Here is a 115343-nt window from a genome sequence, read left to right on the forward strand (position 1 = left end):
ATCTTTAGTCTCTGAAAGAAGAAACTTATTAAAGTATCAAGATCTACCTTTTGATGAAATTGTGAATAGTGCAAGCACAAGAAAAATGGGAGATGGAATATCTTCTTTAATGCAAGTTATGTGTGTTCACCAAAATATAGATTATAGGGATTTAGATATACAAGGTGTTGATACTCATGTTGAAGCTTATTTAGGTGAAAGTGAAGCTAAGTTTGAATTGGTTTTACAAACAGCTCAGATAGATAGTCGCACTTTAGATATTCTTGTCGAATATAATGATTCATTTTTTAAAGAATATGAAGTCGTTAAGCTAATTGATATGTTGTTAATGTTACTGAATAGCATTTCTAAAAATGAAAAATTGATAGATATTAAATTAAATAAAAGAAATGCAGCATATCAAAAGACAGGGGATATTGATATACCTAAATGCTTTCCTAAAACATTACCGGAATTTCTCAAATTAACGGCTAAAAATCACTCAAAAAACGGAATTACTATTATTGATGACTACGGCACGACTTTTATATCGTACAATGAATTATATGAAAAAAGTGTTCAGTTTGCTAAAAAACTAAATAATTCAGGACTTAAAAGTGGTGATGTTATTATTTTAATACCTGAAAAATATAATGAATATTTTTGCTTATTGTGGGGAGCTATATTAGCTAGAGTTATTCCTATCACGGTTGCTAAACCACTTGATTTTGAAAGTGATGATAATTGCTATAAATTAATAGATGCTTGTAGACTATTTGATTACTCGCCGATAGTCACTAATGGTGAATTGGTGAGTGAAATGACAACGCTATGCCAAAGACATAAGAAGATTAAATTTTTAAATATTCAGTTATCTGCTCAGAATAAAGATTTTAAATTAATAGAACCATTACCTGAAGATACAGCATTCTATCAACTGACGTCTGGGAGCACCGGAAAATCTAAAGCGATTAATCAACGTCATGAAGCGTTAGCTTCATACGTATTTTTAAGTAGCCATGCTCGTGACTACAATGAGAAGAATATTTTATTAAACTGGCTACCAATGGATCATATCGGTCCTCTTTGGTTATATCATATGAGAGCCGTTTGCGTTGGTAGCAATCAAATCCATATCTCAACGCCACTAATCCTAGAGAAACCATTGTTATGGTTAGAATTGATATCAAAATATCAAGTGACTCATAGCTGGGCACCGAATTTTGCATATAAGCTCGTTATAAATGAGATGAATAAATCTTTTGATTCTAATTTATCTATTGATCTTTCTAGTTTGAAGGAGCTAGTCACTGGGGGGGAAATGGTTTCTGGGCTAACACTGAAAAGTTTTAGTCAATTGCTTAAGCCATTGGGATTAAATTCAGGTGTGTTAACTCCAAGCTTCGGGATGGCTGAAAGTTGTACATGTATTACGTATGGACATGAAGATGATCCTGAAATATCAATTAACTGTCTCAATTTTAATGAGCAGCATAGTATTCAGGCTGGCTCAAGCTTATTTACATCTTTGGGAAAGGTCATTCCGGGTGTAGAAATAAGAATTGTTGATGATACAAATAGTGTATTAGAGGAATTTCAGGTAGGCCATTACCAAATCAGAGGCCCAAATGTGACGAATGGTTATTATAAGCAGAAAGATTTAAACAACTCTGTATTTACTGAAGATGGTTGGTTTGATAGCGGTGATAATGGCTTTATTGCAAACGGTAATTTGTATCTTGTTGGGCGAACAAAAGAAATGTTAATAGCTAATGGTAAAAATTATTTTTGCCACGAGATTGAAGAACAGTTGGAGCAAATAAAAGGAATTGAAAGTACTTATATTGCAGCATTTAGCATAAAAAAAGATGATCAAGAAGAGATAGTTGTCTGTTATGTTCCTAATGGCCGAGTGGCAGTAGATGTCATTAATACTGAAATCTCACAGTTATTATTTAAGAGTATAGGATTATATATCAACAAAATTATACCTCTTCAGAAGCGTTTCTTTCTGAAAACAACAAGTGGAAAGATTCAAAGAGCCAAAATGGCTCAAAAATATGTCGATGGCGAGCTAACAGCAATTACTCAATCTAATTCTGATAGGCTAAATCTAATTAATTTAGATTGGGTTGTCACTGAGCATACAGAAAATCTACAAAATATGAAATGGTTATCGGTAGGTGATGCTATTGATACACATAAAAATATTAAGAATATACCTTTGAGTGAATTGCAAAAATCATTAGAAACGAATAGTTATAACGGTATTATATTTGGAAGAACTATATGTGAAAATGAAGGTGACTTACTTGAATTTATTGATTTAATTATTAATGAAAATACGCTAAAAGATATCACTCTATGTTGTGTTACTGATAACGAGCAAATGGCAGGGCTAATCTACGGTTTATTAACGAGTATATCGTCTGAGAGTTCACTAAAACATAATATTGTAATACAAAAAAAATCTTCATTAGATTTGATTTTTCCTAAAAAGTTAGATTCTGGTTGGTATAAGCAAAGGCATCAATATCAGTTAGAAAAGTTAACTGATATTAATATTGGGAATATCAAAAATATATCAAATATAAAAAATACTGAACCTGATGATTATGTGGTAATCACAGGCGCAGGTGGCGCTATTGCTCAGTTAATTATAAAAGAGATAATGCCTCTGTATAAGAATATAATCCTTATCGGCAGAAATGATGAACCTGAGTACGTAATTAAGAATAAAGATAAATTAACTTGGATTAAAACAGATTGTAGTGATTTGAAAAGTTTAATAGTAACATTTAAATCTTTTTTACATAAAAAGCCACCTAAATATGTATATCACTTAGCCGGTATTTTTGAACCTTCTTTTTTAAAAGAGATTTCTGTAGAAAAGCTTAATAAAGCAAGAATACCTAAAGTGTTTGCAATAGAAAATCTACGCAAAACAATGTCTATTTTGTATCCCACGTCTTGTAAAAATATACAGTTTAAACTTTTTGGCTCAGTGGCGGTGTTCAAAAGTTCTCCAATGCTAGGACCTTATATTGCTGCTAATAGCGAGTTATTAGGGTATGCCCAAGATAAAAGAAATAATGGTTATTCTATGTCATGGATTGGTTGGAGTGCTTGGGAAGGGATAGGAATGGGGAAAGGACAAGATAGAGACCTTTTACATGAAATAGGTCTACAGTTAGTTGATAAAACAGAGGGAATTAATGTATTAATGTCAATTAAAGATCAAAATAAAGATTTTTTAATTGGCATAAGTAATAGATCTAGTTTAGAAGAGGTAGCCATTAGTCCTTCAGTTAATGAAGAGAGAAGTATCGACAATACTTTGGCTAGTTTAATAAAGTCTATTCTATCTATAGATGATGTTAACTTTAATGATAATTTCTTTGAGTTGGGGCTAACCTCAATCGATCTAACAAGACTTCATCGCTCTATAAATAACACTCTTAATATCAATATTAGCTTAGTTGATATATTACAGTTTTCAACTCTCCGTAAACTTTCAACGCATATTATTCAATTAATAGCTGAAAATGATGAATAAATAAATCTTGTTTAAGTTAATACATGATTAATTTAAATGATAATGCAATGAATCGTTTATGCGTAATAATTATTGAGGAAAAAAGATGAAATATAGCAGCAATGATATTGCGATAGTTTCAATGGCAGGGAGATACCCAAATAATATTAAGGTTCCTGAGCTGTGGGAGCTTCTACTTAATGGTGGCACTACTATATCTGATATCGCTATCGAAGAGTTAGCGAAATCAGAACATGCTGATGTGTGCCACGATATAAGTTACGTCGCAAAATGTGGAATGCTACATGAAAAAGACATGTTTGATGCTGACTTATTCAAAATGAATAGATTAGAAGCAATGTTAACAGATCCACAGCAGCGCTTATTTATGACGTGCTGTTTAGAAGCATTAGATTTAGCTGGGCTGCCATATCCTACAGAGTCAGGATTTAAAACGGGCGTCTTTGCTACAAGCACGATCAATACATATTTAATTCTGAATATCTTTAAGTCTAACGAGTTTCTGAGTCGAGATAAAATGCAAATTTTGTTGGCAAACGAAAAAGATTTTATATCTTCTAGGGTCGCTTACAAATTAAACCTAACTGGTCCTGCTATCACAATTCAGTCTGCATGTTCTAGCTCTTTAGTCGCAATACATGAAGCGTGTGGCTATTTAAGAAGGGGAGAAATCGATTTTGCACTTGCCGGGGGAGCATCGCTCCCCACGGTGAGCAAGACGGGGTATCTATTTACACCCGGTGGAGCTGTATCTTCTGATGGTCAATGCAAAGTCTTTGATGAAAAGGCAGATGGCACAATATTTACCGATGGCGTTGGGGTGATTACCTTATGCCGTTTATCGGATGCTATCGCACATGGATTTAATATTTATGCGGTTATTAAAGGAAGTGCGATAAATAATAATGGCAACGATAGCTTGAATATAGCAGCTCCAAGCATACATGGACAATCCGAGGTGATAAAAGCTGCTTTTAAAGCCGCTAAAGTTAACCCAGATGATATTGATTTTATTGAAGCGCATGGCACAGGAACATATCTTGGTGACCCTATTGAGGTTAAAGCGTTAAGTACGGCTTTTGCTACAAAGAAAAGGCAGTATTGTGCTTTAGGCTCCATAAAATCAAATGTAGGGCATACGGATACAACAAGTGGGGTTACGGGGATAATTAAAGCGGCTTTAGCGATAAAAAATAGAATATTACCGGCGACTATAAATTATACTAAAGCTAATCCTCAACTGGATATAGCCAATACCCCATTCTTTATTTGTGATAATAATTACCAGTTTAAAGCAGAAAAAGAAATTTTATATGGAGGAGTTAGCTCTTTTGGTTTTGGGGGAACGAATGCACATGCTATTTTAGCTTCAGCACCAAAGGATTACCTTCCAAATGAGTTAGTTATATCTAAGACAAAATGCAAACATAAATTGCTGTTATGGTCAGACCGTAGTGAAAGCGCATTAAGGGAATACGTCAACAAAACGATAAACTCTTTTAAGAGGTATAATGATAGTGAGCTCAATGCAATAGCGTATACATTAGGGCTATGCCGACATGAATATGCTTATCGAACATATGCAGTCACAGACTCAATACAAGCGACTCATTATGCCCCTGAAATGACATACCATAGAAAAGCGCTTGAAAAAAATAAGGTTGTATTTTTGTTTCCTGGACAAGGCACTGATTTTGTTGATGTATACACAACATTATATGAGGAGAATGAATTATTTAGGAATAGTGTTGATACGCTTAGCCAGAAGTTTGAACCTTATTTGGGGGAAGATATTCGTAAGATCCTATTTCCAAGCGAGGATATAAGAGATGAAGCTTTGGAGAAAAGTATTCAAACTAAATGGGCTCAGCCAGCACTGTTTATTATTTCAACAAGTTTAAGTCAGGTTCTGCAATCTTATGAGATAACTCCTGATTATCTGATGGGGCACAGTTTAGGTGAGCTATCAGCTGCGTATATTGCGGGAGCCTTTAATGAGGATGATGCGGTCAAATGTATTGCCACTAGGGCGTTATTAATGAATGACACCCCCGAAGGAATGATGCTGGTCATATTTTCTAATCATGAAATCTTTCATATCTTCCCAGAAGAAATCAAAAATAAGTTAGATATTGCAGCTATTAATAGTCCAACACAATTTGTGATCTCAGGTAAAGCTGATGATATTAATATGGCGATAAGCTATTTGAATGAGCTTGAAATAAAAAGTAAACCTTTAGATGTTAAAAAAGGCTTTCATAGCAAATTAATGAATAACATTATCGATAAGTGGAAAGAATATTTATTACAAGTGAACTTCAAGAAAATGACTATTCCTGTAGTATCAAATTTGACAGGTGAAATACTAACAAAGAATACATTAACTAATAGTGAATATTGGATAAAACATTTAAGAGAAACTGTTCATTTTTCAGATGGTATCAATAGCTTAACACAGCATATATTAGAGAGAGAATGTGCTCCTATATTTATTGATTTATCAGCTAAGAACGCTTTAACGGCTATTTCATTGATGAATAACAAAGATATTTATACTGTTTCAGTATCGAATAGGGGCCATGGTGTTGAGCAAAAAAATATTTTAAATGCCCTTGGGGAAATATGGTCATTGGGGGTCAATGTAAATTTTTCGGATTTCATTCCAAAGAGTTATGTCGTAGAGCTACCTGTCGCTAATTTAGATTCTAAAAGTTATTGGATTGTTCCTGATAATACAGAAATAGAACCGCAGCCCGCCAATCCGAGTAATAATAAATCAAAATTAATAAAATCAAGGGATGAGCTCGAAGAACTATCGCTAATGATCTGGAGAAAAGTCATTATAAATAATGACATTACTAAACAAGATGATTTTTTCTTATTAGGAGGCGATTCTCTCCAAGCATTAGAAATAACACGAGAGTATAAAAATCATGGTGTAATAGTAAACTTATCAGACATATTATCTTACTCTAACATAAAAGATTTAGTTGAGCATATTTATTTAAGTAAAGAAAAAAATGAAAAAGAACAGGAGCAGGATAAAGATATAAAAGATGTTATTGATGCTGATGATATGTCAAATATATTTAAGCAGCTAAATTTAGACTGATGCTGTTTTATAGTGTGAATATTCTATTTTATATAAGGTAAATAATGGAAAATATTATCCGCAATTACTTAAAAGAATTATTAGATATCAATGTAGATGAAGTAAAAAATGACTCTAACTTAATAGAGTTTGGCCTCAATTCTTTAGCGTTGATGTTTATACTAGGAAAGTTGACTGAATTAACTAAGAAAAAATTTGAATATGCCGAGTTTGTTAGTAGTCCTACCATTAATGATTGGTTAAAAATAATTGAAAATCATAACTAATATTTAAATAGCTTATTAAGATGAAGGCTAATATATGAATACTATAATAGATGACCTACCATTTGTTTCGTATAGCCAATCAAGGATAGAAAGGTATAGGAAGAGAGGATATTGGTTAGGTGAAACGTTAATCGACTTTTTAAAAAATTGTACTCGGAAATATGCAAATAATATTGCACTTGTTGACAATGATAGAGAGTTAACATATGCGGAGCTATTTAAATACTCATCTATATTTGGTAGCTATTTAATAAGGAAAGGGATACGTAAAGATGATTTTATTTTAGTACAATCACCTAATGTATTAGAGTACTTTATTATCATTTTTGGTATTTTTTATGCAGGAGCCAGACCAATTTTTTGTCTAAATGGGTATGGAGAATATGAAGTTGAAAATATAATTAATACGAGTAATGCTATAGGATATATTAAATATTCAAATGGAAAGTCAAATGAATGCTCCCATATTCATTTCATGAATAAATGTAATAGCCTAAAATATGCAGAAGTCATTGACTCATCTTTAATTTCAAAATTAATGAGAGAAAAAAACAATGGTATATTAGATTATAACGACGTTAGTCCTGAATCAGTAGCATTTCTATTATTATCTGGAGGGACAACCGATATTCCCAAACTTATCCCACGTACACATGATGATTATTTATATTCAGTAAGAGAAAGCGCTAAAATATGTGGGTTAAATGAAAAAACAAAAATATTATTGGTGTTACCTGTTTCTCATAATTTTCCAATGAGTTCACCAGGTTTTCTTGGTGCTTTTTATGCAGGTGCAACGGTTTATTTAAGTGAGTCTTCGGCTCCTGAGATTTGTTTTCCTTTAATAGAAAAACATAAAATAAACCAAGTATCATTAGTGCCATCATTGGTTATTCTTTGGCTTAATTCAAGTTGTTATGATCAGTTTGATTTATCTAGCCTTAATATAGTACAAGTAGGAGGTGCGAAATTTTTACCAGAAATTGCTAGAGATTTTATCAATAAATTTAATGTAACATTACAACAAGTGTATGGAATGGCGGAAGGATTAGTTAACTATACACGATTAGATGATGACCTAGAAACAATACTATACACTCAAGGTAAAAAAATATCACAAGATGATAAAATATTAATTGTTAATGAGAATGGTGAAGAATTAAAATTAGGAGAAATAGGGCAAATTATTACTCAAGGACCTTATACAATAAATAGTTATTATAATTTATCTAGCGTTAATAAGATTGCTTTTACAGATGATGGTTACTATAAAACTGGGGATATAGGATATCTCGATAGTAACTTAAATATTGTCGTCACGGGAAGATTAAAAGAAATCATTAATAAGGGGGGGGAGAAAATCTCACCAAGTGAAATTGAGTCATTACTTATAGACCATCCATCGATTAAAGATGTTTCTGTTGTTGGTATTCCAGATTATTTGCTGGGTGAAAAAATAAAAGCGTATATAATTACTTTTAGCGAAGAGATATTAACACTTCAGCAAATTAGAAAATATTTATTAGATAAAAGTGTTGTATGGCATAAGCTCCCAGATCAAATTGAAGTCGTTTCCTCATTTGAATATACCTTAGTTGGAAAGATAAATAAAAAAGCTATTCGTTAAGCCGTGTTTTTTGGTATGAAACGATAATATTAATAACAATACGGATCTTAATAAGATGGAAAGAAAATTAAATAAATTGCAAGTTGCATATGTATTGGGAAGGCAAAATTATTTGCCATTAGGCGGCGTTGCTATGCACGATTTTAGAGAATATCGAGGAGATGTGGATCTTGATGTTTTTAAAAATTGCTTAAGAGAGGTAGTAGAAAAGCATAATGCATTGAGAATCGTTATTGACCATAAAAAATTTTCACAGAAGGAAAGCACAGATTTAGATCTAAATTTAAAAATAATAGATTATCAAAATGATATAAAGACAGAGACATTATCAAAGATAGAACAACTCAGAGAGCAGGTTTCTCATTATAAACATGAATCGAATAAATCACCTTGGGGGGTGTGGTTTATTCAATTAAATAAAAAGTTAGATGTTGATTATCATACCGTTATTTTATTTAGTTTCGATGGGTTAATTTTAGATGGTTATTCTATATCTTCAATTATAAATGAAATTCTAATTTTATATAGAAAAAATAAAACCGGTATAGAGTCAGTTTTCTCTCAAGTTAGTAGTAATTTATTAGATTGTGATAACCTTTTTAAAGTTAAAGATATCGATAAAGCATATTGGCTAAAAAAGTTAGAAGGAATAAGTAAAATTAGCTTTCCATGGAAGACCAATTTAGAAGAAATTCCTAGTTCAAGATATAAAAGATCTAATATTGTAATTAAAAAAAATAGATGGGATGAGTTATCTGGCTACGCGAAAAAAAATGCTATTTTTCCTAACTCCTTAATAAACACTATAATTTTGAAATCATTATGTACATTAAGTGAATGTGAAGATATTTATGTGGGTCTACCTATCTCCTTTTCTATTTACAATAAGGAGCTATCAAATTTATCAACAATCATTCCGCTATATTACAGAACTAATGATGATTCATTAGTCAATAATGCTAAAAATATACAATCTGACACCATGAATGGATTAAATCATGTCTCATATTCAGGAATAGAGATTGCTAGAGAGTTATGCAGTAAATTTAAAAATAGCATACCATTTCCTATCGTTATTACTAATGCCCTTTCTTGGAAAGTCGAACCATATGACTCAAATTTTTATTACCATTCTGGATTAACGCAAACACCTCAAGTGGCATTAGATATAAGAATACAGCTCACTAATACGCGTAATTTATCGATAGATTTTGATTTTGCAGTTTCCGCTATATCAGAAAGCTTAATTAATGATTTAATGTTCTTAATAAATAAAGAAATAAAACTAATAACTAGTTAATTGATGGTGATTTGTTCTATATAACACAATTTTAAAATCCTAGTGGAGTTATAATTATGCTTAATAAAGAAAAAAAACAAGATAATATACAGGAAATATTTATACCATCTCAAATGCAAAAAGCATTAATAAACTCTGCTATCACCGGTAGTAATCTGGAATTATATGTTGAACAGTCTCATTTAAGAGTTACAGGCAATTTTAAAATAGATTTATTCGAAGAATCATGGCGTTTATTAATAGAAAGACATGATTGTTTAAGATCTGCTTTTTTGTGGGAACAACTGAAAGATATTCATCAAGTTATTTTAAATAAATTCTCTTTTAAAGTTAATGTAAAAGATATAAAGGGATATTCACACTCAGAGCAAATGGATATAATCAATGATTATATAGAATATGATGCTAAAAAAGGTTTTGATTTTAAAGTCCCACCATTGATGCGAATAACTGTTTTTATATTAGGAGAAAACACATTTGATATCATATTAACAATTCATCATGCTATTATAGATGGATGGTCAATCCAAATACTAACTAAAGAATTTACAAAAATTTATCAAGCACTATCAAATGGAAGTTTCCTAGAATTGTCGGAACCTGTCAGTTTTAAAAAGTATATTAATTGGTATAGAAAGTTAGATTTCAATCAAGCCAATTTATTCTGGGATAAAAAAATCGCAATGCTTGAGCAGGTATCAAAATTTCCGCTATCTATGAAGCCTCAAACTATCTCTAATCATGAAAAAATATTCGGGAAAAAGGTATTATATATTGAAGAGGAAGTTACAGAGGGAATATTGGCATTTTGTGCGCGATGTGGAATAACTGAAAATTCTTTTGTTTCAGCGACATGGTCAATACTGCTAAGTTTATTATGTTCCATTGATAAAGTTGTATTTGGAAGTGTGGTATCTCAAAGACCTATTGATTTGGTGAGAGGAAATGAAATCGTTGGTCCTCTAATTAACAGTATCCCAATCATTATTGGTGTAGATGATAGACAAAACATAACTGATTTTTTAAAGTATGTACAAAATGAATTAATGGAAAGCTATAGCTATTCTTATTTACCTATCAATGAGATTTTAGAAAAAGTAGGAAAAATAGAAAGTAATAATAAAATAGATCAAAAATTGTTTGACACAATTGTGAGTGTAGAAAAACACTTTAAAGATACCACTCAAAATAAAGGCAATCTTTTAGGTTTAGATTTTAAATTTATAGATCAGCCAACACGAGTTGATTTTCCTATCGTGTTCAAGTGTAATTTGTATAAACTGGAGCTAGTTTATTTTAGTCATTATTTAGCTGATGACTATGCAGATAATATAGTTTCGATATTTTTGAAATTAATGAGAGCTATAATATTAAGTCCTAACCTAACGATTAGGGAGTTATTGCAGGACTTATCCAATTCATATCCTAAGTTAAAAGGGGAGAATCTTCCTCATCAACTAAGCTTAAATCAAGAAATACATTTAAATGCTAAGTTAAATCCTTATAAAAACGCTATTTCTGATGAGTTTAACACATATACGTATTTGGCGCTTTCAGAGAAGATAAAAAGTATAGCGTATAAACTAGCTATTAAAAAAGGTGAAGTAATAGGCGTTTACCAGGAAAGGGGAATCGATTCATTTCTTAGTATGCTTGCTATTTTTGAGTGCGGAGGTTGCTATTTACCTTTAGATCTATCTTATCCACCTGAAAGATTAAGATATATAGTCAAAGATTCTAAGATAGGAAGAATAATTACTACCAATAGTACTGATAGAATATTTGAAAATATTGAATATGTTTTTATTAATGACCTAAAGTTGGTTGATAGTTCTATCGAAAATAGAGAAATAGTATTGGATTTAGATAATTCTGATGTTGCCTATATTATCTATACATCTGGTTCTACAGGAACCCCTAAAGGGGCAATTAATACCTATCATGGTATGAGATCATTGGTTACAAGCTGTAAGAACATGATGAATAATCAGATGAAGTTTGCTCAAACGATGCAATTTTCATCAATAAACTTTGATGCATCAATCTTAGAGCTTGTTTTATCCGTCGTTAGTTGTAGCTGTTTAAATATTATCCCTGAAGAAAAAAGACAGGACTTAAGTCAACTAGTTAAGTATATAAATGATAAAAGAATACAATTTGCATTTTTACCTCCTATCATTATTACTCATCTCGATAAAAATGAACTCAATGAGTTAGATATGTTATTAACAGGCGGGGATGTTTGCCCTGTTAACTTTGCTAGTGATTGGATAACTGAACCCTTTAAATCATTCTATAACCTATATGGCCCTACTGAAGCCTCTATAATGGCGACATACAATCCAATTCATGAAACTAAAAATTCATTATCCTTAGGTTATCCTTTACCAAATACGGAAATTAAAATTATTGATAATGAGGGTAATCTTTTACCTGCGGGGGTTGTTGGAGAAATTTTAATCATAGGTGAAGGGGTTGGTTTAGGTTATCTACATAACCAAGACTTAACTTCTCGAAATTTTAAATATGGAGGTTATTGTACAGGAGACTTGGCATACTATGATTGTGATAATATGCTGTATTTTATGGGAAGAAATGATGAGCAAGTTCAAATTAGAGGTTTCAGAGTTGAGCTTGGAGAGATAGAAAATATTATTAGAAAAAGCTTTAATTTTCAAGATGCTGTTATTATTTCAGAAAATGTATTAAATAATACAAAACTCTATTTATTTTTACTCTCTTCAGAGGGTAAAAACATAGACTTAAAAGAAATAAAACATGTTCTTAGGCCTATATTACCTAGCTATATGATCCCCAGTGAATTACACCTTATAGAAAATTGGCCTGTTACTATTAATAAAAAGATCGATCGTGCTAAATTAAAGGGAATGTATTGTACATCTAGAGTAAAACGTCAAACTTTATGTGATGGTAAAAAAACAGAATTTGAAGAGGCCGTTATTAATGAAATCGCTGAAACTTTAAGAATTAATACTGATATCATTTCAAGTTTTGATGATTTTTTTGAAATAGGCGGAAATTCTTTAACTCTTACCACATTAATATTAAGGCTAAATAAAAAATTCAAGATGGATCTACCATTCCAACTTGTATATGACAATAGCCGTATAGGTGAACTCGCGAAGCGGATCGAAGAGCTAAACAATAGCGATATTAAAAATAATCAGCAGAACATAACTTCTGATTGTATTCTTGATGATTCGATAGCGACTAATCATTTATTGCCAATGGAAAATGTCAGTTCGCCTAAGAAAATATTATTAACAGGTAGTACGGGATTTGTCGGTGTTTACTTCATTAAGGAGCTTATTGAAAATACGTCAGCTGATATATATTGTTTAGTTAGAGGCGATGATGTTAATAATGCTACACGTAGAGTTCATGATAATCTGATTAACTATAATTTGTTCTCACAGAATGATCTAAAACGAATATTGATAGTCTTAGGGGATTTTTCAATATCAAACTTTGGAATAGAAGACGAATTATATAATAAATTATCTAAGGAAATTGATAGTATTATCCATTGTGGTGCGAATGTTAACTTGGCCAATACCTATTCTAGAATGTCGGGTGCAAATGTAAATGGTTCATTAAATATTATTAAATTTGCTACACATATTAAGTTAAAGCCTATACATCATATATCAACAGTTTCAGTGCTTGCTGGAATTATTGGGAAAGTTGATATTATCCATGAGTCTAAAATGCTATCCGAAGATATGTTACCGGAAAATGGCTATATTAGAAGTAAGTGGGCTTCTGAAAAAATGATGGATAATGCACGAAAAAAAGGTGTTCCTATAAACATTTATAGGCTACCAAGAGTATGGGGAGATTCATCTACAGGTCAATTAAATCCTAATGACTCTTTACTTATGCTTTTGTCTGCATCAATTGAAATTAAAAAATTCCCATTATTACCGGATGCATTTTTATCTTATATTATACCTGTAGACTATTGTGTAACAGCGATTAATATGATCAGTAAGGAAATTAAAGGGGTAGGCAAAAACTATCATGTTTTATATCCACAAAATATATCATTAAATAAGATAGTAAATAAAATAAGAGAAAAGGGAATAGAGTTAAACGCTGTTCTAATGGAAGAGTGGTTGGATACATTAAAAAAGTATGCTAGTGAGATTAATAGTAGTATGGTTATTAAATCTGCGGCATCATTCTCTCTTGGGTTTATACATGACATTTTAAACTCTAAATTTACACAGTTGGATAATGGAAATGTTATTAATGATATTAAGTTAGAAGAAATAGAAATTTCTAATGATGTCTTTGATAAATATATTGATTTTTTAATTTGTTTTTCGAAACGTAATCGTTCTTATAACTAAAAATATTAAGTGAGATATGATGATTAATAGTTCTGTTTTTCCATATCATTTTAAAAGTAAGGCTAATGCTGTTATTGATCTTGTTTGTTTTCCTTCAGCAGGTGGCAATGCTGCTATGTATAATAAATGGAATGATATAACACCTGATTGGTTAAATATTTGCCCTGTAGAATATCCTGGCCATGGTAGTCGGCTGAAAGAAGCACTCGTGAATGACCCTGAAATAATAATTGATGAAATTACAAATGGTATTATCAATAAATGTGATAAAAAGATCGCTGTATTTGGGCACAGTGTCGGTAGTATTATTGCCTTACAAGTCGTTAAGCAATTGCAAAAACAAAATCATGATAATCCATTAGAGTTAATTATTTTAAGTGGCAGACCGGAAACCTCAATGTTATCCCGTAGGCCAAAAGGGTATCACTTATTACCTAAAGAGGAGTTTTTAAAGGTTATTTCGGTTTATGAAGGTATACCTGAAGAGTTAATTAATAATCCTGAGATCCTTGATTTTTTCTTGCCAATATTAAGAAATGATTTTCAGCTAAATGATAAATTATCTGATGTTCCACCCATCTCAATTGACATTCCTGTAATGGCATTTTATGGAGAAAGAGACTCTGAAATTATAAATCATGACGCTATTAATAAGTGGGCAACTTATACAACGGAATGGTTAGGTAGTTATACATTTCCTGGTGGGCACTTTTACTTAAATCAGCCAGTAGTCAGAAAAATGTTATTGGATACGATTGTTACTAGACTCAAGAATATTCTTGAAATTTAATTTCTTTATTCATTGAGTTATAAACTTAATTTCGATTCAATTCTTTACTAGAAATAAGGTAAGCATGATGAATTATAATGATATATTTCTTCCTGTGAAGAAAAAAATATCTGCTTCTATTTTTTGGGCTTCTATCGCTCAAGTGTTAAAATTAAGCATATGGCTAAATTTAATATGGGTATTATATGAGTTAATGTCAGTAGATAAAAACTTTCCTTTTTTATCTATAACCTCCTTACTTGTAATTAGCATTATTTTTTATACATTAAGAATATATGCACATGATAAATCCCATTATGCAGCATTTGAGCTGGAAGAGATATTACGTACCAAACTAGTCAATAAAATTAACCAACTACCTATAGAAACAGTGAGAAATATAGGAGGGGGAAATCTAGTTAAAGTTCTCATCGATGATATTAAAGAGTTACATGCATTTGTTGCTGACGCGCCACCATTAAAAGCGGAAGCTTTTATTACACCGATATTTACATTAATAGTTTTGTTTATTTTTAATTGGTTTTTTGCCTGTATTGTTCTTGTTACGACATTAGTAACTTTTTTCTTATTATCTTTTATTATGAAAAAAGGAAAGCTAATGAAGGAGAACTATAATAATGCAACGGTTCAAATTAATAGCAGGATTATTGAGTATATTCAAGGCATGAGTGCCGTTAGAACTTTTGATGCAGGTGAAGGTTCATTTATTCAATATCAAAAAGCATTGGAAAATTATTGTCGCGTTATTTTTGACTGGTTACAATCCATGCGCTTATCCGCAAAAATAGCTAGAAGTTTATTTTCTGCCATGCCTATCAGCCTTATTCTTGTTATTGGGTTAACAATTGCACAGTATAATGAACAAGTTTCATTTATCACTAGCTTTTGCTTTCTTCTTCTTGCCGTTGGTATCGCGGAAAGTATTCATCCTATCATGGGGCTATTTCAAATTATTCAAAAATCTAAAGCTTCAATAGAGCGTATCTTTGAAGTTGAAAATCTACCTATATTATCTATTCCGTTAGATCCTAAAGTTCCAGAAAATAATGAAATTATACTTAAACAGGTTGGATTTTCTTATGAAGAAACAGATAAAACACTTTCGGATATTAATTTAAGGATCCCTGAGAAATCTTTTACTGTTCTTATTGGTGCTTCTGGCTCAGGTAAAACCACTTTAGTCAATATGATACCTAGATTTTTTGATGCCACTGAAGGTGAGGTTTTATTGGGAGGGGTTAATATAAAAGATATTCATTATCAGGAATTAATGTCTCGAATTTCATTTGTGTTTCAAGATAATTTTTTATTTTCATGCTCGATTGCCGATAATATTCGTTATGGCTTACATGATATATCTGATGAAGACGTGATTGAAGCAGCCAAAAAAGCTGAAATTCATGATTTTATAATGAGGCTACCTGAGAAATATGACACGCTAGTTGGGGAACGAGGCCAGCTATTATCCGGAGGGCAGAAGCAGAGAATTACCATTGCAAGAACCTTCTTACAGGATAGGCCAATCATCATTTTAGATGAGCCAACGGCATTTTCAGACGCAAGAAACGAATTTTTGTTATTGAAGGCGTTTTCAAGGTTAATTGAATTAAATAAAACCGTCATTATGGTGACTCATCGACTATCAACAGTGACCGATGCAGACCAAATTATTTTTTTAGAGAAAGGAACGATAAAAGCTCAAGGTAAACATAATGAGTTAATAGAGCATTGTGCTGATTATCAGGCTTTATGGGATGAATATAAAAAAGCAAAAAATTGGTCAATTCCTACAGATCATGGAGTAAACAATGAAAAACTATATTAATAAAAGTACAAGAGAGACAAAATCATTGTTTAAAACATATGTAGGATTACTCAATGCCGCGGGGAAACAGAAAAAAATATTTATTCAAAGCTTAGTGTATACCACGATATCATCATGTCTTTTTGGCATTTCTTTAGTTTTATTATATCCCTTGTTTGAAGCAATAGATGCAAAGGATAGCGTATCCGTTAGTATTCACTTATCACTGGTCATTATACTATTGGTGGCTAGTTTTACGTTTAAGATGCTGTCAGAACGTTATGACGCGGATGGATACTCAACACTTGCAGTGACTGAGTTAAGAGAAAAGTTAGGTGATAAACTAAGGCATATCTCAATCGAATATCTTAACCAGTTTAGGTCTGGTGAGATTAATTATGTTTTGATGCAAAGCGTAAATGAGGCTGCGGTATATACCTTTATGCTACTGAATATCATAATCACTGGTGTTGTCATTCCTTTATCAGCAGCGATAGCTCTGTTGTTTTATAGTTGGCAGCTATCCTTGATTATGTTTTTAGTGTTTCCTATGGCAATCCCATTATATTTATGGCGTAGAAAAGCGTATCGCAGAGGCTTTAGTATTTTAGCTGAAGCCAATTCTAAATTAAAAGGTGAAGCTGTAGAGTTTATTCAAGGGCTAGAAGTCTTAAAATCGACGGGACAACATGAGGAAAAATTAAATCAATTTATTAAAGTTGCAAAAGATGTCGCAAATATTTTACGTATTGGTACAAAAAAAGGAGAAAAACCTAATTTAATCATTACAATAGCGATTCAAACAGGATTAATATTGATTATATCTGTCGGTGCTTATCTCGTTAATGTTGGTCATATTTCCTATTTACTTCTTGCTTGTGTGTTATTAGTGATTGCTAGGTCTACTGATGTTTTGAATTTCTTTGTACAAATGTCATCAATGCTAGAATCACTTGTTATAGGTTATGAAAAGTTACGAGAGCTACTGAATGCACCTTCATTACCAGAGAAAATATCACCTGTAATGCCAAGTCGTTATGATATCGAATTTGATAAGGTTGATTTTTCATACAAAGGTCTTGATAGAAATGTTCTTGAAAATATTTCTTTTCGTATTCCAGAGAACGGTCTGACCGCGCTTGTTGGCGCAAGTGGGTGCGGAAAAACAACCATTACCAAACTTATTTTACGATTTGCTGATGTAACATCTGGTAGTATTAAAATTGGTGGCATTGATATTCGTGATTTATCTCAAAAACAACTGATGAGTTTAGTTTCAGTTGTGTTTCAAGACGTTTATCTGTTTCAAGATACTATAATGAATAATATTCGAATGGCCAAAATATCAGCCACAGATGAAGAAATCATCGAAGTTTGTAAGCAAGCTAATTGTCATGATTTTATTCAAAAATTTAAACATGGGTATCATACGCAATTAACGGATTTTGGTAAAAGTCTATCGGGTGGTGAAAGGCAACGTATTTCTATTGCTCGTGCTATCTTAAAAAATGCGCCTATCCTTATTTTAGATGAGCCTACAGCTGCTCTTGATACTCAAAATGAAATTGCCGTACAGAACGTTATTAATCGCTTAGTGCAAGGGAAAACCGTATTAGTGATTGCACATCGTATTTCAACTATTGTTGCTGCTAATCAAATTTTGGTAATAGATGATGGTCAGGTTGCTGAGCAAGGAACTCATAGTGAGTTATTACAATTAAAAAGAATTTATTCCGAGTTTTGGAGTTTACAACAAATTTAATCTATTTCTTTCCATTATATTGAATAAATTATTTAGATAACTAAATCGATTATTTAATTCATTTTTAAATGTTAGCTATATCTCTATGAGGTATTTATGCAAAAGAAAATGCTACCTTTGTCATTTGTTTGTTTGTTAATAACTGTTTTTTTAGATCAAATTGGTTTATTTCTAATATATCCTATTATTCCCTCTCTACTAGAATCTGTTACTCATGATTCTGTCATTGACAATGCTATTATCGGTGGGTGGTTATTAGCTACTTTTGGTATTATGCAATTTATTTTTGCCCCGATCATGGGAGCGATATCTGATAAGTTTGGGCGTAAGCCTGTGCTAATTGTATGTTTTGTTGTTTTTACTCTAGATTATTTTTTATATGCCATTAGTCATAATCTTTATTTATTATTTGTAGCGAGGATCATTGCTGGTATTGCAGGCTCTTCTATTATCGTTTCATTAGCCAGTGTTGCTGATATGAGTGATGAAAGAAGTAAAATGCAAAATTATGGTTTTCTTTTTGGTATCATGAGCCTAGGAATAGTTGTAGGGCCAGCAATAGCATCGATCGCCGTTCAATATGGTGTAAGAGTGCCTTTTTTTGTTGCCTGTATACTTAGTTTTATTGGCTTATTATGTGTAATCTTTTTATTTAAAGAAACGTTACCTATAGAAAAACGAAGGGCATTTAAACTCCATAATCCGTTCTCGTCAATTATCTACTTTTTTAAGTATAAAGGATTAGTTTATTTATTTATTGCAAATATTGTTTTTATGTTTGCTGTACAGTTCCCAACAACATTATGGCCATTTTTTACGAAATATCGTTTTGAATGGGATGATGTGAAAATTGCTACGTCCTTTGTGATTATTGGATTAGGCGGATTATTTGCACAAACGGTATTACTCAAAATAGTCAGAGTTTTTCTAAGCGATCAAAAAATTCCGTTATTAGGTTTTTTATTATTTATTATAGGGCTAATCAGTATTGCATTCTCAACGAGTGTAGTCGCTTTGTATATCGCTATCATTCTCTATAGTTTTTCTAGCATAAGTAACTCTTCCATTGTAAGTCTCTTTTCTTCGCAAGTTTCTGATTCGGAGCAAGGACAGCTAATGGGGGCTTTATCGTCTATCAGTAGTTTTTGGGCTGTATTGGGACCGCTTTGTGCAACGAATATGTATTATTATTCAGCGAATCTTTCTTTACCTAGTAGTGATGGTTATCCTTTTGTTTTTTCAGCTATATTGGTTTTGATTTGTATTCTTCCTCTTTCTATAGGGCTAAAAAATGCTTATTCAATGAATCATTCATTACAACAGGATGAGGATGTTCATCAATGAATAATAACAATATAAAAGAGGTTCCTGCAAAATTCTGGGCTTTATTTTTTAGTCTATATTCAACCCAATATATTGGTATTAGCTTTTTATCCATAGTGCTTATTTTGATATTACGTGAGAATGGGGCTTCATTAGATAAATTAAGTCTTATTCCGCTGATGTCATTACCCATTGCATTTAAAGCTTTGTGGGCTCCATTTATAGATAAGCATCTAAAAACAAACACGGGCCATTATCGTAATTGGCTGTTAGTTGCACAATTTTTAATGATTTCTTGCTTATTTATTATTTCTTTTGTTGATCCTTTGCATGAATTTTCATTGATTTTATTGGTTATTTTTATCTTTTCATTTATGACAGCAACGCAAGACCTTGCTTTATCAGGGCTGATTTGTAATATTTTTGATGCAAAGGACCGCTATCTCATTTCAAGCGTCAAAAGTGGCGGATCTATGTTTGGAAATATTATTGGTGGGGGAGTGGTTTTATTATTATATCCTTATATCGACTGGAATGGATGCATGTTATTTCTTTCAGTGATACTCGCTATCACTTGGCTTCAAGTATGGTTTTTTAATGAATATCAATATGAAAGAAAGAAAAATATAAATGAAAGAGTTGATAAAGATTATTGGAAAAGCTTATTTACCATTTGGAAAGGAAAAAAACGATGGTTAGCTTTTTTAATTATCTTACCATTTGGAATTTTACCTTCATATAATTTAATGTCACCTGCTCTCATTGATAGTGGTTGGTCTTTACCTGAAATTGCAATTTTATTGAAGCTTTTTGGTTCTATCATTAGCCTAATCGCCATTTTCTTGAGTTCTAAGATAGTAAAAAAATTAACAAGGCGCAGAAGCTTAGTGTATTCGACGGGGCTTCATTCATGTTGTCTACTTTCGTTTATTCCTATCTCGATGGGATATAACAGTCCTATGTTAGTTTACTCGGCATTTTTTCTCTATTATTTAAGCTTACCCTTTGTTTTTATTTCCATATCCACCATTATTATGGATAACGTTGCTGATGCTTTAGCTCCAGCGACAGCCTATAATGCGCAAGCAGCCATAGGATTTATTTTTGGTTTTATTGTGGTTTCATTAAGTTTTTATCTATCTCAAACATGGGGATATTCTATTGTCACTATTGGTTCTATCTTAATTGCCTTTTTGGCAACCCTATTAGCAACTAAAGCTGTTAAGTGATTATTTTAATAATCTATAACACGTAATAAAACACAACGAATTTGGTGCGTAAAAATGACTGAAAATTTTTCGATTAAATCTTTATTTGAACCTAGTGATTATAATATTAATCAGGCATTAGATTATTGTATTAGTGATTTTCTAGCTCAAAGTGACGAAGTGGGTTGTTTTAATAAACAAGAGATTGATAATTTTTTTTCGACTTTAAAAATTCCAGAAAACACAGCAAATATGGATGATTATATCAAAGATATTAAAGAAATTATCATTCCTATGTGCTCCCATTTAGCTAATCCAAGTTATTTAGGGCATATGACAAGCCCATTACCTTGGTTTATTCCCCAGATAGGTAGGCTTATTCAATCATTAAATCAAAATATGGTTAAGATGGAAACGAGTCGGGGGCTAACACTATTAGAGCGTCAATTACTTAGGTTGCTTCACCAAGAAATTTTTCATTTTAATGATGATTTTTATTTTGATGTAAACAAGGATTTTAGTAAAACGACAGGTATTTTTACTAGTGGTGGCACTATGGCGAATTTAACCGCTATGTGGGGAGCTGTCAGCCAAGTAAAACAGAGTGGGGTCAATAAAATTGCAGTAATAGGCTCAGAATTAATGCATTATTCTTTCGATAAAGCCTCATCACTTTTAGGTGTTGAGCTCTATCGCATACCCGTAGATCACCAAAATCAAATTGTGGTTACTGAATTAGAGCAACAAATTAAAAAATGCCGCGCTGAGGGAATGACTATCGCTGCATTAGTTGCAATCGCCGGTACGACGGATTTTGGCTCGATAGACCCATTACATCAAATTGCTGAATTGGGGAGAAAATATCATATTCATGTTCATGTAGATGCTGCATGGGCTGGCGCATTTATTTTAAGTAAACAACATGTGTCTTTATTATCCGGTATTGAGAGAGCGGATTCAGTCACTATTGATGGACATAAGCAGATGTTTATGCCGATTGGAACAGGAATGCTATTTTTTAAGGATCCTCAATTTTCTCAAAATATCGTACATACCGCGCCCTATGCTGTTCGTCGCACGTCTCTTGATCAAGGAAGGTTTACTTTAGAAGGCACACGTCCTGCAAATATGCTTTATCTTCATGCTTGCCTGCATTTAATTGGTAAAAATGGATATGATGAAATTTTTAGTGTGGCTTTAAATAATATTAAAATTTTAGCTAAGCATATACAGGAAAATCCATGCTTTGAATTATTGAATGATCCTAAAATTAATATATTGAGTTATAGATATATACCGAGGATTTTCAGAAATAAAGTGATGACACCAGAAGATAACATAATAATAAATCATTTTAATTATCAGTTACAAAAAGAGCAGCGGAATAAAGGAACAAGTTTTGTTTCTAGAAGTATTAGGAAATTTTCACAGCATGATAATCAAGAGCTTGTTTTCTTAAGTGTCGTTATTCTTAATCCTAATGTTAATGAAGAACATATGGTTTATATGCTTGAAGATCAAATTGAGATAGCAAAACAATTAGAGTCTTATCTTATGGCAGCAAGCTAATTACTATGAGTGTTATCTTGAAAAGATATGATAAGTCAACGTTAATTTTATGTCTAATGGAGCATGCTTTCTTGTTATGAAAGGAAATACGGTAACAATAAACTCAATCAGAATATTCATTGATAATAATAAAATGAGTGTGTTTCAGTGGAAGGTGATTATTATCTGTTTTTTTATCGTGATGTTAGATGGATTTGATATTTCTATAGTCGCTTATTTAGCCCCAGTGCTAAAAAAAGAAATGGGCCTTTCCTCTAATGATCTTTCTTATTTATTTGTTTCTGGTGTTTTGGGACTGATGCTGGGAAGTATGATTTTCGGGCCTATAGCGGACAAATGTGGAAGAAAAAAAATACTGATTATTTCAACTTTTTTATATGGATTTGGGGCTATTCTATGTGGATTATCAAGTGATTTTTATTGGCTTGTCTTTTTTCGATTAATGACAGGAATTGGTCTTGGCGCAGCAATGCCGATATGTATTACGCTATGTTCCGAATACTCGCCAAAGCGATACCGTATGCTACTCTGCACGTTAAGTTGGAGTGGTTTTACTGTTGGTATCGCCAGTGGAGGGGTCATGACTAACTGGATACTACAGTACTTTAGTTGGCATTGGTTGTTCTATTTAGGAGGAATATTACCATTACTCTCTATTCCTATTATTGCTTTAGTGTTACCTGAATCATTTGAGTATCTGGTAAAGAAAAAATCACAAAAAGCAAATGCACAACTTAAAAGTATTATATCTAATATAAATAAGAATATTAGTTTATTGAAATTATATAATACTGACTCAGATACTGAACTTTTTAGTAATCCTCAAACAATATCGATCATTTTGGGACGGAAATTAGCCGTTTTAACTGTCTTTTTATGGATTGCATTTTTCTTCTCTCTCTTGGTTTTTTATTTATTAACCTATTGGTTACCTGTTATTTTTAATGAAGTCTATGATTATAACCAAGTTAATTACATGACTTCTATGCTACCTCTTGGCGGTACTTTAGGCGCTTTGTTGCTTGCTGTTTGGATTGACTATAAAAAGGAGGCTTTTCTTATCCTTGGATTATCTTATTTTACCGCAATGATTTTATTATTAGTCATTGCTGATTTTACCCTTCAATATTATGGATTACTGCTAATTATTTTCTTTATTGGCTTTACAATAGCAGGCGCACAAAACGGGTTAAATTTAATTTCCGCAACAGTATATCCTGCATATGCTAGAGCAACAGGGGTGAGTTGGGCAATGGCAAGTGGTCGCTTAGGCTCAATTGTTGGGTCTTACTCTGGTGCTTGGTTAATGACCGATGCCAAGATCCCAATATTATTTTATTATCTTTCAATTGGCGCTTTTTTATGTTCATTAGCGCTTATTATGATCTTTTTAATAAGAAAAAGACGTTATTTATTGGCTACATAATAGGGGGTATTTATTTGTATGGTTCATCGATGAATGACTATGTTGAATTTATTACGGGGCAACATTTAATTATTGTGAACAGGCAGAATCGCTTAAGTAATGTGGCGCTGTTTCTGTAAAGCTGGCCATTAATTCTCTAAGTGTATAATGGGCTTTTAGCTACTATGCACAGAAATAGCGCGTTAAACTCACCTTTTTTCATGATGTTTAAGCGCCTAATGTTGCCCCGCCATCAATGACAATATCTTGTAATGTTATATGATTAGCTTGCTCCGATGCTAAAAATAAAATAGCGCTGGCAATATCATTAGGCTGAGCAATTTTCCCTAATGGAATACCAAGCTTAAATTGTTCCGGTAGGCCGTGTATTAATCGTTGATACCCTTCAGTATCGTTTAGCATGCTTTCTAGCATAGGGGTTTTTGTGGAGCCAGGGGAAACAAGGTTTGAACGTACATTAAACGGCGCTAATTCTAGTCCTACACTGAGACACAGGCTACGCATTGCCGCTTTAGATGCACAATAAATAGACATGTTCACTCGAGGTACATGGGCAGCATTTGAAACAACGGAAACAATATTACCACGACACTGGCGTTTAAAATGGGGAATAAGAAGATGAAACAAATTAAATGCCGCCCCCACATTGACATTAAACGTATGTTCCCAGTCATGGCGCGTGAAGGTTTCAGTCGGGCCAAATCGTAACGTTCCGGCACAATTGACCAATATGTCTAACCCTACCTTTTCTAATAATGCGGAGCAGGTGAGCTGGACTGCGTCTGCATTGCTGATATCTAGCGTAATAGTTTCGAATGGCATTATTGCTGGAAATGATATATCAAAACCGATAACTTTTGCTCCTGATTCATGAAACTGCCGAGCGGTTTCGGCACCAATACCACTACCTGCACCTGTGACCCAAACGGTCTTGCCATTAAAAAGAATCATTTTGTTTTCCTTTAATATTCAGAGAGATTCATGACTATTTTCAGCATGAAAGTGTTTAACTCATCAGCCGATTTTGTTGTTTTTGTGAGTTATTGTCGCTAATCGTTCATGCTTTACTGCTGGTCTACTGGATGACCGCAAAGCTCAGATAAGGCTTGCTTTGTATTGAGTACTCGGCCAGAGCGACCGGCGGTATAACGTAAAGCCATCATATGTTCTTCACGGCTAAAGTCCGCTAGTGCATCCCCAATCATAAAAGCCTGAATATCACGCATAAAAGCGTCAGTCGCTGTAATAAGGCAGCCAATATGGGCATATACACCACAAATGATTAGCTGATCTCGCTGTTTATTTTGTAATCGTTCTTCTAAATCAGAGCGTTGGAAGGCACTATAGCGCCATTTGGTGAGCAGGGTATCTTCCTGTGTAGGTGATAATTCAGTGACGATCTTTTGCTGTTCTGGATGGCGAGTCAATCCAGGACCCCACATATCATTTAGTAGAGCACGGTCAATATCACTTTGTTGATTAGGCTGAGCCGTGTAAAAAACGGGGATCTCTAATTGATGGCAACGTTCACGCAATAACCGAATATGCTCAATTAAGGTATGAATAGTCGGACTATCTTTTGCCCAAAAGTTGAGAAAGTACATCTGCATATCATGGATCAGTAAAGCTGCACGTTGTGGTTCAAGTTGCCATGCTACTTTATTGATGGGTAATTCATGTGGTTCAGGCAGTAGATAGTTGTCTATTTTAGGAATACTCATGGTTGTTGGCTCTCATGTTAAGTGGGGCTAGCTTGGAATGGACAAGGACTCGGCAGAAGTTTCTAAGCAGTATTTTCTGTGAGGGAGTACGTTTACATGTAATCATGATAAGTATGTCTGACGCATAGGATTCAACATGGCTGATAGTTCAGAGCACTGAGCATAGTGCCGAGTTTATTGCTGGTTTCACACCATTCATTTTCTGGCTGTGAATCGGGCACAATTCCTGCACCTGCAAATAATTCAATTCGGTATGTGCTAACTTTTCCACAGCGAATAACGACGACCCATTCACCATTACCTTCAGCATCACTCCAACCTATAATCCCTCCAAACCATTGACGATCAAAAGGCTCCAATTGAGTTATCAAATCACGAGCAATCATCGAGGGAGTGCCACATAATGCAGGAGTTGGATGTAGTAAGCATGCTAGAGAAATGGCACTTTCATTTTTATCTTTAACCAGTCCCTCGATTTCTGTGGCGAGATGCCACAGCTTTGGTGTGCTGATTAAAGAGGGGACAGGGATCGTAAGGTCTTGGCAATGTGCGGATAATTGGTGATGAATCGCTTTGGTCACTAACTCATGTTCGTAGCGATCTTTGGATGAAGTAAGTAACGTTTCTTTAGCTAAATTATCGCTAGCGCTGTTTTCACCTCGTTTAGCTGTACCAGCTAATGGGCATGACCAAAGTTTATCCCCTTGTTTACGTAGTAGTAATTCGGGACTGGCCCCCACCAGAGTACAGTCTGAAAGTGGCAGATAAAAATTGTAGCTGGATGGGTTTTGCTTATGGAGCTGGCACCAGATGCTGAGTGCATTGAGTGGCTTGATACTTTCAATATTGAGTAAACGTGAGAGTACGACTTTATCTAGTGTATCACCATGAAGTGCGCAAAGAGCCTTTTTCACCATTGAACAAAAGTCATTATGATCTAAATATTGGTGAAGTTGGCCCATAACGTTAACCGGAGTATTGGGCAGCGCTAGCGTATGTCTATCGAACCATTGGTATGATTGAGGAATATATAATGCACTGGCGTGCCGTTTATCGAATGGAATGACGCCAGCGATAATAGGGTTTTTTATACCCGCCCGAGTTGCCTGTATAAGCAATTGATCTATTTGCCGTTGGAATTCGCTATTGTGACGATGCCCTTGTTCCGCAGGTAGCGTGAGATTGGCAAATATTCCTTTTGCGAGCAAACTCTTATGAGGAGAAGTAAAAATGAAATCCTCTTTTTTTATGGTAAGCGGTATATGAGAATACGACCGGCACATCACACTAGACACATTTAGCCTCCTGCTACTCCATGTTTTTATTGAAAATATTGGTTTATTGTTTTGTTGATAAAACAATTAGCGTAAAAGTATTTATCTCTTCAGCTATCTAGTTTTGTCGACATACCATTAGAGTTCTATTGATTAGCTCACTAGGCTATTGCTATAGAAATAAACATATTTTCCATTAAAGGATGGAATTTGTGTTGTCTGTAATTCAGTAAAGCTATGTTAAATTTCTATCATATTATTGCAAATGGTAATAATTATCAATATTATTCGCATTCTATATTTAATGAGGAGGGATGATAACATTAGGGCAATAAATGTTAATTTTTACAGTTAGTTATGTGGATTAGGTGTCGCCTGCATTTGCACAAGCTAGAGAAGCTAAGTAAAAAATATGACTCAGGCCTGAGTGCCAATATTGAGCTATTAAAGTTAGTGATATTTGAAATTTTTGTTTTTATCTAGGTTTGATAACGTATTCTTAATGAGTATTAAAGTGGGGGAAGGGGAAGAGTTATTTTAAATGAGCGGAGAGTTTGCTTTTTTGGAGGGCTTCTTAAGCGTTACAGTGAGCGCTACGGCTGGATTCCTGTGTTCAGCAGGATCGTTACCTTCAGCTAATCGCTTTCTGGCATCATCACGTTTAACGCGAATGTCAGCAAGAGAAATATCAGGAGAGTTATTTTTTCTTCAACTGTGAAACGGTATTTTATATGTCAGTAATGAGCCGCATTAGGTTTGATGAGAAGATAAAGCTCATACGCATCAAAGAACTTGTACTCTTTGCCTTTTGCTTGGTAGTCAGTATCTACTGGGTGTCATTATGGGGAAGTCTAAATGATTTTGAACAAGATAAACTAAAAAATTCATCAACAGGCACTGACTTTAGTGTTGAATTTGCTGAAGTACAATAGGTGATAGTATAAAGTAACTGAGTGAATATAAAGGAGTTTACTTGACTTGAGGAGACCACTGTAGAAGAGAAAGTGGTGCCCGGACTCGGAATCGAACCAAGGACACGGGGATTTTCAATCCCCTAGTTAAAAAGCTTGATGTAATTCACTAATGTAATTATTTTTTTTGACTTCTCACCCAGAGTATGCTGAGTGAGAAAATGACCAGAATTGTTCCAATTATATCAACAAAAGGCGGAGCCGGAAAGTCAACCAAAGCCAGCAATATTGCGGGTTTTTGTGCTGATGCAGGGTTAAAAACCCTGTTGATCGACGGCGATCATTCCCAGCCGACAGCCAGCAGTCTGTTTAAACTTGAATATGAAGCACCAAACGGCTTGTTTGAGTTGTTAATGCAACTGACCGATCTTTCCCGGCCGGATACCATCATATCACGCTCCGTTATCCCTAATCTGGATATCATCATTTCTAACGATCCGCATGATCGTCTCCCTGCGGCTATATTGCATGCACCTGACGGCAGAATGCGTCTGCGTAATATTCTGCAACATCCGTTATTCGCTTCTTACGATGTTATTATCATTGATTCAAAAGGCGCGGCTTCGGTGATGCTGGAAACCATTTTGTTAGCTGCCACCGATTATGCTGTCGGGATAATCAAACCTATTTTGCCGGATACGCGTGAATTTTTACGGGGAACACTGGGATTAATCGGCGGGCTGGTGCCGCTGACGGCTTACGGAATTCCCCTGCCGGCAATACGTATTCTTGCTAATTGTGTTGAAGATACGGTGTTAGATCGTGCAACACTGACTGAATTAACTCAGATTATTGACCAAAAAGCGTACCCCTTTGCGGAGTCGATTTCTCTTTCGTTACTGAAAACCGCTGTTCCCAAACTGGAAATATTTAAAAATGGTCATGCACAGGGACAACCGGTGCATCGTCTGGAATACCGGACTCAGCGTAAAACACCGGCAGCCGCAGTCATTATGCATCATCTTGTTTCAGAGCTGTTTCCGGAATGGAAAACCCGTTTTGATGATGTGCTGAAACGGGAGGTGCGTCCATGAATATCAAGGTATTCTCCTGTTTTTTCCCGTTCAGTCTAACCGTGGACTGGCAGCAGATACTGCCAGCCCGATCAGAATTAATGTATTTCCCGGAAAGGATCGTCAAGAGAGTCCGGGCGTTTTTCGACTCTGCGCAAAAAGTCTTTTGCCCCTCTACGAGCTTTGAATGTGCCCCACTCTTCAGTCAGCGCCAGATGTATCTGTTCTGTTGTCATGCCTGCCACCTGAGCTGCCGGCAGGTTATCGCGAAGAATAAGATAGCTGTGAATAGCATTCAGGGGAGTGATATCGGGATTCAGCATTTTCCAGCCATACATTTCAGCCAGCCAGTCACCCAGCCATTGCAGGCGGAACAGACTCTGGCGGGAATTGCTTTCTTCAGTCATTTTCATGGTCATACTCCGGAAGGTTTTGACATACAAGTCAAAACGGGCTTCGCCCGTATCGGTGTTGTTGTCAAAAATGCCAATGTAATCAATGTCGGACGGCAGTTGATAGTTTGTATTCATAAATGTTCCTTTAGGTGTGTTATGGATAAAAATAGGCTGCCTGTACGTTCAGACCGGGGTCGCCAAACTTACCGGTCCGAAAATAGTCGGGCAGTCACAGGGAGCTTATCTCTGACGACTGTTCGTCCGACACCAACAATTCATATTCCAAAAAAAATAATTTATTTACACGGTGGGAACAGGGCATTTCGGATTAACGGAGGGCTTTTCAATGCATAAAAAGTCTTCTTCTGCTGTATTACCTGAAACTCTGTACTCACCGGAGGCGGAGCAGAGCGTGCTGGGCGGGCTGATGCTGGATAATGACCGCTGGGATGAAGTGGCGCCGTTATTACAGGCGGAGGATTTTTGTTCCAGAGCGCATCAGGAAATCTGGAAGAAAATGGCCGCCCTGTGTCAGATAAACAGCCCGATAGATTTAATCACCCTCAGTGATGTACTGGAAAAAGACGGCGTGCTTGAGCGGGTGGGGGGCTTTGCTTATCTGGCGGAATTATCCAAAAACACCCCCAGTGCGGCCAATATTGTCCGCTATGCGGAGATTGTCGTGGATCGCAGCCGTGCCCGTGGTCTGATGATGCTCGGGAATCTGCTGGCCACCCAGAGTGTGGCGGCTCAGGCAAATATACCGGCGTTATGTGAGCAGGCTGAACAGCGGCTGTTTCAGCTGTCAGAAAAAGGGCTGCCCGCTTATTCCCCGTCGTTGCTCGATATTTTAAATAATGTTGTTCAGCATCTGGAGGAGGCATTAAGTGCAAAAGGGATAACCGGTACGCCAACGGGGTTCAGTGAGCTGGATGAAAAAACCTGTGGTTTGCAGGCAGGCGATTTGGTGTTACTGGGCGCACGGCCATCGATGGGGAAAACGGCACTGGCGCTGACCGTTGCACAGAATGCCCTGCGTCTGGCAGAAAAACCGGTCTTTTTTTTCAGTCTGGAAATGCCGGCGGAACAAATCATGCAGCGCTTACTCAGTGATTTGGGCAATGTCTCACTGACGGCTATCCGCAGTGCGTCTCTGGAAGAAAATGACTGGGAGTGTCTTGGTGGTGCCATGTCACAGATTGCCGAATGGGGGGAGCGTCTGGTGATTGATGATACCAGTAATATGACACCTTCCCTGTTACGTGCCCGGGCACGGCGTTACCGCCGTAAAGTGGGTACGCCGGGACTGATTATTGTGGATTACCTTCAACTGATGCGCAGTCCTGAACAGGAAAACCGGACGCAGGAAATCAGTGAAATTTCCCGTAGTCTGAAAGCACTGGCGAAAGAACTCGGGTGTCCGGTGGTGGCCCTTTCCCAGCTAAACCGGCAACTGGAGCAACGTGCAGATAAGCGCCCGACAAACGGGGATTTACGGGATTCCGGCTCGCTGGAACAGGATGCGGATTTGATTTTATTTTTGTACCGCGATGAGGTGTATCACGAACACTCACCGGACAAAGGTGTGGCAGAAATTATCATCGGTAAGCAACGACAGGGACCGCTGGGGACGGTGAAAGTGCAGTTTAACGGGATGTATACCCGGTTCAGTGATTTTCCTCAGGGATATTATTTTTAAGGGAGAGGCGAAGAATGAAAACAGATTTACAGCATAAACTCAGTCAGGCGCTTCTCAGAGGAAATCCTGTCAGTTCCCCGTTATCCGATAATGCCCACGTCAATCCGGTGTCTGAAATGCCGATGATATTAACACTTGAGCAACTTCAGCCAAATCCGGATAACCCACGTCAGGGCAGAAACCCGCGTTATGAGGAAATCAAGAGTTCCATTCGGGCACGCGGACTGGACAGTGTCCCTAAAGTCACCAAAGCACCGGGGAGTGAGTTTTATATCTTCAGTGACGGCGGAAATACGCGCTATCAGATCCTCTCTGAGTTGTGGCAGGAGACACAGGATGAGCGTTTCTTCCGCCTTCATGTGTTATTTAAACCCTGGCCGGGGCGTTTGCAGTGTTTGATTGGCCATCTGGCGGAGAATGAAGTCAGAGGGGAGTTAACGTTTCTGGAAAAAGCACAAGGGATTTGTGTGGCGCGTTCTCTGTATGAGGAAACGCTGGGGAAAAAATTATCACTCCGGGCATTCGCTCAGCGCATGACGGCGGACGGATTACCTGTCAGCATTTCACACATCAGTAAGATGGAAGATACTGTTTCTGTTTTATTACCTTATATGCCCCGTTTACTGGAAAACGGGCTGGGAAGACCCCAAATTGAGCAATTATTGTCCGTGCGTTCGACATTAAAACGGGTAGCGGATTCGTTTCTTTTTCAGTATGACGGGCCGGATCCAGCCTGTGATTTTCTGGGATGTTTTGAAAGGACATGCACAGAAATAGATAACCATGATGTTTTTGATTATGACGTGTTTCTGGATGAACTGATTGGCCGGCTACTGAGGGAGTGTTCTGTTGCCGGTGTGGATTATGAACGTTGGGTATTTGAATTGAAGGTCAATAAAGGCAGACGCAGCACAAAGCCGGAATTGCCTGCGCCGGTGGAGAGTGAGGGTGATACAACAACCGCGCATTCAGAAACCGTACCTACCGGTATGACCTCCGGTTTTTCGGCAGAGGATTTGTTAACGGAGCCCCTATCTTCTGGTTCAGGTCAGGAGGCTTCAGTATCTCCTGTCGTTGAAAAGAAAAAATCCCGTCCGGTTGTGGAGATCCAGACGGATTTATACGGCGGGGCACCTGTGCTGAGCGGGGATACCGACGAGGCGGATATTGAGCCTGTCGATGGCGGAAGTCTGTTTGTCACGAATAACCCGGAGCATGTCACACCGGTGGAGGCGCCCGTCTCCGGTCATGCGGTGACGGCACTGACGTGTCAGGATCTCTGGCCGGTGGCATCACATCTGGATGATATTGAACATCTTCAGACGCAAATTTACCGTACTTTGTTTGAATTAGGGAATGAGCTGGATTTATCTTCCGCCTTTATGGCGGCTTCCGGGGTGCATTCTCCGGGATTTATTACGTTGTCAGCACATTCGGTGCTGGGGCGTGTGATGACGGTTTTCTCAGAACCTGATGAGTCCCATGATGATATTCCGGATGCCCTCAGAGCCCTGCTGACGGGGGGATATCAGCCCGGTATGTCGCCGGTATTGAATGATACCCAGTTTATGACATGGATGAAACTGATGTACTTGTTGCGTTGTTTGTATGCCAAACAAAGAGATGTTGATCCGGATGTGAATGATGAAGAGGAATGGGAATAAAAGCACCGCCTTATCGCCGGAGGCGCTGGCGTGTTATCTGCCCCTGAACCGGGGGCGGGCAAAGACCGGTTATGAGCAGGAAGTGATACAGCGCCTGATGGATATCTGCCGGTTATTCCGGGCCGGGAGCCGGAAATATGAGCATGATAAGGTTTTCCGGTTTTCTGTCCGTCCACCGGAAAATCAGGATGCGGACTGGTGGCGGTTGGTGTTGTTCAGTGCGGAAATTTGCCGTTGCCGTTATGCACTGCGGAAAACCGGGACCGCCGGAGAACCTTATATTGAGGTGTGTTTTACCGGTAAAGGCCGGCAGGCTGAATTGTCTGCGGAATTACTGGGATTTATATGGTCCCGGTATTATCAGAGCCGGCGCCGGGCGTGGCGAAAATATATGCGCACCATGAGACAAAAAGCAGGGGCAGAAGTATTGCTTTCAAATAAAGCCCGTGAGTTATGGCACCGGAATTACGTGTTACAGTGGATACTTACACTCTGGCAGGCTTTCAATAATACAGGAGGCTGTAATGGCGACTCAATTAGCACAGGCAGGGAATCATCTGCTGACAGAACTGGTGATGGAAATAAAAAGCGGAAATCTGCGGCGTTGTGAGGCGCTGGGACTGACGGACAATGAGATCCGGTTACTGAACAGTTTAACCATTGAAGATCTGCATTATCTTTCTCAAAGTCCGGTCTCCATTATTACCTGCCAGATCCACCGGGAGAATTTACGGTTATTACTGACCCGGGCAAAAGAAGTTCACCGTCAAAATCAGATGATTGAACGCTGTCTGAGACTGGGGGCATCCATCGATTTGCTGAATCAGTATTTTGGCATGACGTCACTGGAGGTGTCAGCCCGTCGGCGTTTGTCCGGGATCCGGGGAAATGCTGGCCGTTCACAGCGGCTGTCAGATGTGCAGCAAACGGAATTATGGTATCGCTGGAAAGAGGAGGGCATGCCGGAGCCGGATGATCCGGATTGTCTTCAGATCATGGTGTCCTGTGCCGAAAAAATGAATGTCTCTCTGACCACGGTATGGAATTCGGTTCAGGAATGGCACCGGGACGGCATACTGAATTCAGCTGACAGGGGGAAATATCATGCCGGATAACAGGAATATCAGTCATCATCAATCCGCCCGGATATTTCCGGAATGTGTCACGCCTGTTCCGGAGCATATTCAGCGGAAGGCAAACGGGTTATTGCTACGTTATTTTTCGGGAGAACGACTTTGTAAAAAAGTGAAATGCGGTGGAAAAAAGGGCGGTGTTTACCCGGTATTGAAAATTGATATTGGTGCATTCTGGCGTCTGCTCAGTATGGACCAGGGGCAAAGCTGGAAGCTGATGAGCCATGAACGTTATAACAAGATGATTAGCCGGTAAGGGCAGAATATTCAACATCATGATCCTCAGTATATTGAGACTGCCTCTTTACGGTGCGGTATTTTCACCGGAGGAGGCAGCTATAAGTGTATTCAGGCATGAAATTATTTTTGTGTGGGGCATAAGATGCAATTTCCTCCGGACAGTATTATTCAGTTTTCATTAGAAAAAATGCGGCAGCAACTGCATCACCGGCAACACAGCCAGCCCGGCACGGCACTGCGCAGTGGATTGATTTACGCCGGCAATGTTCATGATGCAATCCCCCGGCAATTATTGCTGGAATCCCGACTTTCCCCGGTTGATAAACTGACCTGGATGATGATCCGCCTTCATGCTCAGCAAAATGAGGGGGCCGTATTTCCGACCTATGATGACTTACAACTCCAGTTAGCCACACCCCACAGCGATAAAGCCTCGCGGGAAACGGTCAGCAGGGCACTGTTAATGCTGAGGCTGACGGGCTGGCTCAGTTTATGCCATCGGGTCAGGGATAAACGGGGGCGTATCAGAGGAAATATCTATATGTTACATGATGAGCCGGTGAATGCATTTGATGCAGAGACATTAGATCCACGCTGGATGGATGTACTGGAAAAAAGTTGTTATCACAAAAATAAGAGTGTGCGGTGCGTGGCCCGCGCTGCGCTGACTGCCCTGAAAACCGAGCCGTCAATGCGACATCAGCATACCAGAATGCAACTCATTGAGCAGCGGCTTGAAAGTCTTCAGACACCGGAAGCGCTGGCAGACAGGCAACGCCGGATACTCAATGGGCAGACGGCACAACTTCATCCGGGTAAACATAAAAAAAATCGAGCCCAGTGTAAAACACCGGATTTGAAAATCGAACTCAGGGAAAAAAATGATGAAAAAAAACCGGGTACGAAAATCGAACTGAGTACACAAACCCAGTCTGATTCAGGGGTACGAAAATCGAACTGTTACGTACGTAATACTTTTACACAGAGTGTAAAAAATACGTACGTAGATCAGGGAGAGCAATATTTATCGGGTACTCAGGTGCAGGGGCTGCATCAGTGGATTGATGAGAATGATCGGCAGATGCTGGAAAAACAGTTACAGGCGTTGCCGGAAGAAGCCGCAATATCGATTGTGCAGCAACTGACACAGGGGGTGAGGACAGGAAGTGTACGTAATCCGGTGGGGTATGCCTTGCAGCTATTAAAGGCAGCCCGTGAAGGGCGATATCACTCCGTTTCCCCAGCAGAAACGGGGATGAAAAGTGCGTCTTTACAGAAAATGTCAGGTACTCCGGATGTATCACAGCACACGCAAACCAAACCGGAGAGAACGGAGAGAAGTAAGGCGTCTCAGGGGGGGATGGGTGCCCCTGATATTGCACGTCAGTACCTTCAGCGTTTTCGCCGTACGCTCATAGGGATATCCAATGAGCAATGAAGGCGTATTCAATAAATCACCCGTGTTTCCACTGGAAACAGTGCTCAAAACTTAACCGGTGTTTCCACTGGAAACAGTGCTCAAAACTTAACCGGTGTTTCCACTGGAAACAGTGTTTAAAAATTGGGTTTTTCTTATCCGGGTAGGAAGGTCCGGAACGCGATATTTCGCTTTCCGTAACGAAATCTGCATCATCGAGAGTAAAGAATTTAACAAGCTATGGAGCAGTCTGGTTAACGATATGGGCATAGAGATATTTTCGTACATATAATTTCACTCTGATATTTACTTTAAACTGATCTTATTGTTTTTTGCCCACTTTCTTAATCTTCCATTAGCGTTGGCGTAAGGCGAAGATGTGTTAAATGAGATCATTCTCCCCATCGTCCATTTTGTGTACCATAGTCTTCCATACAAAATATCATCGGTACGCTCATCAATAAGTTTCACAACTTCATTTTTTACAGCCTGAAGTTCAGCTACTAACAATTCATCATACGTATGACCTTAACGACCTAACCCAATGATTTATTTGTGTTATTAAGCAGCTTATATACGCCACTTATTTGGTCTCGTTTAACATTTTGCCGTTGGCAATGTTGCGCTAAAAATGCCAGCGCGTTATTCATGGCTTTTGCTAAATCCGTACCACGACTCATGGCTATATCAAAGCAAAATGGTATCCACCACATATGGGCAGTTTTTGCTCCGGTAAAAAGCGACAACACCCGGTTATACTTCTTTTGTGCCGCGTTGATTAGCCAGCGTTTTAAGGTTGCTGCCAGCAAGCTACCCCAAATTAATGTCTCAACGATTGTGGCATGACCTGTATCGAATTTATTTAAATTATTCATCGACTTCCACTCTTTGAATAATAATTCTATTTGCCAGCGAACACGATAAAAATCACCCACAACAGCTGGAGGAAACTGCTCACGGTCAAGGTTAGTGCAGACCAATACATGACGTTTTTTGTGATCTAATGCTGCAAATGCAACGCAACGATAAACCGGGCCATTCGGCCACTGCACATCTAAATCCAATACACCTGCATTGGGTAATTCTTTTAACCATGTTTTCAGCGGCTTCATCTGCTGAGTCTTAGTACAAACCGCCATTGGATTAACACGGTTACACATCCGCATAATAAAATACGCGCAGGCTTCTTGAAGCTGTTGTATATAAGCTTTTGAAAAATAACCTGCATCTGCCATAAATAAGCAGCCTGATAAAGAGGCGGGTGAAGGCAAATAGTCCCGCTCGGGTGCCGTGTCCTCAGTCAGACTAACACCGTCAGGTTGCCCCTTAAACACGTCATAAGTGACATGTAACTCAACCGCTGCCGGACTATTTTCATTAAAACGTCCTGGAAAATAGAACATTAAGTCGTCATGTACAGCGAAACTGGTGCCATCTTGTAAAATAATGCGCTTGAACATGTCCTGATATTTATTCCTGATAGCAAACATATCAGGGAGATGCAGAGCCAGCGCCTTTTCAAACACTTCACGCATAAATTCAGGAGCAGCCATTTTAACCAACTGTTTATGAAAGGGTTTAAGCTTTATGTCCGTTGAGTGCATATGGTTAAATTGCCGGTGCACATCGGCAATCGAATTCGTTGTTCCTGCACCCAGCGCACTGACCAGCGCCATGCAAAACTTCTGTGGCGTCACCTGCCGCCGCCGCTTCATAAAGCCTGATTGCTTGCCAAGCGCATCAAGCTCTGCTGCTGAAAAAAATCGTTCAAAAGCGCTCGAAAATCGGGTATCTTGTTGTTGCTTCATTCGTTTTTCCTGCAAAGGTGATCTTTTTTTTCTGGTAAATCAATTAGATCACGAATGAAGCACCTCTTCAACTCCTAAAGATCATACCTATGAACAATTCATAACTTAACTCACTGTAATCTGAGTAAAATTTTTGAGCAAGAAGACTAAGTTGATTCCATTTATAGCCAGTTTCCGGAAAATCGACAGGCAGACCTTTAGCATCAAAAGTGATCCACTTTACAACAAGAGCATTCCATCCAAGCAGATATGAAACAAGGTCATGAACACTTATCTTCGTTCCTTTGGCGTGTCCATCCATTGAGTTATCTGAAGTCATTTCTGGCGGGATTGCGTTGAGGTAACTAATTAATTTACTAAAACTTTTATCAATAGCTAAAAGCAGCTCAGCTTTTGTTTGTGGCACACTCATGAAGAATTTCCTCTTATTTAAAATAAGACACCATAAATGCATTGTATGGTGTTTATAAATCAATTAGGTACTGTACTACTCCCCTTACAACAGAGGAAGACCCTTAACTATTTACTGATGTTTCCGGTGGAAACAATGCTCAAAGGTTAACCTGCATTTCAGTAGGATGACGAGTAACGCTACGTTTTTATAATAAATTATTTTTTTCAATTTGAATTTATCGTTGGCATAGGGGGTTGACATTTGTACGGTATGTCAATTTCTCAAAGCAAGGGTATTGTTATGGAACAAAATAAACATTCTCAACAGTTACTTCAGGCTGGCCCTTTAAAGTCAACATTAACACTGAAACTCCATACCAGTTATGCAATCCGGCTATGGGAAGGGCGGGTTGTACCCAACTCTCAGAATGACGGTGACGAAAAAAAGCGTAAATGGATGATCCCCAGTCTTCCGATGTTTATTTCCCGGGCGGGTCATATTACTGATGATGCAAAGAAGGGATACTTATATGCAGAAATGTGGCTGTATCAGCTTGAGCAGGCACTGGAGCAAGGGACTCGGACTATTCAGAAATTACTTTCAGAGGTTGAACAACAATTAGTTCAGTTACCTGCGGTTGCGGTTATTTCGGATATCTCATCAACATCTCCTGTTGACCTGGCGATATTCAGTAAATCTCCTGTTGGTTATAAATGTGTCTGGTTACTCGTCGGGGTTGATCAACTTGCTTTGCGTGTATTGCAGGGAGAGCATTATGGTTTTATTTCCCGTCAGCAACGTGACAAGGTCCTTAAATTAGCGGGCTATCAGGTTCGTCATGTGACAGGGATGGCCGTAAACTACCGGAAATATGAGCTCACCCGTCATAACCTTGATTTAAACAGTGAAACTTATCAACAGGCTTCCCGTTATTTAGGTGAAATTGATCCGGATATCATTTCAGGAAGAAAACGTGCGTCATTTTTACCGTCTTTAAAAAAATAACGAATGTTATTTATATTGGGTTAATTATTTAATAATAAGGAGCTGCAATGAAAAAAAGCGGATTGCTTACCTTATGCTTTTCTTTATGGCTTTTGACCGGATGCTCTGCACAGGAAATCGCAGAATGGAATCAGAAAATCAGTGACCTGGGGCATCAGGTCAGTCATACCATGAATGGTGGTATGCAGAAACGGGAACAACGGGAGTATGACGTGGTTATCCCTGTTGATATTGATACAGCCGCAGCCCGTCTGCGCCGTTATTATGGTTTTGAGGATGTGAATGCCAAAATCCGTGCTCTGTGTCAGTCAGGTAAAGAAAGTGATCAATGGGCCGCCACGGCTATTGCAGAAGAAAGCCGGGGCTGGGAATGGGAAGTGACGCCGGGAAGTTATTATAAAATGGGGGCGGATATGGGAAAACGTAACCCGCCGGCACATATCGTCATCGAACTGGAAAAAAATGGTTCGGGAACACACATGTATATCACTTACAGCGCTTCGTACAGTGATACCCTGACTCCGGAGTTTGTTCAGGAAATATTTAAAACCGCGAATGACGTTGCAGCCGGAAAAAGGAGGTAGAACAGGGTAATGAAATTATTTCTGTGCGAAAAGCCGTCTCAGGCCAAAGATATTGCCCGGGTGATCGGCGCTCATCAGCGGCGGGATAATTTTTTTCAGGGAAATGGCGTTCAGGTCGCCTGGGCAAGAGGTCATCTGCTGGAGCAGGCTGAACCGGAGGCTTATGGCGCACAGTTTGCGGCCCCCTGGCGGCAGAGTGCCTTACCCGTTATTCCTGAACAGTGGAAAATGGTGGTTAAAAAAGACGCGGTTTCGTTGTTTCAGACCATAAAACAGTTGCTCAGTCAGGCGACGGAAGTGGTGATTGCCACGGATGCGGACAGGGAAGGGGAAGTGATTGCCCGTGAATTACTGGAGGCCTGTCATTACCGGAAAAAGGTACAACGTTTATGGTTGTCTGCACTGGATGAGGCGAGTATCAGGCAGGCATTAAATAACCTGTTACCCGGCGAGAAAACGGCCTCTTTATATTCAGCGGGATTAGGGCGGGCCAGAGCAGACTGGCTTATCGGTATGAACATGACGCGTCTGTTTACCCTCAAAGCCCGGGAACTGGGGTTTGGTGGGATATTGTCGGTCGGACGTGTCCAGACGCCGACACTGGCCCTGATTGTCCGGCGGGAAAGAGAAATTACGCACTTTGTTTCCAAACCCTTCTGGCGGGTGACCGCCTCGTTGCAGCATCAGGGGATCATTTTTCAGGCTCACTGGCGACCTGCCTCGCAGTATTGTGATGATGAACATCGTTGTATTCACGTTCAGGCCGCTCAGGCCGTAGAGCAACTGTGCCGGCAGGCAGGGAAAGCGACGGTGTGTACAGTGAATGAAACGAAAGGAAAAGCCTTGCCGCCGTTGCCGTTTGATCTCGGGACACTTCAGCAGGCGGCCTCAAGGCGTTGGGGGTATTCTGCGGATAAAGTGCTTGAAATCGCACAAAGTCTGTATGAAAAACATAAGGCCACCACGTATCCCCGGACGGACTGCGGGTATCTGCCGGTGTCCATGCGTGCCGACATACCGGTTGTTTTAGATGCATTATCACAAAGCGATCCGGCCTTACAGAATGTGCTGGCACAATTGCAGCCGGCGCGAATTTCCCGGGTCTGGAATGATGCAAAAATTACGGCTCACCATGCGATTATACCGACCCGGCAGACACCTGATTTGAACGCCATGAATGAGGCTGAACTGAATGTCTATAAACTTATCCGTGCCCATTATCTGGCGCAGTTTTTGCCGGATCAGGAATGGGATGCAACAGAGGTGTTTTTAGATATAGGCGGACAACAATTTGTTGCCAAAGGGAAAGTCGAAAGAGTGAAGGGCTGGTCTGTATTATTTGTGAAACATGAAGACGATCCGCCAGTAAAAGAAGAGGCAGAAACCGGGCTGGAAGCCGGAACAGAAACATTGCCGTCCCTTCACGAAGGTGAATTCTGTGTGGTACAGGAGGCAAAGGTTGTACAACTGGCGACCTCACCACCGAAACCGTATACGGATGGTACATTGATTGCGGCCATGAAGAATGCGTCCTCCTTTATTACCGATCCGACATTAAAAAAAGTCCTGAAAGAGAATGCGGGGCTGGGGACAGAGGCAACCCGGGCAGGGATCATCACCACGCTGGAAAACAGGAAATTGATTGTCAGGCAGAAAAAAACACTCCGGGCGACAGACACCGGTTGTCAGCTGATTGATGCCCTGCCGGCAGCCTGTACAGATCCGGGAATGACGGCGTTATGGGAACAATCACTCGAGCAGGTTGCACAGGGAAATCTGTCTCTGGATGTGTTTATGCAAAAGCAAATCAGCTGGTTGGCACATCTCATTAAAAAAGGCGGGGAAATGCCGCTGGCGCTGGATCTGCCACCGATGCCATCCTGCCCGTCGTGTCATGGAAAGATGGTCTTACGGGAGAGCAGTAAAGGCCGTTTCTGGAGTTGTCAGCGTTATCCGGATTGTAAAGGGAGTGTACCATTACCGGAAAAAATGCAGGGGGTTACCCGGGGGATGAATAAAAGAAAGAAGGCCGTGAAGAAGAGCATAACAGGACTCTTTACCTGAGTGATAATTACCGTTAGCATAGCTGACGCTAGGGAAAAGCCCCCCGTCATTGCGGCAAAGCCGTAGCGGAACAACTGCGGTGGCGACAATGAGAAAGTCTGTCTGTCAGCAGGACAGACTTTAAGGCGCATCAACCTCATGAAAACCGCGCCGGAGCTGGTTGAACTCCTGAGGTTCTTTTTAACATCACAGAGTGGGCGGCACTGTCAGGCGTTATTAACCGTAACGCCTTTTTTATTTGACAAAAAAGTTATTCATCCATGTGACTGAGTACCTGAATCACCCAGTCCGGGCAGGGCCGGGCGCTGTTTTTTTCCGGTGGGCATAACCAGGATTTTACCGCCCTGACAGAACAGGGCCTGCCTGTTGTCTGCTGAATGAGTTGAGCCAGGTCTTTTTGTGTCAGATGATGTTGCTGTAACCAGACTTTCAGTTTGTTTCTGTTATCCATTTTATTCTTCTGTGTTTATCCTTTTCTCTCTGAACTGCTTTTTTACTTGACAAATAAAAAAAGCAGATTAATCCTTATTCTGCTTATACCGTTGCTTAATGCAACATTGCCAATGCTTCAGTTGTCTGAGAGAAGCGCCTACGGGTGACAACGATGCCAATGTTCCGGCAATCTGAGAGGAACGCCTACGGGTGATTGCCACTGCCAATCCTCGGGTCATCTGAGACGGGAGCCTACGGGCGATGACAGAACTCCGTTCGTCCTTGAAATTGACGGAGGGTGATAACAGAATAGCGTTATCATCAGGATCATCTTATACAACGCAAGTCGTCAGTTCGGGAGCGTTCCTGTTACTGACCCCGGTGGGAAACACGTTCCTGCCGAGACGATGTTTCTCATTTTTTTACCTTTTTTATCCGATGGAGAAACATCATGACCAGCAAAAATAATACAACATCTGAAAATAAATACTTTAATCTGCATGTGAACGGGATTGGGTATTTATCGAATATCCGTCAGGTTAACGGCCCTAAAGGGCAGTTTTTAACCGCAGTGATTAATGCACTCAGTGGACCGGCTGATAACCCTGTGTATGTTCGTTTTGATACGACCGTTGTCGGGGAGAATACGGTCTCACTGGTCAGACGGTGTATCAAAGCGGTGGATGAGGACAAAAAAGTCCTAACCGGGTTTACATTAAGTAACCTGGCTTCCGATATTTTCACCCTGACAAAAGGTGAGCATGCCGGAGAACAGCGGGTCAGCCTGAAAGCCAGGCTGCTGAATATTGACTGGATTAAAATCGGTAAAGAAGTGGTATATAAAGCCGAGAAACACCAGTCAACACCACCAGAGACTGAACAGCCGGTATCCAGAGAGTATGTGGCTGATTCTTTTTAGTCATTAATAAGGAGTTTGCTGTGACTAAAAATACACAACAACCGGTACATGATGCGTTATTCAAGCAGTTTTTAACGCATCCTGAGAATGCCCGGGATTTTTTCTCGGTGCATTTGCCGGCCAACATCCTGCCTTTGTGCGATTTAAGTACACTGCGCCTGGAGCCGGCCAGTTTTGTGGAGCGCCGTTTACGTCAGCTGCATTCGGATGTGCTGTATTCCGTGCAGATGACGGAAGGGGAAGGGTATATCTACTGCCTGATCGAGCACCAGTCAAAACCGGATCGGTTAATGGGTTTTCGTCTGATGCATTATGCGATGTCAGCGATAGCGCATCATCTGAAAAAATCGCCGGCGGATAAGACCCTGCCGTTGGTGGTGCCGTTTCTGTTTTATCAGGGCAGTGTTTGTCCTTATCCGTACAGCATGAACTGGCTGGACGGGTTCGCCGATCCGGCGCTGGCTCAGCAGCTGTATACCCGGTCGTTTCCGTTAGTGGATTTGAGTGTGCTCAGTGATGAGGAAATCCTGACACACAAGGGTATTGCCCTGCTGGAGCTGGTTCAGAAACATATTCGGACCCGCGACGGTTTAATGGCGGTATTGCCGATAATCGCGCAGATAATTAACTCGCAACACAATACGGTTGACCAGGTGAGGAGTGTGATAGAATATATTGCCTATCAGGGGTATATTCTGGATGAATCCCGCTTTTTCAGCCAATTGATTGCACTGTCACCGGAGTATAAAACGATGCTGACAACGATTGCAGAACAACTTGAGCAAAAAGGTATCGAAAAAGGTATCGAAAAAGGTATCGAAAAAGGTATCGAAAAAGGTATCGAAAAAGGTATTGGCCTGGGTGTTGAAAAAGTCGCCCGCTCATTATTACAACAGGGGGTTGATCTGAACATTATTATGCAATGTACCGGACTGACCCGGGAAAAGATTGAGTCATTAAAACATTAATCTTTTCTGTTTTTACTCTCAAATGCCGGCATGACTGCCGGCATTTTTTATGCCCGCCGTTTTCTTTTTTTTTTCGGAAAACTAATTTCTCATTGAGAGCACTTGCTTTTCTGCGCACAGTGTGCCTGTGACTTTATTTTATTAACACAGGACAGAAAATGCGTATGAAAATTCTCCCGATATGTCTTGCCCTGACCTCACTGCTGTTGGGGGGCTGTGCAGATAAACCCTCCCGGCCTGCTGAACCGGTGGCTGATAGATACCGCGATTCTGGTCAACACCGGTCATGCCCAGCCGGTACTTCCGGACCTTTATCCATCAGCTGGGGCTGGTACAGTTACTGCCGGTGGGCGGACGTTATCAGGGGCGTACGGTGACGTTGCGCCTACCATAAAAGAGATGCCGTGATGAAAAACATAAGATTTGTGGTTTTACTGAGCGGGTGTCTGATGACAGCGCCGCTGACAGCCACACAGTCTGTTTCCGGGGGGCAGATTGGCAGATTGAGGCGGGGAAATCGGCTAAGAGTCAGACTCAGTCATTGCAGTATGAGGCGCAGGAATGGGGACTGAGTGCGGAGGAGTATGCCCGTTTTGAAGCGCTGATGAAAGGGTGGCGCGGTATTCAGTCTCTCGGCCTGGATCCTCTGACGACACTGGGCATTGAGGCCCGGTCAGATGAGGAGCGCTGTCGGCTGGCTGAAAAGTGGGTACAGCAGGAATTTGCCTGGGCAGAAAAAGAGCTGGCGTTTCAGCGGGAAGTGGATGCAGCCTAGAAACGGCTTTATGGTCAGATATTATCGGTCAGTCTGGGAACAGCCGGCTGAATCCGGTCTGTATTCTTTTTATTTAAATCAATTACACCTGTTAATCGATTAATAATATTAGTCGGAATAACTTTATCTTTATTAATAATAGCGAATACAGGCTGTCCAAAGCTATTTTGTTCAATAAAATCGAGCCTTCCATCTTGAATATTATCAAGTGAAATAATAATTGCGGCAATATAAGAGAAGTCAGTATGTAGAATATTAACATATTTACGATGAGTTGAAATAGAGTCAGACATATCATAGCTGACTGCGACTTTATAATTTTTCATTTTTAATTCCTTTTTGGTAAAAAATCTTGCTGAAATATTAAGTGAAAATATTTCATTTATTTATATTTATGTCATCACGGATATAAAATAATGTTATAGGTTGGTGGCTTTTATAATTTTAGTAATCTTTTTTTTAGCAAAATGACTAGGAATAAAAGCTGTTTAGCTGCACATTACTGTGCATAAAAACCAAGGATATGAATGTTCAATAAGAGCTCGTTATAACCACATTAAATGTGATATATAATGATAAAGAGATTGACTATCCATTTGATGAAAATATGCAAACCACGTGATAGAAGCCAATAGAGAGATTATCTTTGAGCGCTGAAAAGATTAAAACTAAAACATGAGAAATGTGAAAGCATCATTATATGTGTAATAAGTTTTATATGTGGTCAAAATCGGTTATTATTTTCTATTTTTGCATTCATTAATTGTTAAGGTATATATAACAACTATAAGTTATATGTAATTAAATATCCGAATTATACTGTGATGCAGATCAAGGTATATCATTTAAAGAATGATTTTTCTTTAATTCATATATTTATTTTTTGTTATTTGTTGTTTTCTTTTTAACAAAAGAATAGGTGATTAATATAGTCGCCAAGTCTATGTTATAAATATTAATACAATGTATTTATGGTGCCTTTCCTATAATTAAAGATTATAAATTATTATCATTAATGGTTGCATTAATATATATTTATTTTCTAAATAATTATTTTAAAGTTTTTTAAATTTGCTTATATAGTCATTAAGATTAATAAAATATACTTTGAAATATATTCTGTATTACCTATTCCCTTCTATATCAATATAAATGAGTTTTACAATCAGTATAAATTGTTAAAAATGATCGTTAAAAACGATTGTTATGTTTATATTGATGGTTTTAATCTATCAAAAAAATACATTATCGATCAATAATAACATATTAACATAATTTATTTTTAGAAAGAAAATTATATCCATTAATTATATTTTAATTACATGAGGTTACATTTTAATAAATAATAAGTTTGTAATTTCAAATAAAGCTTCCGTATTTTTCATGTTGGTGAATGTTATTAATTTTTTATTAAATAATGGCGTTTATATTTAATAATTTTAATAGAGTAGCACCTGTTTTTTATAGTTTTAATATATAAATTAAGGATATAAATACCCTCAATGAAGTTTATAGATTGATTTTTATGTTAGTAACCAAATAATGAAATTTAAAAATAATATTGCTTTAAGTACGGTACTGTCTGTTGCTATTTTTAACTCAGCAATGGCATATGACGGTACAATTAGTCTTACTGGATGCACTACTGGACAAAATGGATCTAGTAATGTGAAAGCTTTTTTTGAACCCGGAGCTAATACTGACTTTAATACGAACAAACTAAAAAATGCAAGCTCTGACGGAGCACAAAATGTTCAAATTCAGTTATTAAATAACGATGGTACTACTGCTATTCAATTAGGGAAAGACTTTGTCGGACAGGATGTCCATTCAGAAGCTATTAATAGTGACGATGAAGCGACACTACGCTATATGGCCCAATATTATGCTACAGGAAAAGCAATTGTAGGGGATGTCATTTCTAGTGTTAATTACACTATTGCCTATGAGTAATAAATAATAATCGTGCGTTTTTATTATCATTATTTACAAGGCAGCTCATCTGCACTGCTTTGTTCGGAGTTTCCATGAAAAAACTTTTCTTTTTCATGATGGCCGGCTTATTTTCTGTGTCAAGTTATGCTAATGTTGGGTACCTGAGTTATTTATCCTGAAAACTAGGAAGGTATTAATATTAAAATTAATAATGATGAATCTACTCCATCTTTAATTCAGTCCTGGATTGATACTGGTGATGCCAGTGTTGCTCCAGACTCAGTCAATGTTCCCTTTATTATTACTCCGCTTATATTTCGTATAGAACCTCACACAGGGCAAACATTACGAATTATGTATACGGGTGAAGCACTGCCTAATGATCGTGAATCAATTTTTTGGCTAAATATACTGGATATTTCAGCTAAACCTAAATTTGAAAATAAAAATAATTTAAATGTAAACTCAAATTATCTTCAACTCCCGATCCATAGTCGCATAAAGCTATTCTATCGTCCAGAAAAACTCACACGTTCTCTCAGTGAGGCCTATAATTCTGTTATATGGCATATTGAAAAACAAGGAGCAAAGGCCTTTCTTTGTGCAGATAATCAAAGTCCTTATTTTATTACTTATAATCATATTACTTTGATTCAGAGCAACTACTCACAATCAATTAATCCAGTAGATATGGTTGCTCCTTATTCTTCAATACGCCTTCCTATACATGGAAATATGTCGGGATATGGAAAAGTGAAGTGGACAGTTGTTAACGATTATGGTGGGCATGAATTAAGTGAGTCAGCTCTGAAATAAGGATAATATTTATGAAATATTGCACTTAAACTGAACATCATTCATTCCTGCCTGCCATATTTATTTCACTGGGAGTTTTTTCCATGGACACAGTGGCTATGGAATATGCTGAATTTGATCCCAGTTTTTTACAGCATACTCAAGGGAAGACGACGTTAGATATTCATCGTTTCAATCAAGGAAATCCAACTCCAGCAGGAAAGTACTATGCTGATGTTTATCTTAATAATAAATGGAAAGGGCTCTGCCTTAGTGTTTCTTACGCCATTTGTCACATTAACATTTTTGGTGTTTACACCTGAAACCTGGGTACATGGAGCAGATGCTCATACTGAGTTTCCTTATCTTTCCGGTGCGGGAAGGTTAGTTCTGAAAGATACTATGATGATAGCAGCAGGATTTGTTGCAATGGTACATTCTGCAAGGTGTATCACTAAAAAGTAGTGAACACTATCATTTATCTGATTTTTATTTTCTAGTATTATATGAGGTTATCGCGTCGTGGAGGGGAACTTTCCCCCTCCACTCCCACGGAGCCGGACGTGGCAGTATCCCGTCATCTGGCTCTTGTAGTTGACTGGTAACATCGCGTACAAATAGTCCAGTGTGCAAACAAACTGAGTTTAACATTCCGGATCCTGTCTAATCATTCATACGCTTGAACCAGACTACCGTGTCCCCTCTTGTATTTACGGGTAACCCATTTAGCAAGGTACAGATCGATATGTCTGGCTATATAATCCATTACTGATTGACAAAAGCGTCCATAGTACAATACCCACGTAGCCTGAGATTGAGCCAACGTACCATTGTATCCAGTGATAACGGTGCTCTGTGGCTTCAATCCTAACCCCGCACTGTCTGACGGATTGCCTCGCAAAAATGGACAATGCCGCTGAGGAACTGGCGTATAGTAATAGAGTCGCTTTATTGTCGAGTTCGGTGACCGCGACCGCTAGGATGGTCACTTTTGAAAAAGGCGTTTACACAGCATGGTAAACGGACTCGAAATTCTCTTACATATACTGAAAATTAATTACAGTAACCTATTCGTTATAACCTGTTTAAACCCACTCCAATTCGTTATTTATCTCACGTCTGATCATGAATATATAAAAATCGCGTATGTACGGTATGTCCGGTTAAAGTATTCAATGAAAGTGTCCTGCGTCGGCTTACCTGGCTGGATAAGATCCCGTTTTACTGCATGTTTTTCTGCCCATTCAGCCAGTATCAGTGAGATAAATTCTGGACCATTATTCATGTGCAGCATGATCGGGTAGCCGCAGTTTGCCGCGATCCTGTCGAGTACACGGATCATTCGCAGATCTGGCAGATTCAGAATGATTTTAATCGACAATGTCTCACGGTTAAAGTCATCAACTTTAACAGTCCGCCCGGTTTCAACCGACTTAATTACGGCGATGATCTGATGCTCAGTAAAACAGGCTTTACGCATAGCGATCTCCTTCGTTGGCAAATTAATTATGCGGGATACTTACACCGTCAACCCCAGTATGCAGAGGATGAAGCATCAGATCGGAGCATTGTCTGATGGTGCCATACACCAGATTTAACAATAACCCGTTTAATACGCCAAGCTGCAAAGAAGCAATTAAGTATTCTAAAACAGATAGTTAAAACTTAAACCTTATCTAGGACAGCCCAAATTTTTATTATTTTTTAAATAATCACTTGCTAATGATAATTATATATACATACAATGTGATATGTTATAACATAACAAAAAATGGCGGATAGTATGAAAAAATCTATTTTTAATTATACAACATTTTTTATTTCAATGAGTTATTCCTTATTTGCAAATGCAAGCCCTGCAATAAAATCAACTGAAAATCGGAACAATGAGGTATTAGAGGTCTATTCAACACCTTTGCATACTCCGCAAGAGAAAATGGCGATCCCCGTTTCTGTTCTGACACAAGAAGATCTACGCGCTAATCGTAGTGCCTCGATTGCTGAAACCTTAACATCCTTACCAGGTTTTCATGCCAGCTTTTTTGGTGGAGGCTCAGTTCATCCAGTTATTCGAGGAATGTCAGGCAATCGAGTCAAGGTATTACACAGTGGTAGTGATCTTATGGACGTATCCTCTATTGGTGCAGATCATACAATCACCAGTGAACCCTTTTTAAGTCAACGCATTGAAGTATTAAAAGGCCCTTCAACATTACTTTATGGAGGAGGCACAATAGGCGGTGCAATTAATGTTATTGATAGCAAGATTCCTATGTCAGTGCCTGAAAAAGGCTATGAGGGTGAATTGCATTATCAATACGATTCTGTTTCTAAAGGAAATACAGGATCAGTAGGATTAACGTTAGGAGAAAATAATTTGGCGCTTCGCCTTGAGGGTACTAAACGTTATCAAAGTGATTACAAACAACCAGAACCTTTACATCAAGGAGAAACTAGCCGTTTAGCAGGATCTTATCAAGATAACCAATCGGCAAATATTGGTGTATCCTGGCTTTTTGATGACGGTTATATAGGGATTGGTTATGGTGAACAACATCGTCGATATGGGCTGCCTGGTCATACGCATTTTCATGATCATGAAGATGATCACCATCATCACGCCCCAATTCGCCCTCCTTTAATCGGCCATCATCATCATAATCACAATCATGAATACCCTGATGAACAACATCAACATGGTATTCCTTATATTGTTATGGATAGCAAACGATGGGATCTTCGTGGTGAAAAAAACAATCCATTTACTGGTATTGAATCAATACGTTTCAGTGCGGTCAGAACCGATTATCATCATGATGAAAAAGAAGGAAATGAAGTCAGTACCTCATTTAAAAACAAAGGCGATGAATTAAGACTGACATTTACACATCAACCTATTTGGGGTTGGCATGGTGTTATTGGCGGGCAATTTAACCAGCGTGATTTTAGTGCTCAAGGAGAAGAAGCTTATGTACCGTCAACAAAAACAAAAAATCACTCACTCTTTTTATTAGAAGAATACCAATTAGGTGATTTTCGCTATGAATTAGGATTTCGCCAAGAGTGGCAATCACTGTTAAATAGAGAAACTCAAAAAAATAATAAGCAGAGTGCATCTTCTATTTCTGCTGGATTAGCATGGAATTTTACACAAGACTATTTTTTAAATTTATCACTTTCACACACGAAAAGATTACCTGTTGCAGAAGAGCTTTACGCGAATGGTGTTCATGCTGCAAGTCGAACTATTGAAAAAGGCGATCCTAATTTAACCGCAGAGGCTGCAAATAATATTGATATTGGAATAACTAAAGTAACAGGTGATATTCAATTCAATATGAGTGCCTATTATAACCGTATTAATAATTATATTTACGGTCAATTTACGGGGACTGAATTAAATAATGGCTATCGTTCATTACAATATGTTCAAAATGATGCACAGTTTAAAGGTATAGAAGGAAATATTGATTATTACTATAACCAAGATAGCTTAATTGGTATTTCTGGTGATTATGTTAGAGCAAATTTACTACACAATAAGGGAAATATACCAAGAATACCGGCTTATCGTTTAAGTACTTATATTAAACATAGTTTTACAGAAAACGTAATTGGACAAATTCGCATTGATCATTTTGGAAAACAGAATAAAACAGCAGACTATGAAACATCCACAGAGGCTTATAACACAGTTAGTTTAGGTAGTGAATATATTGGTTATTTAGATAACACAGATTATACCTTATACGCCAAGATTAATAATATCTTTGATGTAAAAGGGAAAGACAGCACCTCTTATATTAAAGATGAAATGTATTTACCTGGTCGTAATATTATCTTAGGCGCTACTCTTACATTCTAATATGAATATCATGAAAAAAAGTAAACTCTCTATTATTTTACTTATACTTTTGTCGTCTCCTTTATATGGAAAAGAGAATAATCAAGATAAAAGCCAAGAAAAAGAAACATCAAACGATGTTATTACTGTTAAAGCAACATCAATAAAAAACAAAGAGACATTCTCCTCTTTATTACTCAATAATCGAGAAGAGATAAAAGGAAAACAACTTGAACAAATAAAAACAAATACGATTGGTAATACCGTTTCAAAAGTTGCTGGTGTACAAGCGGAAGGTTTTGGCCCAAATGCGGCAAGGCCTGTTATTCGAAGTCTCTCTGGCAATAGAGTCGGGATTTTAGTTAATAATCTTCCGATTAATGATGTTTCATTTATTAGTGGGAATATGCCTATTCCTGTTGATATGAATAGAATTAACGAAATATCAATTAGTAAAAGCTCCGAAGCACTACTTTATGGTGGTAGCAGCAGTGGTGGTGCAATTCATTTGTGGGATGATCGAATAATGACACAGTTTCCTGAAAAAGCAATTTCAGGTGCCGTGACATTTAATGGTAGCACTAATAATGGTAACGGTGGATCAGTAAATATTAAATTCAGTAATAAAGAAAACTGGATTTTTAATCTTTCCGGTGCTACTAAACGAGTCTCAAAATATAAAATTCCAACACGCTCTAAAGTTGGTGCTTGCTATAGCTATCAACAGCTAAAAGACCACTCTGCATTACGTGATCAATGCCAAGTGGATATGAAAGTGTTTACTAGCCGTAACCCTGAAGCGTATCCTTACATTAGTGAGTTTTGGAAAAAATATCAGGTTGAATATGAGTTAAGCGAGGATGATAAATATACCTTTAAAGATAAGGACTATTTTTCAGGTATTGGTTATGTAGATAATGAACCTAACTTACGATATAAACCTGGTAGCCCCACATCTATTGAACATGTCACACCTCCAAAGCATTATGTTGAAAATAATAATAACGAAATTCCCAATAGCTTTTTAAAAAGCCAAAGTGGTAACGCATCACTCTCTTATATCGGAGATGACGGTTACTTAGGTTTTTCTGTCACTGATTTTCAAACATCGTATGGAGTGCCAGGCTATGCTTATCTCACAACTAAAACAACTCGAGAAAGGTATAAACCTGTTTCGGTTTCAAATAGTAATCGAAGAATAGATATACAAGGAAAACATGATCATTTAGCACCATTTTTAAGAGACAGTGCTTTTTATTATTCTTATTCTGAATCTAAAGATGAAGAGTTAGTCGGCCAAATTGCTTCATCGGTATTTAATACAAAAAGCCATCAGTTAGCTTTAGAAACTGCACATACTCCGCTATTTAATCGACTTAATGGTGCGTTTGGGATCAACGGTAATTATCGTGATCTGAAAACGTCTGGTTATGATGCTTATTTACCCAGTGTATTAACCAAAGAGTACGGAATATATTGGGTTGAATCGCTAAATTTATCTCCTTTTGAGCTCACTGCTGGATATCGTAAAGGTTACACTCAACATAATCTCAATATTCCAGCGAATTATAATCGTGGTAGAGGGCAAGGTTCTAATTTACAAAACCGTCATTTTGATACAAGTGCAAATACACTCGCTCTATCTTTTACACCAATTGATGAATGGACATTAAAACTACAACAAAATATTTCTTATCGAGCACCAGAAATTAATGAACTTTATACACATGGCCCTCATTATGCTTATTTAATTGAAGAACAAGGAAACAGTGAATTTAATACCGAAAAAAGCAAAAGTATTGAATTATCATCTGTTATTGAGATTGGCAATTTCTCTAATAAACTTAATTTGTATAAAACAGACTACAGTGGTTTTAAATTTAGACGATTAACGGGTATCAGTCGTGGTGCTGGTCCTGTTATGGAATGGGATGACACCGATCTTGAAACAAAAGGATTAGAATATGAATTTAAATATTTATATGAAATGCCTCATGATCACAATCTAACATTTACACTATTTGGTGATTTTGTCGAAAATAAAAGCAAAAGAAAACTGTTTATTGCAGGTCACTATTTGCCAAATTTACCTAATGAAAAGCATGGTATCAGTATTTATTACCAACATGATGAATTAACTGCATTTAGTAGTGCAACTTACTATAAAAAACAAAAAGAAAGCGGTGGGTTAATGTATGGTGGAGATATGGCCTTTCCTTCCTATACGTTAGTTGATGCGGGGATTGGCAAAAAATACCACCTTGATAAGGTAGATGTTTCGGTTGATTTTATTATTAATAATCTCACCGATACTGAAGCAAGACCTGCATCTTCTCAATTGAAATATTTAGTCCCATTACCGGGTCGAAATTATGGGATAAATGTCAAAATTGATTTTTAATATATTCTGATTTAATAAGATATAAAGTAAGTGAGGTACTCTATGGGTGCCTCTTTTTTTTATAATCATGCACAATTAACTTGAAGATGCATGTTTTAGGGCTCTATCACATTAAGGTAAGCACACCTGTTTTAATTCTAGACATTTTTTGAGATCTCGGTGCCAACAAGATGTTTCTATCAGTACCAATCCCCAATTCATTACCACAAATCTACTTTTCACCAATACGGAGTAAAGGGCGCTAAGTTCGGCTATGCAGGGACCGATTTTTCCTCCTGTGTGCTTTTTGTTCCCGTATCAGCTTCCGGTTAATCATTTCACGGCACAACCGGTCCCGTAAGGGTGAAGTGCACGCATGCTGCACCCTTGTGGGCCAGAACGATGCCGAGAAAGCGAACTGTCAGGCGATACGAAGATGAAAATCACATTACTGATGGAGAAAAAACTATGATCACTTCCTTGCATACTCAGACAAGTGCCTCTAACACCGCAACGGCGACCAGCGTATCCCCGCTGGACCCGTCAGGCTCCTCAAAAACGAAATTTTCCAAAACCAGAACCGATATTTATCAGATCGTTACCGACCTCATCATTACCACACTGGAAGTAGGCGTTAAACCCTGAGTGTGTCCGTGGCAGCGCGTACCGGGTATGTCCGGCATGCCTTCCAACTACGCTACTGGCACAGCCTACAGCGGGTGCAGTGAATCAGAATGAGGATTCAGTGATTCCTGCTGGATGACATACAAACAGGCTAGGGCAGAAGGTGCGCAAGTTCGTAAGGACTAGCACGGCATGACCGCCATTTTTTATACCATCCTGGAGAAGGAAAACGACACCGGAGAAATTGACCATATCCCGATGCTGAAAACCTTTGTCGTGTTTAATGTCGAACAAATTGATGGCCTCTCACTGACGGCAGATACCGTTGCCCCACAAGCGACGTTTGACGCGTTGCCACAGGCTGAAAATCTGTTCTGTAACAGCGGTGCTAACATCATTGAGAAAGGACAAAACGCCTTTTTCATGCCATCAACAGATGAGGTTTTGTTACCTGAACGTCGTTTTTTTCCGATGCCGCTAGCTTTTATGCCACGGATCTGCATGAGATTGTTCACTGGAGCGATGGCAAAAGTCGCCTGAACCGCGAAATGAAAGGAAGATTTAGCAGTGAAAATTATGCATTTGAAGAGTTGATCGCCGAGCTGGGAAGCGTGTTCCTGATGGCGGATCTGGGGATTGTCGGATAGGTTCAGCACGAAAGTTATATTGCTTCTTGGCTGAAAGCACTGAAAAACGATAAGCGCTATATTTTTAAAGCCGCCAGGCAGCATCGAAAGCGCATCGTTATATGATGGATAAGGTCTGAACAGAGGAATAAGACGCCGCAAAGGAATGCGGCCTTAACCTTATTTTTGGATCTGGCAGAGTGACATAGATTTCAATTTCCCTGCGAATGCGGACGGTAAAGAGCCCGCTCATCCTGCAAACTACATTTTTATACTGTTGATAATAGGGTATTCCTTAGTCATGGTAATAAGGCTCAGAAAGCCATATTTAGCTTTCCATAATGGAATATTATCGCCACCTTGAAGAATTCTTTGTTCCGGTTACAGAATCTGCATTTTTATTGAGAGCAAGGGATTTAACCTGCCACGGCGTGGTCAGATTAAGGATGTGGGCATAGAGCGATTTTTCGGCCATTAATTTGACGCTGATGCTTACTTTAAATTGTTATTATTTTTTGCCCACTTTTTTAATCTTCCATTCGCGTTGGTATAAGGCGAAGATGTATTAAATGAGATCATTCGGCCCATCGTCCATTTTTTGTATCATGGTTCACCATACAAAACATCATCAGTTCGTTCATCAATAAGCTTTTGTAGTGGTCAACTAAAACTGGCCACGGTTTTAGAGTTTTTTCGGTATCGGTTTTCCGATTCATTTGGTGGTAATCCACCGTTATATTCGTGCGGCCTGAGTTCGCTGTAATACCCGACGATATAACCCGTTATCGCTTGAGCAGCTTCACTGAAGCTGGTGTAGCCTGTCACCGGCATCCACTCATTTTTCAGACTCCTGAAAAAGCGCTCCATCGGACTGTTGACGCTCCTATGTCAAGAGCGGCGATTGGCATATGCGAGGTCCGATAAAATCAATGGATAGAGCTCACGGACGATGTAGCGTTTTAGGCATCTCAGGATCTCTTTAGTCGATAGCCCTTCACCAGTTCGTCTGTCGACATAGATTCTCGTGCGCGGATCGCTACGCATACGTACAAGGGCTATTGTCCACAGGGCATTGTTTGCTTCACGTGAGCCACCACGGTTTAATCTGTGCCTTACTGTTTTCCCTGATGATGCTGGCAGTGGATTTACGCCACAGAGCGATGCCAGGGCCGCTTCATTTTTTAAACGTTCGGGGTTATCACCCGCAACTGCCAGCAGTGTTGCAGCCGTCTGTGGCCCAACGCCAAACTGGCTACGAAGGTTACTGGCATACTTGCGGGTCAGTTTATCTAGTGATTCGTCTAGTTCATTCAACTCTTCAGTCAGGGCCATCCATCGTTTCGCAAGGCTTCGAAGCGTACTGCACAAGGCTATACGTAACGGTGAGTGCTCTGACACTTCGCTGTTAATGCAGGCAGTTACGCATTCGTGTGGTTTCGATTTCCAGAGTTTGTCGCGAACATCTTGCGGGGCACTAACCAGCAGTGCACGAAGCTGATTAATCGCCTGCGTACAGGCTTTTACTGCACTACGTCGGGCAACACTAATAATCCGGAGAGCCTCACATGCACCTGACTGCATTTTTGGTATGGCCTTGCTGCTCCCTGAAAGCACTGTCCGGGCTGCATTTTCTGCATCTAGTGGATCTGACTTCCCTTCAAGGCGGCGTTTTGAGCGATCTGGCCGGTTAACTTCAACAACATAAATGCTATTCTTGATGAGATAGCGTGTTAATGCGGCACCATATGTTCCTGTTCCTTCGATGCCTGCTCGTTCGAGGCTACCGAAAGAACGTGCCCAATCAAGTAGTTCCAGATAGCCCGCTTGATTTGTTTGAATAATGTGAGTTCCAAGCAGTTTACCTGCCTGACTGATAACAGCGCCGACATGAATATCAAGATGGGTATCGACACCCAGAATCACGGTTTCAGAAGATTGGCGGTCGTTTTGCATGGTTTGCCTCCAGATATTGGTAGCACAATCATCCCCATCGCAGGACAGGACACTCGGGATGCAGCACAAAGCTCCTATCAGGTCACAAACTCTGGGCCCGGTTATGCCCGGGAAATACCAGAATCGGACGACAGGTCAACACAAAGGCATTTGAGCCAATCCCAGCACGGGTCAGTCCGATCCGGTATTTGAAAGTATATTAGAATGAGTATCCCAGCAGTTTCCGCGCCTGCTCATACTTTGCCTGATCCGGTATCGCCACAGTAACTGCCTGAACTACCTGCTTGTATAGTGACTACCCTAATCACTGTGGAACATAACCCCGGATGGCTTACCGCGTCTTTCCCATGCCATTTTCAGTGCTTTGGTGGTCAGCCTGCTGTCCGGAGAGAACGACATTGCCCACCCCACGGGTTTCCGTGCAAATAGATCGAGTACCACAGCAAGGTAAGTCCGGCGTTTACCTGTCCAGATATACGTCACATCGCCGCACCATACCTGGTCAGGCACTGTCACTGCAAACTGACGTCCGAGGTGATTCGGGATAGCAATATGTTCGTGTCCCCCACGTCTATATCGGTGAACAGGCTGCTGACAACTCACCAGCCCCAGCTTCCTCATAAGATGGCCGGCAAGCCATCGTTCCATCCGGAAGCCCCTGTGTGTGGCCATTGTGGCGATACTTCTTGCATCCTCGGAGCCATGACTGAGGCCGTGTAGTTCCTGAACCTGACTGCGTAATACAGCTAGCCTGCTATCCGGCTTGTCAGGACGGTTTTTCCGGTATTTATAGCTGCTGCGGTGAACCCCAAACACGTGGCAAAGCGTGGCCACAGGATAATGCGCTCTGAGTTTCCCGATTATCGAGAGTTGTTCAGGGAATCTGACATCAAGAGCGCAGTAGCCTTTTTTAATATTTCATTTTCCATTTCAATACGTTGAAGTTTTTTCTTCAGCTCACGTATCTCAATTTGCTCCGGCGTGATAGGGGAGGCTTTAGGTGTTTTGCCGGCACGTTCATCTCGTAGCTGCTTTACCCACCGGGTCATAGTGGAAAGTCCGACATCCATGGCATTTGCGGCATCTGCAACCGTATAGTGTTGATCCACCACTAACTGAGCGGATTCACGTCTGAATTCTGCACTGAAATTTCGTTTTTTCATTAAAGCACCAGTGTTGTCCTGAGGGTATTCATTTCGTCGAAGGTGAGTCCCAGAGATTCACGATGGTGAATATTGTCTTCTTTCAGCGCACGCAGGGCATCTGTTAATACGGCGTAATTCAGAGACGGAATCATGATTTCGGACCTTCCTTAAACACTTCAGCGGTTGGCTAATTTGAGGTTGATCCATTCATCAATTTCAGATTCGAGCCAGGCTACGCTGGCAGGGCCAACCTTTATTATTGAACGAGGAAAAGAGCCCCCTTTCATATACAGATAGATTTGCGAGCGTTTCAGACCGGTTTTTTCTTCGACCTGTTTCAGGCGTAATAACTGATGTGATGTCATGATTTTCTCCAGTGTAGAGTGGGGTTGGAGAAGATAAAAAAGCATAAGCGAAGGTGAAGAAGAAAGCACGTAAGCCCGTATTAAGAGTTTTTGAGTTCTTAATACGTATTTCAGTATAATGGTGAGTTAAATCAATAAGGCACTGAAGTGGGAGAACCGCGTTCAAGTGCTGTTTTCAGTGTATCGCCGCTGAATTTGTCAGTAATACCTTCGGTAGATGCCCATTGTTCGAAAATGGATAAAAGCTTGTAAGGTTTTCCTAGTAATGGACTGATGACTTCATTATGTTTACATGAAAGCCAGAAAAGACGAGATAAAGGGCTGGATATGCGTGTCGATGTTGGAGTGTGTTTAATATTTACATAGGCATTCATCAGCTTTTGTAGTTCAGTCAGGCGAATTACAAAACAGGAATCTTGTGGTAATTTATAAATAGGGAAATATTCTTTGTCACTGGATTTATGAGTTTCATTCGATTAATGTTGTTATAAATCTCAGATTTTAGTTCTTCAGGTAATTACATTAGTTGTTGGCTAATTCGTTCTTTTCATGTTATTTTCTCAAACGCTTGAAATAGAGTTCTTGATAATAAAACTGAAATGCCATAATTAATACATTGATTGCCTGTGATTGGTGGTGATATATTGATTGAGTGCGCCAGTAAGTGTTGAATTGTTACGAATTCATACCCGATCAGAGTGGTATCAATGACCCATTTTTTTAGAATGAATATATTTATCTTGAGTGAGTGTGGTATAATTTATATGTTTAATGAAACAATGTGTATCAAGATAGCATAAACGATCTGTGAGAGAGTTTCCTATTTTTTTCAATTTAATTTTATTCTTAATTTTTGTGACTTTCCTTAATATAATTGTAGATTGAAAGTATATAGATAAATAAATGTTTCAAGATAGCGCATGGCGATAAACGTCGCTGTCGGTTAATTGTTTCTCTGTTTTTTTCTGGTTGGCTAGGTATACAGCTTCAGGTATGGTTAACCAATCGGATTTATTTTTAATAATAGTATTTTTTGTTTTATTGTTAAACATAATTTTTCCTTATTTATATGAGTGCTAATATATTGATGGTTTTTTATAATTTATTCGTGTTTTGGTGTGAATATATGAATTGAATTGTCATATCTTTTATATGACCTATAGTCAGTCAAATAATACTTAAAACTAACTGTTAATATATAATTTCATTGTGGTCGTATAACTATAATAAATGATGTGGCAGGTTGCTTTTTATATCACCCCATGTTAAGAATTTATAGTTAAATGGATGGTGATATGTGATTATGGATATTTTATAGCTATCTAATATTGATTTGGTAATATATGAAAGATGAGCAGAGTAATGCTGTTCTATAAAATATAATTTATCAAATTGATCTCTCTTTATATAAAAATCTAAATTCTTAATGATTTCTTCTGATAATCCAATGCCTCTTGATTTAATATAGGCTTCTTTTAATGTCCACATCTTATAGAAATTATGTTTTTTTTGAGTCTCGTCAAAATAAGATAGGTATTTTTTTTCTTTTTTTGAGAAATAATAATCTATAATGCTATTTATTTCTATATCACGGTTGAAATATTCAATATCAATACCAACGGATGATGTATTTGAAATAGCGAGAGCAACACAATTATTTGAATGTGATAAATTGAAGTAAATGCTTTCCTTTGATTCGTTTAAAATAAATGGTTTCCCGTACTCATTTTTTGAAAATCTTACATCTTCTGGTGAAATTTTTAAATAAAATGATAAAATATCGCGTAACATGACTCTTGATAGCAAAAAAATATTTCGTTGTTTTATAAAAGGGTAGTCGAATAACGATGAAATTTCATCGTTATTTAAGATGTGCATTCTGGATTTAGCTTTACTTAAACATGGTATCGTTTGTAGATTACCAATCCAGATATGCACCTCATTATCTATAAACAAGTTGCTATTACTCATTGCATTTGGCTATTAGCATAACGCTTTCTGTTGTAACCATAAATGTGCATATAAGCCATTTTTTGCAAGTAACTCAGCATGTTTTCCTTGTTCTGCTATTTTTCCATTTTCCATTACGATAATGTTATCGGCATTTTTAATGCTATTTAATCGATGGGCAATCATAATGATTGTCTTATCTTTTGATAACAATGATAAAGCTTGTTGAATTAATACTTCTGATGAACAATCGATACTCGATGTTGCTTCGTCGATCAGTAAAATTGGTGCATTTTTTAATAAAGTTCTAGCAAGAGAAAGACGTTGACGTTCTCCACCTGAGAGTAACATACCACCGTAACCAATAGGAGTATCATAATTTTGTGGTTTTTGTATAATAAACTCATGTGCATTAGCTAATTTAGCTGCAGTTATTATTTCATCATCGTGAGCATCTGTTTTTCCCATTAAAATATTATCTTTAATTGTTCCTGAAAATAAAACGACATCTTGATAAACAGAAGATACATATGAACAGAGTTTATCGGAATTTATTTGGTTAATATTAATATCATCTAGCAATATTTCACCTTGGTTAACATCCCATAGACGAGAAATAAGCTGTAGTAAAGTGCTTTTCCCTGAGCCACTAGGGCCAACAATAGCAGTAAAGCTTTTTTCAGGAAAACAGCAAGATATATTATCTAATGTTAATTGACTATTATAAGGATAAATAAAGCTTACATTGTTAAAATAGATATCTGTTCTTATTGGTAATTGAGTATATTTAGGCTCAGAAAGTGGAACCACTTTCATTACTTCTTCTATGCGTTGTAATGATTTTTGTGCATAATTTAACAACATACTGGATAATCCTAAATCAAAGAATTGTCGATAAATGGGGAGTGCTAATACAAGGAAAAAAACGAATTGAGAAGGAGAAAGTGAGCCACTAATTAAACGGCTTGTTCCTATTATCATTAATAAAATAAAACCTGATTCAAGAATAAAACCATAAAGTGCAATCCAAGGGGCAGGCTTGGAATCTAGAACTATTTGGGTTTTATTTTGTGTTTCTAAGGCTGCTTTTAGTTTTTTCCATGCAGGACCAAGTCGCCCAAAACTACGAATAACCATAATTCCTTGGATATAATCGAGTAATTCGGATTGTACATTGGCATTAGCATCAGCTGCCTGTTGTGCAGCTTTTAACATTATTTTATGGCTTATGGATAATGCGAACAGAGCGATTGGAATAGAAAATAATATAATTAAAGTGAGTTGCCAATCTACCCATACTAAGAATAGTGAGAGAAAAACAGGCATCGCTAAAGTACTGATAAACATTCCTAAGAAATGTGACCAGATATTTTCAATGATCTCTAAATCAGCAGTAAGCCGTGATGCAAGATCACCACTGCGTTGAGAAGAAAACCAGCCAATCGGGATTTTTCGTAAATGATCGGCTATTCTTAGACGGGCTTGTCCCATCATTTTATAAGCACCAATAAAAATCATTGGCATACTATAAGTACCAATGACAATACGCAGAACAATAGATAAGAGTATTGATAAAAAGTAATAAAATAACTGAGCTAGTGTGATTTTATTGGCAAAAAGATCAATTAATAAAAAATAGAGTAGAATATACGGAATAGTAGCAAAAAGACCTTCAACTACGGCAAGGCATAGACCCACCATTAAATCTTTATCTTTTTTATTAGAAAGCAAATAACCTGATTTAATTAATTCTTTAATCATTATTATTCTCCTGGATTAATTGCCAATGAATAGTGTGACTATAATCATTCCATAATTTTTGATAGGTTGGGCATTGGTTTAATAAATGGGTGTGTGTACCTGTATCAATAATCTTTCCATTATCAAGCACAATAATTTTATCTGCGTTAATAATAGTATGTAGGTTATGAGTGATCATAATAACAGTCCGATTCTGGCATAGACTCTTTAATGCGCGATAGATCAAAATTTCATTTTCAGCATCAACATTGGCAGTAATTTCATCGAGAAGTAGGATTGGAGAGTTTTTTAATAGTGCTCTTGCAATTGATAATCGCTGTTTCTCTCCACCTGAAAGTTTATTTCCTTGTTCACCAATTAATGTATTATATCCTGCTGGGAGTTTTTCAATAACATGATGAATATTGGCTGCTTTAGTTGCTTTGATAATATCCTCAAATAAGGCATTAGGATTTGCTATGAGTAAATTTTCTAAAATAGTTCCATGAAATAGATATACATCTTGAAAAACAACACTTATTTGAGAAAGTAAATCAATTTCTGGCCAGTAGTTGATATCATATTGACCTATTTTTATTTGGCCAGAAGTACAATCATAAAAACGGGGAATTAGTTTTAATAATGAGGATTTTCCTGCACCACTGTGGCCTACAATTGCAGTTGTTGTACCCGCTTGGGCATTAAAACTAATTTTCTCTAATATCGGTTTATCACCATGATCCAAACAGACATCTTTAAAAGTAATATCGCTATTTTTAGGGAGAGTAAAATGTTTATCATGTTGTTTATGCTCTGAAAGTTCAAGGATCATACTGATATGTTTTAAGGTTTGTTTTCGTTGAGCTTGTTCTCCTAGCACAAATGTTAGTCGTAATAACGGCGCAAGTACGAGGGGGGATGTCATTAAAAATAAAATATAAGTAGATAAATCAATATTTTGATTTAAATACATCCACCCACCTACTGGTGCTATAATAACGAGATTCGCTGTTAATATCCCACTAAATACCATCCAAGAGCCTGTACTAGCTTTGACATTATTTTTTATCCATTTAACAGAGGAATTGATAGATTGAGATAATTTACCAAAAGTATGGGAGGTTAAGTTAAACGCTTTTATTTCTCGTATTCCTTTAATATATTCTCCTATTTCATTAGCAATTTTTTTCTGAATATTCATCCACTCATTGGTTTGTTTATTGGCTCGACGCAACATGAGAAGTTGAGCCATAAAAGCAATGGGTAATGGGGTTAGAGATAATAAGGCAAGAGGCCAATTTACATAAAAAAGTAATATAATAGCGATAAAGGGAGTCACTATGGCTGAGACGAGATCAGGTAGCATATGTGCGAAAAAACCTTCTAAGCTTTTTATATCATCATTGATAATACGTCGCAGATTTCCACTGCCATATTGAGCAAAAAATGATAATGGTACTTTACTGATTTTTTTAGCTATTGCGAGTTGTAATTGATGCTGAATATAAAAAGCACCCCGATGTGCGGCAATATGACTTATTGCCATTAATCCCCAACGTAAAATTAAAATAATCACAGTGATATAAACTAGATTATTTATTTGTTGAATATTAGGTGATGTTGAAAAACAAATCTGGCTGATTTTATAGATGATCCATAATGGTGCTAAACTTAGCATTGTTGAGATTATTGCCATAATAATGCCACTAATCAGAGGGAGTGGGGCTAATTTTATTAAAATACGAAAGTTAAGTGGCAAAGTATCTATTGTTTTATTCATATATATTACCTAATCAATTTAATCATTGATAAATTGGTGATAAAAATCAATAATAAAACGACAAAAAGTATTTGGGCGTGTAATTGGATAAAAGTGATCTCCAGCGATGCAATTAATAGTGCAATGCTTATCTATCCAATCTTGCCATGCTTCAACTTCGTTTTTATCAGCTTCACTATCATGACTACCATACATTAATAAAACAGGGGTATGAAAAAGCCGTTTAGTGCTTTTTTGAAAAAAATAACGCTCGGTAGCAAGGAAATCAGCACGTAATAATGGCATAAACTGTTTTAACAACTGTGGCTGCTTGATTAATTCAGCATCACATCCACCAATGGCAATTAATTGTTGAATAAAGTCATCATCATTTAAATCACTCAGTAATCTCCTTGCTTGAATATGAGGAGCTTGGCAGCCTGATAATATTAGTCCAGATAATTCCCAGCCATTTTTTTCTAATTGAATAGCAGTTTCAAAGGCAACTTGGGCCCCCATACTGTGACCGCAAAGTAATAATGAATTATGCCGTGGTGGATAAAATTTCTTTATTATTGTTATTAATTCATTGGCTAATAACCCAATATCATTAAAGGCTGGTTCTTTAAATCTGCAACCATGGCCAGAGTAATTAACTAATTGACAATTTAACCCTGAAATATCGGTAGATCTCCACGAGTTAAATGCACTATTACTGGCACCAGCAAATGGGCAAACCAATAGGTTAGCATTGTCTTTATTTACATTTTGCTCATTTAAAGGAGTAATATATTTGGGAGATTGTTTTATCATTATTTTCTCCGTCCACTACTTTTGGTGAAGTTCATTCGCTTAAATGGCGCAATTGTGCCATCAATGGCTTTACCTGCTGTTTGCAATGTTTTTATCCATAATTGAGATAAAGCTAATTGGTAATGGGGTTGTAAAATCATTGGTTTTTTATCATTAGGTAATTGCCAGCATTTATCTATCTCTGCCAGTAAGTAATTAATAGCTTCTGGTGCTTCACATTCCATCACATCCTGCCAACTATTTGGTGGAGTATGAAATGAATGAAACAGTGGTTCATCAAGCTCCATCGTGGCAGGAGATTGATACATGGCTTTTTTACTATCTTGGTGATGATGAATATAAAGCGCATTATTCCATTCTACTGGCCCATAACTTCCAGCGAGAGTTAAATAACCAGCTGGCCAGCCTAATATCATATGATGCATCACGAGGCTATGCTGATCAGGATCGTTAGATGACAAATGTTTTTGTAGGCATAAAAGCAAATCACCAGTAGGGTTGGATAGTCGTAGAAATTGTAGCGGGGTATTATCTTTTTCTAATGTGACTGTAATATCATTAGGGTGTAATTTCATTGCTTGGCAATATATATCTAAGGCGGAATAAATTAATTGCCTGCTTGTGATAATTTGTCCCCACACTGGTCGTTGTTGTATTTGCTGATATATCTTCTGTGTGTTTTCTATCCATAAACGTCCTGCTTTATTATGTGGATAGAGGCTGTTAACGATATAGTGGCAATGCATTTTTTCTGCTAATGATTGTAGTCTGGTAATTTCATCAGGATGTACAGGATGTTCCTGTACAACCGAGATCCCCCGTTGTAAAAATGCTTGCGCAAGTTGGCTACCTTCGCCACCAACAATGGCTGATCGCACAACAATACAAGCTAGATCTATTTTTTCAGGTAGTTGATCAAATCGAGTAAAAAGTGGAATACCGAATGCTTTAGATAATTCTCGAGAACGAGTGCTACCTTTGGAAAAAAGGCCAATAAGATGCCATTTGTCTTGAGGTTGTATAAATGCATTGAGATAAACCTCTCCAAATTTACTGCCTACAATCACCACTTTTTTTGCCGGTTTCATTAATTACCTCCTTCGGATGGATATCCGTTATTAGAAAGTTTTTGTTGCACCCACTGATCAATGATTTCGGCCAGATGTGTGCTGGTAGCGCGATCTTGCAGTATTGACCAGTGCTCCCCTGAAAAATAGTGATGTTGGGTATGTGGCGGTAATCGTTGGTACCACTCTTTTTCAGGTGATGTCCATTCTGTTGGGTGGTTGGTGGCTTCCAGCCATAAACAGGCGATATCATCAGATAATGGTAGGTCACTTTCAGGTAGGAATGACATAAGTCTTTTAGTGCATGCAAGCTGCTTATTTTCATCTGATGAACTATCTGAGTCATCATGACAAAATTTAATAAAATCATGTCGATAGACGGGATCTATTAATACTAATAATACGGAATGATTTTGTTGCGAGAGTTGTTCTGCAAGGTAACTGGCAATAAAAGCACCATATGACCAACCAATAAGAATATAAGGGCCAGTCTGTTGTGCTGTTTTTATGCTAGATAAATGTAATGATAACAATGTATCCAAATCAGTTAGTTTTGAAGCATCTGTAACTGTTAATCCCCACACTGTATTATTTAACGACTCAGCAAGAGGTAGGTAAACACCGGGATCACCATCAGAAGCATGTACCATAAAGTAGTGGTAAGGTTTTGGAGCAGATACAGCGCTTAGAGGTATCAAAGAGGAGTACTCTCGTTGAGATTGCTTTTCCTGCTCTAAATGAGCACAAAAATCGGCTAAGCATGGATAGGTAAAAATCTGTTGTAATGTTGCTGGATATCCCCGTTGATGTAATTGGCTGATCATTTTGGTTGCAATCAAACTATCTCCTCCAGAACGGAAGAAATCATTTGTACTATTGACCTCACGACCTAATAACTCAGACCATAATGCAATGATTTCATTAATCATATTGGTTGGTACATCAGGTATTGCAACAGGTTGTATCTGTTCATTTAGCTCTTGAGCGGATGATGTTGCTATGCCATTAAGGGTTGCTTCAATATTTTCACATTGGAACAACTCAAAAGAGTCGATATTCTGATCAAGAGAATGAGATAAATAATCACGTAATTTACCTAAATAAGGTTTTCCTCCACGAGTGGGAGAGGCTAAAAAGAGTGTTTGTCGCAAAGATGAGGAATCTGTTTGGGGCCATTGACCAATAGTTTCAAAACCAGTATTGATTAAAATATCATGCCAACTTTCACTATCAAGCATCGCTTTATTCGTCAATATACGCTTATCTTGATATGCACTTAATCCCTCAATAAAGCCAACAGTCGCCATTTGCATAGCACTTTGACACTCGGTTGCTTCGATAAATAATAAATAGCCTTGAGGTTTTAACAGGCTTCTAATCCGTTTTAGTGCGTGGCCGATATGTGATGCATCATGTAATACATTAGATGCAATGATCAGATCATAGCCATTATCTGGATGATGAGAAAATTGTATTGGTGCATTAATATCAAAGAGTTGATAGCGCATTTCTCCTACAGCAGTGAATTTTTTTCGCGCTTTATCAAGGAAGTAATGTGATATATCAGTAAAGGTGTATGAGTAATGCGTATTCTTAAGTACTGCGACTATACCTTGAGTGGTAGCTCCTGTACCTGCCCCTATTTCTAAAATATTGAGTGAAGATGTTGCACCAACCATTGCACTAACAATATCTTTTGCACATTGATTTAAATAATTTAGTGCAGGGTGTTTGGCGTATAGTGCTGTGGTAATTTCATCTGAATTAAAAAGTAGTGAAAGAGGAGAAACCTTACCACTAAAGAGTAATTCATGTTGGGTTAGTGATTGTTCAAGGTAATCCCAAAGTACATATTCCCAATCATTAACAGGTTGTTGAAATACTGGGGCAGATAAACATAAGTTAATAAACTGTGTTGTGGCATAAAACTGATCACCCTCTTTGGTTAATAAGTGATGCAGGCATAATAAATCTAGCCACTGACTAAGTAGCCTCTCATACTGAGGCTTTGCTTTTAAACGAGCCACTATTTCAGCTAGGGTGATTGGTGTGTTTAGCTCGGTAAAAAGAGCATTTCGATACAGTGTGTGACATATGCCATACCGTGCTCGTTCCTCAAATCGTTGCCAACTCTTTTCAATAATGTCACTGAGTGAAGCTGATGGCGAAAGTAAATTAGGTAACCAATTGGGCTGTTTAATAACGGATAGTGGAATATCAGAAGAGGCTTCAAACAGTAATTGTAGAGGAGGCTCTACTTTCGTATCGTCTTTTACCATTACCATAGCATGAGCACGTTTGATTTGCGGATGATTTTCCAATGTTTGCTCGAGTTGTTGATAGCGTGATTGGAGGTGATTATCTATTGCTAAATGTTGATATGAAGGAAGTTGCGCAATAATCTTATCAACTGATTGATTATTATCTTCATCTTGGCATAATTGAGTGATCAAGCTTTGATAATCAGAGAACATCATTGTTAATAAACCGTCAGCAAAGATGTCATCCATGCAGAACCAATTTAATGTTAGCCCCTCTTTTCCTTCCATTACTTGGTGATCTAACCAAACTTGAGGTGTTTGCGCGAAGCTATATACGGGTTGGCCGAAAAGCTGATTTAATGCTTCATCAATATTGTCACCATCTAGTGTCATACCTAACATGCTAGTAAATACAATAGGTAACAGAGATTGGCTACTATCCCCTTTATAGCGTCCCCATTCACGTAAAATCTCTACACCATTTACTTGGGACTTACTTAAATGTTGCCAAAGTCTGCGCTGTATTTTTGCCATTGACTCATTTAATGTACAGTCGTTATCTAGATAAATATCTATAGGGAGTACAGAGGTAAAATCACCAATAAGTTGTGTAACATCTGGGTGCCATGGTTGACGATTAAAGAAAGTTAAGTTTAGTGTAAAGGCTGGGTATTTTGTCCAGCGACCTAAAACTAAAGCAAAAAGTGTTAAAAGCCCTGCTGATGGTGTAATACCATGCTTTTTCCACCTCTGTTTTAATTTGTCCCATTGCGCTATAGAAACATGATGTTGGAAAGTCGTAAAACGAGGTTGTTCAGTAATGGATGAATTCTTTATCGGTAAATATGGGGCAGAAGGTAAATCAGATAATAGATCCTGCCAGTAACACCATGCCATTTTCCACTCATCACTGTTACGATTTGTTTGATTTTTTAAGCAGTAGTCGCGGAAGGTAAATGTTTGTGGTATTAATTCTTGTCCTGAATAGGCGTTAAATAGATCATCAAACAGAATTTTAAAGCTCATGGTATCAAACTGCAGTAAATCTAGATTGATATGTAATCTGTAACAATCGTTATTTAGCCAAGAAATTTCAACTTCAAATAATGGCCATGACTCAGTCGGTAATACCCGATAAGAAAGGGCTTCCCTTATCTGTGTTAGGCTCTCTTGTTGCTCTTGTTGGGTTAAATTTGTTAGGTCATGTTGAATAAAATGAAAATAAGGAACTTCTTTTAAGATACGTTGTTGTCCATCATCATCTATGATCATTCTCAACATATCATGACGCTGAATAACTTTATTCCAAGCTTTTTCAAGTGAGGCCGGCTCCCATATATGGCGTTGACAATCCCATTCAAAAATTGCATGGCAAGCAACGCCTCCGTAGTTAAAGAGGTTTTTACGTCCGATCCAATAGGCGTGTTGAATTGGTGTTAATGGAAATGGGGCATATCGTTCTGACTCCATTGTGTGGGAAATGTTGTCTTGATTATGGAGTGCTTCTGTCACAGTAAATTTCTCAGGTGCTGCGGTTCGAATAACTGAGGCTAAACCAGCAATAGTCATATCATCATAAGATTGTTCAGCGTCAATATTGACCGCAAACTGTTTCTTAATTTCCGCACTGAGATCGAGGAAAGAGAGAGAATCTAGTCCTAATTGGAATAGTTCAATGTGAGTATCAATATGTTCATCACCAAGACGCAACAGTTGTTTGATGCATGCTGTTAGCCACTGTTCTAAGTTATCACCAACGCGATAATCAACCCTGTTAGGGCTTACCGGCTCTGTTTGATCCGTTTGAGTTGGGGTTTCACAAAGCTGGCGAGTGTGATTAATTTCATGGTTATCATAATGATCATTATGATTAGTCTGATGAAATAAAGGCGTTTTTTGTGTCATTAAAGGTGGAGTCGCTAAGCGCATTGCAAGGCGACAAGAGGTATTATCTAGCAGACAAGCATCTAAATGTGCCAGTCCTTCCTCAGTAGTAAGCGTACTCATACCTTTGTGTTGTAATTTATCATGGAGTTGTTTTTCTGCCACAAAGCCAACACTTTGCCATGCCCCCCAAGCGATAGAAATGACGGTTAATCCCTTGATATTGCGACGTGCATATTCAGCTAATCCATCTAAATATCCACAAGCGAGGGAATGAGCTGCTTGTCCTTCAGAGCCTATAGTTGCAGCGGCAGAGGAGTATAAAATAAGGTAACTGGCATCTGTTTTTTCTAAAGCATCACAAAATTGCTTGGCAGATATCGCTTTAACAGAAAATACGTCAGACATACGCTTAGGGGTGAGTTGTGTCATAAGTGCATCATCCAAAATACCTGCACTGTGTATAAGCCCCTCAATGCCACCTTCATTTTCAAGCTGAGTGAGTGCTGCATGACATTGAGCGTTATCACGACAATCACATGTTAGCCATTTTATTTCTAGCTGGTTAGATTTCTGTAAGTTATTCATCCAATCTAATGCGCTGCTATCAGCTCGTGGTGCCAAAATAGCGATACGTTTAGCACCTTGCCTTACTAACCAACTTGCTGTAATTCGACCTAAGCCTCCAAAACCACCAGTAATAATATGCCAGCGCGGGGATACCATGATGTTCTGCGCTATGATCGTAGAAGATGAGGGCAGTGGGGTTAATTGTGGTAAGTAGCAGCAATGGTTACGAACAATAATTTCATTATTACCTTGTTCTATTTGTATAAAAGCAGGAACTAATTCAGACCATGAGGCATTTATACCTAAATCAACAATGGCAATTAACCTTGAGCTATATTCTTTTTGAATAGTTTTTAATAAACTTCGAATACTACGTTGTGCTGGATTAACCGTTTCTATGGCAGTTAATGCCCAGGCTTGTTGCGTGATAACAACAAACCCATCAGACGATGACAGTAATATTTGGCGGATCTGCTCGGCGATAATTAAAGGATCTGCAAGGTTGGCAACGATTAATTGATTTTCGCCCTGTTCAGAAAGACATCCAATAGCGGATAAAATAGCTGTGATTTCAGAAGGCAATGTTTGTTGATGGTTAAATATTAATGTTGGCTTGATAAGATCTTGTTCCACACAAGGTGTTAATTGCCATTGGTAGTGTGAACTTTGTTGTATCTTGGTGTCACTAGGTAACTCTTGATCAAAGTGATCGTTTTCTGTCGAAACACTGGCGAGAATAATATGTTCACACATATCTTTGGTTTCTGGTAATGCATCAGGTAACCAGCGAATATGTTGAAATCCTGCTAAGCGACACTGTTGATGCCATAATTCTGGTGATAAAAATAGTTTTCCTTTACGGATCTTTTCATCATGGAGGGGTAACACCAGTGGGCCAAAAACAAAATCAAATAAGCGAGCTTGTTTGGTTATTTCGCGCATAAGCAAATGACCATTGGAACGCAGTAAAGTACGAAGAGCAGTTAATGTATCTCCAATATGTTGAGTGGCATGAATAACATTAGCAGCAATAATAATGTCATAATAATCAGATTGAAAACCTTGTATTTCAGGGGATTGTTGTAAATTGAACTCTCGATAGTTAACAAATGAATATTGACTAAATTTTTGTGCGGCACGTCGGGTGAAGATAGGTGAAATATCGGTAAATTCGTATTCAACATGTTGTATGGTTGATAAAATAGGTAGCAGCCAAGAGGTGGTTCCTCCCGTGCCACCACCGACTTCAATAATTCGCAAAGGCTTAGCCACAGTGGGCTGGTAGTGAGAAAGTAATCCTTTAAGTACCGCGGCAGCAATTTGGTTAAAATAACGACCAAAACTAAAATCTTGATAGAGAACTTCAACACCTTGAGATGCACCTTCAGGAAAGATCACTGAAACAGGTTCAATCACGCCTGTCATCATATCGTAGAGTTGCTCTCCTGCTCGCTTGACGGTGTCAGGAATAGATTGAAGACCTTCGCTATCTAATTGTAATTGATGGAATAATAATGGTAATTTATCACTAGAAATAGATTTTATTTTTTTATAGTAGTTGTGCTGATTTATCTGTTGGTAAATATAATATCCATCCTCAACACAGGCCTCTAATAAACGTACTAATAATTGATAATAGCGGGGTAAAATGCGTCCTGCTCGCATAATATCGATTACAGACATGGGGGTATTCAACTCATGGCCTAAACACGAGCATATCATTTTATCGACGTAATAATTATGTAAAGTGGTAAGTGTTGAATTAAATGAGTTTAAACGAGGAAGATCGAGTGTTGTAAGCGCTTTTAATGCCGTTTCACGACCTTGGCTAATAGGTAAATCAAATGCGCTTTTTTGTGGTTGATATTTTTCACTATCCTTTTTTTCATACCAATAATATTGTTTTTCAAAGGGATAGAGAGGTAATGGTATATAACTTCCTTGAGTTTTAAACAGTGACTGCCATGGTAAATCATAGCCTGCAATAAATAGGGTTGTTGCAGCCTGTTGTTTCATCTGAATTTCATCAACTCCCATTCTGGCAGTTGGTATCCAACTAATCTCAGTAATGCCTTCACGTTCACCAAGATCACTTAATACAGAAGTTGGTCCTAATTCTATAGCATGGGTGACACCATGATTGACTAACGTTTGTATTGCATCTTGATACATAACTGTATTGCGTAGTTGCTGAGCCCAATATGATGGATGTTGAAGTTCTTTTTGAGAAATTAATTGCCCTGTATAGCCTGAGACTAAGGCTATTTTTCCTTGTGAGGCTGATAATGACTCAGTAAATTCCATCAATTGATCAAGAATATTATCAATATAAGAGGTATGAGCAGCACACACGTTATTCATTTCTCTAAATCGAATATTCTTTGCTTTCAATATTTGAGTAAACTTTTGCATATCATCGGGTTGCCCCGCGAATGATAAGTTGTTATGGCCATTAATTGCAGCTAATTCAACATGACATTGTTTAGCAATGATTTGAATATCTTGATATTCTGCAAATACAGCAATCATTTCACCATTAACATGACTTTCCATTAATTGTCCACTATATACAGCAAGTGGCATCATTTGTTCGATTGTATAGAAACCAGCGATAACGGCTGCGGCATATTCTCCGCAAGAATGACCTACAATTATTTCAGGTAAAATACCGATTGCTCGCCAATGTGCTGCCATTGCGATTTCATAGGCGACAATAGCCGCTTGAATATAACTGGCATTAACAAGTTTATCGCTATGTAGGCCAAACATGACTTCTTTTAACGGAAATGTTAAGTGTTGCAGGCATGCTTGCTCACAACGATCGATTGTTTCGGCAAATGTTGTTGAATGTTGGTACATCACTTTACCCATAGCAGGATATTGTGATCCCATACCAGAAAATAGCCACGCTATTTTCTTATTTGTTGATGTATGACCATATTGTATTAAAGAATCAGCACTTCCTTGAGAGAAAGCTAACAGTGAAATATCACTCTCACTTGTTAAGGGGATAGATAAGCGCCATGGTAAGTTGAGTTGTCTTTGCTGTAATGCATTATGAGCCAGAATGTTTGCTGGGGTAATTTTTATTAATGGTGCATAATCACCAGCAAGTTTTTTTAGACTCTCTTTTGTGGCGGCACTAAGCAATAATGAGTATTCAAAATTATTGTCTACCTCTTGTTCAGGTTTGATTGATACTAATGAGTCAGGCAATGATTGCACAATGATATGACAGTTTGTTCCACCAATACCAAATGAAGAAACACCAGCAGTTCGTATTCTGCTAGACCAAGCTTTAGGGTTTTTAGGAATGTAGAACGGGCTTTTTTCTATTTGTAATTGAGGATTTGGGTGATTAAAATGCATAGATGGAGGAATAAGTGCTTTATTTACCGCTAATATCGTTTTAATTAGGCCAGTGATACCTGCTGCTGTATCCAGATGTCCGATATTGCCTTTAACTGAGCCAATAGCGCATTTAGAAGCAGTAAGAGAGCGATCAGCGAAAACCTGACATAATGCACTAAACTCAATTGGATCACCTAATGGTGTAGCTGTTGCGTGTGCTTCAATAAGTTCAATATCTTCATTTTTAATATCGGCCAGTTGTATTGCTTCTCTAATAACTGAAACTTGGCCTGCTACGGAGGGAGCTGTGAATCCCGCTTTTTGATGACCATCATTATTAATGGCACTACCACGTAATACAGCAATAATTGTGTTTCCATCCACTAAGGCATCTTCAAGACGACGTAACACTACAATACCAAATCCATTACCAGCAAAAGTACCGTTTGCCTCTGCATCAAAAGGACGACAAATACCATCTGGTGAGAAGATCATGCCTTTCTGATATAGATAACCACCGGTTTGTGGAAATGTGATACCAATTCCACCAGCAATAGCCATACTGCATTCACCAGAGCGTAAACTTTCACAAGCCATATGTACGGCAACTAAGGAGCTAGAACAAGCGGTTTGTATAGTTAATGCTGGACCAGTTAAATTTAATTTATATGCAATACGTGTTGCGAGATAGTCTTTATCATTCCCTAATAATTTTTGCATGCCACGGACATGGCCAATATTGTGCAATGCTAAATCTTGCTGGGCAGGATAGCTGCTCATTCTTGCTGAAGCAAAAACGCCTGTTTTGATGGTTATATTGCAAGGGGCATATCCAGCATGCTCTAAAGCATGCCAAGCACCTTGTAAAAAAATTCTTTGCTGGGGATCGATAAGTTCAGCTTCTGAGCGTGAATAATTAAATAGAGTAGCGTCAAAATATTCCGCTTCATCTAACGGCGCGCCACGATTAACAAAATCAGGTGAATGATAAGTTTGTTCAGCGACACCTGCGGCTTTTAGTTCTTCTTCAGAAAAAAGACGAGAGCTATCGTGTTTATTAATTATGTTATGCCAAAATTGATCAATATTTTGTGCATCAGGGAAGCGACCAGAAAGACCAATAACAGCTATAGGTTCACTATTACCATAGAAAGTTTCAAAATTCAGCATGATTAATATCCTTTATCTACTATGAGTTCGTAGTTGTAACCGTTTCTTTCTCTTGTTTTTGTGTTTGTCTCGGTCGGAATATTGCTCACATGTTGGTGAAGTGTTTTGCCAAAGCAATTGCGCTAATGTACTTAGATTTGGACTAGCGAACAGATCAGTAATTGTAATATGGCTATAGCCATTTTTTTGTAGTGCTGCATGAAGTTGAACCAATTGTAAAGAGCTGGCACCTGCTTCGAAAAAATTTGTTTCAGGTGCTAACGTTATTCCAATAACTTGCTTAACAAGTTGTTGTAGTTTTTGTATTGTCTGACCTGTTTTTTGTGTATCAGTAGATTGTTTATAATGTGTGTTTTGATTATTTTTGGCATTGAAAACTGGGGTGATGACGAGATTATTGCATCTTGGTATAAGTTTATTTAGTGGCAATTGCCAAGATTGTGGTTCAGTAGCCAGTTTAGTGAGTATATGTTCATATTGCTGGAACATGGAAAAAATGGTTGTGTAGTCAAATAATTGTTCGACAAAATCCCAGTTTAAATATAATTCACCGTCTGACTCATATACTTGATGATCTAGCCATGTTTGTGGTGTTTGTGATATTCCCCAAACAGGTTTTAGCCATGAATGATGAGAAAGAAAACCTTCATCATGTTTATAGCCCAATGCACAGGTAAAAACGACAGGTATCTCTATATGAGACATCTGTCGTTGAATTGCCATTTCACGCATTACTTTGATGGCTGAAACACTACGATGTTGCATATCTTTATGTAAACGTTTTTGCATCATTGAGATACTGTTTGACCAAAGATCACAGGTATACCAATCGAGTAATTGTAATGAGGTAAAATCACCAAGTACTTCATTTATTTGAGGATGTACAGGATGCCGATTAAATAATGTCAAATTAATTGTTAACTCAGGGCTTTTACTCCATGCGGATAATGTGGCGCAATAAGCAGCAATCAAAAGTGCTGCTGGCGTAACATTATTTTGCTGAGCAACTTGTTGTAGTGCTTGCCAAACAGAAGTAGATAATGATGTTTGTAAACGCGAGAAGCGAGGTTGCACAATCTGTGCTGGATCTTTTATTAGTGGCAATTGTGGGGCTGGTGGTAATTGTGGTAAACGCGTTAACCAATATTCCCAATCATTTTGTGTGTTAATCGGATAGGCATCACAATCAATATAATCTCGAAAAGTAATATCTAGAGGGATAAATTGGTGATTTGGCTCCATATACAGTGTTTTTAGCTCACTGAAAAATATCTGCATACTCATTCCATCAAGGAATAAGTTATCAAGGCTAATAAAAATATGATCTGGTTGTTCTTTGGTCTTGATAACTTGAATAGTAAATAAAGGCCAAATTTCTGGATCATAAACAATGTTAGCAAGTTGAGCTCGTAATACTAGAAAAGCGTCACTTTTTTCTGTAGGGATATAATGCGTTTTAACGGAATAATAAGGAACTTTTTTAAGTACTTGTTGTTGTCCATTAATAATGACACCACGTAACATATCATGACGAGAAATCAACTGATTAATTGTACGTTCTAATTTAGGTACATCTAAATTTTCCGCTATAAAATGGACAAAAAAATGTGTACCAACACCCCCAAGTGTAAAATTATTTTGCCGTCCAACTAAGTAAGCTTGCTGAATATCAGTGAGTGGAAATGGATTGTATCTATACGCCTCGTTATGTGAAATTGCTGGCTGTTTTTCGAAAACTTCGCTCTGCTTTATATTTTGTGCAAAATCAGAAAGGATCGGATAAGCAAAGATATGCTCCAGTTCAACTTGGTAGCCAATATGGTTTAAATCAGAGATCAATCGAATAGCAACTAGGCTATCTCCCCCTTCACGAAAGAAATGACTGTGACGGTGTATCTTGTTGGTGCCAAGGAGCTTTTGCCATATTGTTATGATGATCTGTTCTTTACCATTGATAGGTTGTTGATTTAGGTATTCTTCTTGGTATTCCTGACAATACAATTTTAATGATTGGTTATCTATTTTGCCATTTGCGGTTAAGGGGAACTCAGTTAGAAAATAAATATGTTTTGGGATCATATAGTCTGGTAAAAATTGGCGCAAATCATGCTCTAGCTTATTTTTATCTGGTAAATAAATTTTTTCTGGTGCTTGGTATAACTGTGTCAATATTTCGCCGTTAACTCCTTCACTTTTATAAGTCGCAGTAGAAGCGCTAAAGATATCTTTGCATTTTTTTGCTGTTAATAATTCATCAGCAGGATCACTACCATTTTGTTGTAATAAAGAGATGCTTATCAGTGATTGTGCAGGGGCATGTAACACTTCTTGTATAAAAATCATTCCACTCGGAGCACAGAGTGAAACGAATTTTTGTATCTCTTTTTGTGGGCTGTCTAATCGATGAAGATAATTGTTCATCCAAATGATATCTGCACTATATCGATTTTTATGAAGAAATACTTCTGTAAGAGGCTCAGCATAACTATTTTGATAATCTGATAAATTTTGGTTAGCTTGCGTTACCATTGAAAGAGACTCATCAGTTAGCAGTAGGGTAACCATATTAGTGGGTAATCGTTGCAGAATATAATTTGCTGAAATACCGCTTCTAGCACCTAATTGAATGATTTTTATTGGCCTTTTTAGTGAATGATGAAGTTCTCTTATTTGTTGTAGTAAATTTTCTAAGGAGTAGTGCATTCCATCAATACGCATAGTGACTTGTTCTGGTGACCAATAGGGATCATCAAATAGTGTTAGAGCTGATTTTTTACCTTTGAGTATGTCTGTTAAATTGTTTTTGTGGCGCTGCAAATTTTCTATTAGCGTTCGCTGGGTACTATTAGTTGGGGGGGAATTGAGTGTAGTTTGTGGATATTGTGCTATTAAATTTAGCCAATTAGCCATTAATGACTGATAGCTAGCGATAATGCTATGGTCATCTGCTGATTTTTTTTCTGACAAGAGGTTGTCGAAATCAATATTTTGTTCAGTAAGATAATCATATAAAAATCCAGCTATGATTGCCGTTTCTTGGGATTGTTGTTGTACATTTATTGGGGTTGAGCGCAGATAGTAGAGGGGAGAAAAGGTGCTATTTGAACTGATAATATCCTGGTAATTACCCGAATTTAGTATCACAAAAGAGTGTAATGCTTTTTCTTTATTACCATTACCAAGGCATAGTGTAATCGCATTTTGCACACCCTGAAGCTTATTGAATGCAGCATCAATTTCCCCTGGTTCTATACGGTATCCGCCAATCTTAACTTGGCGGTCACGTCTTCCTAAAAATTCAAGTATACCGCCAGGGAGATATCTTCCCATATCACCTGTTTTATACCAATTTTCACCATTTTGTTTTACAAACTGTTGTGCTGTTTTTTCGGGATCGTTTAGGTAGCCTAACGCAACGCCTGCACCACCAATCCAAAGTTCTCCTGATACCCAATCAGGGCAATCTTCTCCTCTAGCATTAACAATACGATAACGTTGGTTGGATAAAGGATATCCATAAGGTATCGAGCTCCAGGATGGGTCTAATGTTGTGACATTAAAATAGTTAGACCAAATAGCGGCTTCTGTGGCACCTCCCATGGCGACTATTTGTCCATCAGGGCAGAAATTATAGTAACGTGTCGGGAGATCAAGCCCAATCCAATCTCCAGAGAGATAGATTAATAGCAGCGATTGTGGAATGGATGACCCTATTCCTTCTGCATAGGTTAGTAACATATCAAACAGTGCAGGTACGCTGTTCCAAAGTGTTATTTTATGTTGGTTAATAAGTCGTAACCATGCATCAGGATTACGGCGCTCATCTTCTTTAACTAATACAAGAGTCCCTCCGGCATTTAAAACACCGAAAATATCATAAACAGACAGATCAAAATGTAGTGCTGATATGGCAAGTACCCGATCTTTGTCTGAAATGTTATATCGCCGATTGAGATCAAGGCAGGTATTCATTGCGCTGGCATGGGATACAACAACACCTTTAGGCTCTCCAGTAGAACCTGAAGTATAAATAACATAAGCTGCTTGATGAGGAGATATATCTATATTGTGTAGTGGTTTATTCTCGGAGGGTTGAACTTTTTGCCAAACAATCCTGTTACAAAATGTAGCATAGATTGAATAGGATGGATCGCTATCAGATACGATGAGTAATGAAAGCTGAGCATTTTTAGCAATGCGGTTTATACGTTCTTCTGGTTGTAGTACATCAATCGGAACATAAGTTCCCCCCATTAATAAAATAGCCAGAACGCTAATGATTTGCCCTACTCCTTTTGGCATACATACACCAATTCTGTCTTCTGGTTTATAACCTTGTTGTATTATTTGATCACTGAGTATTGTTGCTTTAGATAATAATTTTTTGTAGCTCCATTCCTGAGAGTCGATATCAATGACAGCAATTTTTGATGAATTTGAATAATTATGGAAAATAGACTTATGCAGTGTATGTGGTAATAGTGAATTATCTTTTTTGATAACTGATATTCTATTTTTTAATTGTTTTTTAGGAATTAAATCAGGTTGGGTTTCAATCCAGGCATTAGGATCGTTGGCAAGTTGGCGTATACGAGAAATATAAACATCAAATATTGTTGTTATAACATCATTCCGGAACAAGTCATTGTTATAATCCCACTGTAAAACAATATTTCCACTTTTGTTAATTGCCATGTGATCAAGCCAAACTTGTGGGGTTTGTGATATTCCCCATCCTATAGAACCTAATACAGATTCTATATTTTTATCAATAAGTGGTTGATTAATATGGCTAGTAAAGACAACAGGACACCCATAAGGATGGGTGCCATTTTTACGAAGGTCTCTAATGATATCAATACCAGAATAATCAGAATGTTGCCAAGCTTCAATAAATGTATTTTGATTGTCTTTAGATAATGAAATTAATGGTCGATTGTCTGTTTTCATTTCTAAAAGAATGACATTAGTAAAATCAGCTATAATATTATTAACTGCAGGGGCTAATGGCTTTCTATCAAATAATGTAAAGTTGAGTAATAAGCTATTTTGGCCAGTCCATCTTGCAAGTACAGATGAGAAACAGGTTGCTAATGCAATGGAAGGTGTAATATTATTTTCTTTAGCCAAATTACTAAAGTTTTTCCATTCTTTTGAGCTAAATGTCCAGCTAAGGCGTTTAATTTTTATTTTATTTATTTTTTCTGGATCCATATATAATGGCAGAAGAGGAGAGTCTGGTAGGTTTGGGATTTTATTTTTCCAATATTGATATGCTGATTCTTTGTTTTCATACTGTTTTTTATCTTGTAAATAATGGTAAAAGTCATAGTGCTCATCTAACTGAGGCAGTATTTCTCCGCTCAATAATAAACAAAGTTCAGTAAAGAGTAATGAATAACTTGTACCATCTGCAATCAACATATCAATATTAGTACATAAACGATATCTGTTGTTAGGTAGCGATATCATGTGAAAATCAATTAACTGACCGCTTTCAACATTTAGTACCTGATGGCTTAATTTTTCCCGTAATTGTAAAAGTTTTTTCTCATACTCATCTTTTGGTAATTTACTAAAATCATGATATGTAACATATTTTCTATTTGGGTTAGGAGACCAAAATTGTGTACCCTGTTGGTGAAATACTATATTCAACATGGGATGACGTTTTGATAATAATACTAATGCTTTCTCTAAACTTTCCGGAGTAAATTTAGGGGTGCCATCAAATTCTTGATAAATTTGGCAAGCAACACCACCAAGAGTTTGTTTATTCAAACGGCCGACAAAATAGGCATGTTGTATAGGTGTAAGTGAAAACTCACCAGCATTTTTTATTGTTTTATGTGTATATATATTATCTTTTCTTTCTTTTTTATTTATATCTGATTTTTTTAATATTTTATACCATCCTTTTATTGTTGGATTTAAATACAAATCTTTTAATGTTATAGCATAACCATTTTTTTGGAAAATATATAAACATTGCATAAATCCAATTGAATCAAGACCTAATTTTATCAGATTGTCCTTATCTGAAAATTTATTTTTGTCAATGTTTATTTGCTTGGAACATAATTCTTTTATGTTATTAATATCACTTAATATTTTCATTTCTATACCTTAATTATGAGTTATTTATGGCGGAGGATTGCCATTGGTACAGTACTTGAGCTAATGTTTTCATGGACCAATCCTTCTCTTGATGCCTCCTTAATTACTTGTTCAATTCCAAAAGTATACCAATCTCTTTCTATATTAAAATTTCGTATGACTTTATCGTCTTCTATGATTTTAAAATTCATATTCCAACGAATAGCCTCTTGATCTATAGGTTTGCCACTTAAATAAATTTCATAGATATGGTTCCCTATTTTTTTACTATTTAATAGTATCTTAGAAATGTTACAAGGCGTATTAAACGGCATTGTATCTACCAAAATAGCACCTTTTTTTTCTAGCCCATTTGCAAGCTTATTCCATAATATTTTTCTATCATTCTGATTAAAATATCCTATACAGCCACATATAATAGCGGCAGAAAATGATTTTGGTAGAATGGTATTTTGAAATGTATCAGCAATCACAGTTACTTGGTGTTGTATTTCAGGTAACATCATAATTCTTGTCATTAGGCCAATACGCATAGATGCAGACGGTTCAATTGCAAAAATATGTATGTCTGGAAACATTTGCGCAATTATACTTAATTCTTGGCCAGTGCCGGAACCTATATTTAACCAGTTGCCTGTTTTTACTCCCATAAACTTCAAGGATTTTATAAATGTATCTTTACGAGTTTCCCAATGAGGTTCGCTTAAAATATCATACATTTCAGCAGACTGAGTATAATAATCTTCATAGTTATCCATTCTGTAATTACCTTATTCAATTTCCTACTAATTATACATATTGCTCAAAATTGTTTGATGAAATATTTAGTTTAAGGCGTTTTTTTATTAATTTAATGGAAATTAGTACTGCGATAAAAGTATAAATAGATGATATTGCAAAAACAAAATGATAAGACCAGTTCTCCGCTGTCCAAGTGCCTAATAGAGTAGCAATGATTGCTGTAAAAGCATTTGTACATTGGAAAATAGTGAAATCAATACCAGCTTGTTTCAATGAAGATAAGCTCATTAAACCAGTGTAAAAAGAAACTAGTCCTGCAGAAAAAAGAATATATTTGAACCCTATAAGTAAAAAAAGTATTTCATGTGGGATATATTTTATTCCTATAGCCATGGATATGAAAGTAAAAATTAAACCTTGTAAACCATAGGTAATGAAAATTGATTTCCATATGCCAAATACTTTTATTAATATACCACCTAAAAGTGTTCCAAATAGGCTTGCACAAAAATTGAAGCTTCCTATTAATAGTGCAATATTATTTAATGTAATATTTATATCTATTAATAGAGGTCCGGTAATCATATCTGTGATTCTGTTACCTCCTTCTAATAAAACTACTAATAAAATACCAATTCTTACCTCTTTTCGATTAAATGCATATGATAATTTGGGTATATGGTAAGTTTCAGATGTGGTTAGTCTATCTGATTCTTTAAAGTAGAGTGTTGGAATTGTAAGTAATATGATGGTTAGAGCTGATATAGCAAATGCAGTATTTAAGCTAAAATAACTGGAAATTAATAAAAAACCACTAGTGCCTAATAATGCTCCTATTTCTCCTCCGCCAACTTGGGCAATATTTCCCCACCCTCTATTACTTGCCTTAATCTGTTCTACCGCCATGCCATCACATGCAATGTCAATAGTCGATGTTAAGAATGCACATAGGATAAATATTCCAAAAATCCAAAGATTATTCAGTTTGCTTATATTATCGTTAGGGTTTATTAGAATAAGTAAAAAAACTAAAAGAGCAACCAATGATTGACCAATAAGAATCAAGTTACGTGAACGGCGAAATTTTTTTCCAAAAGGTAATCTCAGGCGTTCAATAAATGGAGACCATAAAAATTTAAGTGTCCAAGGAAGCATAAAAAGTGAAGTCAATCCAATTAAAGAGAGAGAAAATCCTTCACTTCTTAGTAAGGTTGGTACAGATTGCATGATAATCATTGATATAAGGGTTTGGGTGATATAAACCCCACCTATAGCCATAATGATCCTTCTGTTGGCTGATAACTCATAACAGATTGATTTATAGCAGCAATGATCCTTTTGTTTTTTGTCATTGGTTTGCACTCTATTAACCCACCTTAATATTCATGTTTTCTGTTACTCAGCACACTTTCATAAGTATATATAATTTTCATGCTCAAAATGTGATCAACCTCAAATAATAATAACAATGCAAATGATATTAATTCGCATTAACATTTCGGCGTAAAGTGCCATTGCACATTTTGGGGTTTATATGGAAAATAAAGGAACTTTATTTAAATCTATATCTTTTGTAGCGGCTACAATGGTAACAGTAAGCTCTGTAGCTGCCACAGAACAGCATGATAATACAATAACTGTTACTGCAACTAAGCGCATTCAAAGTAGTTTTGATGTAATTGGTAATGTGAATGTTCAAACTGATGAACAGTTAAAAAAATCTTTAGTTAATCAAACTGATGATTTGAGCGCAGTTTTTCCTGAGTTGTTATCTGCAAACCGAAGTTCGCGTATTTATAACAATATGACTCTTCGGGGCCAATCTTCGGCCGATTTCTTTTCTCCAAGTTTGGGACTGTTTGTTGATGGTGCTCCCCAGCTTTCTCAATCGTATGCTCAATCTCTTCAAGGGGTTGAGCAAGTTGAGCTACTTAAAGGCCCACAAGGAGTTATTTATGGGCGTGGCACATTGGGAGGGATTATCAGTGTTATTACCAAAAAACCCAGTAGTCACGCTGAAGCATGGTTAGGGGGGCAATATTTTGGTCAAGGGGAAAGAATCAATACAGGAGGAAGCACTGGCTACATGGAAAACGGCTGGGCTTTTCAGGGGAATGTTAGTCTCGATAGAAATAATGGTTCTTTGAACAATCCAGCATGGGATAAAAAAAATGTTGATAGCAGAGATATAAAAGCTGGATGGTTGTCTGCTAATTATATTTCCCCTGATACATTATTTGAGTCTAATTTAAAAGTAGGTGGAGAAAATTACCATTCTCATGAGGAATATTTTGTTCCTTTTTCACCTCTTTCACGTTCAAAAATTGATACTGAATGGTTATATGAAACACCTAATCTTAAACGTAAATTAAAAAATATTTCCTGGAATACAGGTTATGATTTTAATGATGAATGGAAGTTTAAAACGATACTTTCTTATCAAAATATGGATATAGATAGATTGTTTATGGACGGAACGTTACAAGATGATTCTCAGGATATTTTGTATTCAGAAGCAAGAGCTAATTATGAGGGGGGGGATCTAAGTGGAATTATAGGGGTATCATTTCAAAAGATGGGTTATAGACATGATAATTTATCTGTAGGGAAAGTCGGAATGGGAGGAAAAAAATCTGATAATGATATTTATAATTACTCTGGATATTTTGATGGTGCATACAGGATAAATGACAATTGGGAGTTAGGTGCAGGGGCTCGTTTTTCTCACGAAAAAGCAAAAACTCGAATGATTATTTTAGAAAAAGGAAAAGGTGAGTCTAATTATAATAATAATGCAGTTTTTAATGCCTTTATTCCACGAGCAAGTATCGCCTGGCTTCCAAATGAGCAGAATCGTATATGGTTTGGAGTTGGCCGCGGTTTTAAACCTGGTGGTTTTAACAAAGAAGGGGTTGATAAACTAGCTCTGACTTCTTATAAATCGGAAATTGCCACGGAAATGGAATTAGGTTGGAAATGGCACAGTGTTAATGATAACCATATGGCCGAAATTACTTTATATCAAATAGATAGTAAAGATGTTCAAGGATATGTAGGTGTTATTGGTTATCAGGCATTATCTAATATGGGAGATTCAAGAAGTCGAGGGATAGAATATCTTTGGAAATCAAAGCTTACCCCTAATCATAGTATTTCACTGGGTGGCATGTTCAATCAATCAGAGTTTACCAGTGGAGAACATAAAAATAAAAGACCTGCTTATACTCCTAGTTATAGTTCATTAATTTCATGGGAGGGCTTATATGGCAAGGAGCAAAAGTGGTCTTCTCGGATTGCAGTCAGATTTAATGGACCATTTTACTTTAATGAGCAAAATAATTTAGAACAAGGGCATTATACTGTTGTTGATGCATCAATATCATGGCACCCTACAAAGCAATATGAACTTAGTATCTATGCGAAAAATATTGGTGATGCTTTATATCGAACGTATGCATTTGGTAATAAAGCACAGCTAGGTAATCCGAGAGAGATCGGGGTTCAGGGAAGTATTAACTTTTAGGGTATAGTAAAATCCGCCTGCGCCAAAAAGCGGGTTTTTATTGTCAGCCTTAAACCACCACCTAAGCAGGTGATGATTGACCCTGTGAGGCTATAGCCTGAAGGAAACCCATGTTAAAAAACTACCTCTTACTCACCACAAGTAAAGAGGAAATAACATGGGTTTATACAGAAGTTCATCACATGTGTATTGACGTTGCAAATATCATCTAGTTTGGACTCCTAAATATCGTTATAATATATTGAAAGATAAAGTAGGAAAAGAGCTTTATAGAATAATTTATATTCTCTGCATTATGAAAGACTGTGAAGTATTGGTGCTAAATGTTCAGCCAGACCATGCTTATTTAGTTGTAATGATCCCACCTAAACTATCAATATCAACACTAATGGGAGTCCTGAAAGGACGTAGTACGATAAGGTTATATAATCGATTTCCACATATACGTAAGAAACTTTGGGGTAATCATTTTTGGGCTAGGGGATATTTTGCTGATACGGTGGGGGTTAATGAAGTCATCATTAGGCGTTATGTAAGGCATCAGGATAAAGTTGATCAAGAGCTCGACCAACAAATGGAATTGTTGGGGGATTAATAAAGAATATAGCCCCCTTATAGGGGGCCCAATTTAAAACCACCTCTTTTAGAGGCGGTATTTTACACCCGCCGTTTTCTTTTTTTTCGGAAAACTAATTTCCTATTGAGAGCGCTTGCTTTTCTGCGCACAGTGTGCCTGTGACTTTATTTTGTTAACTCAGGACAGAAAATGCGTATGAAAACTCTCCCGATATGTCTTGCCCTGACCTCACTGTTGTTGGGGGGCTGTGCAGACAAGCCAGCCCAGCCTACGGAAGCGGCGGCAGACATCGCGATTCCGCTCAACGTCGGTTATGCTCAGCCGCTGCTCCCAGATATTTATCCGTCAGCCCCGGAAGTGGTGCGTTATGACCGTTACCGGCTGGTTGATATTTCGCCTTCACAGGCACAGCGTTACCCGCTGGAACAAATTGTTCATCTGCGTATTCCTGCTTCCGTCTCCCCGACAGTCGGGGATGCGCTACATTATGCCCTGCGTGATTCCGGATATCGTCTGTGCACGTCCGATGGACAGGCGAACCACCTTTATCGTTTGCCGTTACCCGCTGTTCATTATCAGATGGGATCGATCCGCCTGAATGTGGCGTTACAGATCCTTGTCGGTCCGGCCTGGCAGTTGTGGGTGGATGATGTGCAACGGGAAGTGTGTTACCGACTTCGTCCGGAATACACGCCATCTGCGCCGGATGCAGGAATGAGCGGCGCTTCATCCGTCTCTGTGGTCACCCCACTTTCTGCGGGCAGTACGCCATTACCGGTGCCACCGGTGCTTAACACTTCCACTGGTCATACCGATGTGAATAAGGTTCATCGCGGAGGGTGGCTGAAATGACTCATTCTGAAGAATTGTCCGTAACCCCATTACATAAAAAAATTTACCGGGGGGTGATTGTGACGGGCGTGGTCGCCTGTGCTCTGGTGGCCGGTATCCCGCTGTTTATCCACAGTAATGTTATCAGTTCACACTCAGAGGCTCTGTCACAACTCGGACAACGATTACAGGCGATTGAGATGAAGATGGCTGACTCTGTCACGGATGACCGGATGAATGCGCAACTGGACGTGCTCCGTCAGGGGCTGACGACGCTAAAACAGGATGTGGCATCACAGCGCGACACCCTCAGAACGGTGACAGCACAGCTGGCGGTGGCCGGCAAACCGGATGAACAGATCGCCGTACTGTCTGACGGGCTGGAAAAACGGCTGGCACAACTGGAAACCCGCCAGGCACAGTGGGCACTGGCGTTACATCAGTTGCAGGAACAGCGTCAGCCGGAACAAAAAACGGTCAATCCCCCGGTTGTCAGGGCAAAACCCGCCACGCCGGAAACTTCCCGTCTCGGGGCTTCTGTCCGTCCATCCCGGACCGTGCCGTTTCAGTTAACCGCGATTGAACAGCGGGGCGGTCGTCTTCTTGCCGCACTGGCTCCTGCGGATATTCGTCAGCTGGGGCAGGTACAGTTACTGCCGGTAGGCGGACGTTATCAGGGCTGGGAAATGACCGACATTCAGACTGATCGTGTGACATTACGTTATCAGGGGCGCACAGTGACGTTGCGCCTGCCATAAAAGGAATGCCGTGATGAAAAACATAAGATGCGTGGTTTTACTGGGTGGGTGTCTGATGTCCGCACCGCTGACAGCTGCACAGTCTGTTTCCGGGGCAACCCGACCGGTTCAGATTGAGGCGGGGAAATCGGCTGAGAGTCAGACACAGTCATTGCAGTATGAGGCGCAGGAATGGGGACTGAGTGCGGAGGAGTATGCCCGTTTTGAGGCGCTGATGAAAGGGCGGCGCGGTATTCAGTCTCCCGGACTGGATCCCCTGACGACATTGGGTATTGAGGCCCGGTCAGACGAAGAGCGCCGCCGGCTGGCTGAAAAGTGGGTACAGCAGGAATTTGCCAGGGCAGAAAAAGAGCTGGCGTTTCAGCGGGAAGTAGATGCTGCCTGGAAGCGGCTCTATGGTCAGGTATTACCGGTCAGTCTGGGAACATTCGGCAGGATGGAACAGGGAACAGCGCAGCGCCGGCAGGCACTGTTTGTGCAGGCGGAAAATTGTAGCGCGTGTGATGCCCGTCTGGCTACTCTGCTGGCCGGCAAACAGCCGTTTGATATTTATGTGCTGGGGACAAAGGGGGATGATAACCGCCTGAGGGCTTGGGCCAGACAAAAAAATATCCCGGCAGAGCGCGTCAGAAAGCGGGAAATTACGTTAAATCATGATGGCGGTCTCTCGCTTCAGTACGGACTGACCACCACACCGGTGGTGATGCAACAGTTACCGGATGGGCGGTGGCGTCCGCTCACACCTTAATCCGGAGGCGTGATGCGTAAAAATTCCCTGCTCACTCTTGTCCTGCTGCTGTTTTCCGTGCCGTTACCGGCTCGGGAGGTGCCGCCGGGCTACCGTGAGGTGGCCCGGCAGGAGAATGTACCAGCAGAAGCCCTGTATTCCCTGGCACTGACGGAGTCATCCTGGACATTACCGGCACATCACCCGCAGGCCGGTGAAATCCATCCCTGGCCGTGGACGCTGAATGTGGCTGGTAAAGGATACCGTTATCCGACACGGCAGGCCGCCTGGCAGGCTTTACAGTCGTTTTTACAGACGACATCCCCCAGACGTATTGATGTGGGGATTGCACAGGTGAACTGGGGCTGGAACGGGCATCACTTCCGTTCCGCCTGGGAGGCCTTTGATCCTTATACCAATTTGCATGTGGCCGCCCGCATCCTGCGCCGCTGTTATGAGGCGTCACCGGGTAGTTGGATCCGTGCCGCCGGCTGTTATCACCATCCGGCGGGCGGTCAGCCCGCAGTACGCTATAAAAATAGTGTCCGGCGTCAGCTGGCGACACTGACGGGCGGTACACAACCCGTTCCCGCTCATTTACCGGCAGTCAGTACAGATCGGGCTGTATCGTTTGTGTGGATAGAACCGGAGAACAAAACCGATGCGAAATAATCCTGAAGAAAAGACAACGCGAGCCTTTTATCCCCTGCCCGTCTTGGGGATGCTGCTGTTTTGCGCAGCCGGCGGCAGTCAGGCGGCATTAACGGTGGTGGCGGATTATGGCGGGCAACCGGCAGCACCTTTTTATGACGCGATAAATAATGCCCCGAATGAATGGACAGCAAAGCCGGCGTCCCGCCCTCTGCCGTCCGTGATGGCCCCGTCAATGGTGTTGCCGGTTGAGACACCGGAAATGACGCCGGGGGAGGTGGATGACCGCGTCCTGCATTTACCGGGGATTGGGGCACTGTATCTGGTGGGGGATGATCCGTTATCCCGGGCATGGCTCACACAGCACGCAGCCCAGCTGAATGCAATGAATGCGGCCGGGATGGTGGTGAATGTGAAATCGGAAACCGGGTTACAGGCGCTTCAGGCGCTGGCTCAGGGAGGACTGCTCTCCCCAGCTTCTGGCACCGATTTAGCTCACCGTCTTCAGTTATCACATTACCCAGTTCTGATCACGGAAACCGGGTTGACCCAGCAGGTGAAGTAATGTTACCGCCGATATGGCCTTCAGATGGGGTTGACTCCCCGGCATTCTGGTTGGCCGTGCTGATGTGGTGCGTGTTCTTTGTTGTGATGAGACTCCTGGGGAAAAAAAACCGTCCTGCCCGCCGTCATCGTCACTGTCACGGGAAAGAATCGCGTGTACCGGAAAAAGAAAATCCGTCAGATCCTCCCTGGGGTTGAGTGCAGTGAGCACATTGTTTTCCGGACGTGTCGGTGAATTTTCAAACAGTGTTTCCAGTGGAAACGCTGGATGATTTTTGAACACTGTTTCCACTGGAAACACCGGTGAATTTTTAAACACTGTTTTCCGGGGTAACACCAAAAAAGAGTTTGAGAGAATGAGTGATCGTTATGTGATAGAGGCCTGGCTGCGACCGGCCGTGGAATTGAACAGTGCTCTGGTGTCCGGCGGGGCGGCGTTTGTGTGTGCGGTAGCGCCCTGGGCAGTGGCATTGTCTCCGTCCGTGAGTTATGTCACCGCCGGTGCGTTTGCCGGTTTTTCCGCATTGCGGGCACATCAGGGATTCCGGGTATTACGTTACCGCCGGAATCTCCGGCGTCTGCCCCGCTATCAGGTGACGTCGGCACAGGTGCCGGTCAGCCGGCAGCGTCTGTTTCTGGGAAAAGGGTTTCAGTGGCAGCAAAAACACACGCAACGCCTGCTGGAAACCCAGCGTCCGGAAGTGGAGCGGTATGTTCAGCCGCCGGCACATTACCGGCTGGCCCGGCAGTTTGAACTCCGTTTTGAATCCCGTTTTCCGGCGGTTTGCCGGCTTTTGCAAAAAGACAGTTGGCTGAATCCGGTCCGCCCGCTGACGCCGGTGGGGGGGAATCCGGTGTTACACGGTGTGGAGCCGGATGAGGTGAATGTGACCATGGATTTGCGTGAACGGGTTGGTCATATGCTGGTACTGGGGACCACCCGTGTCGGCAAAACCCGTCTGGCGGAAGTGCTGATCACTCAGGATATCCGCCGGGGGAATATCACGATTGTTTTTGATCCGAAAGGGGATGCGGATTTATTGCGCCGGATGTGGGCGGAAGCGCATCGTGCGGGGCGCAGTGAGGAGTTTTATGTTTTTCACTTGGGCTGGCCTGATATCAGTGCCCGTTATAACGCCATCGGGCGTTTTGGCCGAGTATCGGAAGTCGCGGGGCGGGTTGCCGGCCAGTTATCCGGGGAAGGGAACAGCGCGGCGTTCCGGGAGTTTGCCTGGCGGTTTGTTAATATCATTGCCCGGGCACTGGTTGCTCTGGGGGAGCGTCCGGATTATGCCAAAATTTTACGTTATGTCACCAATATCGGGGAACTCTATCAGACATATTCGATGCAGGTGATTAAAGCACAACTACCTGATTTGTTTGCCCAAATCGAGAATGCGCAGAACGCGCTGACGGTCGAGGATGTGCCCCGTCATCTGCAAAGTGATCCGAAAGCTGTGGCTATCTGGGCAACGGAGCTGGCGTTAAGTAGTGAGAAAGGGAAAAAAATCTATGATCCGATTTTGGACGGGCTGCGCAGTGCGATCCGTTATGACCGGACCTATTTTGATAAAATAGTGGCTTCTCTGCTGCCGTTACTGGAAAAACTGACTACCGGAAAAACTGCCGCCCTGTTGTCGCCGGATTACACCAATATGCAGGATCCCCGTCCGATTTTTGACTGGCAGCAGGTGATTCGGAAAAAAGGGATTGTATATGTCGGGCTGGATGCGTTATCGGATGCGGAAGTGGCGGCAGCGGTGGGGAATTCCATGTTTGCGGATTTGGTCTCGGTAGCCGGGCATATTTATAAATTCGGGACTCAGGATGGACTGCCGGAGGATGAGCACGCCGGAAAATTACCGATCAGCCTGCATTGCGATGAATTTAATGAACTGATGGGGGATGAATTTATTCCGTTACTGAACAAGAGCGGCGGCGCGGGGATTGAAGTGACGGCCTACACACAGACCTGGTCTGATATTGAAGCCCGGCTGGGGAATGCGGCGAAATCGGCGCAGGTCACCGGTAACTTTAATACGCTGGTGATGTTGCGTGTCCGTGAACTGATGACCGCGAAATTACTGACGGAACAGTTACCGGAAGTGGATATTTACACCAAAACCCTGGTATCCGGGATCACCGATATTTCCAATCCGAGGCAGGGGAGTGATTTTACCTCCAATACCCAGGACAGGGTCAGTATGGTGGCTAAACCGCTGCTGTTACCGGCAGATATTATTCAGTTACCGAAAGGACAGGCGTTTGCGCTGCTGGAAGGCGGGAAGTTATGGAAAATCAGGATGCCCCTGCCGGCGGCAGAGGCTGATGCCCTGATGCCACCGGATTTACAAAAAATCGCACAGTATATGGAGAAAAATTACCGTACCGGCGAAACTTGGTGGACTGCGTCATCATTTTCGGATGCGCGGCATGACAGCGGCGGTATGAATGTGGCTGAGATGGCACCGGATACCGAAGGGGGCAACGATGGCAACTGCTGAGGTACGTCAGGAAACCCCGCGTCACCCGGCAAAAGACCCCGGTTTGCCGGCTAAATTGTTGTGGCACTGGCCGTGGGCCATCATCGGGGTATTACTGGCCTCCTGGGTATGCAGTCTGTTGATTGAGTGGGTCGGGATTGCGTTTTTCTGGGCGGACGAAGGGGCGGAGCACAGCCGGCAGGTGATGTTAACCGAGAGCGGGTATCTGTCAGAAGGGTTTACCCGTAGTCTGCTGATGTCCAGTCCGGCGCAGTGGCTGGCTCATACCGTTGAACAGGCATACCGGTGGCTGTTTGTGGAGTCCGGGCTGATGGAGAGCTGGCAGAACGTGTATCCTGTCAGCGGGAATGCAGTTGCCCGTGAACTGGATGACTGGCGGATTTGGTTTGTGTCCGAGCTGAGAGACTATCTGCTGGCGACGGTTTATGTGACGCTGACCTTTTTTATCCGGGTGACTATTCTGGTGCTGTCGATGCCCCTGTTTGTTATGGTGCTGTTGGTGGGCATGGTGGAAGGCTTTAACCGGCGTGATTTGCGGCGTTATGGTGCCGGGTATGAATCCAGTTTTGTGTATCACCACGCCAAGCGTTTTGTTAAGCCGGCCTTTTTTGTTCCGTGCATGATTTATCTGTCCTGGCCGTCTGCCATTTACCCTAATCTGGTGTTGTTACCGGCGGCTCTGTTGTTCGGGCTTGCGGTGGCAGTGGCTACCGCGTCATTTAAAAAATATTTATAGGCGCTGGGCAGAGACACACAACACTTGTTTTTGTGTGTCTCTGTCAGCAGACAAGCGGCTAGGCCGCGCGTCAGTGGTGTGATGGGGTTATCCTGCGCTGATTGATGGATTGATGAGTGTGAGCAGTAAATAAAGTGGCGGGTTGTCTGTCGTGATGAGTTGCCAGCCACATTGTGTCAGCAGTTCAGCTAGTGCGGCGATATCACCTCCGATTTTTACAGGTAGGTGTGCGGTCTGATGACCGTCAGTATCAAAAGCCTGCTCCAGTGCATTTTTGGATAAACAGATGGTGTTGCTGAGCGTATCCGGGCTCACCGCATGTCGTCTGTGCCACGATTTATCACTCAATAACTGATAGGCAAAGCCTGCCTCCTTGGCCGATTCAAGCGCATAAGTGAGCCGGAACAGATCGCTCTGCTCGTGTAATGCGCCTGTACAGGAGCGGTACAGATAATCCAGTTTTTGTGGCAGTTTGGCCCGGCTCCCCAGTGTACGTCCCTGTTGAAGCAGCCAGTCAATATCCGGCGTAACGTCACGGTCAAAACGGCGTTGCTTTTTGGCGGTTGCCAGCCAGCGTATTAAAAACAGGTTTTTCTGCATGTCGGACTGCACCAGCCCCTCCCTGCGGGCCAGATGCAGGGCAACCAGTGCACACCAGGCAAAATGCCCAGTTTTTCGGGTGATGGTCTGACTCATAGGCTCACTTTTATTTATTCATTTCAGCTATTTTCGCAAAAAGCAAGCAATATAAAATTAAAAAATTTGGAAAACTAATTGTTTGCTGTTTTTTCTGTCCGCCTTTTTTACCCTGACTCCACGTTAACCGTCTTTAAGGAGTCGTTATGCGATTATTTTCTCCGCTTATTTCCCTGTTTGCGTTGGTTGTCAGTGCATTTGGGGTATTGCCTGCTCAGGCCGCTGAAAAAGATGAACTGGCGCTGACGTTAAAGCAGCTCGATCACATCCAGGCCAGCCTGGAGCGCGCCCGTATTCAGGCAAATCAGGACAATCACGCCCGTTTTTATTTTGATTATTCCCGCGCCTCCAGAGAGGTGGAGATTATCCGGCAGGGGATTGTCCGCTATCTGGAGCCTTCCCGGGCCCAGCCCACGATGCCGGTTAATGTGGCGGAGCCGCTGCGCGGGGATTACCGCCGGGAGCAGCGATGAATCCGTCACAGCAGGCGGCATTTGAGGCTGCTGCCGGCTCGGGGATGTCTCCGGCTGTTCTGAATCTGTTGTGTATCGGGGCATTACTGGCGGTGCTGTTTTTATGGGCAGCCTGGGGACTGGTTGATGTTTACCGGGGCTGGGCAAATGAAAATGTTCGTACTGCAAGGGTGGGGCAGTTTGCTGTCCGGGCAGTGATATTACTGGTGGTCTGCATCTGGATGTTTGCCAGTTGAGTGTGCTGTTTAATTTATTTTACAGAATGAAAGGTCATTTTATGGATATGAAATCATTTTGGGGACGTGGTGTCCGTCGTATTGGTGCGTCAGTGGTGACGTTATTCACTTTATTCAGTCTGATGCCGGCGTATGCCGCACTGCCTTCGGTGGAACCCCCTTCTTCCGGTGGCGGCGGCGGACTGATGGACACCATTAAAGGCTATCTTAATGACGGCATTGTGATTGGCGGGCTGGTTGTGGCTGCGACGGCTTTTATCGTGGTGGCCATTGCCGCGGTCACCACGTTCAATGAAGTGCGCGACCAAAAGGCTGGCTGGGGTAAATTCGGTACAATTATTGTAGTCGGTGTCGTCCTGATTGTGGCGGTCGTCTGGCTGGCCGGAAAATCCGCCACTATTATTTTTTAAGCGGAGGCAACGATGCAGACCATCGATTTTATGCCGGATCGCTTAAATGCAGAGCCCACCGTCTTTCGCGGATTTACCACCCATGAAATGTTTGCCGCCGCCGGTGTCGGTTGTGTGGGCGGGAGCGTTATCAGTATCCCGCTGTTACCGCTGGCCGGGTGGGTGATCCTGCCGACCGGCGCGTTGATAATGCCGCTGTTGGTGGTGTTTTTTGGCGGCACTTTTCTGACCCGTATCAAACGCGGAAAACCGGAAAATTATCTCTACCGCCGATTGTCCTGGAAACTGCAAACCGGGTTTGCCCGCACATTGCCGCTGACCGGACGGCTGACTGAAAAATCCCTCATCACCGTATCTCAGGGCTGGTTTTTACGCCGGACGCAGGCGCTGTCACTGTGCCGGTATATCGCCGGAGGCCGCCATGAGTAAATTTCGTCATGCCCTGCAAAACCGGGACCAGCACATTCTGACACTGCGGATGATCTGCGGGGTGCTGGTGCTCTGCCTGTTTGTGGCCTTTGCCGGCTGGATGCGGGCGCCGGCTAAACTGACGATCCATAATCCGCCGGATTTGCGCTCCGGCAGTACCCGGGCATGGTGGGAAGTGCCGCTGCCGACGGTGTACGCTTTCAGCTTTTATATTTTTCAGCAACTGAATGCCTGGCCGAAAGACGGCGAGGTGGATTATCCGCGAAAGATTGCACAGCTCAGTGCCTATCTGACGCCGTCCTGCCGGGCGTATTTTGAGAAAGAGGCCGCTTACCGTACTACGCTCGGGGAGCTGAAAGGGCGTTCCCGGGTGGTGTATGAGATCCCGGGACGCGGGTTCAGTGAGGATAAAGTCCGGGTGATTGACCGGGATAACTGGATCGTGCGCCTGGATTTGGTAGCGGATGAATATTTTAGCGCGGAGCCGGTCAAGCGAGCGACGGTACGTTATCCGGTGAAAGTGGTGCGCTGGGAGGGCGATCCGGAAAGTAATCCGTTTGGTCTGGCCCTGGACTGCTATGACGGGCTGCCTCAGCGTCTGGAAGCGGCGGAGCAGAATAAGGAGGTCAGTCAATGAGCATAAAACGTCATCTGACGGCCTGTGCTCTGGGGATTTCGGCGGTGTTTTCTGTGGCCGCTCTGCCGCTGCCGGTGCAGGCGGTAGAGCTGGTCCGCTGGGAGCGTATTCCGTTACCGGTTTCTCTGCATGTGGGGGAAGAGCGCATTGTGTTTGTGGAAAAAAATGTGCGTGTCGGTTTTCCACCGTCTCTGAATGAGAAACTGCGGATCCAGAGTACCGGAGGGGCGGTGTACCTGCGGGCGGAAAGCGCCTTCCCGCAGACCCGCCTTCAGTTACAGGATGTGGAAAGCGGGGAAATCCTGTTGCTGGATGTGACGGCCACTGCCGGTAAAGGGAAGCTGGAGCCGGTGCGGGTGGTGTACAGCGGTGAAGTCAGTACGCAGCGTGACAGTCAGAGCGTCAGACGCAGCGGGCAGGCTGCGGGGGCAGCAGCCGATGCCGTACCGGAAAGCGTGGACCGCAAAGCGAAAACCCGTTATCCGGCGCCGTTACCGGTCTTACTGACCCGTTATGCCGCCCAGAGTCTGTATGCACCGTTAAGAACAGTGGAGCCGGTGTCCGGCGTACAACCTTTGCCACTGACCTTACCAAAAACACTGACAGCACTCTACCCGTCTGAACCACTGATCGCGCGGCCGCTGGCCGGCTGGCAGGCGGCGGAGTACCGGGTGGTGGCGGTGAAACTGACCAATCAGTCCGCTCAGAAAGTCGTGCTGGATCCCCGTCAGTTGCAGGGGCAGTTTGTCAGCGCCACGTTCCAGCATCAGTGGCTGGACGCGAAGGGCACACCGGAGGATACCACCACAGTGTATCTGGTGATGAAAGGCAAACCGGATAAGGCGTTTCCTGCGGAGCCGCCTGTCCGGAGGACGGGAGGGAAAGCCCGATGAAAGTGAAATCCAATACGCTGGTCAAAATTCTGGTGCCGTCCGCACTGGCGTTGGCGGTGCTGATTGGTATCAAAAGCTGCCAGCCCGACACGCCGGTCACCGGCAGCGGACAGGACAACCTGTCTCAGTCAATCAATGACCTTGACCCAGGGGAGCTGAAGTCACTCGGGATTGAGGGGGATACCCCGGCCGATACACTGAGGACGCTGATTGGCACTATGAAAACGGTACGTGACCGTCAGGCGGAATTGATCGCCCAGAATGAGAAATTGCTGGAAGAGAATGCGCAGCTGCGTAACCGGCAGCAGAATGTGTCGGGGCAGATCCAGTCTGCGGTGGCTTCCGTCCGTCAGGAAGCGGAGAGTCAGCAGCGTGCCCTGCAACAGGAGCAGCAGACACTGATGCGGCGTCTGGATAGCCTGGGGGAAACGCTGACAGCATCAGGTGGTCAGCCGGCTCAGGGCAGCGGACAAGGCGATATTCCGCTGGGACTGGGGCTGGATACCGGGGGCAGCGGACTGACGGTGAAAGACGGGTTGCTGTGGGCTGAGCCGCAGGATGCACAACCGGCTGAACCGGGGCGGATGGTGAACGGACAACCGGCTAAACCGGCGTTTCCGACCTCTTTTCTGGAGGATAACGCCATTACCCGTCAGAAAGCGGAACTGGACCGGGTGGCCAAAAATCAGCGCACGCTCTCCGGTACAGTGGACGGTGAGGCCCATACCGAACCGGCGTACACGATACCGGAGAATGCCACCCTGGTGGGCAGCCAGGCGATGACGGCGTTGCTGGGGCGGGTGCCCATTGACGGTAAAGTGACCGATCCGTATCCGTTCAAGGTGGTGGTGGGAAAAGACAACCTCACGGCGAACGGCATTGAGTTACCGGATGTGGAAGGGGCGGTGATCAGCGGCTCGGCCACCGGTGACTGGACATTGTCCTGTGTGCGCGGGGATATCACCTCGATCACCTTTGTTTTTACGGACGGCACGATCCGCACGGTGCCGAAGCCGGCTGACCGGACGGACGGCGGCAGTCAGGCCAACAGCGGACAGAATGCCCGTAATAACGGCGGGTCGCTCGGCTGGATTTCAGATGAGAGCGGGATCCCGTGTATCAGCGGTGAACGTAAAACCAATGCCGGCACCTATCTGCCGACCCTGTTTGCCCTGACGGCAGCGGCCTCGGCCGGGGATGCGATGTCGCAGAGTCAGTATACCGCGCAGAACAACGGGTACGGTATCACCTCCTCGCTCTCTGGGGATGCGGGGAAAGCGGCGCTGGGCAGTGCCATCGGCGGCGGGTTTAAGGATGTGGCGGACTGGGTGAAATCCCGCTACGGGCAGACCTTTGATGCGGTGTATGTGCCGCCGGGGCAGAAAGTCGCGGTGCATATCAGCCGTCAGATCCCGGTGGATTATGAATCGCAGGGACGCCGGGTGAATTACGGTTTTTCACTGACAGAGGGTGAGGAAGGAGGTCTGGAGTGACGTATTTTGCGAAGCCGGGGGTGCTGGCTGTGACGCCGGTGACGTTTCCGCTGGTGTTTGTGTTCAGTGCCGGACAGGCCGGTTGTACTGGAAGTCATTTTTGCCTGACGGTGGCCGGTCATCAGGTGTTTGATGAGGAGCAACAGCAGCTGATTGCCGGCATGTCACCGGCGACGATACAGCTGGCGTGGCAGAGTACCGCCGGTGAGACGCCCGGGGCGGTTCTGTCTGTGGGCCGTCACCGGGTGGGGCTGAGTGACAACGACATTACCGTTTACCGGTTTGCCCCGCGGGATGAGGCGTGGCCGCAGGACAGTGACTGGGATCGCCTGCTGTACACCGTTTTTAAAGGGGAGGCGCCGGATAAAGCCGGCTGGCAATGTGTGCCTTTTTCACTATCTGAACTGAGCTGTCACGGTGAGTTTGCCCGGCTGACCTGCCGGGGGGCGATCCTGAAGGGCGCGGGAGGCGTCATATCATGAGAATGATGAAATGTGTGATGAAAAGCAGAGTGCTGTGCGCACTGGTGTTGTTGCTGGCCGGCTGTGCCACCTCCAAAGAGGAGCTGCTGCCGGCGGGAAACAGCGACATGATGGCCATCTGGTCCGGCAGACAGGCTGATCCGAACGGTGCGGCGGACAGCCGGACGGTGACGGAGACCGCCCGCAGCGCCCTGCGACGCGCCCTGACGAATGATGAAGCCGCGCGCCTTCAGCAGGCGGACACCGCGTATACCCGGACACAAAGCAGTGAGATCCATCAGCAGTTTCCGCGTCTGCCGAACCCGGACATGGTGATGTATGTGTTCCCGCATCTCTCGGCCGGCAATCTGCCGGTGCCGGGATACAGTACGGTGTTTCCGTTTTACCATCAAGTGCAGTATGCCCTGCCGGGTGAGCGTGTGGAGGGCTTGTGATGGGATTTTCATTATTCCGCTCACGCCGGAAAGCGCAGGCGGTTTCTGCTGAAAAAACGGATGAAAACAAGGCTGACAAAACCGTACACCGCAGTACACCGGCAGAGAATGCCGGTTTAGGCCGTCAGCCGCTTTCCCGGCCGGGAAAAATGACCCGGGCGGATGAGCAGAAGATTTACCATGCGAATCCGTCCTTTATTGATTACCTGCCCTGGGTGGAATTTCTGGATGAGGAGCAATGCCTGCTGCTTGATGACGGGGTGTCGGTCGGGGCGGTGTATGCCGTTGAGCCGGCGCCGACGGAAGGGCGCTCTGCCGGCCGTCTGCTCGAAATCCGGGATGCGGTGGAGGATGCGCTTCAGGACAGTCTGGATGAGCATGATGATAACCCGTGGGTGGTGCAGTTTTTTTGTCAGGATGAGGACGACGTGAGCGTCACACTGGCCACATTGCGGGACTATATCCTGCCGGCGGCCCGGGGCACCGCGTTTACCGAAGCCTGGCTGACCGAAATGGCGCGTCATTTACGGGGGATTGCCCGTCCGGAAGGGCTGTTTAAGGACACGGAGGTGACCGGACAACCCTGGCGCGGACAGCAGCGCCGGACCCGGATGGTGGTTTACCGCCGGCTGGGGAACAGCTATACCGATCCGATGCCGCCGGTGGCGATGCTCAATCAGATGTGTGACCGGCTGGTCAGCAGTCTGGGCAGTGCCGGCGTGCAGTGTGTCCGCCAGGACGGGAGGCAGGTGCATCAGTGGCTGCTGCGTCATTTCAATCCGGCCCCTGACTGGGTGGACCGGGAGACGCTGTACCGGGAAGGGGCGTACTGGCCGGCGGCGGAGGAAGCCCCGGGCACCCTGCCGGTGCTGAAGGATTTTGCGGAAACGCTGTGGTTTACCCCGCCCCGGTCGGATGTGGAAAACGGCGTGTGGTGGTTTGATAACCTGGCGCACGGTGTGGTGAATATCGAAAAACTGCGTAAAGCCCCGGGGCCGGGGCACCTGACCGGGGAGCAGAAGCGCGGTGACAAAAATATCAATGCGCTGATGGACCTGTTTCCGGAAGGGACGATGCTGTCGATGACCATCGTCACACAGCCTCAGGATACGCTGGAGCAGGAATTTACCCGGCTGGGGAAAAACTCGGTGGGGGAAAACACCGACTCGCAACGTACCCGCCGGGACGTGGAAACCGCCAGAGGTTTACTGGGGCACCGCCATAAGCTTTACCGGGCCTCCCTGTCATTGCTGCTGCGTGCCGGCTCGGTGGAGGAACTGAACAAAAAGCGCGTGGATCTGACGGCCACGCTGCTGAATGCCGGTCTGGAGCCGGTGAAGCCGGAATATGATGTGGCGCCGCTGAACGGGTATCTGCGTGCCCTGCCGATGTGTTTTGACCCGCAGACGGATAAAAAACACTGGTATACCCGGCTGACCTGGGTACAGCACCTGGCCGGATTACTGCCGGTGACCGGGCGCACCAGCGGCACCGGGCATCCCGGCTGGAGTTTCTTTAACCGGGGCGGCGGGGTGCTGACCTTTGATCCGCAGAATAAACAGGATCGTACCCAGAATGCGCATCTGCTGTTATTCGGTCCCACCGGGGCCGGTAAATCCGCCACCTTATGCGCACAGTTATCGCAGCTGATGGCGGTCCGCCGTCCGCGTCTGTTTATTGCGGAGGCCGGTAACTCCTTTGGTTTACTGGCGGACTATTACGCCAGTCTGGGGCTGAGTGTCAATAAGGTCAGTGTCAAGCCCGGCAGCGGGGTGCGTCTGCCGCTGTTTGCGGATGCGCATCAGCTGCTGATGATGGATGAACAGCGTCTGGCACTGAATGCGGATGAACTGCCAGAGACGGACAGTGAATCTGAGGATGATGACGGGCAGCGTGACATTCTGGGGGAAATGGAAATCTCCGCCCGCATGATGATCACCGGCGGGGATGTGCGGGAAGAAGCGGAGCTGAAGCGGGCTGACCGGGCGATGATCCGCCGGGCGCTGATGGCGGGGGCCCGGGCGTCTTATGCCGCCGACCGGCAGATGCTGCCGGCGGATTTGCAGGAGGCGCTGTATGCCCTCTCCCGGGGGGAAGGTGAAGAGGAAGGGCGGGCATTAAATCCGCAGCGCCGGGCGAAAGCGGCCGAAATGGCGGAATCCCTGGGGATGTTTACCGAACCGGGCAGTTTTGAGCATGAGCTGTTTAATCTGCCGGGGGAGCTGTGGCCGGAGGCGGATGTGACCCTGATTGATTTGGGGCACCTGGCGCGGGAAGGGTATGAGGCCCAGATGGCGCTGACGATGGTGAGTCTTATCAACTCCATCAACAATATTGCCGAGCGGGATCAGTACCGGGCCCGGGACATTAATTTTGTGGTGGATGAGGCGCATATCGTGACGGTCAACCCGCTGTTATCCCCCTATGTGACCAAAGTGGTGAAAATGTGGCGGAAACTGGGGGCCTGGCTGTGGCTGGCGACCCAGAACCTCGATGACTATCCGGACTGTGCCGAGAAAATGCTCAATATGGCGGAGTGGTGGGTGTGTCTGACGATGCCGCAGAAAGAGGTGGAGGCAATCGCCCGCTTTAAGACGCTCAGTGAGGAGCAGAAACAGGTGCTGCTGTCCGCAGCCAAACTCTCCGGCTGTTACACGGAAGGGGTGGTGCTGGCGCGGAAAGTGGAGGCGCTGTTCCGGGTGGTACAGCCGAGCTTATATCTGGCGCTGGGGATGACGGAAAAAGAGGAGAAGCAGCAACGGCGGGTGCTGATGGAGCAATACGGATGCAGTGAGCTGGAAGCGGCGTTCAGGGTGGCAGATGAACTTGACCGGAAACGGGGGTTACCGCCCCGGGTGCCGGGATGATGAAACGGGTGGAGCAGGGAGTGGGTAAACCGTGTTGCAGCACGGCTTACCCGGCCGCTTCATTGGGTATGTTAAAAAGAGGAAACATGACGTCATGAAAACGACGGGAGTTAAAGTAACGCTTTTGTCGCTGGTTGTCAGTTATTCCTGCGCTTTACAGGCCAAAAACGTGTCACTGGGGGACACGGCCGTGGCCACGGGGCAGCACAGTACGGCTGTCGGTGAGGGCAGTATGGCGCTGGGGAACAATATGACGGCGGAACAGGCGCAGGCGGCGATGAAAGCCCAGAATGCCCTGTTGCAGAACAGGGCGCAGGCGCATGAGCAGTACATGCAGACGCAGGCCCTGTTTGACAGTAAATCGCTGGCGAACAGCAATATTCTGGAGCGTCAGGAAGCGATGAAACCGTTGTTGCAGCAACAGGAGACCCTGGCGGGTCAGCGTACCGCGCAACAGCAGCAGGTGACACAGGCACAGCAGGTCGCTGACCGGATGGCACAGATTTATGAACGCAATCTGGGGGCGGTTTCACAGATTGTGGATGAGAATTTTGTGGCGTTGTGGCAGCAGGGGCAGGCTGACCGTCTGGCTCAGGAAGTGAAAAAACGGGTTGAGCAGGATACGTCGGTCAGTAATGACACGCAGTTTTATGTCAGTTATGTTAATGCCTATATTGAAGCGAAAACCAGAAGTGCTCTGGTTAATGAAACCATCAAAGAGAAAACCGGTTCTCAGATTACGACCAACTATCAGGGTGTGGCCCTGTCCCCGGTACTGAGTGCCGGCCACAGTGATAAAGCGATGCTGTGGTCGGATGCGGTCACGGACAGCGAGCAGAAGAAACAATTATCCCGTTTACACCTGAATACCGCGGCCCTGAAGGGCGTTGCCGGTTATCAGGAAGAGCTGGCCAAAATCGCCCTGATCACCTCTGCGGACGGGAAAAAGAATCTGTATCAGGCTTATCAGAAAAATGCCCGGCAGCAAATTGAGCAGGGGCTCACCGGGGTGACAGAGGCCGGGAAGCAGATCCTGTCAGAGCTGTATCTGGATAACATCGATGAAGGCACCTTTAATCAGATGGTCAGCGGTATTTTCACCCGCTATGAGAATCAGCTGAACTACCTGATCCAGCTGGATAAGGTCAACAGTTTATCGCCGGACAGCCCGGATTATGCCAAAGAGTTACAGCAACTGCTGGTACTGGAAAGCCGTCCCCGGGATAACACCGTCGGGCTGAATACCAACCCGGAGGCGCTGAAACAAAAAGTGGATCAGTACCTTCAGGACAATGCGCTCAGTCACACACAGGCCATGTCGTCACAGGCCACACAGCTGAAACAGCAGTTATCGGCGGAAAAAGCCGTCACCGATCAGGCACTGAAGCAGGCAGAAACGCAACTCTCCCGGCTGGAAAAGGATCTCTCCGCGCTGGATACAAAGTTGTCTGATTTGCGTCCGACGCAATCCGAGCTGGAAAACATCCGGGATCTGGAGAAGGTGAAAGCCGAACTGGCGCAGAAACAGGCGGAATATCAGGCGGCGGATAAAGCCCTGAATGAGGCGCAGAGTACGCTGAGTCAGGGTAAACAGGCTGTTGCGGTCGGGGATAAGAGTCTGGCGCTGGGCGAAAAATCCGTGGCACTGAGTGTGGATGCCCGGGCGCTGGCGAAAAACAGTGTGGCACTGGGGGACGGCAGCCTGGCTGACCGGGATAACAGCGTGTCCGTCGGCCGTGAAGGTCAGGAACGTTTTCTGACGCATGTGGCGGCCGGCATTGCAAAAACGGATGCGGTCAACAAAGGGCAACTGGATGAGGAGCGGGATGCGCGTATTGCCGGCGATAAGCAGACGCTGAAACAGGCCATGGACTACACCGATGTGAGCATTCAGTACAGTGAGGCGAAGATAAACAAGCGGATTACGGAAGAGCAGCAGGCCCGTATTGAGGGGGAGGAACAGACCCTGGCGGCCGCAAACCGCTATACCGATGAGACGTTCGGGCAGGTGACCCACACGGTGCTGGACAATGCCCGGCAGTATACCGACCAGCGTTTCAGTCAGCTGGACAATAAAATCAGTCAGGTGGAGAAACGGGCCAATGCGGGGATTGCCGGGGTGACCGCAATATCTTCCATTCCGTATGTGAACAGTGAGCGTTTTTCGTTCGGGATGGCGATGGGGCATTACCGTGATGCACAGGCGATAGCCACCGGGGTGCAGTATAAGCCGACGGCCAATACCAATGTGCGCCTGAATGCGTCATGGAATAACGGCGGCGATACCAGTATCGGCGCCGGGTTTGCGGTGGGCTGGTAACCGGTGAAAACCCGCCGGTCACCGGCGGGTTTTGATGCGCTTTTCTTCTCTCACCGTTCGTTTGTGAGGACTGACCGAATGAAAAAACGATTTTTATCTCTTTCCGGATTGCTGATGCTGTCGCTGTCATGCCTGCCGTTGACCGCCGGGGCGGCAGTGGTGCTGTATACCACGCAGGATGACGCTCTGCCGCAGACGGACATCCCGTTTGAGGTGGTGTATCTGGATGCGCCTGAACGCCTGCTGGATGAGGCCCTGCTTCAGCCGGGGACGGAACTGAGTGAAGCGGATGCCCCGCACATCACCGCCCTGTTACAAAGTCCGGCCTGGCAGGCCAGAGAAACGGCATTACGGCAGGCTTATCAGGGCGTGGTTCAGGCCTGGCAGCTGGGGGTGTCATCTCTGCCGGCGGTCGTCGTTGATGCGCAGTGGGTGGTTTACGGCACCACCGATATTGCACAGGCGGTGACGCAGATACAGCAGTACCGGGAACAACAGGAAGGAGGAGGTCAACCATGACCCGACAATCACATCGCCGGCGTCTGGCGGGGGCTTTGTTACTCGGTTGTTCACTGGTGCCGGTGGCGGAAGCCAGTCTGAGTACCGCCACTCTGGTCGCTTCTGCGGCCTCACCGTCGTGTATCAGCTGGCGTATCAGCGGGATTTGCTACTGGCTGAAGTGTGGCTGGGGCGGCTGCCGTATCCGGACATCTGTCCGGGTGTCACATTTTATTCCGCAGGCGGTGGTCTCGGCCTACCATGCCCCGGGTGAAAACCCGTGGCGGGAAATGTCACTGGTCAGCGGGGCGGCCGGCGGGATTGAAAATGCCGTGACCGGCGTGCTGAGCGGGGTATCTGCCGGGGGCGGAAACAGTGAACAGAAGTTTGAGGCAAAACGTAAAACCGCCCTGCACTTTTTTTATGCGGATGCTATCGGTCATCCGGCAACCACCCTTATCGGCGGCAGTATTCCGGGGTATTCCTGTGACAGCGCAGCCACACCGCTGTTTCCTTATTACCTGAGCACGCTCGACAGTGTGCCGTGGCGGCTCGGTGTGCCGGAAATGGCGTATCCGGAAGCGATAATTCCCGGGAAACGGGAAATCGGGGGGCAGAGCCGGGGCAACATGTGGGGAAATCTCTATCCGCGCAGCGGTTTTGTCAACCAGCAGGACGGGGATAAAGCGGCGGCTGTGGTGGCGCAGCGCGTGGCAGATATTATGACCCGCACCGGGCAGGCGCATACCTATGTGCCCCTGAAAGGCAACCGCCGGGATGGCTATTGGCCGCCGGACGCGGTGACGGAGAATACCGGGACAAAAAACCATAAATGGCAGCGCCTGTCGCCGGGGCTGAAAAACAGCTGTGCGGTGTTTCCGGATGAGGGCGGAGCACAGGCACAGGACGGTAATTATGCCTGGGCATTGTGGCAGCCGTACAGCTGCTGCAAGCGCATGGGGCAAAAATTTCTGTACAGCACAACGTTTTAAGCAGGGATTTTAAGATGATGAAAGCAAAACGACACACGTTTTTTCCGCCGGCGCTGACACTGATGGTGTTATGCAGTGTACCGGCATTTTCTGTCCGGGCCGGGCTGGATTTTTCTGCCGGTGCGAATGATATCGGCTACGGCGCAAATGTTTCCGGCGCGGTCTCCGACAAACTGTACTACAACCTGGGCGGCGGCACGGTGTTATCCCAGCCGCCGGGGCGCAGTAATCTGCAACGTCTGGGGATGAGCATGGGCTGGAACAGTGATCTGATGTGCGGCAATTTTGATATCAAAACCACGGTGGGCAACCAGCTGAACGGGGTGACGGCCGGCTTTAAGAATCTGATGAGTGAGGTGATCCAGAATGCCACCGGGGCGGTGGCCAGTCTGCCGGCGATGGCTATCCAGCGGGCGAATCCCGGCCTGTATGAAATGCTGACCAACGGGGTGTTGCAGGCTAATGTGGCGTTTGATAAGGCGCAGCTGAACTGTCAGAACATGGCTAAACGGATGATGGACTTTTCAGAAAATAATCAGTGGACGCAGGCGGCGATCCTCGAAGAAGCAAAGAATATCATCAATAACAGTGACGGGGATGCGGTAAAAACTGACCAGCAAATTCAGCAAAGCAGTGGCGATAAAGGGGTTGTATGGATAGGCGGGAAACAGCGCGGTGGGGTTGGTCAGCCTGCGATTCAGCCGGCGCAGGATTTTGCACAGGCCGGCTTTAATATCATGAACGGTCTGCCGGCAACCAGTACGGCCCCGGTGCCGGCCGGCCAGTGTAACGGAGCCGCTTGCAGGCGCTTTGCCAACAGTGAGGAAGCCGCTCAGGTGGTCACACAGGTGCTGGGCAGCAAATCGGTCCGCACCTGCACCAATCCGGCGGATTGTCAGAGCGGCGGTGAGGCGGAGCAACCGGGCAGTTCCCAGCCAGGAACCGGGCTGGCACCGGTGCTGGAGACCACCACCCGGGAAAATTTGGAACAGCTGCATAAACTGGTGAACAGCCGGGGCGCGGTCGGGGCGGCAGAGTTGGCGAAACTGAAAACCGGCAGCCTGACGGTCTCCCGGGGGGTGATTGAAGCGCTGCGCCGGGATCCGGATAAAACGGCATTAACACAGCGTCTGGCCGGTGAGCTGGCGATGGCGGACACGATGGAGCTGGCGCTGACGATGCGCCGGATGCTGATCACCGGCCAGGGGGAGCCGAATGCCGGTAATTTTCCGAAAGCCCAGGAGATCGGTAACCAGTCGGTTGACCAGCTGGATCGCGAAATCGGGATGCTGCAAACGGAAATGGAAGTGCGTAAATCCATTGCCAATAACGCGATGCTGACGGTGATTGAGCGTGATCAGCAACGGACACAGGTGAACCCTGCCACCCAGACCCCAGATAATACGGATGTGCGTGTACAGGGACTGGAGCAAAACAGTGACACCGGAGGACGTTAAATGACGAAAGGAAAAACCGGGCGCCGGTTATGGCCGGTGCTGAAAGTAACCGGGCTGACCCTGCTCAGTATGGTGGTGTTGCTGGCGGTGGCTCAGCTGGGGCTGAGTTATTACGGTGAGGCGGACAGTCTGCGCCGGGCGTTTTACCGTGCCCGCTGGTTCTGGCTGGTCTGGCGGTGTGTGTTGTACGGAGCCGTGGCGGTTGGATTATGGAAACTGTATCACCACCCGAAAGTCAGTGAGACGGCCCGGCGCAGTCTGAAGCGCAGCGGGCTGGCGATGGCCGCCTTTGTGGCGGTGAGTGAATGGTCAGTCTGGGCGGGAGGTGACGGCTTATGATGACAAACAGTTATCTCGAGTATTTTCTCACGCTGCTGGCCTGGGTGGTGAATAACGGATTGTGGTCGGTACTGACCAGCACCGGGCTGTTTGCGCTGCCGCTGGTCTTTAAAGTGCTGGGGATCTGGCTGAAAGTGCGGGAAGAGGGGGAGGATGAGGGTAACAAAGGTTCACTGGCAATTGTGCGTATCGAGAACGCGCTTTACGGCGCCTTTGTGGTGATCCTGTTTTGTTGTGTGCCGTTGATGGAGGTGAGTGTCAGTACCCTGCAATTTGATACCAGCCGGACCAAAACCTGCGGCACCTGGACCCCGGTGAAGCCGGCGGAATCCGGTTACAGCGGCGTGGTGTCGTCACTGGATAATCAGACAGCCAAAATCCCGCTGTGGTGGATGCTGGTACATAAGCTGTCGAAAGGGGTGACTCAGGCGGCGGTGGCCAGCATTCCGTGCCGGCCGGATTTGCGTCAGGTGCGTTTTGAGGTGCAGCACAGCAACATTAAAAATCCGGCGCTGGCTGCCGCACTTCAGGATTTTACGGATGACTGTTACTCACGTGCCCTGTATGACTGGAAAGCGAAAGATCAGGGAAAAACACAGGATGAAAAAACGTTACAGGATATCACCTGGATAGGCTCGGCCACCTTTATGAAAGGGGAATATCATCAGATCCAGTCACGGACACCGCGGGCGGGCTTTCCCTGGGATGCCGACCGGGATGACGGGTATGCGAATGTCAACGGCAACGGTTACCCGACCTGTTATCAGTGGTGGAATGATGCGAATGCAGGGTTACTGAAACTTGTCAAAGAGCAGACCGATGAAGGGATGTGGCTGCGTGCCCGGGCGGCGATGAAGCTGATTAATAAAAACTCGAAAGAGTTTGAGGAGGCCATCGTCCGCCGGCTGGTGAGTCCGGCGAATCTGGATGTCTCCGGCGGCCGGGTATACCGGGGATACGGGGGTAATGCGGATATGACGGTGATGAATGAGCTGGCCAGAATGGGAGGGGTAGCCGGGACTTCGCTGGCGTCACTGGGGGCATTCCCTGCCTTTGATACGATGCGACAGTCCTTACCGATGGTGCAGGGGCTGATGTTAATGGCGGTGTATATCATGATCCCGATGGTGCTGATGTTTTCGGCGTATGAATTTAAGACGGCGATAACGGTGACGTTTGTGATATTTGCGCTGAACTTTCTGACATTCTGGTGGGAGCTGGCACGCTGGATAGACAGCTGGATGATGGAGGCACTGTATAATTCCGATACGCACAGTCAGTGGAATATGAACGGGCTTCAGAACACGTCTGATGATGTCATTATGAACCTGGTAATGGGAACGATGTTTTTGGTGTTGCCGGCGTTGTGGTTGACAGCATTTGGTTGGGCTGGAGCTAAAGTTGGGTCCGAGCTAGGTAATATGACATCTAACGCGACTTCACCTGCGCATAGTGCGGGGGGGAAAGGAGGACAGTTAGCAGAACAAGCTATTTCTAAAAAAGTTAACTAATAATATTTTGAAGCCAGCTGCAAAATTTAGTTTTGTGGCTGGCTAATCTTCGTCAATATTTATTCCGTTCATATAATATCCAAAACCTTGGTTGCCATTTCTAAAGTCGTCACTATTGCCAACGAGATTGGATTGCCATTCATTATTGTTATCAGTGGATTGAATGTTATTTCCTGAAGAAATATCAATGTGTTCTATTACAGAAAATAAAATCACCAACGCTCCAAAGGTAAATAGGATGTACAAACTGAAATAAGCCAGTAACGCGATGACTGCGAGAGTTATAGATACCAGTGGAATATGCCCCAGCCAACCCGGCATATTTTTGCTTTTGGCGCTTGCCACACAGTTCTTATCGAAAGCCTTCAATTTTTTGATTAGCCATTTTGCTTTATAAGCTGCTTTTATGCCCCAGCGTTCTCCTCTGGAAGCGGCTGTTTTATCACTCATTTCCCCCTCCGGTAATCAGTGAGTCTGATTTATCTCATGCTTGTCGTCTATCGTTAATACAATTTTAGGTCGATTTTTAATCATTGTCTACATCTTGTGAGTTATGCACATATCCACGGTCACCAAGCCAGTGCAACCCGATGCCAACAAGCAATCGGGTAAACGGGAGCGTACAGGGCATCGGCCCTGATGGTGGCGGTGGGTATGTGTATAACTTTTTTGTTGCCTTCATATAAAAATCTTATTCTTTCATCTGGATGGATTTATTGAATTTGATTTTTTATGTCAGTTTAAGTAAGTTTTTAATATGTATCCGAGTCCTTGTATATAGGAGATGATAATATGAATTTTATTTTTTGGTTTGTGGTCTTAATAGGGGCGGGATATTTGTGGAGGAGGAGGGGTTGGTTCAGTAAAATAAGGAAGCAATACTCAAGGAGAAAAACAACATTAAATGGTAACAAAGGATGTTTATATAATAAAAAAAATGACAATGATGCTTTGGAAGGTAATGGGGATTGTAATAATTTTTATTCTGAGAATAAAGAAAGTTTCTTTTGGTTAATGATCGAGAGAGGTATTAAATTTTACAGAAAAGAATATTTGACTACGATTACTGAAAAAAATATCATGATAAGTTAGTGAGCTGGTTTGGTGAGAAATGTTATATACATTGTCAGGTTAGTTTAGGGAGTTTATTTATATTCCCAAAACAAAAAAATTTTACTGATGAAGAACAAAAACGTTTTTTTTCTGTTTGTAATAGAATGTCCTTGGATTTTATTTTAACATTTAAAACTAATATGCCCTTCTTACGTGTTTCTGTTGACTCTATGAAAAATAAACCGCCTGTTTGGGATGTTTATGATAAATCCAAATAAAAACATATCTGATTGTTGAGTTTTCGTGATTAAAGATGGCATTGATTATTAATACGATGAAGAACCAACAAGGGGATATTTAATAAAGAGAAAAAGGAGGATGTAAAATATTCTCCTTTTTCTTTATCGGGTATTGACGAAAAAAGAAAGTTTGATTAAATTTACCACGTTACACCGTTGCTTAATGCAACATTGCCAATGCTTCGGTTGTCTGAGAGAAGCGCCTACGGGTGACAACAATGCCAATCCGGCAATCTGAGAGGAACGCCTACGGGTGATTGCCACTGCCAATCCTCGGGTCATCTGAGACGAGGGCCTACGGGCGATGACAGAACTCCGTTCGTCCTTGAAATCGACGGAGGGTGATAACAGAATAGCGTTATCATCAGGATTAACTGCACTTCAGTGACCATGTCACAGCTATCCGGTCACCCGGATATCCACAAAAAAGCAGAGTATGCGATAACGTGTATCTGCCTCTTCTGATGTGTTCTGACGAATACGTCCTGCTTTCTGCAACCTTTGTATGCCCGGTATGACGCGTTTCCATTGCGCAGCTTTGGAAAGCGGCATCTTCGGAGCAATACATTGAGCAGCAGAATGATGGGCGTGCGTCACTTTCGTCAAGTGAAACGAAGACAAAGTGACGCACGCAAGTGCATACGCTCAGAACGCTTCAATACTGGTCTTACAGCAAAACTGACAATCTGACAGACATGTAATGCATTGCTCAGAACGGCTGAAAGTCTTTCAACGCTCAACGTTTATATGATGATAAAAACGTATAACATTATGAAAAAAGGAGAAAAAACGACACGATACCAAGGCGACGTCAGGAAACTGACGGACGGAGGTGCCCTGATAACGGGGGCCGGTCTGATGACCGCAAACAGTTCAGAGAACTGATTTGATACCTCTCAACAACTCAACCTTTTATCGCCCCGGTGCTCAGGTATCTGTCAGGTCGCAGGATGCGCAATATAAAACCGTCGCGCCGGGAAAAGGTAACCAGTTGAGAGCGAAAGAGGCGGAGAATCAGAGAATGTCCAGAAGAGCAAAAGCCCTGTCCCGTGAAATGCATATCCTTGCACGTCAGGCCGGAGGGAGCTTTAAAACCATTGCAGACCGGGTCAAAATTGCAGAACGGGTTGCGGCAGAGCTGGCCGGGTTGAATATTCAGATACGATCTGTTGAGCAACTGAAATCCCGCTATATTGAAATGTATATCCATGCCCGCAGAGAACAGAATATCAGTTTACGCAGCTGTCAAAACGAAATGTCGGCTATCCGGGCGATATTTCGTGTTGCCGGACGTCATAAACTGGCTGACCCTAAACATGAGCGCCTCAGTAATGAGGCGCTGGGGCTTTCAGGTGCCAGCAGGGCTGGCACCCGTACCGCGATATCGGACGAGCGCTTTCACGAAGCGCTCGCTCGGATTGAGCCTTATGATCAGGGGGTGGCATTAACTATGCAGTTATCCCGTAGTCTGGGATTGAGAAATGAAGAAGCCGTGCAGTCAGTAAAATCATTACGGACCTGGCAACAGGCGCTTAAAAACGGTAAAGATCGCGTTCATGTGGTTTTTGGGACAAAAGGAGGCAGACCCCGTGAAGCATTAGTGCCGGATAAAGCCCGTGTATTAACATTAATTAATAAAGCCATTGAATATGCGGATAAACATAACGGTTATTTAATTAATCGTCCGTCATTACATTCTGCCAAAGATCGTTATATTAATGTGATGCGACGGATAGGCGGATTTATTCACGAAGAATCAAATCATGGTTTACGGTATGCCTATGCTCAGGATGTTGAAAAATATTATCTCAGTCAGGGATTCAGTCAAAAGGAAGCCTATGCATTAACCTCCATGGATTTAGGGCATGGTGACGGTCGTGGCGATTATATTAAACGGGTTTATAGTCAGAAAGGAGATATTGAGGAATAAGATAAAAATGAAAGTCTGTTTAATTATTTTGTTTATTAATTTTGCTTTTTGTTTTCCGTTAATGGCGAAGACGTTATTTTTAGGTGATTCATTAACGGCTGTTTATGAAATGTCAGCAAAATATGTTTTGGATGAAAAAATAAAAACAGAATATGTTTCCGGTTCGGGGTTAATAAATAAAAGTAAAAAAGATTGGATCGCTTTCGTGAATAATTTCGATTTGCGGGAGTTTGATAATGTGATTATTAGTCTCGGAACAAATGATTTTGTTCAATATGGTTCGGATGAATGGCTGAAATATTACAGTCTGGTATTTCAATTCATTGCTGAAATTCAAAGTGAAAATCCGTTAGCGACAATTGTCTGGATATCTCCACCACATTTAAAAAATCCGGAACATGAACGTTATTTAATACATACCCGGCATATAATTAAACACAGTGCGATGTTATTAAATATTCATTATCTGGATATTAATCAGCCTCATATATTAGGAACGCAATGGCAATCTGTTATTCATAATGAAACTGTACGAACTGATGATGGAATACATATTACCCGTAAAGGGGGAGTACGGGTGATCAGAGAAGTGGTAAAAATCCTGAATGGGCAGGATTGACAAAGATAAAAAAACGGCTAAAAATGAATCTGCTTATCTCGTTGCGTAATGCAACTTGCCAATGCTTCGGTTGTCTGAGAGAAGCGCCTACGGGTGACAACAATGCCAATGTTCCGGCAATCTGAGAGGAACGCCTACGGGTGATTGCCACTGCCAATCCTCGGGTCATCTGAGACGGGAGCCTACGGGCGATGACAGAACTCCGTTCGTCCTTGAAATCGACGGAGGGTGATAACAGAATAGCGTTATCATCAGGATTATTTTTACGCAACGCTTCATATAACCTGCCCGCTGACGGGGAAATCACCCGTCATCAGGGAATTTCTCCGTTTTTTCAGGAGAAATTCAATGAAGGTATCTACATTTCCGGAATCGTCTTTTTTTGACGATCTGCACTCTCTCACGCAACTGCATCACCTCTCAGGTGAGCTCGACATGGTTCTTGCTTTTGTCCGTCTGGATATTGGCGAGCACCCGGACGAAGATAATTTTCCGCCAAACTTCTGGATAATCAGTGCCGTTGCAGAGCAACTGGGCGCGTTATCTGTGGAGGCTGATTTTACCCGTCCACATCTTGAGAAAATGGTCCGCGCTGTCTGGAAAGCGGCTGAGCAAACGCCTTATGCGTCTGACTTTCGCCGTATCTACAACGATGCGATCAAAAATGCACAGTTTGAAGATCCGGTTGAAGCGCTGATGTTTGGTGCTTAACGGCGGACATTCACTGATTTTATGACCCATACGGGAAAACATCCCGTGAGGGCTGTATTCCCTTATCTGAGGATAGCCCTTATGACTCTTTTTACATTGAATTATGGTGTTGCCCACGTAATGTCTGGTATTGCCAGTTATTTATTTCCGCATTCCCGTGTTTCTCAGCAACTGAAGGCCGTTGCTAATGATGCCCGGATGCTGAAAATCACCGCAGAAGAACTGGAGGTGATACGTTTGGACGAAAAACGGATGTATCAGAGCGGAGATTACAGAGAACTGCCGTTTATTGAGCTTGATTTGTATACAACGGCATTTCGTTTTGGCGCCCTGATTTACTATGGACTCGCAAACCGGTGCCCCCGCATTTTTGCTTCACCGGCTGACAGTCATCGCTGAGCGGCTCGATCCGGAAATCTGGAATGAAGCCTGGCGCTGGGGTTACCGCTGCTGCCTGCAACACGAAAATGAAAAGCATGTAACCGACTGATTTAACGGACTCACAGGTGTCAGTCAGCTACCCTGAAATGGGGCTGCTTCCATTTACTGATCAGGTTTGATAACCATGATTTATGGCATTACCCGCGGACTGTTCTTTGTGGCCGATCACGTCTGTCGCTATTCCCGGAGTTGGGAATGGCTGATGTGGCTGGTTGAGGAAGCCCGGACACTGCGAAATGTTGAGGCTGATTTGAAACTGGCTGAAAGGTATGCCGGTGAGCAAAACCGCCCTCATTCCATTTCGCTGATGAAGTGTACGCTTTATGATGCCGGATTTGCTTACGGCAGATTATTACTGTGGCGTGCGGATGGTCTGATGAGACCCTGGCCGGCATGTCTGCTTCGCCGTTTACCGGATATCGGTCAGCGGATTGATGCAGTGATCTGGCAGAAAGGCTGTGAAGCCGGCTTGGATGAGACCGTCAGTGAATGGATGGCAATGGAGATGGCTGATGAATACCTTGTCGGTATCGAACTGAGCGACTGATTTGCCGGCATTCATTCTTTTTTTACTTACCTACCCGACGGGGAAACTCCCCGTCAGGTGGACGTTTCTCCGTCTTTTTTTACCGGAGAAACACACATGTCTGTTTTACTGCCAGAAAACAAACCGTTTTCATTTCTGAGTCTGATCATGCAACGGCTGTACCGTTTTTATGACCGTATACCGTTTGTTTCGTCAGGGATACCCGGTGAATTACCGTGGATAAGTAACCGAACCGGCCGGCGCGCTTACCGTGCGACGGTGGTGAAAGTGAATCCCCGGCAGTTCAGGATCCGCATTACTGTACGTCTGGGCGCGCATTCGAAAGAATACCGCTTTCATTCGTTGATAACCTCGCTGGACAGCAGGACATTTTGTTCCATAAAAGCGGCCTCCCGTGCCGGATTTGCACTGACATACCAGCTGGCACAGGTGCGTTATGCCTGGTGTCGCTGATTTGTTGTACTGATAGCACCATTGACTTTTTGTTATGACCCCGCCCGGCGGATTGATTTCCGTCAGGAGATGAATCCGCCATTTTTTTAATCAGAATGAGGATTTATCACATGGGATATACACATTATTTTACACAAAAACAAAGCGTTGACCCCCTGATGTGGCAGAACTTCCGTGAACATCTGGACAAGCTCTATCACCACTATCTGGCCAATCCCATATCCGCAGAGCAGATTTGCGGCGGATACCCAGATAAACCTATTGTGTTGTGTGATGGCCTGGAGGAAAAACGGCTGAATGATGGCTCATTATTCACCGACGACGGTGAGGCGCTTTGTTTTAACGGTAATGCGGCTGATGACATGAATCATGAGACGTTTATTGTTCAGCGCGAAATCCCCGTAGAGGACTACTGGGATTTCTGCAAGACAGCATACAAACCCTATGACGTGTTTGTAGTCGCGGCATTACTGTTGTTGTACAACCTGTGCCCGGGATATTTTTCGGTCTCTTCTGACGGGGATATCCGGGACTGGCAGCCGGTGCTGGACTATGTCAGTCAGGTATTTCCTTATCTTATCCTGACGTTAC

86 protein-coding genes and 11 pseudogenes (2 of these 97 cut by a window edge) are annotated in these 115343 nt (G+C 41.7%); 67 read left to right on the forward strand and 30 right to left on the reverse strand.

All coding sequences use genetic code 11. From position 1 onward, the window contains the following. The 13 genes from M1F03_RS04185 to M1F03_RS04245 all read left to right on the forward strand — a co-directional run. Nucleotides 1–3535: the 3' portion of a condensation domain-containing protein gene (locus M1F03_RS04185; protein ID WP_318840087.1), read on the forward strand. Its footprint begins 4352 nt before the window's first position; 3535 of the gene's 7887 nt are visible here — the last part of the coding sequence; the start codon falls outside the window, past its left edge; the stop codon is at nucleotides 3533–3535. 85 nt (nucleotides 3536–3620) lie between these two features. Beyond that, nucleotides 3621–6647, forward strand: a complete 3027-nt coding sequence (locus M1F03_RS04190) for a type I polyketide synthase (RefSeq protein WP_251465168.1) — start codon at nucleotides 3621–3623, stop codon at nucleotides 6645–6647. Between the two features lie 44 nt (nucleotides 6648–6691). Then, the gene (locus tag M1F03_RS04195) at nucleotides 6692–6913 is read left to right on the forward strand and encodes a phosphopantetheine-binding protein (RefSeq protein ID WP_154635567.1); all 222 of its coding nucleotides are present in this window, start codon (nucleotides 6692–6694) and stop codon (nucleotides 6911–6913) included. Between the two features lie 34 nt (nucleotides 6914–6947). Beyond that, complete coding sequence (locus M1F03_RS04200) at nucleotides 6948–8540, forward strand: (2,3-dihydroxybenzoyl)adenylate synthase (RefSeq protein WP_251465170.1); 1593 nt, start codon at nucleotides 6948–6950, stop codon at nucleotides 8538–8540. 55 nt (nucleotides 8541–8595) lie between these two features. Further along, nucleotides 8596–9840 (forward strand): condensation domain-containing protein, encoded by a 1245-nt coding sequence (locus M1F03_RS04205; RefSeq protein WP_251465172.1) that lies wholly within the window; start codon nucleotides 8596–8598, stop codon nucleotides 9838–9840. A 56-nt stretch (nucleotides 9841–9896) separates the two neighbouring features. Then, nucleotides 9897–14213 (forward strand): non-ribosomal peptide synthetase, encoded by a 4317-nt coding sequence (locus M1F03_RS04210; protein WP_272661281.1) that lies wholly within the window; start codon nucleotides 9897–9899, stop codon nucleotides 14211–14213. Between the two features lie 19 nt (nucleotides 14214–14232). Continuing rightward, on the forward strand, nucleotides 14233–15003 hold the full coding sequence (locus tag M1F03_RS04215) for a thioesterase II family protein (protein ID WP_275259078.1): 771 nt from the start codon (nucleotides 14233–14235) through the stop codon (nucleotides 15001–15003). Nucleotides 15004–15070: 67 nt separating this feature from the next. Beyond that, nucleotides 15071–16828: an ABC transporter ATP-binding protein gene (locus M1F03_RS04220; RefSeq protein ID WP_272657616.1), complete on the forward strand. Its 1758-nt coding sequence runs from the start codon at nucleotides 15071–15073 to the stop codon at nucleotides 16826–16828. Continuing rightward, on the forward strand, nucleotides 16812–18569 hold the full coding sequence (locus tag M1F03_RS04225; protein WP_251465177.1) for an ABC transporter ATP-binding protein: 1758 nt from the start codon (nucleotides 16812–16814) through the stop codon (nucleotides 18567–18569). The genes M1F03_RS04220 and M1F03_RS04225 overlap by 17 nt, the downstream gene beginning before the upstream one ends. 96 nt (nucleotides 18570–18665) lie before the next feature. Then, a complete protein-coding gene (locus M1F03_RS04230) occupies nucleotides 18666–19913 on the forward strand; it encodes an MFS transporter (RefSeq protein ID WP_251465179.1) in 1248 nt (415 codons plus the stop codon). Then, complete coding sequence (locus M1F03_RS04235) at nucleotides 19910–21121, forward strand: MFS transporter (RefSeq protein WP_251465181.1); 1212 nt, start codon at nucleotides 19910–19912, stop codon at nucleotides 21119–21121. The genes M1F03_RS04230 and M1F03_RS04235 overlap by 4 nt, the downstream gene beginning before the upstream one ends. A gap of 54 nt (nucleotides 21122–21175) precedes the next feature. Beyond that, nucleotides 21176–22669 carry an aminotransferase class V-fold PLP-dependent enzyme gene (locus tag M1F03_RS04240; RefSeq protein ID WP_318840088.1) on the forward strand — a complete coding sequence of 498 codons (1494 nt, stop codon included), beginning with the start codon at nucleotides 21176–21178 and terminating at the stop codon, nucleotides 22667–22669. A 76-nt stretch (nucleotides 22670–22745) separates the two neighbouring features. Then, complete coding sequence (locus M1F03_RS04245) at nucleotides 22746–24095, forward strand: MFS transporter (protein ID WP_251465185.1); 1350 nt, start codon at nucleotides 22746–22748, stop codon at nucleotides 24093–24095. A gap of 207 nt (nucleotides 24096–24302) precedes the next feature. Here the strand turns inward: M1F03_RS04245 and dhbA are convergent, their stop codons facing one another. The 4 genes and pseudogenes from dhbA to M1F03_RS20005 all read right to left on the reverse strand — a co-directional run bounded on the left by dhbA (nucleotide 24303) and on the right by M1F03_RS20005 (nucleotide 27777). Then, nucleotides 24303–25046, reverse strand: a complete 744-nt coding sequence (gene dhbA, locus M1F03_RS04250) for a 2,3-dihydro-2,3-dihydroxybenzoate dehydrogenase (protein WP_154624071.1) — start codon at nucleotides 25044–25046, stop codon at nucleotides 24303–24305. A gap of 149 nt (nucleotides 25047–25195) precedes the next feature. Next, nucleotides 25196–25816: pseudogene (locus M1F03_RS04255) on the reverse strand (isochorismatase family protein); the annotation flags it as partial. A 131-nt stretch (nucleotides 25817–25947) separates the two neighbouring features. Then, on the reverse strand, nucleotides 25948–27111 hold the full coding sequence (locus M1F03_RS04260; RefSeq protein ID WP_251465186.1) for an isochorismate synthase: 1164 nt from the start codon (nucleotides 27109–27111) through the stop codon (nucleotides 25948–25950). Nucleotides 27112–27627: 516 nt separating this feature from the next. Then, on the reverse strand, nucleotides 27628–27777 hold the full coding sequence (locus tag M1F03_RS20005; RefSeq protein ID WP_369120997.1) for a hypothetical protein: 150 nt from the start codon (nucleotides 27775–27777) through the stop codon (nucleotides 27628–27630). Between the two features lie 44 nt (nucleotides 27778–27821). Between M1F03_RS20005 and M1F03_RS04265 the strand changes: the two genes are divergently transcribed. Next, nucleotides 27822–28022 carry a hypothetical protein gene (locus tag M1F03_RS04265; protein ID WP_251465188.1) on the forward strand — a complete coding sequence of 67 codons (201 nt, stop codon included), beginning with the start codon at nucleotides 27822–27824 and terminating at the stop codon, nucleotides 28020–28022. A gap of 200 nt (nucleotides 28023–28222) precedes the next feature. Continuing rightward, nucleotides 28223–29095, forward strand: a complete 873-nt coding sequence (locus tag M1F03_RS04270) for a ParA family protein (RefSeq protein WP_000196965.1) — start codon at nucleotides 28223–28225, stop codon at nucleotides 29093–29095. 77 nt (nucleotides 29096–29172) lie between these two features. Here M1F03_RS04270 and M1F03_RS04275 read toward each other — a convergent pair whose 3' ends face one another. After that, nucleotides 29173–29604, reverse strand: a complete 432-nt coding sequence (locus M1F03_RS04275) for a hypothetical protein (RefSeq protein ID WP_001095747.1) — start codon at nucleotides 29602–29604, stop codon at nucleotides 29173–29175. Nucleotides 29605–29815: 211 nt separating this feature from the next. Between M1F03_RS04275 and dnaB-PI the strand changes: the two genes are divergently transcribed. The 5 genes from dnaB-PI to M1F03_RS04300 all read left to right on the forward strand — a co-directional run bounded on the left by dnaB-PI (nucleotide 29816) and on the right by M1F03_RS04300 (nucleotide 35643). Then, on the forward strand, nucleotides 29816–31168 hold the full coding sequence (gene dnaB-PI, locus M1F03_RS04280) for an SPI-7-type island replicative DNA helicase (protein ID WP_000549132.1): 1353 nt from the start codon (nucleotides 29816–29818) through the stop codon (nucleotides 31166–31168). 14 nt (nucleotides 31169–31182) lie between these two features. Then, a complete protein-coding gene (locus tag M1F03_RS04285; protein ID WP_000845359.1) occupies nucleotides 31183–32832 on the forward strand; it encodes a ParB family protein in 1650 nt (549 codons plus the stop codon). 524 nt (nucleotides 32833–33356) lie between these two features. After that, a complete protein-coding gene (locus M1F03_RS04290; protein ID WP_000235333.1) occupies nucleotides 33357–33947 on the forward strand; it encodes a DUF2857 domain-containing protein in 591 nt (196 codons plus the stop codon). After that, on the forward strand, nucleotides 33937–34221 hold the full coding sequence (locus M1F03_RS04295) for a hypothetical protein (protein WP_004239737.1): 285 nt from the start codon (nucleotides 33937–33939) through the stop codon (nucleotides 34219–34221). The genes M1F03_RS04290 and M1F03_RS04295 overlap by 11 nt, the downstream gene beginning before the upstream one ends. 276 nt (nucleotides 34222–34497) lie before the next feature. Beyond that, nucleotides 34498–35643: an STY4528 family pathogenicity island replication protein gene (locus M1F03_RS04300; protein ID WP_231130418.1), complete on the forward strand. Its 1146-nt coding sequence runs from the start codon at nucleotides 34498–34500 to the stop codon at nucleotides 35641–35643. Between the two features lie 285 nt (nucleotides 35644–35928). On the opposite strand, the pseudogene M1F03_RS04305 reads toward M1F03_RS04300, so the two are convergent. The 3 genes and pseudogenes from M1F03_RS04305 to M1F03_RS04315 form a co-directional block, all read right to left on the reverse strand. Continuing rightward, nucleotides 35929–36135, reverse strand: a pseudogene (locus M1F03_RS04305) (ClbS/DfsB family four-helix bundle protein); the annotation flags it as partial. Nucleotides 36136–36158: 23 nt separating this feature from the next. Further along, the gene (locus M1F03_RS04310; RefSeq protein ID WP_000813355.1) at nucleotides 36159–37430 is read right to left on the reverse strand and encodes an IS4-like element ISPa13 family transposase; all 1272 of its coding nucleotides are present in this window, start codon (nucleotides 37428–37430) and stop codon (nucleotides 36159–36161) included. Between the two features lie 88 nt (nucleotides 37431–37518). After that, a pseudogene (locus tag M1F03_RS04315) lies at nucleotides 37519–37842 on the reverse strand (ClbS/DfsB family four-helix bundle protein); the annotation flags it as partial. 282 nt (nucleotides 37843–38124) lie between these two features. On the opposite strand from M1F03_RS04315, the gene M1F03_RS04320 reads away from it, so the two are divergent. The 6 genes from M1F03_RS04320 to M1F03_RS04345 all read left to right on the forward strand — a co-directional run bounded on the left by M1F03_RS04320 (nucleotide 38125) and on the right by M1F03_RS04345 (nucleotide 44571). Further along, on the forward strand, nucleotides 38125–38829 hold the full coding sequence (locus M1F03_RS04320) for a PFL_4669 family integrating conjugative element protein (RefSeq protein ID WP_000437242.1): 705 nt from the start codon (nucleotides 38125–38127) through the stop codon (nucleotides 38827–38829). Between the two features lie 47 nt (nucleotides 38830–38876). After that, complete coding sequence (locus M1F03_RS04325; protein WP_004239735.1) at nucleotides 38877–39413, forward strand: hypothetical protein; 537 nt, start codon at nucleotides 38877–38879, stop codon at nucleotides 39411–39413. A gap of 9 nt (nucleotides 39414–39422) precedes the next feature. Beyond that, on the forward strand, nucleotides 39423–41477 hold the full coding sequence (locus tag M1F03_RS04330; protein WP_004239734.1) for a DNA topoisomerase III: 2055 nt from the start codon (nucleotides 39423–39425) through the stop codon (nucleotides 41475–41477). A gap of 883 nt (nucleotides 41478–42360) precedes the next feature. Then, nucleotides 42361–42828 carry an STY4534 family ICE replication protein gene (locus M1F03_RS04335; RefSeq protein WP_000202155.1) on the forward strand — a complete coding sequence of 156 codons (468 nt, stop codon included), beginning with the start codon at nucleotides 42361–42363 and terminating at the stop codon, nucleotides 42826–42828. Between the two features lie 20 nt (nucleotides 42829–42848). Further along, on the forward strand, nucleotides 42849–43796 hold the full coding sequence (locus M1F03_RS04340) for an Rpn family recombination-promoting nuclease/putative transposase (protein ID WP_004239733.1): 948 nt from the start codon (nucleotides 42849–42851) through the stop codon (nucleotides 43794–43796). A gap of 442 nt (nucleotides 43797–44238) precedes the next feature. Then, nucleotides 44239–44571 carry an exported protein gene (locus M1F03_RS04345; RefSeq protein WP_004239732.1) on the forward strand — a complete coding sequence of 111 codons (333 nt, stop codon included), beginning with the start codon at nucleotides 44239–44241 and terminating at the stop codon, nucleotides 44569–44571. 14 nt (nucleotides 44572–44585) lie between these two features. On the opposite strand, the gene M1F03_RS04350 is transcribed toward M1F03_RS04345, so the two are convergent. Next, nucleotides 44586–44897 (reverse strand): Orn/Lys/Arg decarboxylase N-terminal domain-containing protein, encoded by a 312-nt coding sequence (locus M1F03_RS04350; protein ID WP_004239731.1) that lies wholly within the window; start codon nucleotides 44895–44897, stop codon nucleotides 44586–44588. A gap of 314 nt (nucleotides 44898–45211) precedes the next feature. Next, nucleotides 45212–45289 (reverse strand): leader peptide SpeFL, encoded by a 78-nt coding sequence (gene speFL / locus M1F03_RS20010; protein ID WP_223310125.1) that lies wholly within the window; start codon nucleotides 45287–45289, stop codon nucleotides 45212–45214. An 824-nt stretch (nucleotides 45290–46113) separates the two neighbouring features. Between speFL and M1F03_RS04355 the strand changes: the two genes are divergently transcribed. The 4 genes and pseudogenes from M1F03_RS04355 to M1F03_RS04370 all read left to right on the forward strand — a co-directional run. After that, on the forward strand, nucleotides 46114–46524 hold the full coding sequence (locus M1F03_RS04355) for a fimbrial protein (RefSeq protein ID WP_000669584.1): 411 nt from the start codon (nucleotides 46114–46116) through the stop codon (nucleotides 46522–46524). A 228-nt stretch (nucleotides 46525–46752) separates the two neighbouring features. Next, complete coding sequence (locus tag M1F03_RS04360) at nucleotides 46753–47322, forward strand: fimbria/pilus periplasmic chaperone (RefSeq protein WP_230458799.1); 570 nt, start codon at nucleotides 46753–46755, stop codon at nucleotides 47320–47322. Between the two features lie 98 nt (nucleotides 47323–47420). Continuing rightward, a complete protein-coding gene (locus M1F03_RS04365; RefSeq protein ID WP_223302955.1) occupies nucleotides 47421–47624 on the forward strand; it encodes a FimD/PapC N-terminal domain-containing protein in 204 nt (67 codons plus the stop codon). Then, nucleotides 47563–47766: pseudogene (locus M1F03_RS04370) on the forward strand (DUF417 family protein); the annotation flags it as partial. The gene M1F03_RS04365 and the pseudogene M1F03_RS04370, both read left to right, overlap by 62 nt. Before the next feature lie 664 nt (nucleotides 47767–48430). Here M1F03_RS04370 and M1F03_RS04375 read toward each other — a convergent pair. Further along, nucleotides 48431–48706: pseudogene (locus M1F03_RS04375) on the reverse strand (DDE-type integrase/transposase/recombinase); the annotation flags it as partial. 378 nt (nucleotides 48707–49084) lie between these two features. Between M1F03_RS04375 and M1F03_RS04380 the strand changes: the two are divergent. From M1F03_RS04380 to M1F03_RS04390, 3 genes and pseudogenes are all read left to right on the forward strand, one after another. Next, a complete protein-coding gene (locus M1F03_RS04380) occupies nucleotides 49085–51166 on the forward strand; it encodes a TonB-dependent receptor (protein WP_001351060.1) in 2082 nt (693 codons plus the stop codon). Between the two features lie 10 nt (nucleotides 51167–51176). Further along, nucleotides 51177–53546, forward strand: coding sequence for a TonB-dependent receptor plug domain-containing protein (locus M1F03_RS04385; protein ID WP_004239729.1), 2370 nt, complete (start codon nucleotides 51177–51179; stop codon nucleotides 53544–53546). A 447-nt stretch (nucleotides 53547–53993) separates the two neighbouring features. Continuing rightward, a pseudogene (locus M1F03_RS04390) lies at nucleotides 53994–54915 on the forward strand (ArdC family protein). 352 nt (nucleotides 54916–55267) lie between these two features. Here the strand turns inward: M1F03_RS04390 and M1F03_RS04395 are convergent. The 16 genes and pseudogenes from M1F03_RS04395 to M1F03_RS04470 form a co-directional block, all read right to left on the reverse strand. Further along, a pseudogene (locus M1F03_RS04395) lies at nucleotides 55268–55423 on the reverse strand (ClbS/DfsB family four-helix bundle protein); the annotation flags it as partial. Between the two features lie 12 nt (nucleotides 55424–55435). Then, nucleotides 55436–55651 (reverse strand): annotated as a pseudogene (locus M1F03_RS04400) (integrase core domain-containing protein); the annotation flags it as partial. 12 nt (nucleotides 55652–55663) lie between these two features. Continuing rightward, a complete protein-coding gene (locus M1F03_RS04405) occupies nucleotides 55664–56728 on the reverse strand; it encodes an IS110 family transposase (RefSeq protein WP_004239726.1) in 1065 nt (354 codons plus the stop codon). Nucleotides 56729–56938: 210 nt separating this feature from the next. Next, nucleotides 56939–57891, reverse strand: a pseudogene (locus M1F03_RS04410) (IS3 family transposase); the annotation flags it as partial. Between the two features lie 20 nt (nucleotides 57892–57911). Beyond that, nucleotides 57912–58025: pseudogene (locus M1F03_RS04415) on the reverse strand (DUF2857 domain-containing protein); the annotation flags it as partial. A 24-nt stretch (nucleotides 58026–58049) separates the two neighbouring features. Next, nucleotides 58050–58238, reverse strand: coding sequence for an AlpA family transcriptional regulator (locus tag M1F03_RS04420; protein ID WP_000200567.1), 189 nt, complete (start codon nucleotides 58236–58238; stop codon nucleotides 58050–58052). A gap of 908 nt (nucleotides 58239–59146) precedes the next feature. Continuing rightward, nucleotides 59147–59290 (reverse strand): hypothetical protein, encoded by a 144-nt coding sequence (locus tag M1F03_RS04425; protein ID WP_000482925.1) that lies wholly within the window; start codon nucleotides 59288–59290, stop codon nucleotides 59147–59149. 169 nt (nucleotides 59291–59459) lie between these two features. After that, nucleotides 59460–60209, reverse strand: a complete 750-nt coding sequence (locus tag M1F03_RS04430) for a 4'-phosphopantetheinyl transferase family protein (RefSeq protein WP_000071884.1) — start codon at nucleotides 60207–60209, stop codon at nucleotides 59460–59462. Between the two features lie 12 nt (nucleotides 60210–60221). Further along, complete coding sequence (locus M1F03_RS04435; RefSeq protein WP_000588838.1) at nucleotides 60222–61949, reverse strand: ABC transporter ATP-binding protein; 1728 nt, start codon at nucleotides 61947–61949, stop codon at nucleotides 60222–60224. After that, entirely contained in the window at nucleotides 61942–63708 is a 1767-nt protein-coding gene (locus M1F03_RS04440) for an ABC transporter ATP-binding protein (RefSeq protein WP_001044024.1), read from the reverse strand. Before M1F03_RS04440 ends, M1F03_RS04435 begins: the two co-directional genes overlap by 8 nt. A gap of 18 nt (nucleotides 63709–63726) precedes the next feature. Beyond that, on the reverse strand, nucleotides 63727–64500 hold the full coding sequence (locus tag M1F03_RS04445) for a thioesterase II family protein (RefSeq protein WP_004239723.1): 774 nt from the start codon (nucleotides 64498–64500) through the stop codon (nucleotides 63727–63729). After that, nucleotides 64500–65588 carry a Gfo/Idh/MocA family oxidoreductase gene (locus tag M1F03_RS04450; protein WP_000801189.1) on the reverse strand — a complete coding sequence of 363 codons (1089 nt, stop codon included), beginning with the start codon at nucleotides 65586–65588 and terminating at the stop codon, nucleotides 64500–64502. Before M1F03_RS04450 ends, M1F03_RS04445 begins: the two co-directional genes overlap by 1 nt. Further along, complete coding sequence (locus M1F03_RS04455) at nucleotides 65588–74803, reverse strand: type I polyketide synthase (RefSeq protein ID WP_004239722.1); 9216 nt, start codon at nucleotides 74801–74803, stop codon at nucleotides 65588–65590. The genes M1F03_RS04450 and M1F03_RS04455 overlap by 1 nt, the downstream gene beginning before the upstream one ends. 12 nt (nucleotides 74804–74815) lie before the next feature. Beyond that, on the reverse strand, nucleotides 74816–80920 hold the full coding sequence (locus M1F03_RS04460) for a non-ribosomal peptide synthetase (RefSeq protein WP_004239721.1): 6105 nt from the start codon (nucleotides 80918–80920) through the stop codon (nucleotides 74816–74818). Between the two features lie 20 nt (nucleotides 80921–80940). Next, nucleotides 80941–81678: a class I SAM-dependent methyltransferase gene (locus tag M1F03_RS04465; RefSeq protein WP_000371013.1), complete on the reverse strand. Its 738-nt coding sequence runs from the start codon at nucleotides 81676–81678 to the stop codon at nucleotides 80941–80943. 31 nt (nucleotides 81679–81709) lie between these two features. Beyond that, nucleotides 81710–82939 (reverse strand): MFS transporter, encoded by a 1230-nt coding sequence (locus tag M1F03_RS04470; RefSeq protein ID WP_000974234.1) that lies wholly within the window; start codon nucleotides 82937–82939, stop codon nucleotides 81710–81712. 256 nt (nucleotides 82940–83195) lie between these two features. Between M1F03_RS04470 and M1F03_RS04475 the strand changes: the two genes are divergently transcribed. From M1F03_RS04475 to M1F03_RS04515, 9 genes and pseudogenes are all read left to right on the forward strand, one after another. Next, nucleotides 83196–85184: a TonB-dependent receptor gene (locus M1F03_RS04475; RefSeq protein WP_000428182.1), complete on the forward strand. Its 1989-nt coding sequence runs from the start codon at nucleotides 83196–83198 to the stop codon at nucleotides 85182–85184. 157 nt (nucleotides 85185–85341) lie between these two features. Beyond that, nucleotides 85342–85779, forward strand: a pseudogene (gene tnpA / locus M1F03_RS04480) (IS200/IS605 family transposase). 171 nt (nucleotides 85780–85950) lie between these two features. Next, a complete protein-coding gene (locus tag M1F03_RS04485) occupies nucleotides 85951–86613 on the forward strand; it encodes a PilL N-terminal domain-containing protein (protein WP_004239720.1) in 663 nt (220 codons plus the stop codon). Next, complete coding sequence (locus M1F03_RS04490; RefSeq protein ID WP_000149725.1) at nucleotides 86610–87350, forward strand: hypothetical protein; 741 nt, start codon at nucleotides 86610–86612, stop codon at nucleotides 87348–87350. The genes M1F03_RS04485 and M1F03_RS04490 overlap by 4 nt, the downstream gene beginning before the upstream one ends. A 13-nt stretch (nucleotides 87351–87363) precedes the next feature. Then, a complete protein-coding gene (locus M1F03_RS04495) occupies nucleotides 87364–88098 on the forward strand; it encodes a TIGR03759 family integrating conjugative element protein (RefSeq protein ID WP_000790124.1) in 735 nt (244 codons plus the stop codon). A gap of 12 nt (nucleotides 88099–88110) precedes the next feature. Then, nucleotides 88111–88749, forward strand: a complete 639-nt coding sequence (locus M1F03_RS04500; RefSeq protein WP_004239718.1) for a transglycosylase SLT domain-containing protein — start codon at nucleotides 88111–88113, stop codon at nucleotides 88747–88749. Further along, nucleotides 88739–89293, forward strand: a complete 555-nt coding sequence (locus M1F03_RS04505; RefSeq protein ID WP_004245750.1) for an integrating conjugative element protein — start codon at nucleotides 88739–88741, stop codon at nucleotides 89291–89293. Before M1F03_RS04500 ends, M1F03_RS04505 begins: the two co-directional genes overlap by 11 nt. A gap of 355 nt (nucleotides 89294–89648) precedes the next feature. Continuing rightward, nucleotides 89649–91796, forward strand: coding sequence for a type IV conjugative transfer system coupling protein TraD (traD, locus tag M1F03_RS04510; RefSeq protein ID WP_012368437.1), 2148 nt, complete (start codon nucleotides 89649–89651; stop codon nucleotides 91794–91796). Then, nucleotides 91783–92532: a TIGR03747 family integrating conjugative element membrane protein gene (locus M1F03_RS04515; protein WP_000179437.1), complete on the forward strand. Its 750-nt coding sequence runs from the start codon at nucleotides 91783–91785 to the stop codon at nucleotides 92530–92532. Before traD ends, M1F03_RS04515 begins: the two co-directional genes overlap by 14 nt. Before the next feature lie 87 nt (nucleotides 92533–92619). On the opposite strand, the gene M1F03_RS04520 is transcribed toward M1F03_RS04515, so the two are convergent. Next, nucleotides 92620–93228 carry a DUF2913 family protein gene (locus M1F03_RS04520; RefSeq protein ID WP_004239713.1) on the reverse strand — a complete coding sequence of 203 codons (609 nt, stop codon included), beginning with the start codon at nucleotides 93226–93228 and terminating at the stop codon, nucleotides 92620–92622. A gap of 146 nt (nucleotides 93229–93374) precedes the next feature. Here M1F03_RS04520 and M1F03_RS04525 point away from each other — a divergent pair, with 146 nt between their 5' ends. The 16 genes from M1F03_RS04525 to M1F03_RS04600 all read left to right on the forward strand — a co-directional run bounded on the left by M1F03_RS04525 (nucleotide 93375) and on the right by M1F03_RS04600 (nucleotide 108699). After that, the gene (locus tag M1F03_RS04525) at nucleotides 93375–93701 is read left to right on the forward strand and encodes an RAQPRD family integrative conjugative element protein (protein WP_004239712.1); all 327 of its coding nucleotides are present in this window, start codon (nucleotides 93375–93377) and stop codon (nucleotides 93699–93701) included. After that, nucleotides 93698–93937 carry a TIGR03758 family integrating conjugative element protein gene (locus tag M1F03_RS04530; protein WP_001070025.1) on the forward strand — a complete coding sequence of 80 codons (240 nt, stop codon included), beginning with the start codon at nucleotides 93698–93700 and terminating at the stop codon, nucleotides 93935–93937. The genes M1F03_RS04525 and M1F03_RS04530 overlap by 4 nt, the downstream gene beginning before the upstream one ends. A 47-nt stretch (nucleotides 93938–93984) precedes the next feature. Further along, on the forward strand, nucleotides 93985–94347 hold the full coding sequence (locus M1F03_RS04535) for a TIGR03745 family integrating conjugative element membrane protein (protein WP_073557142.1): 363 nt from the start codon (nucleotides 93985–93987) through the stop codon (nucleotides 94345–94347). A gap of 12 nt (nucleotides 94348–94359) precedes the next feature. After that, nucleotides 94360–94776 carry a TIGR03750 family conjugal transfer protein gene (locus M1F03_RS04540; RefSeq protein ID WP_004239708.1) on the forward strand — a complete coding sequence of 139 codons (417 nt, stop codon included), beginning with the start codon at nucleotides 94360–94362 and terminating at the stop codon, nucleotides 94774–94776. Continuing rightward, nucleotides 94769–95413: a PFL_4703 family integrating conjugative element protein gene (locus tag M1F03_RS04545; RefSeq protein ID WP_000033152.1), complete on the forward strand. Its 645-nt coding sequence runs from the start codon at nucleotides 94769–94771 to the stop codon at nucleotides 95411–95413. The genes M1F03_RS04540 and M1F03_RS04545 overlap by 8 nt, the downstream gene beginning before the upstream one ends. Further along, nucleotides 95410–96306 (forward strand): TIGR03749 family integrating conjugative element protein, encoded by an 897-nt coding sequence (locus tag M1F03_RS04550; RefSeq protein ID WP_000023746.1) that lies wholly within the window; start codon nucleotides 95410–95412, stop codon nucleotides 96304–96306. The genes M1F03_RS04545 and M1F03_RS04550 overlap by 4 nt, the downstream gene beginning before the upstream one ends. Next, nucleotides 96303–97799, forward strand: coding sequence for a TIGR03752 family integrating conjugative element protein (locus M1F03_RS04555; protein ID WP_004239706.1), 1497 nt, complete (start codon nucleotides 96303–96305; stop codon nucleotides 97797–97799). The genes M1F03_RS04550 and M1F03_RS04555 overlap by 4 nt, the downstream gene beginning before the upstream one ends. Then, nucleotides 97796–98281 (forward strand): hypothetical protein, encoded by a 486-nt coding sequence (locus M1F03_RS04560; RefSeq protein WP_004239705.1) that lies wholly within the window; start codon nucleotides 97796–97798, stop codon nucleotides 98279–98281. The genes M1F03_RS04555 and M1F03_RS04560 overlap by 4 nt, the downstream gene beginning before the upstream one ends. Then, complete coding sequence (locus M1F03_RS04565; protein WP_004245744.1) at nucleotides 98278–98715, forward strand: TIGR03751 family conjugal transfer lipoprotein; 438 nt, start codon at nucleotides 98278–98280, stop codon at nucleotides 98713–98715. The genes M1F03_RS04560 and M1F03_RS04565 overlap by 4 nt, the downstream gene beginning before the upstream one ends. Beyond that, entirely contained in the window at nucleotides 98715–101582 is a 2868-nt protein-coding gene (locus M1F03_RS04570; RefSeq protein ID WP_004239701.1) for a conjugative transfer ATPase, read from the forward strand. The genes M1F03_RS04565 and M1F03_RS04570 overlap by 1 nt, the downstream gene beginning before the upstream one ends. 94 nt (nucleotides 101583–101676) lie before the next feature. After that, entirely contained in the window at nucleotides 101677–103902 is a 2226-nt protein-coding gene (gene taaP / locus M1F03_RS04575) for a trimeric autotransporter adhesin TaaP (RefSeq protein WP_004239700.1), read from the forward strand. 78 nt (nucleotides 103903–103980) lie between these two features. Continuing rightward, entirely contained in the window at nucleotides 103981–104421 is a 441-nt protein-coding gene (locus M1F03_RS04580; protein WP_004239699.1) for a TIGR03757 family integrating conjugative element protein, read from the forward strand. After that, nucleotides 104418–105392 (forward strand): TIGR03756 family integrating conjugative element protein, encoded by a 975-nt coding sequence (locus M1F03_RS04585; protein WP_012368435.1) that lies wholly within the window; start codon nucleotides 104418–104420, stop codon nucleotides 105390–105392. Before M1F03_RS04580 ends, M1F03_RS04585 begins: the two co-directional genes overlap by 4 nt. Nucleotides 105393–105406: 14 nt before the next feature. Further along, nucleotides 105407–106849, forward strand: a complete 1443-nt coding sequence (locus M1F03_RS04590) for an integrating conjugative element protein (RefSeq protein ID WP_004239696.1) — start codon at nucleotides 105407–105409, stop codon at nucleotides 106847–106849. Then, nucleotides 106850–107188 (forward strand): hypothetical protein, encoded by a 339-nt coding sequence (locus tag M1F03_RS04595; RefSeq protein ID WP_000160224.1) that lies wholly within the window; start codon nucleotides 106850–106852, stop codon nucleotides 107186–107188. It abuts the gene before it with no gap. After that, nucleotides 107185–108699 carry a conjugal transfer protein TraG N-terminal domain-containing protein gene (locus tag M1F03_RS04600; protein WP_000988923.1) on the forward strand — a complete coding sequence of 505 codons (1515 nt, stop codon included), beginning with the start codon at nucleotides 107185–107187 and terminating at the stop codon, nucleotides 108697–108699. Before M1F03_RS04595 ends, M1F03_RS04600 begins: the two co-directional genes overlap by 4 nt. A gap of 42 nt (nucleotides 108700–108741) precedes the next feature. Here M1F03_RS04600 and M1F03_RS04605 read toward each other — a convergent pair whose 3' ends face one another. After that, a complete protein-coding gene (locus tag M1F03_RS04605) occupies nucleotides 108742–109149 on the reverse strand; it encodes a DUF3742 family protein (RefSeq protein ID WP_004239694.1) in 408 nt (135 codons plus the stop codon). Between the two features lie 342 nt (nucleotides 109150–109491). Here M1F03_RS04605 and M1F03_RS04610 point away from each other — a divergent pair, with 342 nt between their 5' ends. Further along, nucleotides 109492–109791, forward strand: coding sequence for a hypothetical protein (locus M1F03_RS04610; RefSeq protein ID WP_004245740.1), 300 nt, complete (start codon nucleotides 109492–109494; stop codon nucleotides 109789–109791). Continuing rightward, nucleotides 109791–110030: a hypothetical protein gene (locus M1F03_RS04615; protein ID WP_004245739.1), complete on the forward strand. Its 240-nt coding sequence runs from the start codon at nucleotides 109791–109793 to the stop codon at nucleotides 110028–110030. The genes M1F03_RS04610 and M1F03_RS04615 overlap by 1 nt, the downstream gene beginning before the upstream one ends. 420 nt (nucleotides 110031–110450) lie before the next feature. Here M1F03_RS04615 and M1F03_RS04620 read toward each other — a convergent pair whose 3' ends face one another. Then, nucleotides 110451–110672 (reverse strand): hypothetical protein, encoded by a 222-nt coding sequence (locus M1F03_RS04620; protein WP_012368432.1) that lies wholly within the window; start codon nucleotides 110670–110672, stop codon nucleotides 110451–110453. 400 nt (nucleotides 110673–111072) lie between these two features. On the opposite strand from M1F03_RS04620, the gene M1F03_RS04625 reads away from it, so the two are divergent. The 7 genes from M1F03_RS04625 to M1F03_RS04655 all read left to right on the forward strand — a co-directional run. Then, entirely contained in the window at nucleotides 111073–111981 is a 909-nt protein-coding gene (locus M1F03_RS04625) for an integrase domain-containing protein (RefSeq protein ID WP_004239692.1), read from the forward strand. 7 nt (nucleotides 111982–111988) lie between these two features. Continuing rightward, entirely contained in the window at nucleotides 111989–112600 is a 612-nt protein-coding gene (locus tag M1F03_RS04630; protein ID WP_000861660.1) for an SGNH/GDSL hydrolase family protein, read from the forward strand. A gap of 348 nt (nucleotides 112601–112948) precedes the next feature. Then, nucleotides 112949–113311 (forward strand): hypothetical protein, encoded by a 363-nt coding sequence (locus tag M1F03_RS04635; RefSeq protein ID WP_004245735.1) that lies wholly within the window; start codon nucleotides 112949–112951, stop codon nucleotides 113309–113311. Nucleotides 113312–113392: 81 nt separating this feature from the next. Beyond that, on the forward strand, nucleotides 113393–113710 hold the full coding sequence (locus M1F03_RS04640; protein ID WP_000171971.1) for a hypothetical protein: 318 nt from the start codon (nucleotides 113393–113395) through the stop codon (nucleotides 113708–113710). Nucleotides 113711–113876: 166 nt separating this feature from the next. Further along, complete coding sequence (locus M1F03_RS04645) at nucleotides 113877–114299, forward strand: hypothetical protein (RefSeq protein WP_000639097.1); 423 nt, start codon at nucleotides 113877–113879, stop codon at nucleotides 114297–114299. A 96-nt stretch (nucleotides 114300–114395) separates the two neighbouring features. Further along, nucleotides 114396–114752, forward strand: coding sequence for a hypothetical protein (locus tag M1F03_RS04650; RefSeq protein WP_004239684.1), 357 nt, complete (start codon nucleotides 114396–114398; stop codon nucleotides 114750–114752). 110 nt (nucleotides 114753–114862) lie between these two features. Then, a protein-coding gene (locus M1F03_RS04655; RefSeq protein ID WP_000542402.1) for a hypothetical protein crosses the window boundary here: on the forward strand, nucleotides 114863–115343 show its 5' portion. Its footprint extends 32 nt past the window's final position; only the first 481 of its 513 coding nucleotides appear in the window; the start codon lies at nucleotides 114863–114865; its stop codon lies off the right edge, out of view.

It is taken from the genome of Providencia sp. PROV080 (assembly GCF_033688105.1).
In the GTDB taxonomy this organism is placed as follows: Bacteria; Pseudomonadota; Gammaproteobacteria; order Enterobacterales; family Enterobacteriaceae; genus Providencia; species Providencia zhejiangensis.

Coding starts and splice junctions, on each gene's coding strand:
- M1F03_RS04190 (WP_251465168.1), top strand. CDS start 3,621: ATGAAATATAGCAGCAATGATATTGCGATAGTTTCAATGGCAGGGAGA.
- M1F03_RS04195 (WP_154635567.1), top strand. CDS start 6,692: ATGGAAAATATTATCCGCAATTACTTAAAAGAATTATTAGATATCAAT.
- M1F03_RS04200 (WP_251465170.1), top strand. CDS start 6,948: ATGAATACTATAATAGATGACCTACCATTTGTTTCGTATAGCCAATCA.
- M1F03_RS04205 (WP_251465172.1), top strand. CDS start 8,596: ATGGAAAGAAAATTAAATAAATTGCAAGTTGCATATGTATTGGGAAGG.
- M1F03_RS04210 (WP_272661281.1), top strand. CDS start 9,897: ATGCTTAATAAAGAAAAAAAACAAGATAATATACAGGAAATATTTATA.
- M1F03_RS04215 (WP_275259078.1), top strand. CDS start 14,233: ATGATTAATAGTTCTGTTTTTCCATATCATTTTAAAAGTAAGGCTAAT.
- M1F03_RS04220 (WP_272657616.1), top strand. CDS start 15,071: ATGAATTATAATGATATATTTCTTCCTGTGAAGAAAAAAATATCTGCT.
- M1F03_RS04225 (WP_251465177.1), top strand. CDS start 16,812: ATGAAAAACTATATTAATAAAAGTACAAGAGAGACAAAATCATTGTTT.
- M1F03_RS04230 (WP_251465179.1), top strand. CDS start 18,666: ATGCAAAAGAAAATGCTACCTTTGTCATTTGTTTGTTTGTTAATAACT.
- M1F03_RS04235 (WP_251465181.1), top strand. CDS start 19,910: ATGAATAATAACAATATAAAAGAGGTTCCTGCAAAATTCTGGGCTTTA.
- M1F03_RS04240 (WP_318840088.1), top strand. CDS start 21,176: ATGACTGAAAATTTTTCGATTAAATCTTTATTTGAACCTAGTGATTAT.
- M1F03_RS04245 (WP_251465185.1), top strand. CDS start 22,746: ATGAAAGGAAATACGGTAACAATAAACTCAATCAGAATATTCATTGAT.
- dhbA (WP_154624071.1), bottom strand. CDS start 25,046: ATGATTCTTTTTAATGGCAAGACCGTTTGGGTCACAGGTGCAGGTAGT.
- M1F03_RS04265 (WP_251465188.1), top strand. CDS start 27,822: ATGTCAGTAATGAGCCGCATTAGGTTTGATGAGAAGATAAAGCTCATA.
- M1F03_RS04270 (WP_000196965.1), top strand. CDS start 28,223: ATGACCAGAATTGTTCCAATTATATCAACAAAAGGCGGAGCCGGAAAG.
- M1F03_RS04275 (WP_001095747.1), bottom strand. CDS start 29,604: ATGAATACAAACTATCAACTGCCGTCCGACATTGATTACATTGGCATT.
- dnaB-PI (WP_000549132.1), top strand. CDS start 29,816: ATGCATAAAAAGTCTTCTTCTGCTGTATTACCTGAAACTCTGTACTCA.
- M1F03_RS04285 (WP_000845359.1), top strand. CDS start 31,183: ATGAAAACAGATTTACAGCATAAACTCAGTCAGGCGCTTCTCAGAGGA.
- M1F03_RS04290 (WP_000235333.1), top strand. CDS start 33,357: ATGGCGACTCAATTAGCACAGGCAGGGAATCATCTGCTGACAGAACTG.
- M1F03_RS04295 (WP_004239737.1), top strand. CDS start 33,937: ATGCCGGATAACAGGAATATCAGTCATCATCAATCCGCCCGGATATTT.
- M1F03_RS04310 (WP_000813355.1), bottom strand. CDS start 37,430: ATGAAGCAACAACAAGATACCCGATTTTCGAGCGCTTTTGAACGATTT.
- M1F03_RS04320 (WP_000437242.1), top strand. CDS start 38,125: ATGGAACAAAATAAACATTCTCAACAGTTACTTCAGGCTGGCCCTTTA.
- M1F03_RS04325 (WP_004239735.1), top strand. CDS start 38,877: ATGAAAAAAAGCGGATTGCTTACCTTATGCTTTTCTTTATGGCTTTTG.
- M1F03_RS04330 (WP_004239734.1), top strand. CDS start 39,423: ATGAAATTATTTCTGTGCGAAAAGCCGTCTCAGGCCAAAGATATTGCC.
- M1F03_RS04335 (WP_000202155.1), top strand. CDS start 42,361: ATGACCAGCAAAAATAATACAACATCTGAAAATAAATACTTTAATCTG.
- M1F03_RS04350 (WP_004239731.1), bottom strand. CDS start 44,897: ATGAAAAATTATAAAGTCGCAGTCAGCTATGATATGTCTGACTCTATT.
- M1F03_RS04355 (WP_000669584.1), top strand. CDS start 46,114: ATGAAATTTAAAAATAATATTGCTTTAAGTACGGTACTGTCTGTTGCT.
- M1F03_RS04365 (WP_223302955.1), top strand. CDS start 47,421: ATGGAATATGCTGAATTTGATCCCAGTTTTTTACAGCATACTCAAGGG.
- M1F03_RS04380 (WP_001351060.1), top strand. CDS start 49,085: ATGAAAAAATCTATTTTTAATTATACAACATTTTTTATTTCAATGAGT.
- M1F03_RS04385 (WP_004239729.1), top strand. CDS start 51,177: ATGAAAAAAAGTAAACTCTCTATTATTTTACTTATACTTTTGTCGTCT.
- M1F03_RS04405 (WP_004239726.1), bottom strand. CDS start 56,728: ATGCAAAACGACCGCCAATCTTCTGAAACCGTGATTCTGGGTGTCGAT.
- M1F03_RS04420 (WP_000200567.1), bottom strand. CDS start 58,238: ATGACATCACATCAGTTATTACGCCTGAAACAGGTCGAAGAAAAAACC.
- M1F03_RS04425 (WP_000482925.1), bottom strand. CDS start 59,290: ATGTTTAACAATAAAACAAAAAATACTATTATTAAAAATAAATCCGAT.
- M1F03_RS04430 (WP_000071884.1), bottom strand. CDS start 60,209: ATGAGTAATAGCAACTTGTTTATAGATAATGAGGTGCATATCTGGATT.
- M1F03_RS04435 (WP_000588838.1), bottom strand. CDS start 61,949: ATGATTAAAGAATTAATTAAATCAGGTTATTTGCTTTCTAATAAAAAA.
- M1F03_RS04440 (WP_001044024.1), bottom strand. CDS start 63,708: ATGAATAAAACAATAGATACTTTGCCACTTAACTTTCGTATTTTAATA.
- M1F03_RS04445 (WP_004239723.1), bottom strand. CDS start 64,500: ATGATAAAACAATCTCCCAAATATATTACTCCTTTAAATGAGCAAAAT.
- M1F03_RS04450 (WP_000801189.1), bottom strand. CDS start 65,588: ATGAAACCGGCAAAAAAAGTGGTGATTGTAGGCAGTAAATTTGGAGAG.
- M1F03_RS04455 (WP_004239722.1), bottom strand. CDS start 74,803: ATGCTGAATTTTGAAACTTTCTATGGTAATAGTGAACCTATAGCTGTT.
- M1F03_RS04460 (WP_004239721.1), bottom strand. CDS start 80,920: ATGAAAATATTAAGTGATATTAATAACATAAAAGAATTATGTTCCAAG.
- M1F03_RS04465 (WP_000371013.1), bottom strand. CDS start 81,678: ATGGATAACTATGAAGATTATTATACTCAGTCTGCTGAAATGTATGAT.
- M1F03_RS04470 (WP_000974234.1), bottom strand. CDS start 82,939: ATGGCTATAGGTGGGGTTTATATCACCCAAACCCTTATATCAATGATT.
- M1F03_RS04475 (WP_000428182.1), top strand. CDS start 83,196: ATGGAAAATAAAGGAACTTTATTTAAATCTATATCTTTTGTAGCGGCT.
- M1F03_RS04485 (WP_004239720.1), top strand. CDS start 85,951: ATGCGTATGAAAACTCTCCCGATATGTCTTGCCCTGACCTCACTGTTG.
- M1F03_RS04490 (WP_000149725.1), top strand. CDS start 86,610: ATGACTCATTCTGAAGAATTGTCCGTAACCCCATTACATAAAAAAATT.
- M1F03_RS04495 (WP_000790124.1), top strand. CDS start 87,364: ATGAAAAACATAAGATGCGTGGTTTTACTGGGTGGGTGTCTGATGTCC.
- M1F03_RS04500 (WP_004239718.1), top strand. CDS start 88,111: ATGCGTAAAAATTCCCTGCTCACTCTTGTCCTGCTGCTGTTTTCCGTG.
- M1F03_RS04505 (WP_004245750.1), top strand. CDS start 88,739: ATGCGAAATAATCCTGAAGAAAAGACAACGCGAGCCTTTTATCCCCTG.
- traD (WP_012368437.1), top strand. CDS start 89,649: ATGAGTGATCGTTATGTGATAGAGGCCTGGCTGCGACCGGCCGTGGAA.
- M1F03_RS04515 (WP_000179437.1), top strand. CDS start 91,783: ATGGCAACTGCTGAGGTACGTCAGGAAACCCCGCGTCACCCGGCAAAA.
- M1F03_RS04520 (WP_004239713.1), bottom strand. CDS start 93,228: ATGAGTCAGACCATCACCCGAAAAACTGGGCATTTTGCCTGGTGTGCA.
- M1F03_RS04525 (WP_004239712.1), top strand. CDS start 93,375: ATGCGATTATTTTCTCCGCTTATTTCCCTGTTTGCGTTGGTTGTCAGT.
- M1F03_RS04530 (WP_001070025.1), top strand. CDS start 93,698: ATGAATCCGTCACAGCAGGCGGCATTTGAGGCTGCTGCCGGCTCGGGG.
- M1F03_RS04535 (WP_073557142.1), top strand. CDS start 93,985: ATGAAATCATTTTGGGGACGTGGTGTCCGTCGTATTGGTGCGTCAGTG.
- M1F03_RS04540 (WP_004239708.1), top strand. CDS start 94,360: ATGCAGACCATCGATTTTATGCCGGATCGCTTAAATGCAGAGCCCACC.
- M1F03_RS04545 (WP_000033152.1), top strand. CDS start 94,769: ATGAGTAAATTTCGTCATGCCCTGCAAAACCGGGACCAGCACATTCTG.
- M1F03_RS04550 (WP_000023746.1), top strand. CDS start 95,410: ATGAGCATAAAACGTCATCTGACGGCCTGTGCTCTGGGGATTTCGGCG.
- M1F03_RS04555 (WP_004239706.1), top strand. CDS start 96,303: ATGAAAGTGAAATCCAATACGCTGGTCAAAATTCTGGTGCCGTCCGCA.
- M1F03_RS04565 (WP_004245744.1), top strand. CDS start 98,278: ATGAGAATGATGAAATGTGTGATGAAAAGCAGAGTGCTGTGCGCACTG.
- M1F03_RS04570 (WP_004239701.1), top strand. CDS start 98,715: ATGGGATTTTCATTATTCCGCTCACGCCGGAAAGCGCAGGCGGTTTCT.
- taaP (WP_004239700.1), top strand. CDS start 101,677: ATGAAAACGACGGGAGTTAAAGTAACGCTTTTGTCGCTGGTTGTCAGT.
- M1F03_RS04580 (WP_004239699.1), top strand. CDS start 103,981: ATGAAAAAACGATTTTTATCTCTTTCCGGATTGCTGATGCTGTCGCTG.
- M1F03_RS04585 (WP_012368435.1), top strand. CDS start 104,418: ATGACCCGACAATCACATCGCCGGCGTCTGGCGGGGGCTTTGTTACTC.
- M1F03_RS04590 (WP_004239696.1), top strand. CDS start 105,407: ATGATGAAAGCAAAACGACACACGTTTTTTCCGCCGGCGCTGACACTG.
- M1F03_RS04595 (WP_000160224.1), top strand. CDS start 106,850: ATGACGAAAGGAAAAACCGGGCGCCGGTTATGGCCGGTGCTGAAAGTA.
- M1F03_RS04600 (WP_000988923.1), top strand. CDS start 107,185: ATGATGACAAACAGTTATCTCGAGTATTTTCTCACGCTGCTGGCCTGG.
- M1F03_RS04605 (WP_004239694.1), bottom strand. CDS start 109,149: ATGAGTGATAAAACAGCCGCTTCCAGAGGAGAACGCTGGGGCATAAAA.
- M1F03_RS04610 (WP_004245740.1), top strand. CDS start 109,492: ATGAATTTTATTTTTTGGTTTGTGGTCTTAATAGGGGCGGGATATTTG.
- M1F03_RS04625 (WP_004239692.1), top strand. CDS start 111,073: ATGTCCAGAAGAGCAAAAGCCCTGTCCCGTGAAATGCATATCCTTGCA.
- M1F03_RS04630 (WP_000861660.1), top strand. CDS start 111,989: ATGAAAGTCTGTTTAATTATTTTGTTTATTAATTTTGCTTTTTGTTTT.
- M1F03_RS04635 (WP_004245735.1), top strand. CDS start 112,949: ATGAAGGTATCTACATTTCCGGAATCGTCTTTTTTTGACGATCTGCAC.
- M1F03_RS04640 (WP_000171971.1), top strand. CDS start 113,393: ATGACTCTTTTTACATTGAATTATGGTGTTGCCCACGTAATGTCTGGT.
- M1F03_RS04645 (WP_000639097.1), top strand. CDS start 113,877: ATGATTTATGGCATTACCCGCGGACTGTTCTTTGTGGCCGATCACGTC.
- M1F03_RS04650 (WP_004239684.1), top strand. CDS start 114,396: ATGTCTGTTTTACTGCCAGAAAACAAACCGTTTTCATTTCTGAGTCTG.